Origin of the sequence: Rhodanobacter sp. KK11, from assembly GCF_033345435.1 — a bacterium.
Lineage (GTDB): Bacteria > Pseudomonadota > Gammaproteobacteria > Xanthomonadales > Rhodanobacteraceae > Rhodanobacter.
Window position 1 is genome coordinate 112,721 of record NZ_JAWPMI010000006.1, and the last position, 115,343, is coordinate 228,063.

The 115,343-nt window shown below is 65.6% G+C and carries 87 protein-coding genes, 1 tRNA gene and 1 pseudogene (2 of these 89 running past the window's edge); 55 read left to right on the top strand and 34 right to left on the bottom strand.

Going from position 1 to position 115,343, the window contains the following annotated elements:
- The 3 genes in view from R5H19_RS17315 to R5H19_RS17325 are tightly spaced (each overlapping or abutting the next) and all read right to left on the bottom strand, a layout consistent with a single transcriptional unit that may run on beyond the window.
- Nucleotides 1-1,300 carry the 5' portion of an alpha-amylase family glycosyl hydrolase gene (locus tag R5H19_RS17315; protein ID WP_318160307.1) on the bottom strand. 386 nt of this gene lie to the left of the window's left edge, so only the first 1,300 of its 1,686 coding nucleotides appear in the window; it begins with the start codon at nucleotides 1,298-1,300; its stop codon lies off the left edge, out of view.
- A complete protein-coding gene (locus R5H19_RS17320; RefSeq protein WP_318160308.1) occupies nucleotides 1,297-2,814 on the bottom strand; it encodes an MFS transporter in 1,518 nt (505 codons plus the stop codon). Before R5H19_RS17320 ends, R5H19_RS17315 begins: the two co-directional genes overlap by 4 nt.
- Nucleotides 2,811-5,000: a Six-hairpin glycosidase-like protein gene (locus R5H19_RS17325; RefSeq protein WP_318160309.1), complete on the bottom strand. Its 2,190-nt coding sequence runs from the start codon at nucleotides 4,998-5,000 to the stop codon at nucleotides 2,811-2,813. Before R5H19_RS17325 ends, R5H19_RS17320 begins: the two co-directional genes overlap by 4 nt.
- 308 nt (nucleotides 5,001-5,308) lie before the next feature.
- On the opposite strand from R5H19_RS17325, the gene R5H19_RS17330 reads away from it, so the two are divergent.
- The 3 genes from R5H19_RS17330 (at nucleotide 5,309) to R5H19_RS17340 (ending at nucleotide 10,420) form a co-directional block, all read left to right on the top strand.
- A complete protein-coding gene (locus tag R5H19_RS17330; protein ID WP_318160310.1) occupies nucleotides 5,309-6,319 on the top strand; it encodes a LacI family DNA-binding transcriptional regulator in 1,011 nt (336 codons plus the stop codon).
- Nucleotides 6,320-6,536: 217 nt separating this feature from the next.
- On the top strand, nucleotides 6,537-9,032 hold the full coding sequence (locus R5H19_RS17335; protein WP_318160311.1) for an exo 1,3/1,4-beta-D-glucan glucohydrolase: 2,496 nt from the start codon (nucleotides 6,537-6,539) through the stop codon (nucleotides 9,030-9,032).
- Nucleotides 9,029-10,420: a sugar porter family MFS transporter gene (locus R5H19_RS17340; protein ID WP_318160312.1), complete on the top strand. Its 1,392-nt coding sequence runs from the start codon at nucleotides 9,029-9,031 to the stop codon at nucleotides 10,418-10,420. The genes R5H19_RS17335 and R5H19_RS17340 overlap by 4 nt, the downstream gene beginning before the upstream one ends.
- A gap of 132 nt (nucleotides 10,421-10,552) precedes the next feature.
- Here the strand turns inward: R5H19_RS17340 and R5H19_RS17345 are convergent, their stop codons facing one another.
- Nucleotides 10,553-12,958 carry a TonB-dependent receptor gene (locus tag R5H19_RS17345; RefSeq protein ID WP_318160313.1) on the bottom strand — a complete coding sequence of 802 codons (2,406 nt, stop codon included), beginning with the start codon at nucleotides 12,956-12,958 and terminating at the stop codon, nucleotides 10,553-10,555.
- Between the two features lie 164 nt (nucleotides 12,959-13,122).
- Between R5H19_RS17345 and R5H19_RS17350 the strand changes: the two are divergent.
- Nucleotides 13,123-13,794 (top strand): annotated as a pseudogene (locus tag R5H19_RS17350) (tryptophan 7-halogenase); the annotation flags it as partial.
- A gap of 556 nt (nucleotides 13,795-14,350) precedes the next feature.
- On the opposite strand, the gene R5H19_RS17355 reads toward R5H19_RS17350, so the two are convergent.
- The 4 genes from R5H19_RS17355 to R5H19_RS17370 form a co-directional block, all read right to left on the bottom strand.
- Nucleotides 14,351-15,901, bottom strand: coding sequence for a glycosyl hydrolase family 39 (locus R5H19_RS17355; RefSeq protein ID WP_318160314.1), 1,551 nt, complete (start codon nucleotides 15,899-15,901; stop codon nucleotides 14,351-14,353).
- Nucleotides 15,902-16,012: 111 nt separating this feature from the next.
- Entirely contained in the window at nucleotides 16,013-18,376 is a 2,364-nt protein-coding gene (locus R5H19_RS17360) for a TIM-barrel domain-containing protein (RefSeq protein ID WP_318160315.1), read from the bottom strand.
- Nucleotides 18,373-19,947: an alpha-amylase family glycosyl hydrolase gene (locus tag R5H19_RS17365; RefSeq protein ID WP_318160316.1), complete on the bottom strand. Its 1,575-nt coding sequence runs from the start codon at nucleotides 19,945-19,947 to the stop codon at nucleotides 18,373-18,375. Before R5H19_RS17365 ends, R5H19_RS17360 begins: the two co-directional genes overlap by 4 nt.
- Before the next feature lie 132 nt (nucleotides 19,948-20,079).
- Complete coding sequence (locus R5H19_RS17370) at nucleotides 20,080-22,929, bottom strand: TonB-dependent receptor (protein WP_318160317.1); 2,850 nt, start codon at nucleotides 22,927-22,929, stop codon at nucleotides 20,080-20,082.
- Nucleotides 22,930-23,393: 464 nt separating this feature from the next.
- Here R5H19_RS17370 and R5H19_RS17375 point away from each other — a divergent pair, with 464 nt between their 5' ends.
- A complete protein-coding gene (locus R5H19_RS17375) occupies nucleotides 23,394-25,016 on the top strand; it encodes an alpha-glucosidase family protein (protein ID WP_318160318.1) in 1,623 nt (540 codons plus the stop codon).
- Nucleotides 25,017-25,324: 308 nt separating this feature from the next.
- Here R5H19_RS17375 and R5H19_RS17380 read toward each other — a convergent pair whose 3' ends face one another.
- Both R5H19_RS17380 and R5H19_RS17385 read right to left on the bottom strand, forming a co-directional pair.
- A complete protein-coding gene (locus tag R5H19_RS17380) occupies nucleotides 25,325-26,977 on the bottom strand; it encodes a M28 family metallopeptidase (protein WP_318160319.1) in 1,653 nt (550 codons plus the stop codon).
- 107 nt (nucleotides 26,978-27,084) lie between these two features.
- On the bottom strand, nucleotides 27,085-27,519 hold the full coding sequence (locus R5H19_RS17385) for a PepSY domain-containing protein (RefSeq protein WP_318160320.1): 435 nt from the start codon (nucleotides 27,517-27,519) through the stop codon (nucleotides 27,085-27,087).
- Nucleotides 27,520-27,654: 135 nt separating this feature from the next.
- On the opposite strand from R5H19_RS17385, the gene R5H19_RS17390 reads away from it, so the two are divergent.
- Nucleotides 27,655-28,260: an FHA domain-containing protein gene (locus tag R5H19_RS17390; protein WP_318160321.1), complete on the top strand. Its 606-nt coding sequence runs from the start codon at nucleotides 27,655-27,657 to the stop codon at nucleotides 28,258-28,260.
- A complete protein-coding gene (locus R5H19_RS17395) occupies nucleotides 28,257-29,960 on the top strand; it encodes a protein kinase (protein WP_318160322.1) in 1,704 nt (567 codons plus the stop codon). Before R5H19_RS17390 ends, R5H19_RS17395 begins: the two co-directional genes overlap by 4 nt.
- Nucleotides 29,961-29,967: 7 nt before the next feature.
- On the opposite strand, the gene R5H19_RS17400 is transcribed toward R5H19_RS17395, so the two are convergent.
- The 3 genes from R5H19_RS17400 to R5H19_RS17410 form a co-directional block, all read right to left on the bottom strand.
- Nucleotides 29,968-30,876 carry a LysM peptidoglycan-binding domain-containing protein gene (locus tag R5H19_RS17400; protein WP_318160323.1) on the bottom strand — a complete coding sequence of 303 codons (909 nt, stop codon included), beginning with the start codon at nucleotides 30,874-30,876 and terminating at the stop codon, nucleotides 29,968-29,970.
- 25 nt (nucleotides 30,877-30,901) lie between these two features.
- A complete protein-coding gene (locus R5H19_RS17405) occupies nucleotides 30,902-31,180 on the bottom strand; it encodes a 2-hydroxyacyl-CoA dehydratase (RefSeq protein ID WP_318160324.1) in 279 nt (92 codons plus the stop codon).
- A gap of 107 nt (nucleotides 31,181-31,287) precedes the next feature.
- The gene (locus R5H19_RS17410; RefSeq protein ID WP_318160325.1) at nucleotides 31,288-31,584 is read right to left on the bottom strand and encodes a hypothetical protein; all 297 of its coding nucleotides are present in this window, start codon (nucleotides 31,582-31,584) and stop codon (nucleotides 31,288-31,290) included.
- Nucleotides 31,585-32,700: 1,116 nt separating this feature from the next.
- Here R5H19_RS17410 and R5H19_RS17415 point away from each other — a divergent pair.
- The 23 genes from R5H19_RS17415 to R5H19_RS17525 all read left to right on the top strand — a co-directional run bounded on the left by R5H19_RS17415 (nucleotide 32,701) and on the right by R5H19_RS17525 (nucleotide 61,673).
- Nucleotides 32,701-34,101, top strand: coding sequence for a TIGR03013 family XrtA/PEP-CTERM system glycosyltransferase (locus R5H19_RS17415; RefSeq protein ID WP_318160327.1), 1,401 nt, complete (start codon nucleotides 32,701-32,703; stop codon nucleotides 34,099-34,101).
- An 18-nt stretch (nucleotides 34,102-34,119) separates the two neighbouring features.
- Entirely contained in the window at nucleotides 34,120-34,743 is a 624-nt protein-coding gene (locus R5H19_RS17420; protein ID WP_318160328.1) for an XrtA/PEP-CTERM system exopolysaccharide export protein, read from the top strand.
- Between the two features lie 55 nt (nucleotides 34,744-34,798).
- Nucleotides 34,799-36,388: an XrtA system polysaccharide chain length determinant gene (locus R5H19_RS17425; RefSeq protein ID WP_318160329.1), complete on the top strand. Its 1,590-nt coding sequence runs from the start codon at nucleotides 34,799-34,801 to the stop codon at nucleotides 36,386-36,388.
- A complete protein-coding gene (locus R5H19_RS17430; protein WP_318160330.1) occupies nucleotides 36,385-37,293 on the top strand; it encodes an AAA family ATPase in 909 nt (302 codons plus the stop codon). The genes R5H19_RS17425 and R5H19_RS17430 overlap by 4 nt, the downstream gene beginning before the upstream one ends.
- Nucleotide 37,294: 1 nt before the next feature.
- Nucleotides 37,295-38,836: a TIGR03016 family PEP-CTERM system-associated outer membrane protein gene (locus R5H19_RS17435; protein ID WP_318160331.1), complete on the top strand. Its 1,542-nt coding sequence runs from the start codon at nucleotides 37,295-37,297 to the stop codon at nucleotides 38,834-38,836.
- Nucleotides 38,837-38,843: 7 nt separating this feature from the next.
- Nucleotides 38,844-39,908, top strand: coding sequence for an AAA family ATPase (locus R5H19_RS17440; protein WP_318160332.1), 1,065 nt, complete (start codon nucleotides 38,844-38,846; stop codon nucleotides 39,906-39,908).
- Nucleotides 39,905-40,816: an XrtA system polysaccharide deacetylase gene (locus R5H19_RS17445; RefSeq protein WP_318160333.1), complete on the top strand. Its 912-nt coding sequence runs from the start codon at nucleotides 39,905-39,907 to the stop codon at nucleotides 40,814-40,816. Before R5H19_RS17440 ends, R5H19_RS17445 begins: the two co-directional genes overlap by 4 nt.
- A 13-nt stretch (nucleotides 40,817-40,829) precedes the next feature.
- Complete coding sequence (locus R5H19_RS17450) at nucleotides 40,830-41,891, top strand: FemAB family XrtA/PEP-CTERM system-associated protein (protein WP_318160334.1); 1,062 nt, start codon at nucleotides 40,830-40,832, stop codon at nucleotides 41,889-41,891.
- A 3-nt stretch (nucleotides 41,892-41,894) separates the two neighbouring features.
- Entirely contained in the window at nucleotides 41,895-43,148 is a 1,254-nt protein-coding gene (locus R5H19_RS17455; protein ID WP_318160335.1) for a TIGR03087 family PEP-CTERM/XrtA system glycosyltransferase, read from the top strand.
- The gene (gene xrtA / locus R5H19_RS17460) at nucleotides 43,145-44,713 is read left to right on the top strand and encodes an exosortase A (RefSeq protein WP_318160336.1); all 1,569 of its coding nucleotides are present in this window, start codon (nucleotides 43,145-43,147) and stop codon (nucleotides 44,711-44,713) included. Before R5H19_RS17455 ends, xrtA begins: the two co-directional genes overlap by 4 nt.
- A complete protein-coding gene (locus tag R5H19_RS17465; protein WP_318160337.1) occupies nucleotides 44,710-45,906 on the top strand; it encodes a TIGR03088 family PEP-CTERM/XrtA system glycosyltransferase in 1,197 nt (398 codons plus the stop codon). The genes xrtA and R5H19_RS17465 overlap by 4 nt, the downstream gene beginning before the upstream one ends.
- 1 nt (nucleotide 45,907) lies before the next feature.
- Nucleotides 45,908-47,857: an XrtA/PEP-CTERM system amidotransferase gene (locus tag R5H19_RS17470; protein WP_318160338.1), complete on the top strand. Its 1,950-nt coding sequence runs from the start codon at nucleotides 45,908-45,910 to the stop codon at nucleotides 47,855-47,857.
- Entirely contained in the window at nucleotides 47,854-49,173 is a 1,320-nt protein-coding gene (locus tag R5H19_RS17475) for a glycosyltransferase (protein WP_318160339.1), read from the top strand. The genes R5H19_RS17470 and R5H19_RS17475 overlap by 4 nt, the downstream gene beginning before the upstream one ends.
- Nucleotides 49,170-50,471 carry a TIGR04063 family PEP-CTERM/XrtA system glycosyltransferase gene (locus tag R5H19_RS17480; protein WP_318160340.1) on the top strand — a complete coding sequence of 434 codons (1,302 nt, stop codon included), beginning with the start codon at nucleotides 49,170-49,172 and terminating at the stop codon, nucleotides 50,469-50,471. The genes R5H19_RS17475 and R5H19_RS17480 overlap by 4 nt, the downstream gene beginning before the upstream one ends.
- Nucleotides 50,461-51,666, top strand: a complete 1,206-nt coding sequence (locus R5H19_RS17485; RefSeq protein ID WP_318160341.1) for an FAD-dependent oxidoreductase — start codon at nucleotides 50,461-50,463, stop codon at nucleotides 51,664-51,666. Before R5H19_RS17480 ends, R5H19_RS17485 begins: the two co-directional genes overlap by 11 nt.
- Entirely contained in the window at nucleotides 51,663-52,778 is a 1,116-nt protein-coding gene (locus R5H19_RS17490; protein WP_318160342.1) for a beta-L-arabinofuranosidase domain-containing protein, read from the top strand. The genes R5H19_RS17485 and R5H19_RS17490 overlap by 4 nt, the downstream gene beginning before the upstream one ends.
- Before the next feature lie 4 nt (nucleotides 52,779-52,782).
- Nucleotides 52,783-54,099 (top strand): putative O-glycosylation ligase, exosortase A system-associated, encoded by a 1,317-nt coding sequence (locus R5H19_RS17495; RefSeq protein WP_318160343.1) that lies wholly within the window; start codon nucleotides 52,783-52,785, stop codon nucleotides 54,097-54,099.
- Between the two features lie 22 nt (nucleotides 54,100-54,121).
- Entirely contained in the window at nucleotides 54,122-55,345 is a 1,224-nt protein-coding gene (locus tag R5H19_RS17500; RefSeq protein WP_318160344.1) for a hypothetical protein, read from the top strand.
- 114 nt (nucleotides 55,346-55,459) lie between these two features.
- Entirely contained in the window at nucleotides 55,460-56,938 is a 1,479-nt protein-coding gene (locus R5H19_RS17505; RefSeq protein ID WP_318160345.1) for a lipopolysaccharide biosynthesis protein, read from the top strand.
- 3 nt (nucleotides 56,939-56,941) lie between these two features.
- Nucleotides 56,942-57,910 (top strand): phosphotransferase, encoded by a 969-nt coding sequence (locus tag R5H19_RS17510; RefSeq protein ID WP_318160346.1) that lies wholly within the window; start codon nucleotides 56,942-56,944, stop codon nucleotides 57,908-57,910.
- 309 nt (nucleotides 57,911-58,219) lie between these two features.
- Nucleotides 58,220-58,912 carry a class I SAM-dependent methyltransferase gene (locus R5H19_RS17515; protein ID WP_318160347.1) on the top strand — a complete coding sequence of 231 codons (693 nt, stop codon included), beginning with the start codon at nucleotides 58,220-58,222 and terminating at the stop codon, nucleotides 58,910-58,912.
- The gene (locus R5H19_RS17520) at nucleotides 58,905-59,474 is read left to right on the top strand and encodes a hypothetical protein (RefSeq protein ID WP_318160348.1); all 570 of its coding nucleotides are present in this window, start codon (nucleotides 58,905-58,907) and stop codon (nucleotides 59,472-59,474) included. Before R5H19_RS17515 ends, R5H19_RS17520 begins: the two co-directional genes overlap by 8 nt.
- 471 nt (nucleotides 59,475-59,945) lie before the next feature.
- A complete protein-coding gene (locus R5H19_RS17525; RefSeq protein WP_318160349.1) occupies nucleotides 59,946-61,673 on the top strand; it encodes an asparagine synthase in 1,728 nt (575 codons plus the stop codon).
- Nucleotides 61,674-61,831: 158 nt separating this feature from the next.
- Here the strand turns inward: R5H19_RS17525 and R5H19_RS17530 are convergent, their stop codons facing one another.
- Nucleotides 61,832-63,880, bottom strand: a complete 2,049-nt coding sequence (locus tag R5H19_RS17530) for an acyltransferase family protein (RefSeq protein WP_318160350.1) — start codon at nucleotides 63,878-63,880, stop codon at nucleotides 61,832-61,834.
- Nucleotides 63,881-64,196: 316 nt separating this feature from the next.
- On the opposite strand from R5H19_RS17530, the gene R5H19_RS17535 reads away from it, so the two are divergent.
- Nucleotides 64,197-64,889, top strand: coding sequence for an FkbM family methyltransferase (locus R5H19_RS17535; RefSeq protein WP_318160351.1), 693 nt, complete (start codon nucleotides 64,197-64,199; stop codon nucleotides 64,887-64,889).
- A 111-nt stretch (nucleotides 64,890-65,000) separates the two neighbouring features.
- On the opposite strand, the gene R5H19_RS17540 is transcribed toward R5H19_RS17535, so the two are convergent.
- The 3 genes from R5H19_RS17540 to R5H19_RS17550 all read right to left on the bottom strand — a co-directional run bounded on the left by R5H19_RS17540 (nucleotide 65,001) and on the right by R5H19_RS17550 (nucleotide 71,890).
- A complete protein-coding gene (locus tag R5H19_RS17540; RefSeq protein WP_318160352.1) occupies nucleotides 65,001-67,256 on the bottom strand; it encodes a hypothetical protein in 2,256 nt (751 codons plus the stop codon).
- A 451-nt stretch (nucleotides 67,257-67,707) separates the two neighbouring features.
- The gene (locus R5H19_RS17545) at nucleotides 67,708-68,916 is read right to left on the bottom strand and encodes a VanZ family protein (protein ID WP_318160353.1); all 1,209 of its coding nucleotides are present in this window, start codon (nucleotides 68,914-68,916) and stop codon (nucleotides 67,708-67,710) included.
- Nucleotides 68,917-69,073: 157 nt separating this feature from the next.
- Nucleotides 69,074-71,890: a hypothetical protein gene (locus R5H19_RS17550; protein ID WP_318160354.1), complete on the bottom strand. Its 2,817-nt coding sequence runs from the start codon at nucleotides 71,888-71,890 to the stop codon at nucleotides 69,074-69,076.
- A gap of 788 nt (nucleotides 71,891-72,678) precedes the next feature.
- Between R5H19_RS17550 and R5H19_RS17555 the strand changes: the two genes are divergently transcribed.
- Nucleotides 72,679-73,371 carry a phosphatidylserine decarboxylase gene (locus tag R5H19_RS17555; protein WP_318160355.1) on the top strand — a complete coding sequence of 231 codons (693 nt, stop codon included), beginning with the start codon at nucleotides 72,679-72,681 and terminating at the stop codon, nucleotides 73,369-73,371.
- Nucleotides 73,364-73,567, top strand: coding sequence for a hypothetical protein (locus tag R5H19_RS17560; RefSeq protein ID WP_318160356.1), 204 nt, complete (start codon nucleotides 73,364-73,366; stop codon nucleotides 73,565-73,567). The genes R5H19_RS17555 and R5H19_RS17560 overlap by 8 nt, the downstream gene beginning before the upstream one ends.
- A 26-nt stretch (nucleotides 73,568-73,593) precedes the next feature.
- Here R5H19_RS17560 and prsT read toward each other — a convergent pair whose 3' ends face one another.
- From prsT to R5H19_RS17595, 7 genes are all read right to left on the bottom strand, one after another.
- Nucleotides 73,594-76,404 (bottom strand): XrtA/PEP-CTERM system TPR-repeat protein PrsT, encoded by a 2,811-nt coding sequence (gene prsT / locus R5H19_RS17565; RefSeq protein ID WP_318160357.1) that lies wholly within the window; start codon nucleotides 76,402-76,404, stop codon nucleotides 73,594-73,596.
- A 36-nt stretch (nucleotides 76,405-76,440) separates the two neighbouring features.
- Nucleotides 76,441-77,802 (bottom strand): PEP-CTERM-box response regulator transcription factor, encoded by a 1,362-nt coding sequence (gene prsR, locus R5H19_RS17570; protein ID WP_318160358.1) that lies wholly within the window; start codon nucleotides 77,800-77,802, stop codon nucleotides 76,441-76,443.
- On the bottom strand, nucleotides 77,799-79,880 hold the full coding sequence (gene prsK, locus R5H19_RS17575) for an XrtA/PEP-CTERM system histidine kinase PrsK (RefSeq protein WP_318160359.1): 2,082 nt from the start codon (nucleotides 79,878-79,880) through the stop codon (nucleotides 77,799-77,801). Before prsK ends, prsR begins: the two co-directional genes overlap by 4 nt.
- Before the next feature lie 39 nt (nucleotides 79,881-79,919).
- A complete protein-coding gene (wecB, locus tag R5H19_RS17580; RefSeq protein ID WP_318160360.1) occupies nucleotides 79,920-81,116 on the bottom strand; it encodes a UDP-N-acetylglucosamine 2-epimerase (non-hydrolyzing) in 1,197 nt (398 codons plus the stop codon).
- Between the two features lie 225 nt (nucleotides 81,117-81,341).
- A complete protein-coding gene (locus R5H19_RS17585) occupies nucleotides 81,342-82,226 on the bottom strand; it encodes a ThiF family adenylyltransferase (RefSeq protein ID WP_318160361.1) in 885 nt (294 codons plus the stop codon).
- 323 nt (nucleotides 82,227-82,549) lie between these two features.
- Nucleotides 82,550-83,365 (bottom strand): PEP-CTERM sorting domain-containing protein, encoded by an 816-nt coding sequence (locus R5H19_RS17590; protein WP_318160362.1) that lies wholly within the window; start codon nucleotides 83,363-83,365, stop codon nucleotides 82,550-82,552.
- A 615-nt stretch (nucleotides 83,366-83,980) separates the two neighbouring features.
- Nucleotides 83,981-85,036 (bottom strand): hypothetical protein, encoded by a 1,056-nt coding sequence (locus R5H19_RS17595; RefSeq protein WP_318160363.1) that lies wholly within the window; start codon nucleotides 85,034-85,036, stop codon nucleotides 83,981-83,983.
- 435 nt (nucleotides 85,037-85,471) lie between these two features.
- On the opposite strand from R5H19_RS17595, the gene R5H19_RS17600 reads away from it, so the two are divergent.
- Together R5H19_RS17600 and R5H19_RS17605 are read left to right on the top strand one after the other, a co-directional pair.
- A complete protein-coding gene (locus R5H19_RS17600) occupies nucleotides 85,472-86,281 on the top strand; it encodes a hypothetical protein (RefSeq protein WP_318160364.1) in 810 nt (269 codons plus the stop codon).
- A gap of 799 nt (nucleotides 86,282-87,080) precedes the next feature.
- Nucleotides 87,081-87,788 (top strand): PEP-CTERM sorting domain-containing protein, encoded by a 708-nt coding sequence (locus R5H19_RS17605; RefSeq protein WP_318160365.1) that lies wholly within the window; start codon nucleotides 87,081-87,083, stop codon nucleotides 87,786-87,788.
- 198 nt (nucleotides 87,789-87,986) lie between these two features.
- Here the strand turns inward: R5H19_RS17605 and R5H19_RS17610 are convergent.
- From R5H19_RS17610 to ftsY, 5 genes are all read right to left on the bottom strand, one after another.
- Nucleotides 87,987-88,062 (bottom strand) — tRNA-Phe (locus R5H19_RS17610).
- A gap of 82 nt (nucleotides 88,063-88,144) precedes the next feature.
- Nucleotides 88,145-88,423 carry an oxidative damage protection protein gene (locus R5H19_RS17615; RefSeq protein WP_318160366.1) on the bottom strand — a complete coding sequence of 93 codons (279 nt, stop codon included), beginning with the start codon at nucleotides 88,421-88,423 and terminating at the stop codon, nucleotides 88,145-88,147.
- A 53-nt stretch (nucleotides 88,424-88,476) separates the two neighbouring features.
- The gene (gene mutY / locus R5H19_RS17620) at nucleotides 88,477-89,538 is read right to left on the bottom strand and encodes an A/G-specific adenine glycosylase (protein ID WP_318160367.1); all 1,062 of its coding nucleotides are present in this window, start codon (nucleotides 89,536-89,538) and stop codon (nucleotides 88,477-88,479) included.
- A complete protein-coding gene (locus R5H19_RS17625; protein ID WP_318160369.1) occupies nucleotides 89,535-90,605 on the bottom strand; it encodes an AsmA family protein in 1,071 nt (356 codons plus the stop codon). The genes mutY and R5H19_RS17625 overlap by 4 nt, the downstream gene beginning before the upstream one ends.
- Before the next feature lie 23 nt (nucleotides 90,606-90,628).
- Nucleotides 90,629-91,783, bottom strand: a complete 1,155-nt coding sequence (ftsY, locus tag R5H19_RS17630) for a signal recognition particle-docking protein FtsY (protein WP_318160370.1) — start codon at nucleotides 91,781-91,783, stop codon at nucleotides 90,629-90,631.
- 89 nt (nucleotides 91,784-91,872) lie between these two features.
- Here ftsY and rsmD point away from each other — a divergent pair, with 89 nt between their 5' ends.
- The 7 genes from rsmD to R5H19_RS17665 all read left to right on the top strand — a co-directional run bounded on the left by rsmD (nucleotide 91,873) and on the right by R5H19_RS17665 (nucleotide 97,868).
- Entirely contained in the window at nucleotides 91,873-92,451 is a 579-nt protein-coding gene (rsmD, locus tag R5H19_RS17635) for a 16S rRNA (guanine(966)-N(2))-methyltransferase RsmD (protein ID WP_318160371.1), read from the top strand.
- Nucleotides 92,452-92,490: 39 nt separating this feature from the next.
- Complete coding sequence (coaD, locus tag R5H19_RS17640) at nucleotides 92,491-93,030, top strand: pantetheine-phosphate adenylyltransferase (protein ID WP_318160423.1); 540 nt, start codon at nucleotides 92,491-92,493, stop codon at nucleotides 93,028-93,030.
- Nucleotides 93,023-93,526 carry a hypothetical protein gene (locus tag R5H19_RS17645; RefSeq protein ID WP_318160372.1) on the top strand — a complete coding sequence of 168 codons (504 nt, stop codon included), beginning with the start codon at nucleotides 93,023-93,025 and terminating at the stop codon, nucleotides 93,524-93,526. The genes coaD and R5H19_RS17645 overlap by 8 nt, the downstream gene beginning before the upstream one ends.
- 103 nt (nucleotides 93,527-93,629) lie before the next feature.
- Nucleotides 93,630-93,890: a YfhL family 4Fe-4S dicluster ferredoxin gene (locus R5H19_RS17650; protein ID WP_318160373.1), complete on the top strand. Its 261-nt coding sequence runs from the start codon at nucleotides 93,630-93,632 to the stop codon at nucleotides 93,888-93,890.
- Nucleotides 93,887-95,626: a gamma-glutamyltransferase gene (gene ggt / locus R5H19_RS17655; RefSeq protein WP_318160374.1), complete on the top strand. Its 1,740-nt coding sequence runs from the start codon at nucleotides 93,887-93,889 to the stop codon at nucleotides 95,624-95,626. The genes R5H19_RS17650 and ggt overlap by 4 nt, the downstream gene beginning before the upstream one ends.
- A gap of 335 nt (nucleotides 95,627-95,961) precedes the next feature.
- Nucleotides 95,962-96,834, top strand: a complete 873-nt coding sequence (locus R5H19_RS17660) for an MBL fold metallo-hydrolase (RefSeq protein ID WP_318160376.1) — start codon at nucleotides 95,962-95,964, stop codon at nucleotides 96,832-96,834.
- The gene (locus tag R5H19_RS17665) at nucleotides 96,834-97,868 is read left to right on the top strand and encodes a TMEM43 family protein (RefSeq protein ID WP_318160378.1); all 1,035 of its coding nucleotides are present in this window, start codon (nucleotides 96,834-96,836) and stop codon (nucleotides 97,866-97,868) included. The genes R5H19_RS17660 and R5H19_RS17665 overlap by 1 nt, the downstream gene beginning before the upstream one ends.
- Nucleotides 97,869-97,886: 18 nt before the next feature.
- Here R5H19_RS17665 and R5H19_RS17670 read toward each other — a convergent pair whose 3' ends face one another.
- From R5H19_RS17670 to R5H19_RS17690, 5 genes are all read right to left on the bottom strand, one after another.
- Complete coding sequence (locus R5H19_RS17670) at nucleotides 97,887-99,173, bottom strand: HDOD domain-containing protein (RefSeq protein WP_318160380.1); 1,287 nt, start codon at nucleotides 99,171-99,173, stop codon at nucleotides 97,887-97,889.
- 103 nt (nucleotides 99,174-99,276) lie between these two features.
- On the bottom strand, nucleotides 99,277-99,723 hold the full coding sequence (locus R5H19_RS17675) for a flagellar protein FlgN (RefSeq protein WP_318160381.1): 447 nt from the start codon (nucleotides 99,721-99,723) through the stop codon (nucleotides 99,277-99,279).
- Nucleotides 99,720-100,043, bottom strand: a complete 324-nt coding sequence (flgM, locus tag R5H19_RS17680) for a flagellar biosynthesis anti-sigma factor FlgM (RefSeq protein WP_318160382.1) — start codon at nucleotides 100,041-100,043, stop codon at nucleotides 99,720-99,722. The genes R5H19_RS17675 and flgM overlap by 4 nt, the downstream gene beginning before the upstream one ends.
- Nucleotides 100,044-100,142: 99 nt before the next feature.
- Nucleotides 100,143-100,874, bottom strand: a complete 732-nt coding sequence (gene flgA / locus R5H19_RS17685; protein ID WP_318160383.1) for a flagellar basal body P-ring formation chaperone FlgA — start codon at nucleotides 100,872-100,874, stop codon at nucleotides 100,143-100,145.
- A complete protein-coding gene (locus tag R5H19_RS17690; RefSeq protein ID WP_318160384.1) occupies nucleotides 100,871-102,175 on the bottom strand; it encodes a methyl-accepting chemotaxis protein in 1,305 nt (434 codons plus the stop codon). Before R5H19_RS17690 ends, flgA begins: the two co-directional genes overlap by 4 nt.
- 228 nt (nucleotides 102,176-102,403) lie before the next feature.
- On the opposite strand from R5H19_RS17690, the gene R5H19_RS17695 reads away from it, so the two are divergent.
- From R5H19_RS17695 to R5H19_RS17755, 13 genes are all read left to right on the top strand, one after another.
- Nucleotides 102,404-103,342, top strand: a complete 939-nt coding sequence (locus R5H19_RS17695; protein WP_318160385.1) for a chemotaxis protein — start codon at nucleotides 102,404-102,406, stop codon at nucleotides 103,340-103,342.
- 169 nt (nucleotides 103,343-103,511) lie between these two features.
- Nucleotides 103,512-103,916, top strand: coding sequence for a flagellar basal body rod protein FlgB (gene flgB / locus R5H19_RS17700; RefSeq protein WP_318160386.1), 405 nt, complete (start codon nucleotides 103,512-103,514; stop codon nucleotides 103,914-103,916).
- A complete protein-coding gene (flgC, locus tag R5H19_RS17705; protein ID WP_318160387.1) occupies nucleotides 103,916-104,332 on the top strand; it encodes a flagellar basal body rod protein FlgC in 417 nt (138 codons plus the stop codon). The genes flgB and flgC overlap by 1 nt, the downstream gene beginning before the upstream one ends.
- 34 nt (nucleotides 104,333-104,366) lie before the next feature.
- A complete protein-coding gene (locus tag R5H19_RS17710) occupies nucleotides 104,367-105,005 on the top strand; it encodes a flagellar hook assembly protein FlgD (protein WP_318160388.1) in 639 nt (212 codons plus the stop codon).
- 36 nt (nucleotides 105,006-105,041) lie between these two features.
- A complete protein-coding gene (flgE, locus tag R5H19_RS17715) occupies nucleotides 105,042-106,265 on the top strand; it encodes a flagellar hook protein FlgE (RefSeq protein WP_318160389.1) in 1,224 nt (407 codons plus the stop codon).
- 47 nt (nucleotides 106,266-106,312) lie between these two features.
- Complete coding sequence (gene flgF, locus R5H19_RS17720; protein ID WP_318160390.1) at nucleotides 106,313-107,053, top strand: flagellar basal-body rod protein FlgF; 741 nt, start codon at nucleotides 106,313-106,315, stop codon at nucleotides 107,051-107,053.
- Nucleotides 107,054-107,102: 49 nt separating this feature from the next.
- Entirely contained in the window at nucleotides 107,103-107,888 is a 786-nt protein-coding gene (flgG, locus tag R5H19_RS17725) for a flagellar basal-body rod protein FlgG (protein WP_318160391.1), read from the top strand.
- Nucleotides 107,889-107,899: 11 nt separating this feature from the next.
- Nucleotides 107,900-108,583, top strand: coding sequence for a flagellar basal body L-ring protein FlgH (flgH, locus tag R5H19_RS17730; protein ID WP_318160393.1), 684 nt, complete (start codon nucleotides 107,900-107,902; stop codon nucleotides 108,581-108,583).
- Between the two features lie 134 nt (nucleotides 108,584-108,717).
- Nucleotides 108,718-109,836 (top strand): flagellar basal body P-ring protein FlgI, encoded by a 1,119-nt coding sequence (locus tag R5H19_RS17735; protein ID WP_343230733.1) that lies wholly within the window; start codon nucleotides 108,718-108,720, stop codon nucleotides 109,834-109,836.
- Between the two features lie 15 nt (nucleotides 109,837-109,851).
- Nucleotides 109,852-110,907, top strand: coding sequence for a flagellar assembly peptidoglycan hydrolase FlgJ (flgJ, locus tag R5H19_RS17740; protein ID WP_318160396.1), 1,056 nt, complete (start codon nucleotides 109,852-109,854; stop codon nucleotides 110,905-110,907).
- 72 nt (nucleotides 110,908-110,979) lie between these two features.
- Complete coding sequence (gene flgK, locus R5H19_RS17745) at nucleotides 110,980-112,854, top strand: flagellar hook-associated protein FlgK (RefSeq protein WP_318160397.1); 1,875 nt, start codon at nucleotides 110,980-110,982, stop codon at nucleotides 112,852-112,854.
- Between the two features lie 3 nt (nucleotides 112,855-112,857).
- Nucleotides 112,858-114,060 (top strand): flagellar hook-associated protein FlgL, encoded by a 1,203-nt coding sequence (flgL, locus tag R5H19_RS17750; RefSeq protein WP_318160398.1) that lies wholly within the window; start codon nucleotides 112,858-112,860, stop codon nucleotides 114,058-114,060.
- A gap of 123 nt (nucleotides 114,061-114,183) precedes the next feature.
- Nucleotides 114,184-115,343, top strand: the 5' portion of a protein-coding gene (locus R5H19_RS17755; RefSeq protein WP_318160399.1) for a flagellin. It continues 289 nt past the right edge of the window; the window shows 1,160 of its 1,449 coding nt (coding positions 1-1,160); the start codon lies at nucleotides 114,184-114,186; the stop codon falls past the right edge of the window.

Genomic DNA, 115,343 nt, shown 5'->3' on the forward strand with positions numbered 1-115,343 from the left:
TCGGGCTGTTCGATGCCGCGTCGATGCGCTGCTGGCCGTAGTAGTTGCGGTTGCCCTGGTGCTCGGCCCTGCCGCGTTCGAAGCCGGTTTCGGAGCCGTAGTAGATGGCGGGAATGCCGCGCGCGGTGAACAGGAAGTTGTTGACGTCGATGAAACCGGCGTCGCTGGCGGCGAGGCGGGCCATGTCGTGGTTGTCGTAGAAGGTGACCAGCTCGTACGGGTTCTGGTACGGGCCGTTGGTGAGGTAGAGGCGGTCGAGCAGTTGCGCGTAGTCGCTGCCGGGGTGTTCGAACACCTCGGCGAGACGCCCGCGAAGCGGGAAGTCGAGCACGCTGATGCTGCCGCTCGAAGGCCAGGTGTACTGGCCGATGTTGTCGGGGCTGTAGTCGAACGCCTCGCCGAACATGAAGAAGCCGGGGTGCTTCGCGCGGATGCGCGCGGCGAACTGCTTCCAGAATGCGGTGGACATGTGGCTGATGGTGTCGATGCGGAACGCGTCGGCGCCCTGGTCGGCCCACTGCTCGTACGCGCCGACGAAGTAGTCGAGCACGGCGGGGTTCTGGTCGTCGTTGTTGGACAGCTGCACCAGGTCGTCGTAGGCGTGGTAGAAGCGGTGCAGCGGGTTGCGTACCGGGTCGAGCCGGTACGGCGGCAGGTTCTGCTGGTCGGCGACCAGCTTGCCGTCCTTGTCGAAGATCTGGCCGAACTGCGGCTGACGCACCGGCATGCTGAAGGCGGGTGAGCCGTGGTTGGCCACGATGTCCTGCACCACCTTGAGCCCGGCCTGGTGCATCGCCGCGGTGAACTGGCGGAAGTCGAGTCCCTTGCTGGGCAGGTGTTCGTCGAGCTTGTAGAAGTTGACGCCCCAATAGCCGTGGTAGCCGGTCTTGCCGCGGTCGGTGAACTTCGAGCCCCACGTCACCGGGTCGCCGCCGGTGAACGCCTCGTCGGGGTTGTCCACGATCGGGGTGATCCACACTGCGCCGAAGCCCATGCCGCGGATGTAGCCGGCGTTGTCGAGAATGCCCTTGAAGTCGCCGCCGAGGTAGCCGATGTTCGCGCTCTCGCCCGGCGGCGCGCCGGGCACGGGGATGTCGAAGGTGCGGTGCACGCCGCCCTGGTCACGGTGATCGTTGGACGGGTCGCCGTTGACGAAGCGGTCGGTCAGCACGAAGTAGATCGCGTTCGATGCGAACGGCGCGTCGGTGCCGACGAATTCCGGCGTGGCGGTCGTGGCGGCCTGCGCGCAGCCGCAGGCCAGCGTCAGCGCGCCGGCCAGCAGGGCGGTTCGGTTGATCATGTCGGGTTTCCGGTAGCGAGGGCGGCGGGTGGCGCGTAGACCGGCTCGCGCACGCGCAGGGTGAACAGGCCGGCGACCAGCAGGCAGGCGCCGCCCAGCGCCAGCGCCCAGATCGGCTGGTTGTGGAAGCACAGGCGCAGCAGCAGGCCGAGCACGCTGGCGGCGAGCAACTGCGGGATCACGATGAAGAAATTGAAGATGCCCATGTACACGCCCATCTTCGCCGCCGGCAGGTTGTCCGACAGCAGCGCGTAGGGCAGCGACAGGATCGAGGCCCAGGCAAAGCCCACGCCGACCATCGAGGCGAGCAGCCATTGCGGGTCGCGGATGACCAGGAACGACAGCAGCCCCGCGCCGCCCAGGGCCAGGTTCAGCAGATGGCTGATGCGCAGGCCCCAGCGGCGCACCATCAGCGGGATCACCACTGCCGCCACCGCGGCGAAGCCGTTGTACGCGGCAAACAGCACGCCGACCCAGTTGGCGCCCTCGTTGTACAGCGCCGAGTGGACGTCGGTGGTGCCGTAGATCGTCTCGGTCACGCCCGAGGTGGTGTAGATCCACATCGCGAACAGCGCGAACCACGAGAACAGCTGCACCCACGCCAGTTGCCGCATCGACACCGGCATGCTGTAGAGGTCGCCCATCACTTCGCGCAGCATGCCGCGGCCGCGGCTGAAGCTGAGCCAGACGAACAGCAGGCCGAACACGATCAGTCCGGCGCCCAGCACGTAGACCTCTTTCTCCAGCGCGAAGTGCCGGATCGCGAACAGCACGCCGACGCCGACCGCCAGCAGCAGCACGCCCCAGCGCCACGCCTGCGACGTATCTGCCGCCGGCTGCCTGGCGACGCTGTCGCTGAACGACTGCAGTTGCTCCGGCGGGTATTCGCGTGTGCTCAGGATGGTCCACAGCACGGCGCCCAGCAGCACCGCGCCGCCGGCGTAGAACGCGTACTTCACCGTGTCGGGGATGCCGCCGTCCGCGGCCACGTTGGCCACGCCGAACTGCGCCAGGATCCACGGCAGCGCCGAGGCCACCACCGCGCCGATGCCGATGAAGAAACTCTGCATGGCGTAGCCGCTCGGGCGCTGCTGCGTCGGCAGCTGGTCGCCGACGAAGGCGCGGAACGGCTCCATCGACACGTTGATCGATGCGTCCAGGATCCACAGCAACCCGGCGGCCATCCACAGCACCGGTGCGTTCGGCATCCACAGCAGGGCCAGCGAGGCGAACACCGCGCCGACCAGGAAATAGGGGCGGCGCCGGCCCAACCGGTTCCAGGTTCGGTCGGAGAAGTGGCCGATGACCGGTTGCACGATCAGCCCGGTCAGCGGCGCGGCGATCCACAGTGCAGGGATGTCGTTCAGGTCCGCGCCGAGGGTCTGGAAGATCCGGCTGACGTTCGCGTTCTGCAGCGCGAAGCCGAACTGCAGGCCGAGAAAACCGAAGCACATGTTCCAGATCTGCCAGAACGACAGCGCCGGTTTGTTGTTCGAGGGTCTGCTGTCCTTCATGGGGTGTCCTGGCCGGGGGCGAGCGGAGCGATCACCAGGGCGTGCACGTCGGCGCGGTTCAAGGGGCCGGAGTTCCCGCCGGCACCGCCGGTGTAGTGCGCGAAGTGGGCGAGGTAGCTCATGTTGAATCCGTCGTCGAGGGCGAAGCGGCAGGCGCTGCCGGCCTTCGCGGTGAACGTGCCCCAGGTGGAGCGCTGCGCGCGCACGCTGTGCGGCATCACGATCGGCAGGCGTTGCTCATCGCTGCCGGCGCAGCGCACCTGCAGCATCTTCACCGCGGCGGTGATGCCGGTGTTGATCGGGCCGTGATCGTTGGCGTAATCCAGCGCGACGCGGTAGCGGCCGCTGGCCGGCGCGGTCCACGTGCGCGGCCAGCCGCCGGCAACCTGTGCGGTGTCGCCCACGCAGGTGTCGGGGCTGTGCAGCGATTCCAGGCCGTGTGCGTCCACCCGCGTGGCGCTGAGGCAGGCCAGGCCGGGCTGCCGCGGAAGTGTCGCGCTGCCGTCGATGTCGCCCTGCGCGCGGCCGTCGAGGTAGAGCCGTACCTTGCCGTCCGTGGTGACCTGCCAGTTGTCGCCGTCGGCGCGTACCACCGGTGCGGCGGGGGCGATCGGCGCATACAGCGGCGCGTCGGTGCGCAGCGGCTGATCGGGCACCTGCACCGCCTTCAGCGTCACCGTGGTCAGCGTACCTTGCGTGCGGGTGCGGCCGGCGACCAGCAGGTTGCCGCTGATTTTCTCCGGCAGCTGCAGGGTGATCTGCCGCTCGCGCAGGTCGAGCGTGATCGCGCGGCGCGTGCCGAACAGCATCGGCACCAGCGCGGTCGGCAGCTTCGGTTGCACGCTGCCGTCCTCGTTCAGGCCGAACACGCCCTCGGTGACCACCGCCAGCGCCGCCGCCACCGACCACAGCTGGCGCGGCGAATTCACCACCGGGCCGCTGAGCTTGCCCTCGTCCACGTGCTGGCCCTGGGTCAGCAGCTCGTAGTTCTCCATGTTGGAGCCGTACAGTGCGGCGCCGCGCAGCACCGACTCGATCTCGTGGGCGATGCGCGCGGGTTGCTCGGCAATACGCGCGGCGCGCAGCGCATAGGCGCTGACGAACGGCCAGATCGCGCGGTTGTGGTAGATCGGCTGGTCGTTGCGTTCGGGCCAGATCACCGGGCTGCCCGCCGGCCAGGTCGGATAGTTTGCCAGCGCCTGCCGCGCACGTTCACCGTCGGCCACGCCGCTGTCGATCGCCAACGCGATGCCGAGCAGGTCGTAGCTGTCGTACGGCGTGCCGTCGCCGCCGATATAGCTCATGTACATGCCGCGCTCGGCGCGCCAGAAGTGCGCGTTGATCGCCGCCTTCAGCGCTGCAGCGTCGGTGCGGTAGCCGGCGGCGGCTTTCGCGTCGTGGTGGGCGTCGGCCAGGCGCACGGCCAGCTGCAGCGCCTGGTAATGCAGCACGTTGGTGGACAGCGCGTAGGACTGCGCGATGAACGTCACCTCGTCCGCGGTCCACGCCGGGTAGCTCTGCTCGCGCCAGTCGAGGAACGAGGTCTCGCCGCGGTACAGGCCGAAGCCGGCGTCGAACGCGTACTGGCAGTCCTGCGCCAGGGTGGCGGCGAGCGCGCGGTAGACGTCGTCGGCGAAGGCCTTGTCGTCGAGCAGGTGGCGCGCGCCGAGGAACCACACCACGCGGTCGGTGCTGATCGGCCAGCTGCCGCCGGAGCCGGTGTCCTGCATCGGGTACAGGCCCTGCGGCGCGGTGGCGACGCGCACGTCGGACAGCTTGAACTTGAGGCCGTTGCGCGAACGCGCCGGGTCGAAGCGCCACAGGCCCAGGTCGATCGCGTAGGACAGGTCGCGGGTCCACACGTACGGCCACTTCAGGCCGGTCACGAAGCACTGGCAGGGAATCGGCTGGCCGTGGTCGAACGCGCCGTCGCGGATCGCGCTGACCGAATCCTGCGCCAGGTCGTCCTGCGCCATCGCGAACAGTCCGTCGAACAGCGCGCTGGCGGTTTCCGTAGAGAGCGGTTGCGCCGCGATCACGCGCTGGCCGTACGGCCACGCCAGCGTGTAGGTGTGCTGCGCGTCGTGGCGGATGTCGACACGCACGCCGTGCCAGTCCAGTCCGCCGTGCCAGGCCGGCGCGCCCGCGCCGGCGGCCAGCGCCGCAGTCAGCAGCAGGCCCAGCATGGGCAAGTTCGGCGAAGCAGGATGCGGGTCGTGCTGGTCATCGACGTGAGCCCTCCGGCAGCTGTTATGTCACGGTGCGGCATCTGCCGCATGTTGCGGTCGCAACATCGGTCACCGCCCGGCGCGGGGATGAGCCCCGCATGGTAGGTAGCGTCGCAATGCAGCAACCAGTGGTTGCATACGTATTCATGCGGGGCAGCCGGCGTACGGCGCGGTTCGCCGTGTGTTCCGCGCAGGATCGGTTCTTGTAAAGCGCAAGGCGATGGCGGCATAGTCAATCGACACCGGCAACGACCACGGGAGATTCCATGCGGGTACGCCTCGAAGATGTGGCGCGCGCGGCGGGCGTATCGCCCAAAACGGTGTCCCGTGTGCTCAACGACGAGGCCAACGTGAGCGACGCCACGCGCAAGCGCGTGCGCGCCGCGATGGAGGCGATGGATTACCGCCCGCACCCGTCGGCGCGCAGCCTGGCCGGCAACCGCTCGTTCCTGGTGGCGATGCTGTACGACAACAACGACAACCCCGCCTCGACCTACCTGGCCGAGATCCAGGATGGCGTGCTCGAGGCCTGCGACGCGTATCGCTACAGCATGATGGTGCGCCCGCTGCGCATGCGCAGCGACGATTTCATCCGCCGTCTCGACGCGCTGATTTCCGACCACCACCCGGATGGCGTGGTGCTGACGCCGCCGATCACCGACTACGCGCCGCTGCTGAAACGCCTGCGCGAACGCGGCGTGCCGTATGCCAGCGTGTCGCCGCAGAGTGACGGCGGCATCGGTGTGCGGATGGACGAACAGGCCGCGGCACGGGCGATCGTGGAGCATCTGCTGGGCCTGGGACATCGGCGCATCGCCCACGTCGTCGGCATTGCCGACCACGGCGCCAGCCGCTGGCGGCTGGCCGGCTATCGCGAAGCATTGGCTGCGGCCGGGGTGGCCGAGGACCCGGCCCTGGTGGTGCAAGGCGCGTTCACGTTCGGCTCCGGCGTCACTGCCGCACGCGAACTGTTCGCCCTGAAGCAGCGGCCCACTGCGGTGTTCGCCGCCAACGACGACATGGCCACCGGCGTGATGTGGGCAGCCGGCGAGTACGGATTGAAGGTGCCGCACGACCTTTCCGTGTGCGGCTTCGACGACACCCCGCTGGCGCGCCAGCTGTGGCCTGCGCTCACCACCATCCGGCAGCCCAGCCGCGACATGGGGCGGATCGCCGCCCAGCAACTGCTGGCTGTGCTGCGCGGCCGCGGGCCCGGTGAGCTGGTGCAGGTCCCGTTCGTCCTGCAGATCCGCGGCTCCACCGCCCGCGTTCCCTGAAATCCCTGGTTGGCCGGCTCGGTGGCGCCGGGTTGGCCGACCTGCCGCACACTCATGCTGCGAAGCAAATTGACAGCGCTGTCATCCCTGTCAGTATGCGGTTCAGACGCGTGCCGCCGGTGCGCCAGCCTGGAGCCTTGCCGTGCGATTTCCGCCCCACCAGACCTCGTTGTCGTGTCGTGTTTTCCTGACTGCATTCCTCGCTGGCGCGCTGAGCATGCCCATTCATTTCGTGCTGGCCGCGGACACCGCGGCCACGGTCCACCCCGCGTCGTGGCCGCAAGGCCATTGGCCGTTGCCGCCGGATCCCGCGCTCGAGGCCAGGGTCAGGGCGCTGCTGGCGAACATGTCGGTGGAAGACAAGGTGGGCCAGATGATCCAGGCCGACATCAAGTACGTGACCCCGGACGACGTGCGCAAATACCGTCTGGGCTCGATCCTGGCCGGCGGCAACTCCAAGCCGTACGGGCAGCGCACCGCTGCCGCGGCGCAATGGCAGCAGTTGTCCGATGCGTTCTACCGCGCGTCGATGGACACCTCGGGCGGGCGGCCGGCGATCCCGGTGCTGTTCGGCATCGACGCGGTACATGGCCACAACAACCTGGTCGGCAGCACGCTGTTCCCGCAGAACGTGGGCCTGGGCGCCACGCGCGACCCGCAGCTGATCCACCAGATCGGCGAGGTCACCGCGCGCGAGCTGCGCGCCAGCGGCATCAACTGGACCTTCGCGCCTACCCTGACGGTGCCGCAGGACGGGCGCTGGGGTCGGGCCTACGAAGGCTATTCGCAGAACCCGGCGCTGGTGGCGCAGTACGCCGGCGCGATCATCGAAGGCCTGGAAGGCCGGCTGGGCACGCCGCAATACCTCGATGCCTATCACGTGATCGCCACCGCCAAGCATTTCGTCGGCGACGGCGGCACCAGGGGCGGCAAGGACCAGGGCGACGCCGAAGTCAGCGAAGCGGTGCTGCGCGACGTGCACGCGGCCGGTTATCCGCCGGCGATCGGTGCCGGCGTGCAGGTGGTGATGGTCTCGTTCTCCAGCTGGAACGGGGTGAAGATGGCCGGCAACAAGGCGCTGATCACCGACGTGCTGAAGGGGCGCATGGACTTCGGCGGCTTCGTGCTCGGCGACTGGAACGCGCACGGCCAGGTGCCCGGCTGCAGCAACGAGGATTGCCCGGTGGCCTACAACGCCGGACTGGACATGCTGGAGGCGCCGGATTCCTGGAAGGGCCTGTACAAGAACACGCTGGCCGAGGTGAAGTCCGGGGTGATCCCGATGAGCCGGGTCGACGATGCGGTGAGCCGCATCCTGCGGGTGAAGCTGCGGCTGGGCATGTTCGAGGCGGGCTTGCCGTCGAGCAACCCGCTGGTGCGCGACTCGGCGCAAGTCATCGGCAGTCCCGCGCATCGCGCACTGGCGCGCCGCGCGGTGCGCGAATCGCTGGTGCTGCTGAAGAACGACGGCGTGCTGCCGATCGACCCGCGCCAGCACGTGCTGGTCGCCGGCGACGGCGCCGACGACATCTCCAGGCAGAACGGCGGCTGGACGCTGACCTGGCAGGGCACCGGCCTGACCAATGCGGATTTCCCCGGCGCCACCTCGATCTGGGCCGGCATCCGGGCGCAGGTGAAGGCCGCCGGCGGCAGCGCCGAGCTTTCCCCCGACGGCAGCTACGAGCAGCGGCCCGACGTCGCCATCGTGGTGTTCGGCGAGGATCCCTACGCCGAATTCCAGGGCGACCTGCCGAACCTGGCGTACCGGCCCGGCAACGACCACGACCTCGACCTGCTGCGCCGCCTGCGCGGGCAAGGCATCCCGGTGGTGGCGGTGTTCCTGACCGGCCGGCCGCTGTGGATGAACCGCGAGATCAACGCCGCCGATGCGTTCGTGGTGGCATGGCTGCCGGGCAGCGAGGGCGAGGGCGTCGCCGACGTGCTGTTGCGCACGCGCGACGGCCGCGTCGCGCACGACTTCCGCGGCAAGCTGGCCTACGCCTGGCCGCGTACGGCGGTGCAGATTCCGGTGGCCGCGGCGGCGCGCGGCGAGCCGCCGCAGTTTCCCTACGGCTTCGGGCTGACCTACGCCGATCACGACCACGCCGACCGGTTGCCGGAGGACGCCGGGATCGAGCTGAGCAGCGCACGGGCCGGCGTCTGGTTCAGCCATGGCAAGCCGGCGCAGGGGTTTGCGCTGCGGTTGAGCGGCGCCGACGGCGCGGCCGTGAACGTCACCGCTACGCCGGCCGCCACGGCGGACGGCAACCTGCGCATCAGCGCGTTCGACTACAGGGCGCAGGAGGATGCGCGCGCACTGGTCTGGTCCGGCAGTGGCACGGCGCGCGCCGCGCTGGTGGCGCCGGCGCCGCTGGACGTGGAGCGCGAGACCAACGGCGACGTGCTGCTGGTGACCACGCTGCGGGTCGATGCGCTCTCCAGCGATGGCGCCTCGATCGGGGTCGGTTGCGGTACCGGCTGCGGTGCCGAGGTGCCGGTCGGCGGGCAACTGGCCGCGCTGCCGCGCGGACAGTGGCTGCGCGTGGGCATCCCGCTGAAGTGCTTCCGCGACGCCGGGGCCGACATGAGCCGGCTGCAGCAGCCGTTCGAGTGGACCAGCGGTGCCGGCGAGCGGATCGCCGTCACCGAGGTGTCGTTGGGCACGGTGGCGGATCGGACGCTGGATTGCGCGGCGAAGGGAGGCCGGCGATGAATGCGATCGCCATGCCCGGCACCGTCTCGCGCGCCCGCACGGCGACCTTGCTGGCCTGCGTGCTGGCCGCGCTGGCCGGCCTGATGTTCGGCCTCGACATCGGCGTGATCTCCGGCGCCACCCAGCTGATCCAGGCCGAGTTCGCGGTGCCCGACCGGATGATCGAGTGGATCGTCGGCGCGATGATGCTGGGCGCGGCGATCGGCGCGGCCGGCGCCGGCTGGCTGTCGGCGACGCTGGGCCGCAAGCGTTCGCTGATCCTCAGCGCGCTGCTGTTCGTGGCCGGCTCGCTGCTGTGCGGCCTGGCCTGGTCGCCCGGCGCGCTGATCGGCGCGCGCCTCGCGCTGGGCCTGGCGATCGGCATGGCCGCGTTCACCGCACCGCTGTACCTGGCCGAGGTGGCGCCGGAGCAGATCCGCGGCGCGATGATCTCCACCTATCAGCTGATGATCACCATCGGCATCTTCGTCGCCTTTCTGTCCGATCTGGCGTTCAGCTACAGCGGCGCCTGGCGCTGGATGCTCGGCATCATCGCCATTCCCGGCGCGCTGTTCCTGCTCGGCGTGCTGCTGCTGCCGGAGAGCCCGCGCTGGCTGTTGCTGCGCGGACGGCGCGAGGAGGCGACCGCGGTACTGGCGCGCCTGCGCGGCGACGACGCGGTGGTCGGACGCGAGGTGGCCGGGATCGAGGCGCAGCTCGAGTCGCCGCAGCATGGCTGGCAGCTGTTCCGGCACAACCGGAACTTCCGCCATTCGGTCGGCCTCGGCATCGCGCTGCAGGTGATGCAGCAGCTCACCGGCATCAACGTGATCATGTATTACGCGCCGCGCATCTTCGCCAGCGTGGGCTTCGGCACCAGTGCGCAGATGTGGACGACCGCCATCGTCGGCCTCACCAACCTGCTGGCCACCTTCATCGCGATCGGCCTGGTCGACCGGCTCGGTCGCAAGCCGATCCTCTACGTGGGCTTCGCGGTGATGGCGGCCAGCCTAGGCGCGGTCGGCACGACGATGCACCTGGGCACCGCCACGCATGCTGCGCAGATGTTCACGGTGTCGGCGCTGCTGGTATTCATCGTCGGCTTCGCGATGTCGGCTGGCCCGCTGGTGTGGACGCTGTGCTCGGAGGTGCAGCCGCTGCGCGGGCGGGACTTCGGCATCGGCTGCTCCACCTTCGTCAACTGGACCGCCAACATGATCGTCGGCGCGACCTTCCTGACTCTGCTCAACGGCATCGGCCATGCCGCCACGTTCTGGCTGTACGCCGCGCTCAACCTGCTGTTCATCCTGGTGACCTTCCTGTGGGTGCCGGAAACGCGCGGCGTCACGCTGGAGCAGATCGAACGCAGACTGATGGCCGGCCGCCCGCTGCGCGAGATCGGCCGCTGAGCCAGCTCTCGCCTCCTGCCGTTTATTGCGACGGCGCTTTGTCGATGGGGACATAAAAAAGGATGCCCCGTTGCCGGGGCATCCAGTGGCGAACGGCGGGAGGAATCCGTCGCCGGGGGAAACGCGGGAAAGCTAGAACCAGACGCCGAGGGTGAGGCCGTAGGTGCGTGGCGGCAGGTACTGCGAGGTGGAGATGAAGCTGCCGTCAGGCAGGGCGAAGCGCCCGGCGCTGGTGCGCACCTTGCCGTCGGACACGTTCTGCACATAGGCCGCGACCCACCAGCGATCCTGTGGCTCGGTGTAGCGCACGGAAACGTCGCCGCGGGCATAGGCCTTCTGCTTGTCGCCGTCGCCCAGGTTGAACGTGCTCAGCCACTGCGAGCTCTGGTACTGCGCGGAGACGCGCGGGGTGAGCCGGCCGCCGTTGGAGAGGCGGAAATCGTGCTCGTAGATCGCGGTGAGCGAGGCGTTCGGGGCATGCGGCAGGTCGTTGCCGCTGACGTCGATGCAGGCGCTGATGCCGGACGCCGGGTCGCAGGCGGGCAGGCCCTGGTAGTCGTTGCTGCCGGCGTACTTGAGCGTGCCCAGCTCCTTCTTCGGGATCGCCGAGAACACCAGGTTGAGGCGGTCGTTCTCGCCGGACAGCGCCAGCTCCGATTCGAAGCCCATCACCTTGGTGGTGCCCTTGACGTTGGAGAAGCCCAGGCCGCGGTTGCCGTCGGGGTAGGTGATCGGCGCGGCCAGCTGGAAGTTCTTGAACTGCTCGTAGTAGATCGCGCTGTTCCAGGTCAGGTGCCCGTCGAGGAAGCTGAACTTCGAGCCGATTTCGTAGTTGGTCAGCGTCTCCGGTTCGTACAGCGTGCCGGCGTCCTGGGTGCCGCCGGACTTGTAGCCGGTGGACACGCTGGCGTACAGCAGGCCGTGCTGGCCCACGTCGGTATCGAGCCGCGCCAGCCAGGTGGCCTTGCTCTTGTCGTACTTCGCGTCGTTGACGGTGGAGACGTTGAAGCCCACGTTGCCCGGCTCGACGTCCGGCGAGATTGGCACCTGCGGCACGCTCGGGTCGTAGGCCCAGCCCCAGCCACGGCCGCCCTCGTTCTTCTTGATGTCGTTGGACCAGCGCGCGCCGGCGGTCAGGCGCAGGCTGTCGCTGATGTGCCAGGTGGCCTGGCCGAAGAAGGCCTTGGTCTCCACCGTCTCCTTCGGCTGGATGAACGAGCCCTGCCAGGCCACGGTGCCCTGCGCGGTGCCGTTGAGGATCGGGATGTCGAAGCGGATGTTGTTGTCCTCCGCCGCGTAGTACAGGCCGATGATCCAGTCGACCGTGTTGTCGCCGGCCGACTTCAGGTCAAGCTCGTGGCTGTAGTTCTTGTAATTGGAGAAGTTGGTGCGGTCGGCCTGGTAGGACGCGCCGGTGGTGAAGCTGGTCGGCACCTGCGCACCGTTGTCCTGGTCGAAGTTGCTCTTGCCGGAGAAGCGGTTGAAGCCGGCGACGTAGCTCAACGTCATCGCATCGTTGATGCTGAAGTCCATCCGGCTGCGCACCGTGTGCGAATCGCGCTTCAGGTAGGGCGCGGTGTCGATCAGTGCCGACCAAAAATCCTGTCCCGCGCGCGGCTGCTGCATCAGGCTCATGCCGGGCGTGCCGCGGTCGCGGAAGTACTCGTAGGAGAGGTTCCAGGTGAACGCGTCGTTCGGCTGCCACATCGCGCTGACACGCGCTGCCGACTGGTCCTGCGCGTTGTACTTGTCGCCGCCGGTCACGTAGTTGCTGGCGTTGATCGGCTGGAACGTGGCCAGGGTACCGCCGCTGGCCAGGTAGTTCGCCTGCTGCTGCGCCACGCTGGGCAGTTGCTGCGTGGGGTTCTGGTAGTCCACGTAGCCATCGTGCTGTTCCTGCGCCATCGCGAAGCGCAGCGCGAACGTGCCGCTGATCGGCAGGTTCACCGTGGCGCGGGTGCCGACGTGGCTGTAGTTGCCGGCCTCGATCTGTGCATTGCCGTAGAAGCCGCTGGTATCCGGCTTGGCGGTTTCGAAATTGACCACGCCGGCGGTGGAGTTGCGGCCCCACAGCGTGCCTTGCGGGCCGCGCAGGACTTCCACGCGGTCGATGTCGAGCAGCAGGCCGGCGGCGGCTTCCGGTCGCGGCGAATACACGCCGTCGATGAACATCGCCACTTCCGGATCGGCATACTCGGTCTTGGCGCTGTCGTTGCCGATGCCACGCATGGTCAGGGTGACCACGCCATGATCACCCTGCGAAGTGGCCTGGAAACCGGGCACCAGCCGGGTGATGTCCTGCACCGTCATCACCCGCTCCTTGTCGAGCGAGTCGGCGCTGATCGCGCTGATCGCGACCGGGGTCTTCTGCAGCGGGGTCTCGCGTTTGGTCGCGGTGACCTGGACGCTGTCCAGATCCTTCACCTGCCTGCTGGCCGCCGTGTCCTGCGGGGTGGGGTCCTGCGTCGCAGCGTGGACGGCACCGGAGGCAAATATGGCGGTCATGGCGACGTACAAAGCCGAGTAGCGTAATTTCATTTCTCCCTCTCCCCGAATCGGTAGGCATGCAGTGGTCGTGGACATGCGGCAGTCTCTGCATGACAGCGCTGTCAAATAGAATGACAGCGCTGTCATCGAGGGCGATCCTACTGCGAAAATCGATGCTTGGCTTGTTGCACAGCAACAGGCGGAGAGGTGGGGAAATGGCGCGCACTCAGCGGATCCTGGTGGCGGGCGGCGGCGCGGCCGGTTGGCCGGCAGCCTGCTATCTGGCCAAGGCGTCGAACACCGTGGCACCGGAAAGCATCCGGGTCGAGCGGGTCGAATCGTCGAACATCGGCCTGTTCGACGTGGGCGAGACCACCTTCCCGTCGATCCGCGGCACCCTGGCCGCGGTCGGCCTGGACGAGCGCCGCTTCCTGGTCGGCGCCAGCGCGACGTACAAGCACGGCATCCAGTACGTGAACTGGATGTGCCCGCCCGGCGCGCCAGGTCCGGACCGCTTCTTCCACCCCTTCAGCCTGCCCAGCCTGCGCAGCCAGCAAAGCGGCGGCCCGGAGTTGTTGCCGTACCCGCGGCCGGACGCCCCGATCCTGCCGTTCACCCGCGCCACCGCGCAGCAAGCCGGCTGGATCGGGGACATCGGCCTGCAGCAGCGGCGCGGCATCGGTTACGTCTATTCGTCGCGGCATGCCGACGTCACTCGTGCAGAAGAGGTGGTCCGCGGTTACGCGGGCGCCGCCGGGCTGGAGGCGCTGCAGATCAGGTTCGAGACCGGCTAGCGTCCCGAACACTGGCGCCGCAACTGCGTGGCGGTGGGCTTGGCTGGCGGCTTCGTCGAGCTGCTGGAGTCGACCGGCATCGCCCTGGTCGAACTGGCCGTCTGCCTGATATCTGCTGCCCGGCGACGTCGACGACATGGAACGCACCGCGCCTGTTCAACCGGATGGCATTACTGCCTCACGCGGCGTCGCGACAGCGCGCTCCGGATCGACAACACTGACCTCGACGGCATCCCGCCGGCCCTGCAGGACCGCGCAGGACCGCTTGCGCTATGGCGAAATCGCCCGCCGCACCGTCTGAACTTCGTCACCGACCGGGAGACGTTCATGCCGGCCAGCTGGCAGTACGTGCTGTACGGCATGGAGTTCAAGGCCGGCCTCGAACCGATGCGCGGCGCCTGCCCGCGGATGGAGGCGGCGCAGCGCGTGTTCGCGACGATCCGGCAGATGGCCGGGCGCGCCTTGAACGATCTGCCCGACCATCGCGCGCTGGCCGAGCAACTGTGCCGCGCGCACGCGCAGCGGGAGCGGCGGCGCGAAGCGGCAGGCGCAAGCTGGGCACGGCGGCGGGGCGGGCAATGCCCGCCCCGCGCAAGGGGACCGCAAGCATACGGGTCGGGCCGGAGCGTGAAGCAGGGTGGAAGCCGCTTCAGCGCAACTCGATCACCACCAGCCCCTGCACCGGCACGTCGATTGCGAGCTTGCTGTCGTGCACGTCCATCGTCTGCGGCGCGGCCAGCCTGCCGGCTTCGCGCAACTGCACGATCTGCGCGCGGCTGGGCGAGTCGGGGCGACCCATGCGGTCGAACGCGGCGACTGCGTTGCCGTGGGTTGCGTCCACGCGCCAGACAGTGGCGCGGGCGGCGACGGGCAGGTGTTCCACCACGACGTCGAAGCGCTTCGGCGCGCCGGCCGGCTTGCCCGGCGTGTAGCCGGCGGTGTCGCCGACGGGAGGGGCGTAGTTCCACAGCGCGATGACCAAGCTGCCGTCGCTGCGGCGCGTCGCCAGGGCGGCGTCGGAATCCACCGCGAGCCGCCGGTCGCCCAGCTTGTGCAGCACCGCGAACGCGTTGAACGCGGGCTTGGGAATGCGGTTGGCGGCGATCAGGCCGAAGCCGCCGTAGAACGGATTGCGCACGATGCCCTGTTCCTCGAACACGTCGGAGAACGACCAGTAGCTCATCACCTCGACCTTGCCGGCGCATTCACGGATCGTGTTGGCGAGCCACGGCCCCATGAACACGGTGTCGGTGACGTTGGGCAGGTTGGCGTAGCTGGCGTTGTACTCGCTGAAGACCAATGGCATCTGCGGGTAGGGCGAGGCGGCGATTTCCCGGTGCACCTTGTCCACCGCGCGGCAGACCATGTCGCGGCGTGGCACGTTCTCGTCGCTGTGCAGCACATTGTCGGCGGTGTCGTCGCCGTAGACGTGGGTGCTGACGAAATCCACCGGCACCTTCGCCTCGTGCGCATGCTTGAGGAAGTCCGGAATCCACGCCGCCTGCGCCGTGCCGGGGCCACCCACGCGCAGGCGCGGGCTGACCGCCTTGAGCGCACGCACGGTGTGGTCGTACAGCGTGAAGTAGCTTGCCTGCGCCGGCGTGCCGGTCCAGAAGCCGATGTTCGGCTCGTTCCACACTTCGAAGTACCAGCTGGCGACTTCGTCGATGCCGTAGCGCTCGACCAGGTGTTTGGCCAGCGCGCCGATCATCGCGTCCCACTTGGCGTAGTCCTTCGGCGGCGCGATGTTCGGGTGGTACCAGAACGGATGCAGCGCAGCAGGGTCGGAGGTCAGCTCCGGCGGCATGAAGCCGAGTTCGACGAACGGCTTGAAGCCGTGCTCGAGCAGGCCGTCGTAGATCTGGTCGACGTAGGAGAAGTTGTAGGAAATCTTCCCTTGCGCGTCGCGCTGCACCAGGCCGACGTCGTGGTCGAGGATGCCGTGGAAGCGGATGTAGCCGACGCCGGTGGCCTGGTGCACGGCGTCCAGATCCTTGCGGTAGTCGTCGCGCAGCGCCAGCGCGGCGCGGCCGGAGCCGAGCATGTGTTCCCAGAAATGCGGGAAGGGCGTGCCTTGCGCGCTGGCGTCGACGCGGATCTGTTCGCCTGCCGCCGGAACGGCGTGCACGGCGCCGGCGAGCAGCAGGGCGGCGGCGCAGGCGGAAAGAAGGAAGTGGCGGGCAATAGACAGCTGGGTCATGCGGATGTCCATGTCGGCGCGAGGGCGGGCGGGGCGCACACGATGACACCGAGGCGGAGAGTCTCGTACGCCCCGGCCAGCGCGTCCACTGTCGCGGGAAATCCGCCGCGTTCAATGCCCGGATGAAAGCACCACGGCCTGCGCCGTGCCGGCGGCGATCCGCACCCAGGTCACCGCGCCGAAACGATCGCGGCCGCTGGCCCAGCCTTCGCCCGGGCTGCGCTGCAGGGTGTCCGGGTCGGCGTAGGACGGCAGGCGCTTGCCGTTGCCGGTGACTGCACCGGCTGCATGGCCGTGCACCTTCAGCAGGTAGAAGCGCAGCGCCGGCTTGAAGCTGCCGGTTGCGACGCCGAGTTCCAGTCGCACCGTGTCGCCGCGGCGCTGCGCCGAGAGCGATTGCAGGAAGTACGCGCCGTGTTCGTAGTCGTAGCTGCTGCCGTCGTCGTCGTAATAGTCGAACGTGCTGCGTTGCGCGGCGGGAAACACGTCGACGTCGAGCTGGGTCAGCGGCCGTTCGCCCACGTAGTCCACCGGATCGGCGCGGCTGGGGATGATCGCGCCCTCGCGGACGAACAGCGGGATGTCGCTCAACGTCTTGCTGTCGATCGCCAGGCGGATGGTCTGGCTGCCGTCGTAGCTCTTGCCGCTGAACCAGTCGGTCCAGCGTCCGGCAGGCAGGTAGATGTCCTTGGCGGCCTGGCCCTCGACCACCACCGGCGACACCAGCAGCCAGTCGCCGAACAGCCAGCTGTCGACGTCGTTGCGCAGCTTCGGATCGTGCGGCCAGTCGAACAGCAGCGGACGCACCAGGCCCACGCCGCTGGCGCGGCGCGCGTGCTCGTAGCTGTAGATGTACGGGATCAGCGCGTAGCGCAGGCGGATCGCCGCGGTGGCGGCTTTTTCGGCGACCGCGCCGTACACCCACGGCTGGCGCTTCTGGCCGAAATCGCCATGCACGCGGAAGATCGGCGTGAACGCGCCGAACTGGATCCAGCGTGCATAGTTCTCCGGCGTCGGCGTGCCCTCGCGGAAGCCGCCGCCGTCCATGCCCCACTGCATCGCGCCCACGTTGACCGCGCTGAGCATGCGCGCGCGCTGGCCGGCCATGCTGGCGAAGCCGGTGGCGATGTCGCCCGACCACAGGCCGTAGGCGTAGCGCTGCGCGCCCAGCCAGAAGTTGCGGTTGATCGACCACACGCGCTGGTCCGACACGGCGCGCTGGCTGTCGTACAGCGCGCGCTGCATGTTCATGAACTCGGTGTCGCTGCCGACGGTGTCCGCCTCGTCGTTCCACCAGCCGGCGATGCCGTGGTCGTAGCCGTACTTGATCGCCAGCTTGCCGTACCAGTCGCGCGCGGCGGCCAGGTCGAAGTCGATGTCCTTCACCGGCTTGTGCGAGAAATAATCGTCGCTGACTTGTTCGCCCGGCACCCAGAAACCGTGCGCGCTGGCGTAGCGTCCTTCCACCGTGTCGACGTGGATGCGCGGCTTCATGATGCCGGTCAGGCGGATGCCGCGGGCGCCCAGCTGCTTCGCCAGCGCGCCGCCGGGGCCGTCGGGGAACTTGGCCGGGTTCCAGCGGAACTCGCCGTAGTCGTCCTCGCCCCAGGCCTTCCAGTCGAAGTCCAGCGTGATGTTGTCGAGCGGGATGTGCTTCATGCGATAGGTGTCGACGATCTGCAGCAGTTCCTTCTGGTCGATGCCCCACTGGCTGTTGGTGAAGCCCATCGCCCACTTCGGGAACAGCGGCGTGCGGCCGGAGAGATCGGCCAGTCCGGCGAATAGCTGGGGCGGCGTGCCGGCCATCAGGTAGACGTCCACGGCCGGCCTGGAAAGCTTGTCGACGACGAGGCGCGCAGCGTGCGAGGCGAAGTCGGCGCCGTCGCTGTCCACCAGCACGCCCCAGCCCGTGGTGCTCCACACGAACGGCGCGCCGGCGTGGCCCTGCTCGCCGGCCTTGGCCACCCACGCACCGCTGCGCAGCAGGCCGGCGGAGGCATCGGCGTCCTTGTCGTAGCCGGCGATGCCGTAGAGCGCATCAGCACGCGCATGACCCAGCACGACGCGGCCTTGCGCGAGAGCGGCGAGATCGAGCGTGAGCAGCGGACGGTGCTGCGCGTCGGCGAGCGTGAGCGTTTCGGCCTTGCGGTTCCAGCGCGCACTGAGCCGTGCATCGGCCAGCGTGGCGCCGTCATCGTCGCGTTGCACGCGGGCGGTGTCGTCGGCGAATGGCGCGGCATGCGGATCCATCACCAGGGTCGGCACGTCGCTGGCGCCTTGCGGCAAGGCCTGCACGTGCAGCACGCCGTTGCCGGCCAGCCGTACCGACAACGCCGTGCCGCCGATGCGGAACGCCAGGGCATGCGCGTCGGCGGAGATGGCTGCAACCGCTGTGCCCGCCAGCGAAACCGCCGGCGTGGCCAGCAGCAGGAAGCTGGCGAGGGCCAGGGAAAGCGGGCTGCGTCGCGTCGTCATTGCAGTACCACGCTGGTGTAGGCCGGCACGCTGAGCGTGTTGTCATGGATCGTGGCGCCCGTGCCGGTTGCCTCGAGCACGCGCGTGTAGCGTGGTTCATCCGGCACGTCCAGCGCCATCGTCTGCGTCTGGCCGGAGAGGTTGTGTACCACCAGCACGCCGCCCCCGGGCAACGGGCGCTGCCACGCGGCCAGGTGGTCGCTCGCGTGCGGGTAAGCGGCAAAACCGCCTGCGCGCAGCGCCGGGATTTCGATGCGCCAGTGGACAAGCTCCCTGTAGCGGTTCAGCAGCGAGTGCGAGTCGGCTTGCTGCGCGGCCACCGACAGCGGCAGGTTGGCGGCGTCCACCGCTTTCCAGCGGGTTTCGCCACGGGTGGCGGGCGAGGCCTGCCAGCGCATCGGTCCGCGCAGCGCGGGGTCGGGTTTCCTGCCCAGCATGCCCAGCTCCTCGCCGTAGTAGAGGAACGGTTCGCCCGGCAGCGTGAGCAGCATGGCAGCGGCCATGCGCATGTGCCGAGCGTTGCCGTCGAGCTGGCTCATCACGCGTTCCTGGTCGTGGTTGGAGAGGAACGGCGCGTCCCTGATCGTGTCGCAGCGGCAGGCGTGGCGGTAGCTGGCGTAGCTGCGCTCGAGCGTGGGGGCGAGCCCCTGGTTGCGCTCGCTCTTCGCCGCGTCGATCAGCTGCGCCGCCAGCGGGAAGTTGAACACCGCGTCCAGCGGTTTCAGGTAGGGCGCCAGTTGCGAAGCGGCGGGCTGCGTCACCTCGCCGACCAGCCGGGCGTGCGGGTTCACCGCGTCGAGGCCGCGGCGGTAGGCGTTCCACCAGTCGAGGTTTTTCGCCAGCGTGGCGGGGTCGTCCGCGTCCCAGGGAAAGTTCTCGTAGATGTGCCGGGCCGCGTCGAGACGGAAGCCGTCCGCGCCCTGCTGCAGCCAGAACCGGCCGGCCGCGATCATCTCGGCGCGCACCGCCGGGTTGTCGTAGTTCAGGTCGGGCATGCCCGACGCGAAGATGCCCAGGTAGTGTTGCTTGCCCGCCGCCTGCCAGGCCCGGCTGCCGGCGGCGCTGCCGCTGGCCAGGTCGGTGTACTTGCCGGCCCAGCTGTACCAGTCGCGGTAGCGGCTGTGCGGGTCCAGCGCGGCCTTGAACCACGGGCTTTCGTCGCTGGTGTGGTTGATCACCATGTCGATGATGACCTTGATGCCGCGCCGGTGCGCCTCCTCCGTCAGGCGGCGGAAATCGGCCAGCGTGCCGTACGGCGGGTTCACCGCCCGATAGTCGGTGACGTCGTAGCCGTGGTAGCTGGGCGAAGGGTTGATCGGCATCAGCCAGATGCCGCTGACGCCGAGCGACTGCAGGTAGTCGAGCTTCGCGGTGACGCCATTCAGGTCGCCGATGCCGTCGCCGTCGGTGTCGTACCAGCTGCGCACGAAGATCTCGTACCACACGCCGGAGGGTGCGGCGGTGCGAGCATGGCCAACGGGTACGGGCTGCGCCGGCGCGATGCCGCCGATCAGCGCCAGCGTGAGTGCGGCGAGGGCGAAGCCAAGCTGACGGAGTGCGGGGTGTCGCATGTGGCCTCCCGTGGAATCTGCGCGGACGCCGTTGCCACAGCGGTCCGGAAAAATCCCGGCTCCGGAAGCGAGCGGGCCGGGCAGGGGAGAGCGGACCGGGCATCGCGATAGACGCGATGCCCGGCAGCGACCTTACAGTGCGTAGGTAAAGCCCATGTAGTACTGGCGGCCGAACCACTGCAGGGTGCCGGTCTCCAGCGGGTTGCCGAAGTAGGTGCGGGTCGGCTGGTCGGTGAGGTTGTTCACCTGGAACAGCACGCTGAGGCCGTTGTTGAACGCATACGAGGCCTGGAAGTCGGCCACGGTCTCCGGCGCGTAGTACACCAGCTGCGAATCGATCGCCATCTGGCTGGAGACGAAGCGGCTGCGATGGCGTACCGAGACGCGGGTGTCGAAACCGCCCAGGCTGTAGAACAGCGTGCCGTTGATCACCTTCGGCGACAGGCCGGGCAGGCCGATCTTCTGCGAGGCGCCGCCCAGGGTCGAGGTGGAGGTCACCGCGCTCTGCGAGTACGAGTAGCTGCCGGCGAAGCCCAGGCCCGACCAGGCGCCCGGCAGGAACTTGAACACCTGCGAGTAGCTCAGCTCGATGCCGCGCACGTAACCGCCCTTGGTGTTGTTCACCGCGGTCTGGTATTGGCCGTTCTCGTAGGGCTGGCTGGTGGCCGGGTTGATCGGCACCTGGATGCCGGCAGCGGCGAAGTCGAACGGGTCGATCGTATAGTTCTCGATGAACGAATCGATGTGCTTGTAGAACAGCGCCGCGGCGAACGCGCCCGACGAGTCGGGCATGTAGTGCTCGAACGACAGGTCGTACTGCTTGGCGTAGAACGGGTCGAGGAACGGGCTGGTGTTGCCCCACATGTTGTACTTGTTGCCGTCGATCCACGAGCCGGAGCCGGTGAGCATCTTGTTCAACGGCGGGCGCGACATCACCTTGGCCGCGGCGAAACGCAGCTGGTTGTTGTCGTCGAGGTGGTAGTTGAGGTTCAACGAGGGCAGGTAGTCGGTGTACGACTTGCCGCGGCGCACATGGATGTAGTCCGTGCTGACCACGCCGAGCTGGTCAGTGATCGCCTCGCCCTGGCCGCTGCCGATCTGCTGCAGGCCGTTGCTGTACTGCGAGGTGTGCACCACGCGCACGCCGACGTTGCCGGTGAGGCTGCGGTCGCCGACGCGGGTGTCGATGTCCGCCATCACATAGCCGGACGAAATGTGCTCATCGACCTCGGCGCTCTGGATCATCGTCCAGTTGTTCTGCCAGCTCTTCACCGGCGTGGGCGTGATGCCGTTGGCGCCCAGCACGGCGAGCGTGTTGATCGACAGGAAGCACGGGAAGCCGGACAGGTTGCCCTTGAAGCACACCTTCGGCGCATTGCCCGGGTTCAGCGCCAGCGGCTCCTGTCCCGTTGCGTACTGGCCGAAGTCGTTGCCGTACTCGAACGCGCTGCGGTCGGCGTTGTAGGTGCGCCGAGCGTAGCGCACGCCGGCCTCGAGGCCGGACAGGAAGCTGTTGTCCACGAAGTCGTAGCGCACGTCGGTCTTGAACGACTTGCTCTCGTCCTTGTAGATGTACGGATACACGCCGGCCTTGCCCAGGCCCATGCGGTTGTAGTCGGTGTAGTCCTGGTTGAAGCCGACGGTGGCCGGATTGAGGCCGTTCAACTGGTAGTTGACCGACTGGTTGGCGGCAGGGTTCGGGTGCGCCGAGCTCATGTCGTCGTACAGCAGGCCCCAGGTGACACCGTTGTTGAAGTCGCTTTTGGCGCGCGAGTAGCCGACGTCGGAGCTGATCGTCCAGCCGCCGAAGGTCCACTTCGCGTTGAGGCCGCCGGACAGCACGCTGGTCTTCAGCGTGTTGTCGTCACTGGTGGTCTGCACCGTGAAGTACGGATCGCCCGGGTTGCTGCTGACGGTGCCGCCGACCATGGCGCCGTTGGCGAGCACGGCCGGGTTGGTGATGATGCCGTCGGACAGCGTCTTGACGCGGAAGCCGCGGCCCGAGGAATTGTTCGTGAACTGCGAGTAGAAGCCGTCGGCCTTCAGTTCGAAGCCGTCGCTGGGTTTCCACTGCAGCACGCCCATGTAGCCGTTGCGGCGAAGCATGCCGCCGTTCTGCTGCAGTTCGAAGCCTTCGCTGATGTATTCGTTCTGGCCGTCGCCGTTCAGATCCTTCTGGCCGTTGTAGGCCAGACCGTTGAACTGGTCGGCCACATGCGGCTGGTACAGCGAGGCGAAACCGGCGGCGACACCCAGGGTGTCGTTGAGGAACTTGCCCTGGAACGAGGCGCTGACGCGGTAGCCGTTGGAGTTGGCGCCGACCGTCTCGTTGGCGCGGTCGTTGTAACTGCCGCGCATGTTGAGCACACCGGAATACTGCTTGGCGTTCTCGAGCGGGTTGGCGGTGTCCATCGCCACCGTGCCGGCCACGCCACCCTCGATCAGCGAAGCCTTCGGCGACTTGTACACCGCCGCCTGGGTGATCAGCTCGGCCGGGTATTGGTCGAACTCGGTGACGCGGCTGCCACTGGTGGCAGCCTGTTCGCGGCCGTCCAGGGTGGTTTCGACGAAATCGCCGGAGAGTCCGCGAATGTTGATCGCACTGGACTCGCCGTTGATGCGCTCGGCGGAGACGCCGGGCAGGCGGGTCAGCGCGTCGGAGATGGATACGTCCGGCAGGCCGCCGATATCGGCGGCGGTGATCACGTCCTGGATCGTGTCGGCGTCGCGCTTGATGTCGATCGACGATTCCACGCTGCGGCTGAAGCCGGTCACCGTGATCGCCTGCAGGTCCTTGGCGCGGGCGTCCTGCTTCGCCTTGGCCTTGGCCTTGGCGGTGGACGTGGCGTCCTGGGTCGTCGCGTCCTGGCCGATCGCCCGGTCGCTGTTGCCGACTTGCGGCGCCGCCGCGTAGGCCACCGAGGTGGCGCTGAAACCGATCGATGCCAGCGCCAAGGCAAGCACATTGCGTTTGAGTATCACCGTTGTCCCCTCCCGGAGTTGCGCGTCACTTTTTGTAATTGCTCTAGCCCCAACGTCGTGACGGCCGGCACGCATGCGCGTGGCAAGGACAGTCTGGACGCGGGAGCCATGGTAGGGCGGCTCCCGACAGTCGGACCGTTCCTGCATACGTATTCATTGTGCTGCTGTGCATCGCAACCGACAGCGAAAGACGCGATGGGCGCATCGTCAGCGCGAATTTCCCGCGCGGCCGATGGTGCCGTGCGAACGCGACTGCACCAATGTTCGCCGCGCTTCGGCGCAACCGCGCGGAGTCGTCTGTGACGCTGCGCAGGCGCATTGCTGCTTTGCGATAGCAGGATCTGATGAATACGTATGCACTGCCGCGGTGGGCTCACATGCACCCGCTAAGCTCCCCGACGAACGGAAAAGCGGCGCCTTCGGACGTGCCGCGGCATTCCGTCAGGCATTTTCGGGAGAAGCAAATGACCGATGCACCCTGGTGGCGCGGAGCCGTCATCTACCAGATCTATCCGCGCAGTTTCCTCGACACCGACGGCGACGGCGTGGGCGATCTGCCGGGCATCATCGAGCGGCTCGACTACGTGGCCAGCCTCGGCATGGACGCGATCTGGATCGCGCCGTTCTTCAAGTCGCCGATGGCCGACTTCGGCTACGACATCGCCGACCAGCGCGACGTCGATCCGCTGTTCGGCACGTTGGCGGATTTCGACGCGCTGCTGGCGAAGGCGCACGCGCTGGGCCTGAAGGTGATGATCGACCAGGTGCTCAGCCACACCTCGGTCGAGCACGCGTGGTTTCGCGAAAGCCGGCAAAGCCGCGACAACCCGAAGGCCGACTGGTACGTGTGGGCCGAGGCGAAGGACGACGGCAGCCCGCCGAACAACTGGCTGTCGCTGTTCGGCGGCTCGGCCTGGCAGTGGGAGCCGCGCCGCGGCCAGTACTACCTGCACAACTTCCTGACCTCGCAGCCGGACCTGAATTTCCACCACCCCGAAGTGCGCGCGGCGGTGCTCGACAGCGTGCGCTTCTGGCTGGACAAGGGCGTGGACGGCTTCCGCCTGGACGCAATCAACTTCTGCTTCCACGACGCGCAACTGCGCGACAACCCGCCCAAGCCGAAGGACAGGCGCGTGGGCCGCGGCTTCAGTCCGGACAATCCGTACGCGTTCCAGTACCACTACTACAACAACACGCAGCCGGAGAACCTGGCCTTCCTTGCCGAACTGCGCGCCCTGGTGAACCGCTACCCGGGCGCGGCCACGCTGGGCGAGATCTCCTCGGAGGATTCGCTGGCCACGATGGCCGAGTACACCCGGCCCGACCGCCTGCACATGGGCTACAGCTTCGAACTGCTCACCGACGACTTCAGCGCTGCCTACATCCGCGACACGGTGCGCGCGCTGGAGGCGCAGATGAGCGAGGGCTGGCCGTGCTGGGCGATCTCCAACCACGACGTCGAACGCGTGCTGACGCGCTGGGGCCGCGACCGGCCGTCGGCGTCGCTGGCCAACCTGCTCACCGCGATGGTCTGCTCGCTGCGCGGTTCGGTGTGCGTCTACCAGGGCGAAGAACTGGGCCTGACCGAGGCCATGCTGCCCTACGAGGCGCTGCGGGATCCCTACGGCATCGCGTTCTGGCCGCAGTTCAAGGGCCGCGACGGCTGCCGCACGCCGATGCCGTGGAGCGATGCCGATGCGCAGGCCGGCTTCAGCCGCGGCCTGCCGTGGCTGCCGGTGCCGGCGGAGCACCGCGCGCTGGCGGTGAACCGGCAGGACGCCGATCCGGCCTCGGCACTGAGCGGTTTCCGCCGCTTCATGCACTGGCGCCGGTCGCAGCCGGCGCTGCGCTGGGGCGACATCGCCTTCCTCGACACCGCCGAGCCGGTACTGGCGTTCACCCGTCGCCATGCCGGCGAAACCGTGCTGGTGGCGTTCAACCTGTCCGCTGCCGCCACCGAACTCGCACTGCCGGCAGCGTTCGCGCGCCAGCGTCCGCTGGACGGCCATGGCCTGGCCGGCGGCAGCTTCGACGGGCAGCACCTGCATCTGCCCGGCCTCGGCGCGTGGTTCGCCCGCGTGGCGTGACCATGCATCGTCGCGCAGCCTGCGCGGGCTGAGGCAGCTCGGCTATTCGATCAACCTGGACCGTGCGGGGCATCCGTCGCGGCAGGCTGACGCGGCGCTGTTTCCGCTGCCCGGCGGCGTACACAACCAGGCGTCATGGAAGCAGATGCTGCCGCTGTTCCTGCGCTGGGCCTGCGGGCGGCACTGACCGCTCTTGCTCCTCCCCCTGCGTGCAGGGGGTGAGAGGGGGTGCTCAGGCTGGCGGGAAGATCAAGAGCTGACCCCACCCCAGCCCTCCCCTGCGGACAGGGGAGGGAGTACTGCCACGGCTATTTGCGTTCGGCGGCGCTGGCGTCGCGCAGTGCGCGGAACTCGGAGTCCCTGCTCCAGTTCGGCCACTGACCGGAGTTCGCCAGATTGCTGCCGACGGCGTAGAGCAGCTGCAGGTCGCGCGCCATGCCGGTGAACGGCCAGCTGGCCTGCCATTCGTCGGCGGGCTGGTGGTAGCGCCTGGCGTTGTAGTCGTCTTCCGCCGCCTTGCCGGCCTCGAGGCCGCCGTCGACCCAGTCGTTGCCGGAGCCGAACGACACCGCCGGCACGCCGCGCTTGGCGAACGAGAAGTGGTCGGAGCGGAAGAAATAGCCGGCCTCCGGCTTCGGGTCGGCGGTGTAGGTCATGCCGTGCCGTTTCGCTTCGGCGATCAGGTCGTCCAGCAGGTCCAGCTTCGCGCTGCCGGAGATGGTGAAGTTGCGCGCCGGACCGTGCGGGTCGAGCGCGTCCAGATTGAGCACGCCCACCGTGGTGGCCGACGGGTACAGCGGGTTGGCGGCGTAATACTCGGAGCCGAGCAGGCCTTTCTCCTCGGCGGTGACGTTGAGGAACACCACCGAGCGCTCGGGTTTCGGCCCCTGCGCGAAGGCGCGGCCCATCTCGATCAGCGCCGCGGTGCCGGTGGCGTTGTCGACCGCGCCGTTGTAGATGCGGTCGCCCTTCGCGTCGGGCGCGCCGACGCCGAGGTGGTCCCAGTGCGCGCTGTAGATCACCGTCTCGTCCGGGCGCTTGCTGCCTTCGACGCGGCCCACGATGTTGTGCGAGGTGATCACCTCGGCGTCGACCTTGAAGTTCGCCGACAGGCTCTCGCCTTCCAGCGTGACCGGCTTGAAGTCGCGCGTCTGCGCCTGCTTCTTCAACGCGTCGAAATCCAGCCCGGCGTGCCTGAACATGCGTACCGCGAGATCGCGCTGGATCCAGCCTTCCAGCTCCGGATGCACGGAGCCGGGCTTGTCGCGCACGATGTCGAACATCGCGTTGGTGTTGGAGTTCTTCACCGTGGCCCAGCCGTAAGAAGCGGGTGCGGTCTCGTGCACGATCAGCAGGCCCAGCGCACCCTGCCGCGCGGCCTCCTCGTACTTGTAGGTCCAGCGGCCGTAGTAGGTCATCGCCTTGCCGCCGAAGTCGCCGTGGCCGGTCTCGAAGTCGGGGTCGTTGATCAACGCCACGGCGATCTTGCCGTGCAGGTCGACGCCCTTGAAGTCGTCCCAGTTGCGCTCCGGCGCCTTCACGCCGTAGCCCACGAACACCAGCGGCGCGTTCTCGATTGCCACCGTGGTCGAGCCGTCCATCGGCGCGCGCACGGCGATCTGCTCGCCCTGGGTCAGCGTTTCCTGCTTGCCGCCGAGGCTCAGCTTCAGCGCGGGCGTGCCGACGATCCGGCTGCGCCGCAGCGGCACCGCCTGGGTCCAGCTGCGCTTGCCGTCCTTGAGGTCGCCGCCGGGTTGCAGCCCGGCGGCTTTCATCTGCGCCACCACGTAGTCGATGGTCCTGGCCTCGGCCGGCGTGGCCGGGCCGCGGCCCTCGAACGCGTCCGAAGACAGCGCCTTCACCTCGGCGGACAGGCGCTCGGTGCTGAAGGTCGGCGCGTCGGTGGCCTGGGCCGCCGAACACGCGGCCATGATCAGGACGGAAAGGAGCAATCGCTTCACGGGCGTCACCTGTCGGGGAAAGGAATCCCCGATGGTAGAGAGCGTGCGACGTCCGGTCCATCCGGCGCCGGGCGGGGACCCTGACAGGGGGTGTTGGTAAGCAGCCCCTAATAAGTGCCGATCACCTTGCCGCTGGTGGCGTCGATCTTCAGCTTGACGCGGTTGCCGGCGGAGTTCCTGGCCTTGGCCTTCCACATGCCGTCATCGAAGTCCACGTCGTGCACCCGCGTGTAGCCCTGGGTTTCCAGTGCCGCGCGCACGTCCTGTTTGCTCAGCCGCGACACCTGTTTGTCCGGGTACACCTGGCCGCTCTTCGCGTCGATGCGCAGATCCACCCGACTGCCGTTCGCGCTCCTGGCCTCGGCGTGCCACATGCCATCCTTGAACTTCAGGTCGTGTACCCGGGTGTAGCCCTGCGCGGTGAGCCGGCCTTGCGCCTGCGGCTCGGTCATGGCTTGCTGCGCCGCCGCGGTGGCGGAAATTCCCAGCGTCAGCGTGGCCAGCGCCAGGGTGAGGGTCGATCGGGCAAGCTTGCTGGTCATGGGGACACCTCGTTGCCTGGGGGGGAGCCCGAAGTCTCTGGCCGGCCCGTTCAACCGACAGTGAACACGGGTTGCCGGCGGCGGCCAGCGTTCAGGCATGTGACGCGCGCGTCAGTCTTGTCAGGCGGCGGTGGCATGCTCTTCATGACCGGGTGTCGCCAGTTGGCTATAGTGCCGGCTGGCCAGGGGAATGGGGTTTCGATGAGCGAGCGTGGGCAGGCGTCGTTTCGGCGTTCCGGCGAGCGATCTTCTGGACCGCAGGGCACCCGGTTTTTCTCCACCGAGGCGTTGCGGCGGTACGCCAGCGACGCCGGGAGCGCGACGGACGACCGGGCCAGCGTGCATGAACCGGTGCTGGAAGGCACCAGTGCCGGCATCGAAGGCCGGCGCTTCACCCTGCGTCCGGGCCGGCAGGCCATCGGCCGCCGGAGCGACAACGAGATCGTCATCGACGACCTGAGCGTATCCGGCAACCATGCCTGGATCACCAACCAGAATGGCCGCTGCGTCATCGTGAACACGCTGTCCACCAACGGCACCTTCGTGAACGACCGGCGCATCCACGAGGTGGCCCTGCGCCACGGCGACCACATCCGGCTGGGGCAGGCGGAGTTCGTGTTCCTGACCCGTGAGTGCGACCAGCCGGACCCAGCGTCGCGGCGCTGGATCGGCATGCTCGTGCTGCTTGCCGCCCTGGGCGGGGCGGGGGCGCTGGCGTGGTGGTGGTTCGGGTCACCGTGAGCGAAGGCACCACCCCGCGGCAGGTCGGCCGCTACCGCATCGATGGCGTGCTCGGTGAAGGCGCGATGGCGGTCGTCTACGCCGGCTTCGACCCGGACATCGAGCGCAAGGTGGCGATCAAGTGCCTGCACCGCGAGATTGCCGCCGACCCTGCCTACCGGCGCCGCTTCCTGGTCGAGGCGCGTGCCGCCGGCCACCTGACCCATCCGCACATCGTCACCATCTTCGACGTCGGCGAGACCGACGACGGCCGCTCGTACATCGCGATGGAGCGGCTGTCGGGCGAGACGCTGGCCGGCAAGGTCGCCCGCGAGGGGTTCCCGCCGCTGCCGGTGGTGATCGAGCTGGTGGGCCAGCTCGCCGCGGCGCTCGACTACGCGCATGCGCGCGGCGTGCTGCACCATGACGTCAAGCCCGAGAACATCATGCTGGTCGACGGCTGGAGCTACGCCAAGATCAGCGACTTCGGCATCGCCGAACGCCGCGGCGCGCCGCGCGACGCCGGCGGCGTGCCGGCGGAAATCGGCGGCACGCCGGCCTACATGGCGCTGGAACGCCTGCGCGGCGAACGCACCGACGCACGCAGCGACCTGTTCTCGCTGGGCGTGGTGCTGTACTGGCTGCTCACCGGCAAGCTGCCGTGGCCGGACATCGGCAACGTGCAGCAACTGGTCCGCAAGCGCCTGCGCTCGCCGCGCCCGCCGATCCGCCCGCGCGACCCGGCCACGCCGTCGATCCTGGTCAGCATCGCGCGCACCCTGCTGGCGCCGGCGGCGGAGTCGCGCTACCAGCGCGGCGCCGAGGTCATCGACGACCTGCGCCTGGCCGCGCGCGAGTACGAGCGCGAACGCGAGAACCCGCTGGCGACCCGCATCATTTCATTGCGCCTGCGCTGGGCCGGCGGCCTGGGCGCGATCCTGAGCCTGGTGCTGATGCTGGGGTTGGCTGCGATCTACGCCAAGCAGGGCACCGCGGTGACCGGCGTGGCGCTGGATTTCGGCAGTTCGATGGGGCGCATGATCGCCAGCGAATCGGCCGAGGACCTGCTGCTCGGCGACCACGCCGCCACGCGCGCGCTGGTGACCGACGTCTCGCGCAACCGGCAGATCCGCTATCTGGCGATTGCCGACCGCGATGGCGGCATCATCGCCAGCACGCAGCCGCAGGAGGTCGGCCAGCGGCTGTCCGCTCCGGACGGCGAAAAATACCTGCCGCGCTCGGACGGCATCCAGAGCTACCTGAGCCACACCGCGGGCGAACGCGGGCAGGGCGGGATGCTGCTGTTCGACGTGCCCATCCACTACCAGGCCAAGGTCGTGGGCGACCTGCGCCTGGGCATCAGCAACGCGGCCCTGCGCGCGGCGCAGCGAACCACGTTGTGGGTGATCGTCATCGTGCTGGTGCTGACCCTGGCGGCCGTGGTCGGCGCGGCCTACTGGCTGTTCCGCCGACCGCTCAACACGCTGGACCTGCTGGCCGACGCGCTGCTGAAGGTGGCGCGCGGCGACTTCCGCCACCGTATCCGGCTGGTCCGCCGCGACGAGCTGGGCCGGCTGTTCGCCGCCTTCAACCTGATGAACGGCGCGCTGCAGGCCCGGCAGCACCGCTCCGGAGCATCCGCACCGACCGCTGGCGAGGACGTCACGCGGCCGACACGGATCATGTCGGCGGCTAGGGAAGACGGCGCCGGCGAACCCTGAGTCGCGCTCAGTACTGCTTGAGCCGCTGTTTGAGCTCGAGCGCGCGGGTGCGGTAGACGGTCGCCGGCTCGTAGTCCGGCGCAATCGCCAGGATCCGTTCCCACAGCGCGATGGCCTGGTCCAACTGCTGGTCGCGGTACAGCACGATCGCGCGTTCGTGGTACGTGTCGAGCAGCTGTTTCCGCAGCGTCGCGGCGTCGGCCCCGGCCGGCTTCAGGCGGGGGTCGAGGGTCAATGCCTGGTCGAGGCGGGCCAGCGCCTGCGCCTTGTGCCCCTGGCCGAGCAGGGACACGCTCTCGTCCTGCAGTCGGCGCGCCGCCGTCGCCGGCGATTCGCTGCTGCGCACGACCGCCGTCGGCAAGGTCGAGGCGCCTGTGGCGGCATCGGTTGCGGCAGTCAGCGGCATGCGCAGCGTCTCGCCGGCGCGCAACTGCGAAGGGTTGGTCGAGCCGTTGTAACGGGCCAGGATCAGGAACAGGCCCGGATCGCCGAGATAACGGCCAGCCAGGGTGCTGTAGGAATCGCCCGGCTGCACCACGTGCGCACGCCAGCGCTCGCCCAGCATCTGCCGCGGATCGGCGGTGAGCTGGCGCAGCATGGCTTTCGCCGTGCGGTCGCCCGGGTGCCGTTCCAGATATTGGCGCAAGGCCTGCTCCCCTTCGGCGTAATGGCCGGACTGGAGCCTTCTGCCGATCGCCGCCAGCGACAGTTCTCCGGGTGTGTCGACCGGCACCGTCGGTGCCGAAGGCACCGGCGAGGGCGGTGTGACCACCACCGAGGAGTGTGTGCCGCGCAGCGGCGTGCAGCCGCTCACGCCCAGCATGGCCAGGGCTGCGGCCATCAGCATCGCTGACGTTCGCCGCCAGCTCGTGGCGACGCGCGGCAGGGCGCGGATGTCGGTCGGCATGCTCGTCATGCGGCGGTTCCCTGGCAACGTTCGACTATGCCTTCCGCGTCCGCCGCGGCTTCGCCTGCGCCGCCGCGATCAGCTGCTGCAGGTAGGCGATGCCCTCCTCCTCCGGGAAGAACGCCACCACGTCGGCCACGCTAAGTTCGTGCCGCTTGCGCAGCGCCAGGAATTCCTCCCGCGCCATTGCCAGCCGCTGCGCCGCCGCGGCCTTCTTGCCGAGCGGCTTGGCCGGCTGCTGTTGCTCGACCTTCTGTTCGAGTCGTGCCAGCTCTTCCTGGAACTGGCGGAAGTCGTATTTCTGGGAAGTCATAAAGTGGAGGCGTGATCGGTGATGGTCCGATCTTCGCACGTCGGTGCGCTGCGGCGCAGGCGCAATGCGGTGTCGCTTGCCACGGAACGGGCAACCGGGGCCGTCACCTATTGCCGGTGGCGACGAGGCAACGGCACGGGAGTGTTGTCCCGCGCACCGCGTGCCGCGTTGTAGGCCTGCGAAAAAAGCGTGGCGAATCGTTCACCCGTGTCTATGACGCGCGGCTGCGGGGTGGTCGTCACGACGACGAGGTGGCGAGGTGGCCTCGTCGCGGCAGGCGGCGCTTCGGCCTCGCGGGTGTAGCTTGCCAGTGTCTCGCGGCAGCTTGCGTATCGCTGCCGCAGCCGTTCGGCCAGCAAATGCTGCGTACTGCCTGCGACGCCCTGCTTGCGATCTTCATCCATGGCGGCTTCTCGAAAAGTAGTTCGGGGCATGGCAAAGCAGCATCCGTGCCAATGCATGTAACCGTGATGGTCATCACGCAATGGAATGGGTGGGGCATGGTAGCGGGTGAGCGCCGCACCTCGGTGCAGAACGGCGCGGCACGGCGGGCCTGAAGGCGCGCAGACCAGTTCCGGCGGGTCGGATTTTCCGTGGCGAGCCGGTGCGGGCACGGCTTGGCTCTGCGCGACGGGGCGCCGTCCGTCCCCCCGCCGAGGGATGATCGACCATACAAAAGTTGTCGGGGAGTGACCCAGAGCGGCCAGGCGCCGCGGTCTGCGAACTGCCGTTGTGGCGGTGGCTTGCCAGTCGACCAGGCAGCGTGCCGCAGGCTCGTCCGTTCGCGTCGCCCGAAGCGGCGGCGCGAGCACGATGGAAAGGCTGTCGCGTGCGCACCCTCGCAGGGCCCGCTGCGGGAGCAGCCCTACTCAGCCACTGCATTGCAAAAGGTTGTCATGCACGGTGGCCGGGACGGAATCGAACCGCTGCACGGGATCTTCAATCAATCGGTCTACGAGTATGTCCGGCTCGACCGTTGACTGGCTCAACCGCTGATTGGAATGGTTTTGGCGCAACGTTCGCCTCGGTACACGGCGGCGGGAGGCTGCTGAAGAAGCGCTCCAGTATGTCCGGCGATGAAGCCGAAGTTGGGCGTGAAAGGGAAAAATCGCGGGTGCCTCGCCGAACATGTTTCACGTTCGGGTGTTTGTGCGTGGCTCAGGGCTACGGGTCAGCTGGAGAGCTTTCTCTTTCGGCGCGCCGGTCAATCAGGCCTGGACACCCCAGTCACTCGCCGTGCCGTTGTTGCAGTGCGCGAACACCTCCCCCCGCCCCCGGCGTTTTCACGGGAAGGTCACTTGCTCAAGGCTAAACCAAGGAAAAGTGCAGCGGCCTGGACCCGAGTGACAGCAGTTGCGTTTGAAACAGCCAGGGTCCACGACCGTACGCTCACGAGCCTGTCACACAAGATCATCAAAAAATGTGACTTGCTTCACATTTGGGGTGCGAGAGTGATTACTTCCGTTCCGTCGCGACCAGTCATGCGGACGGAAGAAATCATCGCTGCGGGAGGCGCAGACATGTACGGATTATTCCGATTTCGTGCGCTGCACTGGCAGTTGCTGCTGGCGTCGGTCGAGTTTGTCCTGCTGGTGGCGAGTGTCTATGCGGCGGTGGTGCTGCGTTATCTGGGAAATGTCGACACCCAGATTGCGTTCAGCGAAGCGCTGCATTGGCGTGGGCTGCTGGTGGCGATGGTGCTGATTGTCTCGATGGCGGCGCTGGGGTTGTACCAGGTCCATCTGCGGGCGAGCTGGCTCGGGCGGCTCAGTCGACAAGGCGTTGCCTTCATGCTGGGCGGTACCGCGCTTACCGTGTTGTATTACGCGGTTCCCCCAGCCTATCTGGGTCGCGGGGTTCTGGGCATCGCGCTGATCGTCGGCTACTTCGTCGTGGCGCTGTGGCGGATGGCGTTTCTGGGTTTCGTGGACGCCGACTTGTTCAAGCGCCGCGTGGTGATGTTCGGCGCCGGCGAGCGTGCTGCCGAGGTGAGCCACAAGATGCGCCGCAAGACCGATCAACGCGGCTTCAAGGTTCTGGGTTACGTGCCGGTTGGTGCCGATCCGGTATCCGTCTCCGCGCCTTTGCTCCTGCATCCCGACGGAAACTTGTATGAGTGGGCGACCCGGCTTGGCGTGGACGAAATTGTGGTGGGGCCGGACGATCGTCGCGGCACCTTGCCGGTGGACGCGTTGCTGGAGTGCAAGCAACGCGGCATGGCAGTGACCGAGCTTACCGAGTTTTTCGAGCGCGAGGCCGGCAGGATCAAGATGGATCTCACCAACCCCTCGTGGCTGATATTTTCGGGTGGATTCCACAGCTCCCCGATGCGGCGCACGATCAAGCGAGCCTTCGACGTGGCCGTCGCCGCGCTGGTGTTGCTGGTGGCGTGGCCATTCATGTTGTTGACGGCCCTGGCCATCCGGCTGGAGTCAGGTCGTGGTGCGCCGATTCTGTACCGCCAGGAACGCGTTGGTGAAAACGGCGAGCCGTTTTCGATGATCAAGTTCCGCAGCATGGGCACCGACGCCGAGCGCGATGGGGTGGCCCGTTGGGCCAGCAAGAACGACTGCCGGGTGACCCGAGTCGGGCATTTCATCCGCAACGCCCGGCTTGACGAGTTGCCGCAGCTCTGGAACGTGCTGTGCGGCGACATGAGCATCATTGGTCCGCGCCCGGAGCGGCCGCAGTTTGTGGACGACTTCAATACGCGCATTCGCTATTACCGCTTGCGTCATTGCGTGAAGCCGGGGTTGACCGGCTGGGCTCAGCTTCACTACCCGTACGGGTCGTCCCTGGAGGACGCCGAGCAGAAGCTGAATTTCGATCTGTTCTACGTGAAAAACCACAACCTCGTGTTTGACCTGAGCATCCTGGTCCAGACCGTGGAAGTGGTGCTGTTCGGACGTGGCGCGCGCTGAAATCGGGGAGAACAAGCGATGAAACCGCTACCGGGAAATTACGTCTTCTGGCTGGTGATGGTAGCTGGCTGGTTGCTGCTAGGCGGTTGCAGCAGTGCACCGACTATCGATGGTTCGGCCGCGGCGGCGGCGCCGGTGGATCGCTACATCATCGGTCCGGGTGATTCGCTGGAAATCTTCGTGCGCGACAATCCCAGCCTGAGCACCACCGTGCCAGTGCGTCCCGACGGGCGCATCTCGATCCCGTTGGTGCAATCCATCGTGGCAGCCGGCGAAACCCCGGAGAAATTGGCTGGCGACCTGGAGAGCGCGCTGAGCCGCTACGTCCGTTCTCCGCTGGTGACCGTGATCGTCAAGAGTTTCGTCGGCGCCTATAGCCAGCAGGTGCGCGTCGTCGGGCAGGCAACGATGCCCAAGGCGGTGCCGTACCGTAGCGGCATGACCCTGCTCGACGTGATGATCGAAGTCGGTGGCCTAACCAAGTTTGCCGCAGGCAACGGTGCGAAGGTTGCGCGCCGGCTGCCCGACGGCAATGAGCAGACCATCCCGGTGCGGCTCGACGATCTGATGAACGGCGCGATCAAGTACAACATGGCCATGTACCCCGGCGATATTTTGATCATTCCGCAGTCATTGCTTTGACGCGACGGGCGCGAGTGCATGGCAAACCGACAATGACATCGGGGGAAGGGAAGCGATGCAGAAACAATCGATCGATTTGCGAGAACTGTTTCAGCATGTGCTGCTGGAGGCACGCACTGCTTGGCGCTACCGATGGCATGCGCTGGTGGTCGCGTGGTGCGTGACGATCGTCGGCGCGCTGCTGGTGTTCAGCCTGCCGAACAAGTACGCGGCCAACGCCCAGGTGTATGCCGACACCGAGGCGTTGACGAATCCGCTGCTGCGGGGTGTTGCGGTGCAGCCAGACGTGCGGGGGCGCCTCCAGATCATTACCCAGACCTTGCTTTCACGCCCCAATCTCGAGGCAGTAGCAGACAAGACCGGCCTGTCCCTGCGCGCCACGAGCCCGGCAGACAAGGATGAGTTGCTGGCGAATCTTGGCGCTGCCGTCACGGTGAAGGGTGCCGGCCCCAAGGACCTCTACAACCTGAGCTACGTCGATCCCGACCGGCAGATGGCGCAGAAAGTGGTGCAGGCGTTCCTGCAGATTCTCATGAACGACACTCTGGGTGCGAATACCGCCTCCACCGAGGCGGCCCAGGATTTCCTGCAGCAACAGGTCCAGGCTTACGCCAGCCGGCTGAACGAGGCGGAGCAGAAACTCGCGGATTTTCAGAAGGCCAACGTCGGCTACATTCCAAGCCAGGGCGGCAGCAATTATTTCACGCGCCTGCAGGAGGCCGAGACCCAACTGCAGAACTTGCAAGGCCAATACGATGCAGCCGTTGCGGGTCGCGCGACCACCCAACAGCAGATGCGCGACATGGCAAACAGCAGCTCGACTTCATCGGGAATCGATCCACGCACCCAGGAGGTCGACAAGCAGATTACGGCTTACCAGCAGCAGCTCAACCAGCTGTTGCTGCGTTATACGGATGAATACCCGGACGTGATTTCCACCCGGCGCATGATCACGCAACTTCAGGCGCGGCGCGAAGCCTTGCTGAAGAATGCGGCTGGGACCTCGGTAATGGGCGTGGTCTCGGACAACCCGGTATACCAGGAGATGCAGAAATCCATGTATTCCACCCAGGTCAGCATTCAGACGCTGGCCACGCAGGTCGCTCTGCAGAAACGGCAGATTGCCGACCTCAAAGGCAATGTGGACAAGATCTCCGACGTGCAAGCCACCTTGCAACGGCTGATGCGCAATTACGACGTGACCAAGAAGCAGTACGACCAATTGGTGGAGCGTCTGAACACGGCCGAGCTGTCCCAGGACGCAACGCAGAGCGGCAACAATCTGAAATTCCGCGTTATCGATCCGCCGGTCGTTCCGCCGCTGCCGGTTAGCCCGAAACGCGGGCTGTTGTTATTGCTGGTGCTCGTGCTGGCGATGGCTATCGGCGGCGGGTTTGCGTATTTCCTGCACAAGATAAATCCGGTGTTCGTGAGTCTCAAAAGTTTGCGGGAGTACGGCGATTATCCCGTACTCGGGGCGCTCAGCTTGATCGTGTCGCCATCACGGCGCCGCGAGCAGCGCCGCGAGGTGGTCGGGTTTTGCACCGGGGCCGGTCTACTGGCCATGGTGCTGGTGCTGGGGTTCGCCTTTGAGGGACAGCTTACCCAGATGGTGCAGCATTTCTTTGTGGTGGGGGCCGCATGAGCATCGTTGAGAAGGCAGCCGAGAAGCTCAAGACCTTGCAGCCTGAACCGCCGCTACCGCCACCTGTCGAGGCGGCAGTGCCGCATTCGGCGCCGACGATCGAGCGTTTGTCCGGCAAGGCGCGGGTGGTGGAGCAAGCCACGGAAGCCGCGCCGCTCTGGCACGTGGATCAAATGGCGCTCGAGCGCGCGGGTTTGCTCCCCGCTGGCGACGAGGCGAACGATCGACTCGCGGATGAGTTGCGTCGCGTCAAGCGGCCATTGATGGAAAATGCCATCGGAAATGGCCCCAAGGTATTGGCGCACGCAGAGCGCATCGTGGTGACCAGCGCGGTGCCAGGCGAAGGCAAGACCTTTACTGCGCTGAATCTTGCCCTGAGTCTGGCGCGCGAACTGGATTTCGAGGTGTTGCTGGTGGACGGCGACATACCGAAATCCCACATCACCCGCGTTTTGGGACTCGGCGGGCAGCCCGGCCTGATGGACGTGCTGGTGGACGAGCGGCGCCAGCCCGCCGAGGTCATCGTGCGGACCGATGTACCGAATCTGCTGGTGGTGCCGGTAGGGGGACGCCATCCACTGACCGCCGAGTTGTTCGGCAGCCTCCGCATGGAATACGTGCTTGAAGAGTTTGGCGGCCGGAATCCGCACCGTCTGGTGGTATTTGACTCTTCACCCTTGCTGGCGACTCCGGAGTCGCAGGCGCTGGTTTCCCACATGGGCCAGGTTTGTATGGTGGTAGCCGCGGGTCGCACAGGTCAGCATACCGTCGATTCGGCTATGCAAAGTTTGAATGACTCGCAGTATGTCGGCCTGATTCTCAATATGAGCTGCTTGCCGGCAAGTGAGAGTTACTACGGCTACCAGGGCCTGTATTCCCAGGGCCGCCTTGCCGGGGAAGCCTAAGATGCGTGCCCTGTCGGCGTCGGTTGTCTTGTCGTCGATCACCCTGGGCGGTTGGCTGGCCGGAGCCGCAGCCCAGAACGTGGACGTGGGGGCGGTGCCTGCGTCGAGCTCGGCCCCCGGCGGGCTCGACGGGAACTCCGAGAATCTGCCCCCGGGCGTCATCCCGCAGCCGAGCGTCGACTCACCGGGCGTGGTCACGGGTGTCACGCTCGGTGAGTTGTACACCGATAACCTCATGCTTGCGCCCAGCGGGAAGCCGAAACAAACGAGCTGGATCACCGAGATTCAACCGTTCATCAAGTCAGCCTACAGCGGGCCGCGGCTTTCCGGAGTGTTCGACTACACGCTCACCGGATATCTGTACGAGGGGCAATCGCGCCATAACCAGTTGACGCAAAACCTCGACACTCACGGCACGCTCACCCTTCTTTCGCAGCATTTCTTCCTCGACGGCAGTGCGTTGTATGGACGCCAGGTCATCAATAGTGAATTGCCGGCCGGATCCGGCACGTTTTTCCTGGACAATAACAGCGCCAATGTCGCGCGGGCCACGCTAAGCCCGTACTGGATCCAGGACCTCGGCAAGGTCGGCACCGCGATGTTGCGTTACAGCTACGGGCGCGTTTGGTACAACAACAAAGGCATTCCCGCGCAAAGCAACGATTTGCTGGTCGGCATATCCGACATCACCAGCAATGCGCTGCAGTTCAACCTTGTGAGCCCACAGTACGAAACGTGGAGTTGGAACTTCGGCTATTCCGATCAGCGGATCGAGTTTGATTCCGGCCGCAAATCGCGTTTTGCGATGGTCAGGCTGGGAGCCGCCGTGCAGATCCGTGACAACGCCAGCTTGCTTGCCGATGTCGGCAAGGAAAACAAATTCCTGGCAGATGGTTCGGTGGACAGGCTGGGTGCGAGCTTCTGGGATGCCGGCGTCGAGTGGTCGAATACGCGGAATCATTTCAAGGTACTGGTCGGGCACCGGTTTTATGGTCGCAGCTACCAGTTGTCCTGGACGCATACAGCCGCCTTGCTGACGACTGCCGTAAGTTATGTGGAACGACCAACCGATCTCAACCAGCAGTTGCTGGGGCAGGGAGCGGACGCTATCCCGTCACTCGGATTCCCGTTGATTCCCTCACTCAGAGAGCAGCGGGTCTATCTCATGAAGCGCGCCAGTGCGTCGGCGGCCTACGAGATGCCCAAAGGCATATTGCGGGTGACGTTATACGACGAACGACGCACTTATTTTCTGTTGGGCAGCGCTCAGGAAAGAGTGGCGAATGCGGAGGTCGCCTGGCTGTTCAATATCGGGCCGTTCACCACGTTGACCCCCACTTATGGCTGGCAGCGTTACCGGCACCAGGATGGGCAGACCAACTACAACCAGTACGCGCAACTGGCGGTCGTGCATCAACTCAACCCGAAAAATTTCGCCAGCCTGCGGCTGCGTCGTGATTCCCGCAATGTGTCCATCGGATCGGCGGGCGCACGGGGATACCGCGCGAACGTGATCTTCCTGCAGTTCACCCATCTGTTCTGAGGACGACATGTATCAGGCGTTTTACAAACTGCGTGGCAAGCCTTTCCAGTTGACCCCGGATCCGGGAATGCTGTTCCCCAGCAAGAGTCACAAGCGCGCCATGGCGTATCTGCTCTACGGCTTCGAGCAGGGCGAAGGTTTCGTGGTGATCACCGGTGCTGTTGGAACCGGCAAGACGCTGCTCATCCAGAAGCTGTTCGAAGCACTCGCGCATCGCAACATTGCCGTAGCCAGTATCGCCTCGGCCAATCTCGATGGCGACGATATATTGCCGGCCGTGGCTTCGGCACTGGACCTGCCTTATGAGGGGCGCAGCAAGGAGGCTCTGCTGCAGGATGTGAAACGGCATCTGATATCGCTGCGCGCCCGTCTCACGCACTCCCTGCTGGTGGTGGATGAGGCGCAGACGCTTACCCCGGCGGCGCTCGAGATGCTGCGCATCCTGTCGAACTTCGAGTTCAAGGGCCGTGCGCTCCTGCAGGTATTTCTTGTCGGCCAGACCGAACTGCGGCGCATCATCGTCAGCAACCACATGGAACAGTTACGCCAGCGCATCATCGCCTCCCACCGGCTTGATTCCATGAGCGAGGAGGAAAGCCGCGCGTACATCCTGCATCGCCTGCATGCCGTCGGCTGGAACAACGATCCGGAACTGACGCCCGACGTTTTTGCCGGGATTTACCTGGCCAGCCGCGGGATCCCACGAAAGATCAATCTCGTCATGGACCGCCTGTTGCTGCACGGTTACCTGGAAGAACTGCACGAGCTGGACCAATCGGCGCTCACCGTGGTACTCGACGAGATCCACGATGAGATGCCAGGCGTGCCGCCGACACTGGAAGTGCCCGCCATGCCCCAGGACCTGGACCTGACGCACGCCGCCACACCATCGCAACGGGATGGCGGACTCGCCACGATGGACCGCGAACGCAGCAAATTCATGTTGCAACTGCTGCGCGAAGAAGTGAGGCGCAGGGAGGTGCTGCTGGCTGCGTCGTCGATGGCACCGGTCGTGGACGAGGCCGCGATGGCCGACGCGCGGTACCCGCGTTCGGGCCAGGAAGGCAAATGAGCTCCTTGCCGCCACCAGGCGATCCCGTCACCAACGCCATGACGGTGGATGTGGAGGACTACTTCCAGGTGGCTGCCTTCGAAAAGTGCATCCGGCGCGAGGATTGGCCGCACTGGCCCGTTCGCGTCGAAGGCAACACCCGGCGCGTGCTGGAGCTTTTCGAGCGTCACAGCGTGCACGCCACTTTCTTCGTGCTTGGCTGGGTGGCGGAACGCTTCCCTGCGCTGGTGCGCGACATTGGCGCCGCCGGCCATGAGGTCGCAAGCCACGGCTTCGGCCATGAGCGCTTGACGAATCTGAGCCGGGCGGAGTTTCGCGACAGCATCACGCGCACAAAACGTCTGCTTGAGGACATCACCGGTACCGCAGTGTATGGCTATCGGGCGCCCAGTTATTCCATCGGACCCACCACGTTGTGGGCTCACGAGGAGTTGCGCGAAGCAGGTTACCGCTACAGTTCCAGCATCGTGCCGATCCATCATGATTTGTACGGCATGCCGGCGGCACCGAGATTTCCGTTTTTTGCGAAGCGCTCCGGCTTGCTCGAAATCCCGGTGACGACGGTGCGGCTGTGCGGGCGCAACTGGCCGTGTGGCGGCGGCGGTTATTTCCGCCTGCTGCCATATGCGCTGTTCAAGCACGGCCTGCGACGCGTCAACCGGCGCGAGCGGCGCTCCGGCGTTTTCTATTTTCATCCATGGGAAGTGGATCCGCAGCAGCCGCGAGTGCCCGGCGTGACGCTCAAGAACCGGGTGCGCCACTATCTGAACCTGACCCGCACGGCGCCCCGGCTCGAGCGGCTCGTGCGCGACTTCCGTTTCGACCGCATGGATCGGGTATTTCTCGCCCGCACCCACGCCGATTATCCGGTGGTAGCGCTGCAGGTCGCCGAACTCTGTGCGCATTGAGAAGGCCTGCGACATGCTCGACCGCGCGGACGACAGTCATTCCGCCGACCCTTGCACCGTCAGGCGCTTGGGAAGGGGCGACGAACGGCACTGGGACACTTTTGTCGAGAGTGCACCGCGGGCCACGTTTTTCCACCGGGTGGCCTGGCGCGGGATCCTCGAGCAGGTGCTTGGTCACCGCTGCCACTATTTGTACGCGGAACGGGATGGGGTCATCACGGGCGTTCTGCCACTCACCGAGATGCGCAGCCGGCTGTTTGGCCACGCGCTGATTTCAACGCCGTTTTGCGTGTATGGCGGAGTGGTGGCGGGCGACCCGGACAGCGAGGCACAGCTCATCCAGGCCGCGACCGCACTCGCCGACGAGCTGCGCGTCGATTACCTCGAACTGCGCGACCGCGAGCTGCGCCACCCCGCGTGGCCGGTCAAGGATCTGTACGTCAGCTTCCGCAAGGCGATCTGTCCGGACCATGACAAGAATCTCAAGGCGATCCCGCGCAAGCAGCGCGCCATGGTGCGCAAGGGCGTTGGCGCCGGCTTGCAAGCGCGCCATGGCGGCAGCATTGCCGAGTTTTACCGGGTGTACGCCGAGAGCGTGCGCAATCTGGGTACGCCGGTGTTGTCGCGCAACTATTACGCGAGCCTGCAACAGGCGTTTGGCGAGGATTGCGAGGTTACCGTGGTCACCCACCAGGGGCAGCCGGTGGCCGCGGTCATGAGCTTCTACTTTCGCGATGAGGTGCATCCGTATTACGGCGGCAGCGTGGCGCGTGGCCGTGATCTCGCGGCCAACGATTTCATGTATTGGGCGGTGATGCAACGTGCGGTCGAGCGCGGTGCCCGGCTGTTCGACTACGGCCGCAGCAAGCAGGACAGCGGTTCCTATCACTTCAAGAAACATTGGGGCTTCGAGCCACAACCGCTGCCCTATGCCTATTACCTGGTGCGAGCCAGCACGGTTCCCAATATCAGTCCCACGAACAGCAAATACAGTCTGTTCATCGAGGCTTGGAAGCGGCTGCCGCTGCCGGTGAGTTGTGCGCTGGGCCCATGGCTTGCGCGGGATCTGGGGTAACGCATGCAATCGGTATTGTTCCTCTGCCACCGACTGCCCTGGCCACCCAGCAAGGGCGACAAGATCCGCTCGTACCACGTGTTGCAGCGGCTCGCCGAACGCTACCGCGTGTATCTCGGCACGTTCGTGGACGATCCGGCCGACTGGCGACACCTTGCGCCGGTCGAGGCCTTGTGCGCCGAGATGTGTATTCGGCCCTTGCCGCCTTGGCGTGCGGGCTGGCGCGCGCTTGCCGCGCTGACGCGAGGCGAAGCGCTTACCGTCGGGGTTTACCGCGACCGCGTGATGCGCCACTGGGTCGAACGGTTGTTGGCCGAGCACAAGCTGGAGCTGGCCTTGTGCTATTCGTCTGGCGTGGCGCCGTTCGTCATGCGGCACACCCAGCTGCGCCGGGTCATGGATTTTGTGGACGTGGACTCTGACAAATGGCACCAGTATGCGCAGCAGGCCCGCGGTGGCGTGAAGCGCATGCTGTACCGGCGGGAAGCGCGGCGGTTGGCGGAGTTCGAGCGCACGATTGCCACGCAATTCGACGCCAGCGTGTTTGTCTCGGAAGCCGAAGCGGCGTTTTTTCGACACCTGGTGCCGGAGTCGGCCGGCCGGGTACACGGCATCCCCAACGGGGTGGATGCCGGGTACTGGGATCCGCAACGAGCTTGTTCCAGTCCCTACCGGCCGGGGGAACGGGTGGTGGTGTTTGTCGGTGCCATGGATTACAGCGCCAACGTGGATGCGGTGCGCTGGTTCGCGCAGGAAGTCTGGCCGCGGATTGCCGCCCGACGGCAGGACGCCCGCTTTTACATCGTGGGGAGCAGGCCGACAGCCGCGGTCCGCGCGCTGGGCCAGCTCGCGGGCATTACGGTTACCGGGCGGGTGGAGGATGTGCGGCCGTACCTGGCGCATGCTCATGCCGTGGCGGCACCGTTGCGGATTGCGCGCGGCATTCAGAACAAGGTGCTGGAGGCGCTGGCCATGGAGAAGGTGCTGCTGGCGACGCCTGCGGCCTACGCGGGCGTCGCGGATTTCGCGGGTCGTCAGGGCTGCATCGATGAATCGCCCGAGGTCATGGCGGCGGAAGCCCTGCGCTGGCTGGATGCGCCGCAAGCCGTGCGGGTGCCGGCGGCCCGCGCCGAGGTGCTGTCCCGCCATGACTGGGTACGTAGTCTCGACACGTATGAAAACGTACTGTGCAATGCCCAGTCCGGTGCAGCTTCCGTGGAGACCGTGGGCACTGCCGGATTGGAGGCGTGCCCATGAACAGGCCGCTTGCCGCCGCGGCTGGCTTTTCCGCGCGCACTTCCGGCTGGGCGCTGGCCGCGGCCGCATTCGCCGTCGCGGTCGTCGTGCTGCTGGCCTGCTACTGGCAGACCGTGCAATCACTGGTGTGGACCTGGGATCACGATGGAACCTACCAGTACGGCTTTCTGATCTTTCCGTTGAGCCTGTGGGCGGCGTTCAATCTGCGCCATCAACTCCAGGCGAACCCGCCGGTGCCGAGTGTGTGGGGTCTGGCAGCGGTGACTGCATTGGTGCTTGTCTGGTATGCCGGCCGCCTGCTCGACATCAATCTGGCGCAGCATTTCGCGTTCGTGGCGCTGTTCCCGGCGCTGGTGCTGGCCTGCTGGGGATGGCGCGCGCTATGGGTGTTGGCGTTCCCACTCGGCTATCTGGTGGTGTTCGCGATTCCCTGGGGCGACGCGCTGGTGGGTCCGCTGCAGGACATTACGGCGCATTTTGCAGTGCGCGCGCTGGAGCTGACCGGCACACCGGTCCTGCTCAACGGCCGGCAGATCATCACGCCCTCGGCGGCATGGATGGTGGCCGATGCATGCAGCGGCGTGAAATTCTTCATCGCGTGCACTGCACTCGGCTGCCTGTATGCCTACCTGATGTACCGACGCTGGTGGAAGCGGGTGGTTTTCGTGGCGCTGGCGGCGGTGGCGCCGGTCGTCGCGAACGGCTTGCGGGTGTATTTCACCGTGCTGATCGGTGAAACCTGGGGGCTGGAATACGCGACCGGCACGGACCACATGATCTTTGGCTGGCAGTTCTTCGGCACGGTGCTGGTGCTGCTGTTGCTGGTCGGCTGGTTTTTCCGCGACCCATTCGTCGCACCGGAGCATCCCACCGCACATGGCGGCATGCCTGCCATTGCGCGCACTGTGGTTTGGCTGGCGACAGTGGAGCTGTTGATCGCGGGCCCGGCCTTGGCCACCGGACTGGTGGCGCCGGCACCGCCGGAAACGATGCACCTGACCGCACCAACGGTCGCGGGCTGGAGCGGGCCACAAGCTGCCGCGGACGGCTGGCGGCCGATCTTCAGGGGGGCGGCGGGGCAGGTACGCGTGTCCTATCAGTCGGTCGCCAGTGGTGATGTGGTCGAGTTGTTTCATGCCATCTATACCGGCAAGCCACGCCGCGGACATACCCTGATCACCTACGGCAACGATCTCTACGATCCGGCGCACGCAAAAATCCTGAGCCGCGCCGGCCGACAGCTTGAGCTCGCCAACGGATGGAGCACGACTGCCGGAGAGCTGCGGCTGGTCGGTGCGACCGGCTCGCGGTTGGTGTGGTACTGGTATTGCGTGGATCGTCGCTGCACCCGCTCGCCAGTGTTGACCAAGTTGCTGCAGGCATGGGGTGTACTGCGTGGGCAGGTCCCGCAATCTTCGGTGTGGGCATTGTCGTCGTCGGTTGCCAGCGACGATGTCGATCGGGTGCGGACGAGGCTGCATGCCTTTGCGCAGGCGCTGCCCGCACCCGGCACGTCGGATGTGCAGGCGCAGCGGGCACCCGATCTTGCGCGGAGCCGGCCATGAACGAGCGGCCCCTGATCGTGCACGTGCTCTACCGGCTGGACACCGGTGGCATGGAGCGCGTCGTGGTGTCGCTGATCAACGCGACGCATGATCGTTACCGCCACGCCGTGATTGTGCTGACCGGCTTCGGAGCATGGCGGCATGAAATCGAGAATGCAGCCGTCGCATGCGTGTCGCTTGAAAAAAAGCCGGGCAAGGACTGGCCCTGCTATTTCCGATTCTGGCGCGCGTTGCGCGCGCTGAAGCCGGACCTGGTACAGACTTACAACATCGGGACGCTGGATCTGGCGCCGGTCGTGAAACTGGCCGGCGTGCACCGACAGGTTCACGCCGAACACGGACGCGACGCTGCCGATCCGGGCGGCGACAATCGCAAATACCACCGGCTGCGGCGTTGGATGGCGCCGCTGGTTGGGCGGTACGTCGCGGTGTCACCGGACTTGCGGATCTGGCTCACGGAGCGTGTGCGCATTCGATCGTCCAAGGTGATGTATATCGCGAACGGAATCGACGCGGCGCCGTTCGATGTGCCGTGCATCCGGTCCGGGCCACGCAGACAGCTGGGCGATTTTGCGCCGCCGGGCACCGTGCTGATTGGCAATGTGGCACGCCTCGACAAGGTCAAGAATCACGCGGGTTTGCTCCTTGCATTCAAGCTTTTGTGTGAAGAAAGCGGGCGAGAAAATGCCGCGTGCCGCTTGATCATCGCCGGTGACGGGGCGCAACGCGCGGAATTGGACCAGCAGATTGTCCAGCTTGGCTTGATGGAAACGGTGCGGTTGCTCGGCAACCGCGGTGATGTGGCGCAACTGCTGGCGGAGTGCGATGTGTTTGTCTTGTCTTCCGTTGCCGAAGGCATGCCGATCACCTTGCTGGAAGCCATGGCTGCCGGGCTGCCCGTGGTCGCAACCGACGTCGGGGGCGTCGCCTCGGTGGTCGAGACCGGGGTGACCGGTACGCTGGTGCCGGCCGGCGATCCACGCGCCCTGGCGACGGCTCTGCGCGCCTATGTCGCAGATGAAAAACTGCGGCGTCGGCATGGCGACGCCGGATGCGCGCGCGTCGCTGCGCATTTCAGTTTGCGCGCAATGGTGTCCGCGTATGTCGCACTGTACGACGAACTGCTGGGTCGGCAGACGGGCGCCCTGCAGCCACGCGTGATGTCCGGCTTGACCGGGCACAAGGAGAACTGACGTGTGCGGTCTGGCCGGAATCGTCTTGTCGCAGCATGCCGGTGTGGATGAAAGGGTTCTGCTGGCCATGCGGGATGCGCAGCGGCACCGCGGACCGGATGCGGTCGGGATGTATCTCGGCCAGGGCGTGGGCCTGGGGCATCGTCGCCTGTCCATCATTGACCTGGACAATGGGCGGCAGCCGATGGTGGATGAAGTGGCCGGTCTGGCGCTGGTCTACAACGGCGAGCTGTACAACTTCCCATCGCTCAAAGCCGAACTGGAAGCGCAGGGCGCGGTATTTCGCAGCCGCTGCGACACGGAAGTACTGCTGCGTGCCTGGCAGCAGTGGGGTGAGGCCTGCCTGGCGCGCCTGGTCGGCATGTTTGCGTTCGCGGTGTGGGACATGCGTACGCAGCGCGTCTATCTGGCCCGCGATCACCTTGGCATCAAGCCGCTGTACTACGGCTTCACCGGCTCCGGCGATCTGGTGTTCGCTTCCGAACTCAAGGGACTGCTGGCGCATCCCGGCGTCGAACGTCGGCTCGATCCGCAGGCGTTGGAAGATTATCTCGCACTCGGTTACGTGCCGGATCCGAAAAGCATCTATCGCGGAATTTTCAAACTGTCGCCCGGTCATTGGTTGAGCTGGCACGCCGGCGAACCAGAACCGGCCCCCCGGCAATACTGGGATGTGCCGTTCAAGCTTGCCGCCGGCATGACGGCGGATGAGGCTGCGGCGCAGCTCCACGGCTTGCTGGACAGCGCGGTGGCAGGCCAGATGATTGCGGACGTGCCGCTCGGCGCGTTTCTTTCCGGTGGCGTGGATTCCAGCGCCGTGGTGGCGAGCATGAGCCGGGCGTCGCAGCAACCGGTGCGCACCTGCTCCATCGGTTTCGACCACGGCGGTTTTGACGAGACCGTCTATGCGCGACGCGTGGCCGAGCATCTGCATACGCAGCATTTCGAGCGGCGGGTCAGCGCCGATGATTACGATCTGCTCGACACGCTGGCGACGGTTTACGACGAACCGTTTTCCGACAGCTCGGCGCTGCCGACGTACCGCGTGTGCGAGTTGGCGCGCACCCAGGTGACCGTGGCGCTGTCCGGTGACGGCGGCGACGAGAATTTCGCCGGCTACCGGCGCTACCGCCTGCATGCGTGGGAAAGCGGGCTGCGCGCGCGCTTGCCGCTGGCGTTGCGCAAACCGCTGTTTGGTCTATTGGGCAGCATCTATCCCAAGGCGGACTGGGCACCGCGCCCGCTGCGCGCCAAGACCACGCTGCAGGCCCTCGCCGGCGACGATGTGGAAGCCTACTTCCATACCGTCAGCACCACCTCGGCGGCGCTGCGCCAGCAGCTGTACAGCGCGAGCTTCAAGCGCGAACTTCAGGGTTACAGCGCACTTGCCGTGTTCCGCGCCCACGCAAAACGCGCGCCTACCGATCATCCGCTGCTGCTGGCCCAGTACCTGGACTTCAAGACCTGGCTTCCCGGCGACATCCTGACCAAGGTTGACCGGGCCAGCATGGCGCACAGCCTGGAGGTCCGCGTACCGCTGCTCGATCACCGACTGGTCGAGTGGGCGTCCTCGTTGCCGCCCGGGTTGAAGCTGAGAGGAAGTACCGGCAAGTACATCCTCAAGAAAACGCTCGAGCCGGATTTGCCGCACGACGTGCTGTACCGGACCAAGATGGGTTTCAACGTGCCCTTGGCGGCATGGTTGCGTGGCCCACTCGCACAGCGCGCTCGGGACGCCTTGCTTACCGGAGCCGTTGCTGAATGCGGGTATTTCGAGCCGGCCATGCTCGATCGGCTGGTGCGGCAACATGCGGCTGGCCGGTGCGATCACAGCGCGACGCTGTGGAGCCTGCTGATGCTGGACGCCTTCCTGCGCCGCATGCAGCAGCCCGCCGCCGCGGCCCCCGCCGGGCCGGCGCGCAGGGCCGTGACCGCCGGGGCACAACCATGAAGACAGCATCCGTCAACGGCGTTGCCAGTGGTGTCCTCCCGTCAGCTGAAGCAAGCTTCGAGGCGGCGCGGCGGAGTGCCGAAGCCGGAGCTGAAGAGGGTGGCGAACGCAAGATTCGCCTGCTGGTATTCACCAGTCTGTACCCGAATGCCGTCCAGCCGCGCCACGGTGTATTTGTCGAGGAACGGTTGCGCCACCTGGTGGATTCCGGCCGGATTACCGCGACCGTCGTGGCGCCGGTGCCATGGTTTCCGTTCCGGCATGCGCGCTTCGGGGCCTACTCGGCATTTGCCAGGGTGCCCGTGCAGGAGCAGCGTTATGGCATCCAGATCAGCCATCCCCGTTATCCGGCCATTCCGAAGCTGGGCATGAGCATCGCGCCATGGTTGATGCATCGCGCCCTTCTGCCGATCCTGCGGAAACTGCAAGCCGACGGGACCGACTTCGATCTGATCGATGCCCACTACTTTTATCCGGATGGCGTGGCTGCAGCACGGCTTGGCGCGGCCCTGGGCAAACCGGTGGTGATCACCGCGCGCGGTACCGACGTGGCGTGGATCCCGCGCTATCGTCGACCCAGAGCGCAAATCCGGTGGGCAGCAGAGCGCGCCGCTGCCATCGTGGCCGTATCGCAGGCGCTGAAGGACAAGGTCGCTGCCTTGGGCGTGGATCCCGGGAAGATTGCGGTTTTGCGCAATGGCGTTGACCTTGATCGTTTCGAGCCACGGGACCGCACGGTGATCCGTGCCAGATTGGGTCTCACGGGTCCGGTATGGTTGACGGTGGGCCATCTGGTCGCACTCAAGGGTGTGCACATTGCCATTGCGGCGCTGGCGCGCGTGCCGGATGCGACGCTGTTGATCGCCGGCGAGGGACCGGAACAGGGCAAGCTGCAGGGCCTGGTGGAACAGCTTGGTCTCCACGCGCGCGTGCGGATGCTTGGCGCCATCCCCCACGCGGAGCTGTGTGACTACTACAACGCGGCGGACGTGCTGGTGCAGGCATCGAGCCGTGAAGGCATGCCCAACGTCGTGCTGGAATCGCTGGCCTGCGGTACGCCGGTGGTGGCCGCGCCGTTCGCCGGGATCAGCGAATTGCTGGATGCGCCTGAAGTGGGGGAAATCGCCGCACAGCGCAGTGCCGAAGCCATTGCCGCCGCATGGCTGCGGTTGCGGGACCGGGCGCCGACGCGTGCCGCCACCCGCGGCGCGGCGGAGCGGCTGGGGTGGCAGCCGGTCGTGGAAGCGCAGCACGCACTTTATGCGCGGGTACGGTTGGCCGCTGCAGGTGGCGCGACACCCGGAGCGGCGCCATGAACGACGTCCTGAGCGTTGCGCAGCGTCAGGCTCGGCCGGGGGCCTCGGCTGACCGGCCGTTGCGTATCTTGCACGTGCTCGACCATTCGCTGCCCTTGCACAGCGGTTATACCTTCCGGACGCTCGCCATCCTCGGCGCGCAGCGTGCGTTGGGGTGGGAAACGATGCAAATGACCGGTCCCAAGCAGGGCAGCGACCGGCAGCGCGAGGAACATGTCGGCGACTGGATGTTTTACCGCACCCTGCCGGCGTCCGGCTTCCTGGCAAGGTTGCCGCTGTTCCAGTATCGCTACCTGATGCGCGCATTGCAGACCCGGCTTGCCGAAGTGGTGGACAGCGTGCATCCGGACATTCTTCATGCGCACTCCCCGGTGCTGGACGCATTCCCCGCGCTCGCGGTGGGCCGGGCCGTCGGCATCCCGGTGGTGTATGAAGTCCGCGCGTTCTGGGAAGACGCTGCCGTCGACCTCGGTACAGCGCGCGAGGGCGGGGCGCGATATCGGCTGACGCGCGCGCTGGAAACACGGGCCCTGCAACAGGCAGACGCCGTGACCACGATCTGCGACGGTTTGCGCGACGACATGCTGAAGCGCGGCATTGCCGCAGACAAGATCACCGTCATTCCCAACGCCGTGGACATCTCCCAGTTTCGGTTCATGGCCACCGCCGATGCGGAGTTGCTGGAGAAATATGGACTCACGCGCGGAAACACGCTGGGGTTCGCCGGCTCGTTCTACGCCTATGAGGGGCTGGATGTGTTGCTCCGGGCCATGCCGCTGGTGCTGCGCGCCGTGCCGCAGGCACGCCTGCTGTTGCTGGGAGGTGGACCGCAGGACGCCGATCTGCGGGCACTGGTCACCCGTCTCGGCCTCGAGCGCGTGGTGCATTTCGTCGGTCGCGTGCCGCACGGCGAAGTCGCCAGGTACTACAGCGCCATGGACGTCATGGTCTATCCGCGTATCTCGCGACGGTTGACGGAATTGGTGACGCCGTTGAAGCCGCTCGAGGCGATGGCCATGGGCAAGCTGGTGGCCGCTTCGGATGTCGGCGGCCACCGCGAGCTGATTCGCGACGGCCACAATGGCCATCTTTTTGCCGCAGGATCGGCCGAGGCCCTCGCGCAGTGTTTGATCAAGCTGCTGGAGACTCCCGCGAGCTGGGACACGGTGATAGCCAATGGGCGGGAATTCGTCGAGCGCGAACGCACCTGGTCGGCGAGCGTGGCACGTTACCGCAGCGTCTATGGCGACGTGCTCGACCGTCGCGGTCGCAACGCAGGAGCGGCACGTGGCCACTGATACGCCCGCCGTGGTACTGGGCGCCGGAGCCAATGGCTTGGGCGTGGCACGCAGCCTGGCGCGCGCGCGGGTCCCGGTCTGGCTGCTGGATGCCGACACGCGTCGCGCTGAAATGCATACCCGCGCGGCGAAGCCGTTGCAGATACGCGCGACGCACGGTGAAACGCTGGTCGAAGACCTCGTGCGCCTGGGTACGACGCAATTTTCCGGTGTGCGCCCGGTGCTGTTCATGACCCAGGAGGAAAGCGTCAAGACCGTTTCGCATCATCGCGATCGCCTGTCGGCCCTGTACCGATTCAGCCTGCCGCCCATGGAAGTTGTGGACACGTTGCTGCACAAGGAGGGGTTCCAGCGTCGAGCCGAACAACTCGGCAGTCCCATTCCGCCGCTGGTGCACGTCCGCGTGCTTGCGGATCTGCCCGCGCTTGGAGAGCTGCATTATCCGGTGGTAATCAAGCCTGGCGAGCGGGATGCGGCCTATGCACGGCAGTTCAAGAAGGCTTACCGCGCTGGCAGTGCGGCGGAAGCGGCAGCGTTGATTCGCCGCATTCTGCTGGTGATGGCGGACGTCGTGGTGCAGGAGTGGATCGAGGGACCCGATTCGAATATTTATTTCTGTCTGCAATACGTTGATCGATACGGGCAGGCTGCCGGGTCTTTTGCCGGACGCAAAATCCGTTCCTGGCCACCGCAAGTGGGCGGTACGGCCAGCTGCGTAGCCGCCCCCGAAGTGCATGCGGAACTTTCCGCCATGACCACCCGGTTTTTCCAGGCCGCAGGCGTGGTCGGCATGGCCAGCATGGAGTACAAGCGCGACACGCGCAGCGGCGAATTCCGCATGGTGGAGCCGACGATCGGGCGTACCGATTATCAGGAAGAAGTGGCGACCTTGAACGGCGTCAACCTGCCGTACGCGGCCTGGTGTTCGGAGCTGGGTTTGCCGCTTCCGCCGCCTGCTGCAACAAAACGACCAGTGGTATGGCGGGTGCGCTCCGAGGACGCGCAGTCCGCAGCCGCCCAAGGCCAGCACATCACGCAGGGCTATCCGCGCGGTGGGCAGGTGGCCGATGCTTTGTGTCGGTGGCGTGATCCCATGCCGTGCCTGGCGCAAGGGCTGCGGCATGTTTGTCGCGCGCTGCTCGAGCGAGCTTCGAAGAGGTTGCCGGAATCACCGGTGGCCGGGAGCAAGTCATGAACGTGGTCGCGAGACTCCTGTCCAGACCATGGACGCGCCCTGCCGTGGATGCGCAGGATGGATTGCAAGCTGCCGCCGAATGGCTGGCGCGCGCCCAGGACGTCACCGGTTGCGGCGGCGTCAGCGCCTATTACGATGCAACGAAGCGGCAATGGGCCGGTGCCTATCCGGAAACCACCGGCTACATCATTCCGACCTTCTTGCGCTACGCGGAGTTTTCCGGTCAACGCGAGTACCGGGAGCGTGCCATCCGCATGGCCGAGTGGGAAACCGCCATCCAGCTTCCCGAAGGGGGCGTGCGCGCCGGCACGATGGACGCAACGCAGATCGTGCCGACGATCTTCAATACTGGACAGGTGTTGTTTGGCTGGCTGTCCGCGTGGCAGCAGACGCAAGACGCGCGCTTGCATGCCGCGGCGATGCGTGCGGCCGATTGGCTGGTGGCCGCCCAGGACCCTGATGGCGCATGGCGTCGCTACGCTTCACCGTTTGCCTCCCAAGGCGCGAATACCTACAACACGCGCGTGGCGTTTGCGCTGGCCAAGGCCAGTCAGGTCTTGCAGGAGCCGCGTTATCTGGATGCGGCGGTACGCAACGTGCAGTGGGCACTTACCCAGATGCAGCCCAATGGATGGTTGCAGAACAACGATCTGGAAGACAACGAGCGGCCGCTCACGCATACCATCGCGTATGCGACGCGCGGCATTCTGGAAGTTGGATCGATCGCTGCCGACGGTGCCTTGATCGAGGCTGCGGCGCGCGTGGCGCAAGCCGTTGCGCGCACCCAGCGCCGCGATGGGGCCGTGCCCGGCCGGTTGGATTCCACCTGGCAGGCGGCGAGCCGCTGGACCTGTGTGACCGGCAATGCGCAAATGGCCATCATTTGGTACCGCCTGGCGACGGAAACCGGCGAGCACGCATGGAGGGCTGCAGCGGAGCGCGCCATTCGCTTCAATCTGTCCATCCAGAAGGTGACGGCGAGCGACGAGGCAGTGCGTGGCGGCATGCCGGGTTCGTATCCGCGGTCGGGCGACTACATGAAAAATCGTTATCCCAACTGGGCCGCCAAGTTCTTCATGGACGCGCTCATGTCGCAATTGGAAGCGGGCTGACACCATGCGCGATATCGCCCTTGCGTTGCTTATCTTCGGAATGCTTCCCTTCATTCTGAAGCGGCCGTACTGGGGCCTGCTGGCGTGGTCCTGGCTCGGCTACATGAACCCCAATCGGCTGTGTTTCGGCTTCGCCGTCAGTTTCCCCTGGGTGCAACTGATTGCCATCGTCACGCTGGTCGGCTTGGCGTTCAGCAAGGAAAGCAAAAAGATTCCCAAGTCTACGATCAGCGTGCTTCTGTTCCTGTTACTGATGTGGACCGGAGTTACCACTTTCTATGCGGCTGTGCCAGATTCGGCTTGGAGCAAGTGGCAGGAGTTTGCCAAGGTTTTGATCATGGTATTTGTCACCTTGATGATGGTAAACAACAGGGAGCGTATTCACTGGCTTATATGGATCATTGTCGTTTCACTGGGGTTTTATGGCCTCAAGGGGGGGCTGTTCACGGTTATGCACGGTGGTAGAAGCAATGTGCTGGGACCTCCCAATAGTTTCATTGCCGACAATAATGCCTTGGCACTCGCGCTATGCATGACGCTCCCGCTCATGCGCTATCTGCAACTGCATTCGCCTCTGCGAGTCGTACGCATTGGGATGGGTATTGCCATGTTGTTTACCGGCATAGCGGTATTGGGCACGTATTCGCGGGGCGGCCTGATAGGTCTGGCCATCGTCGCCGGCGCGTTGTTCTTGAAGAGCCGCCGTCGGCTTGCTGTTGTTCTGGTTGCGGTTGCGGTGGGTTTAGCCGCCTATCATTTCATGCCGCCCGAATGGGCGGCGCGCATGGACACACTGCATCAGGCCAAGGAGACTTCTTCAGGCGAGTCACGGATACAATCTTGGAAATTTGCCGCGAACGTCGCCATTCACCACCCGTTGGTGGGTGGAGGGTTCGACGATTATCTAAGTACACCCCTGTGGGATGCTTTTGCGCCTGACGGCGCCGAGCCACGTGCCGTACACAGCATCTATTTTCGCGTATTGGGTGAGCAGGGTTTCCCCGGGCTGATTCTTTTCCTCGCGCTCATGTTCGCCAGCTGGCGAAGTTGTAGCCGCGTTCGGAAGAATGCGCGGGACCTGCCAGATCAAAAATGGGCGTACGATCTTGCATCCATGTTGCAGGTGGCCTTGATAGCGTTTATGGCGGCCGGGGCCTTCCTGCCGATGACTTATTTTGACCTGAGCTACCAGTTGATTGCCGTGTGCGCACTGCTGGGGCTGCACGCGCAGGAGGGTGGGGCACAACTGACGGGCGAACGAAGCCACGGCCTCGGTGTGGCCGTGCGATCACCACCGGTGCACAGTGCGCTTGCGGAGTGAGGATGTGAACAGGAAAGTCTTGATGATAGCTTTCCATTTTCCGCCCGCTGCGATGGGTAGCGGACACCTGCGCACGCTCGGTTTCGCGCGTCATCTTCCAGAGTTTGGCTGGGATCCCGTTGTGTTGTCGGCACGGGCGCTGGCCTACCCGCGTACCGCGCCGATCGCTCCTGATGCCATCCCGCAAGGGTGCGTGACACACCGCGCGCTGGCGTTCGACGCCCGGCGTCATTTGGGCATCAAAGGGAAATACCCCGGTTTTCTGGCGCAGCCTGATCGCTGGATTTCCTGGTGGCCGGCGGCAGTCGTGCAGGGACTGCGCCTGATCCATCGTCATCAGGTGTGTGCGATCTGGTCGACGTATCCCATCATGTCCGCGCATTGCATCGCCCGGACTTTGAGCGGTATCACCAAGTTGCCGTGGATCGCGGATTTCAGGGATCCGGTGAGCAGTTCGGTCGAAGCGGAAAACCATTTTTCGGTTGCTTCGCAGCATCGCTGGGAGCGCAGGGTGCTGCACAGCGCTACACAGGCCGTATTTACCACCCCAAGTGCGCTGCAGGATTATGCCGAGCGTTATCCCGGAGCCGGTCGCAGCAGGCGCTTGTCAGTCATCGGCAATGGCTATGATGAGGCGGCGTTCGTTGATCTTCCGAGTGCACCACCACCACAAAATGGGCGGCCGTTGATGCTGGTGCACAGTGGCTTGCTGTATCCCGAAGGTCGTGATCCCTCGCCCTTTTTCAATGCACTCGCCAGGCTCAAGGCTGCCGGGTTCGCGGTGGCGACGCAGCTTCGGGTGGTATTGCGTGCGAGTGGCTGGGAGGCGCGCTATCAGCAGGAAATCGACCGTCTCGGAATTGCCGACATCGTGACCCTGGCGGCGCCCGTCGGCAACCGCGAAGCGCTTGTCGAGCAGGCGGCCGCGGACGGATTGTTGCTGTTCCAGGGCAGCAAATTCGATCGGCAGATACCCGCCAAGGTATACGAGTACCTGCGCATCGGGAGGCCGATTTTCGCGCTGGTCGGGCCCGGGGGAGACACGGCATCGGTGTTGCGGGATACCGGTGGCGCGATGGTTGCGCTGCCGGAGAGCATCGATACGATCGAGGCTCGCCTAGTCGCGTTTGTAAATGCGTTGCGTGACGGTCGTGCTCCCGTCGCCGGATCGGCTGCAGTGTCCGGGTACTCACGGAAAGAAGGGGCACGTTCGCTGGCTCGTTTGCTGGAGAAGGCGCATGGTTGATACACCAGCTCGAAGGGGTGGCCAGCGGTTCCCGGCATCCGCGAAGAGCAGCGGGGTGGTGAACTGGAGAGCTTCCGGCAGGTGTTGCGACAAACGAGGACACGTGCGATGGGAGTGAGCAACGACAAGAAACCGGAGAACAGCACGCGGCGCGCCCTGACACTGTCGTTCGTCCAGCGGATCGTGACGCTCGTTTTCAGCTTTGGCTCGACGATAGCCCTCAGCCGGCTGCTTACGCCTCCCGAGATCGGTGTGTTTTCGGTAGCTGCCGGGTTGCTCGCGCTGGTCAACATGCTGCGGGACTTCGGGGTAAGCGAGTTCCTGGTTCAAGAGCCCCATCTGGACAAGGCGCTGATTCACACCGTGTTTACGATGAACCTTGTTATTGCATGGTGTCTGGGCGGCATGCTGCTTAGCGCCAGTAACGTCATTGCGACCTTTTACGCGGACCCGGGCGTCGGCCAGGTGCTAAGGGTCATGAGCATCATGTTTTTCCTGTTGCCGTTCGGCACCACGACCCAGGCGCTGTTGTCGCGCGAGCTGGAGTTCGGAAAACTCGCCAAGATCCACACGGTGGGGTCGATCACACGATGTTGTACCAAGGTTGCCTTGGCCTATGCCGGTTTCAGCTACATGAGCCTGGCGTGGGGTGCCGTGGCCGGAATGATTTTCACGATTGCCGGCTTTACATTGTGGGGTTGGCGTTATCGTGCAAGAGGCATAAGCTTCGTCCACTGGCGACGCGTGATGCATTTCGGTTCCAGACGAACCGTCTCCGACGTGGCATCCCAGTTGGGGGATCAATCCGCCAGCCTCGTGATCGGCAAGATGCTTGGAATGACAAGCGCCGGACTGTTTTCGCGTGGCTACGGCGTGGTCAGCATGTACCGGGAGAATATCGTTGGTGCCATCGAGTCAGTTGCTTTTCCAGCTTTCGCAAGGGAGCACCGGGAGCATGCAAAGGCCCCCGAGTTGCTTCTCAAGGCGTTGGTCTACACGACTGGCATCGGGTGGCCCTTTTTTTCGTGCGGGATTCTTCTCGCCTACCCGGTCATCCGCATCCTGTTCGGCGATCAGTGGGATGCAGCGGTCCCGCTCATGCGTTGGTTGTGCGCCGCTGCCCTGATCGGAACATTGATGTACCAGTGCAACCGTTTCCTGGTGGCGGTTGGTCGGGTCGGAACCGCCACGCGCGTGGAAGTCGCGTATCAGTGTGCCCGAATCGGCATCACGATCGCCGCGGCTTTTTACAGTCTCGAAGCGGTTGCGGCGTCGCAAGTTCTGGTCTATGTCTTCGCGACGGTGATCTACTACCGACAGTTGCGTGTCTACGGTGCGTTGGCGATCGGTAACTGCGCGAGGGCTCTCGCTCCCAGTGCCGTGGTCACGCTTGCCACTTGCATCGTTCCAGCCATGATCGTCTTCTGGCCCGGTCTCGTGATGCAGCACATGGTTGCCTCATTCGTGTTGGCTTTCGTGGGTGGCGTCGCTGGCTGGATAGTGGCTATCGTGGCCACCCGGCATCCCTTGCACGGCGAACTCCAGAGCGTACTGTCCCGCCTGCGCGCCCGCTATTGTCCATTGCGGGCATAGACCGTGCGCACGACGGACATCACGCGGACGCTGGGTGATCAGTTCCAATGCACGCGCTGTCATGCCGCGAGTGACTGGTTGCAGATCGCACGGCCTGCCCTACGGCAAAACTCCATCGTTCATCGTTTGCAGTGCGCTCGGTGTGGCGATCAAATTGTGGCCAAGGTGAGCCTGGGGGACGAGCCGGGTGGCGGAGATGGCGACGCCAGGACGCACTCTCGCCGCGAGTACGAGACTTTGCGCGCGTTGCAGCTTTTGTTCCCGGCGAACCAGCGCTACGCAACACTGGAGCCACTGGGCTATCTTGAGTCCGTTGGGTTCGGCACGGTGATCACCCGCCTATTCCACGGCAAGGATCTCATCCGCCACATGCGGGAGCTGGACACGAACGGTGTTGCAGAAGCCTGCCGTGAAGCAGGAAATTGGCTACGTACATTGCATGAAAGTGGCGCCAGCGAGGTTCGGCGAAAAGGGCTCGATATGGCGGACAAGCTCAGCTATCTGACAAGCAGTTACGGTCCCGTCCTGCGTGGAAACTCAAAAATATGGGCCGCGTACCAGTGTCTTGTGCAAGAGGGCACGCGGATCGGCACACCTGTCTTCCGCGCTGTCCGGCTGCATGGTGATTTCAAGCCTGAGAACATGCTTTGCGACGGGAGACGATATGTAGGGCTGGATGTGCAGTGGCGGACTACGGGCCCGGCCGTATATGACTTGGCGCCTTTCCTGAATCATCTTTGGCTTGCCGGGCACCACCTTGGTTCGACTGCGAATCGCCATTACCAGCAAGCCGAGAAAGAGTTCCTTGCGGGGTACGGGCAGTTGGATGACATCCGCGTCCTGCGTTGGGTGCAGTTGTATTTCGCGCTGTGCCAACTGGGCGGCTATCGCAAGCGCGGCCGCCTGGCTGCGAGCTACGCGCGCTGGAAGGTGTGGCCACTGGTGCGAAAACTCACCGGGCAACTTGTGTGAGCGGCATGACCCGCGAACATGGCGCGCGCAGCCCATGCCCGGGATACGCTGTCAGGAGAATCTGTGACCATGTTGCGCCGGGCCAGATGATCATGAGTCAGTGCGGAAACACCGCCCGGGTATGCTGTGGACCGCCCTCGCGGCCGCACGATTACGTGCTCGTCGGGATGAATACGCTGAATGCCGCAAGGAGTGTTGGGAAGTCCGGCGAAAAACCGGAAGAATCATGCAATACGGCTGTAGCTTGCCTGGACGGCAACCTGTCGATCACTTGTCTCGATGTTCCCCTGCGTGGATTGAGAATGAACCATGAGCAAGGATATTGGTGCTTCGTCGCAACCCTTTGACCACAACACCGACTGGAAATCAAAAACCGTCGCCGAGCATTATGACGAGCGAAGGTTTACCAGCCTTGGTGGCCGCCTCTACGACAGGATGGAGAAACATGCTGTCGCCTCATGCCTGGATGCCGCGCAGAGAATCTCGCCCATCAATACGCTGCTGGATCTGGCCTGCGGTACCGGGCGGATGTCCGAGTTTCTCGCGTCCCGCGGCTACCAGCTTACTTGTGGGGACATTTCTGAAGAGATGCTTGGCGTCGCAAAAAGGAGATTGGCGTCGGCTGGATTTGCCCAAGTGGCGTTTTTGCATCTGGATATCTACCAAACGGATCAGAGGAGTGAAGCCTTCGATTGTGTCAGCGCGTTCAGGCTGTTTCAGCATCTCACCAGTGAGCAGCGGGCCGAGGCCCTGCGCGAGATGGCGCGGGTTTCACGACGATTCGTGCTCGCGAACGTGATGTACACGTCGGCTTATTACGGGGCGGTGAGAAAATTGCGGCTGGCGCTCGGGCGATATACGACGCGGTACACGTCCACCCAGTCCGAAGTTGACCAAGAGCTCGGCTATGCCGGATTGAAAATTGTCCGGTCCGTGTTCAGTCAACCGGGATTCAACGGCAACCGCGTGCTGCTGATGGAAAAGAGCGAGGGAAATGGTTGACGGCGTCTTATATGAGATGCCCGATTCAGCGCTCGTGCTGAGAGCAATCGAGGTTTTGCGGTCACGCTTGTGCAAGCGCGGGGTTGCCATCTACGTGTCGGGCATTGATGGGAGTGGGAAGACCACTCTCGCGCGAGCCCTGGTTGAAGTACTGGAAGCATCGGGTATCCGGGCACGTCATCTGCACGTATACCAGTGGTATTGGAGTGTCGCACTGACGCCAGTTTTGCTGTTATACAACCGCCATGTCAGTCGCAAGGTGTTGGTATTCGATCGCGGCATTTACGATAATATTTCTGTTCTGGCGGTGAGACCTCATTGTCCAGAGTGGTTGTCACGATCAGTATTGGGTGTGGTGCACGCGCTTTATCCGAAGTTTGACTATTGCTTTTACCTTGTCGCTACGTTTCCTGAGATAATCTCGCGTCGCCCGGATACTTGTGAAATTCGATTTGTAGCACTGGGCAAGGTCTATGACCGGGTTGCGCTGCGTTTGCGAAGCATGAGACTTCAATCGAATACGCGTTTGCTCGGCGCAGCGCTACGCGGCATTGCCGAGTGAGTGGTCGACGAGCTCGTCGCGCGCTGCTGTTGCAAGGGATGATCCGGTTTTGCTATTGACGACCAGATCGCTCGTTACCGCCAAAACGGAGCGCAGTGATCGCAGGTGTGCGCTGCGCGACACTGTTTGCAGGCGCCTGGACGGCGGATTGGTTTCATCCGGAGGGTAGCGGCCCAACGCTGATTGCCATCAGGAAAACGGGGTGTGTACGGATTGGCTGCAGCACTGCATGTGGAGGAGTCGGCGCGGTCATGTTCGGATACTTCCCGACGCTTCGGTGTCATCATGCCCAGTCATGTTCTGGTGGGGCGATCGACGGTGAGCTGCGTGCTGCAAATGCACACAGCGGAGTCTGGAGGGGCAATTGCATGATTGATTTGATGATAAGGAACGGCAACCACGACTTGTTGCCGATGACACCATGGATCTGAATGTACTTCCATTCGGCCGCGGGACGGATGCGCTGCCGCCGTGCTGAACGCGCTATCGGTCTTCCTTGCCAATGGTGACGTCTCCGGCGAGGCACGTGCTGTGCGCTCGTTGGAGCGCCAGGGTTTTTCCCATGCCGTGCGAATTGAGTGGGATGGTGGCAGCGTTGCCGGGTGGGGCTACCCCGGCCAGAGGCAGGTTGAGGATTGCATCGTTCAAACTCCATTGGGGACAGCCTGTTGCGTCGGCCCACTGTGGTTCCGGGGCCATTTTGGCCGGCGGGCATTGGCAACACTTCTCGACGAAGTCCGCATAACCGGGCGCCTGGAAGAAAGCGCATTACGCGGCAACTTCGCGCTGTTTCTCAAGACAGGTGAGCACACTTGGCTGCTGAATGATGCGTTGGGGTTCGTACGCATTCACGCCAGTGCAGATGGCTGCTTTTTCAGTACCAGTTGGCTCGCTGCCTGTGCCTACCTGCAGCAGGTCGAAGTTGACGCTGCTTCAGCGATTGAATACGTGCTGTTGGGAGCGGCGCATTCCCGTCATTCGGTGGCGCGTGGGGTCGACCTGGTTCCCCTTGGTCAGACCCATGACTTGAAGCGTCGATCCACGTGGCAGCGTTTTCCGGATGGATTCGTTTCGCGCGCGCCCGGGTTCGTCTCGCCGGATGAGGCTGTAGAAACCATCACCGAACATCTGCGTACGGTATCGACCGAGGTGGCTTTGGCCTTCCCGGCCCGGGTCAACACCGCTTTGTCGGGCGGGTTCGATTCGCGGCTGATCGTCGCGGGGTTGCTTGCGGCTGGCGTGGAGCCACGGCTGTTTGTGTATGGGAATGACGATTCCGTCGATGTCGCGATAGCCAAGACGGTGGCTAGTGCGACCAGCCTCGCACTGGATGCGATCGACAAGCGGGTGTTGAACCGAAGTTTGCCGGTGCCAGACATTGGATCGTTGGAGCAGAGCGCGTTGTTCTTCGACGGATTGCCCAACGACGGCATCTATGATCCGGGCGCCGACCGCCGCACCCGGTTGCAGCAAACTGGTGACGGGTGCATTGCGCTGAATGGTGGCGGTGGTGAGATCTTTCGCAACTTCTTCCACCTGCCGGATAGTGCATTTTCAGCTGATGACATCGTGAGAACCTTCTACCGCGGATTCAGCCGCGGCATGTTTCGCGAACCCGGCGGCTTGGAGAGGTACGAAACACGTCTCGCCGCGTCGATAAGGAACATCGCAGGCATGTCCGCGGCAGGTGACGAGCGCCTCACGCGCACGCAGGTCGAGCTCCTTTACCCCTTGTTCCGCTGCCATTACTGGATGGGCGTCAACAACAGTGTCGCGGTGCGCCACGGGTACTACGCGACGCCACTGGTGAATCTGGAGTCCGTACGTATGGCTCTTCGGGTGCCGTTACACTGGAAAAATGCGGGTGCCTTGCAAAGCCGCCTGATCGCCGCACTGCACCCGGCTATCGCTGCGCAGCCGTCGGCCTATGGCTTTCGCTTTGATGTTGGGCCGGGTTGGAAGGCACGACTGGCCGAATGGGCAACCTGTGCGCGTCCAGTGGTGCTGCGCCCGCTGATTAATGCCACACGCCGGAGTCTGCAGAATGTACGGGTCGCCCCCGCGGTGTGGCAACGGTACCGCACGCTTCTGCCGGGCGAGTGGTGCATGGACTCACTGCTCGACCTCACGCAATTGGCGGACGAGCAAGCCTTGGGACGCGCCCTGTCCATCGAAGTAGCGTGGCGCAGGTTATTTTAGCTGGCTGTAAGTAGCCATTTGTCGATGGCTGGGTCGACGCGATTGTCGCGGACCTGTGCGGGCACCAGCAGGTTGCATCCCGGTTCGCGTTCCGGCCACGACGGATTTGCGAGGCCTCACATGCGGTCCACTTCGCAAGTCCCATCTGGCTTTCTCCATCATGGCTCGCGCCCCAGCACGGCATTCATGTGTGCGGCAAACACCGGATAGACCTGCAGAGCTCCCGCTTTGCTCAGGTGACCCGAGTCATAGTAGAGAAACTCATGTTGTGTCGCCCACGGGCATATGTCTGCGTGGCACAGCGCGTTGCCGACTCCCAGTACCGATGCCAGCGGGTACTGCGAGGCGACCGATTCCAGTATCGAGTTGGCGTCCGCCTGCTGCTGCTCATAGCCAGGGCGCGTCACCGCGACGGCATTCAATTGCTCGTCAGACGGATCTTTGGCAAATCGGATGCTCGCCTTGGGGACCGACGTGCGTTGATGCGGGTTGTCTTCCATGAGCACGACAGGAATTCCCAGTTTCTGATAAAAGCTCAGTGTTTCGCTCAGCGCGGCGCGCAACGCCTGCCCGCCTGTGATGGAGTGTTGGACGTAAATCTTTCCCACCCTGATATAGCTCGTCCAGGTTTCGATCAATACGACTGCTTTGGGCCGTACTTCGCTGGCGAACTGGGTGACCTTCTTGCTCAATTCGCGACAGGCATCCGGATAATCCGTGCGCACGATGACGCCTGTCAGTGGCAGGCAACTCCCCATGGATGAAAAAACAATGCGCGTATGGGTGGCCTTGCCGTACTTGTCCAAGGTCGGGATCATGGCTCTGGCGTGGCTGTCGCCGTAAGCCAGCACCACCGTTTTGGAGTGTATGTCGCCAATCTCGCAGTACCATTGGTCCGGCAGATACGCGTCACGGCCCTGTTTCTGAAGAAACGTCATGTTGGTCTGGGGGTTGAAACAGTCCCGGGAGTTGGCAAGGGTGCCCAGTTGCATGGATTCGACATACTGTTCGGCCTTGGCGGAAACGAAGCTTGCTGGCCGATCTGGCACGCCAGCCGCCCCGTAAACGGCCAAGCCCGCCAGACCCAATGTCGCAACGGCAATGGTGAGACCGAGCCCTGTAAATCCTCGCCGACTCCGGCGGATCGGGTTCTCGAAATAGCGGTAACTCAGCCACGCCAGCAGGATCGACACCACTACCAGCACGAGTCGTGACGCGTGCCGAAACGTCGGATTGTTGTCACCAAACACGATGACCGCCAACGAGAGCAATGCCCAATGCCACAGGTACAGTGGATAGCTGATCAGTCCCACCCACACCGCCGGGCGCCAACTCAGCAAGCGCCCGTTCAAGAACGTGTTCGGCCCCGCATTGACGATCAAGGCGGTCCCGAGCACGGGGAGTAATGCCCAGAAACCCGGGAACGCGCTGATGGGTTGGATGAGTGCAAGCCCTGCAGCGATGAGGGCAACTCCTCCCCAGGATTGCGCAGAGCTCCATCTGGACAACCATGGCAGGCCGTGCCGGTGCCCAACCGCGAGCCACGCTCCCACCATGAGTTCCCAGGTGCGGGAGACGGGAGAATAGAAGGCATGGGTGGTGTGGCCGCTGAAGACGAGGGATATGTTCAACACGAAGGTCGTTGTCGCGATCAGGCCTATGGACCTCAGCAGCGGCCAATGCCGGCGGGTGATGGCCCATAAAAGCAATGGCCACGCAATGTAGAACTGCTCCTCTACCGACAAACTCCACAGGTGCAACAGGGTTTTGTCGATCGATGCGTGATCGAAGTAGCCGGATTCATTCCATAAGACAAAGTTCTCCACATAACCGGCGCCTGCCGCAACGTACTTCCCGAGGCGCTCGTATTCCGAGGAAAACAGCACCAGCCAACCAATGACCAAGCATGCAATCAACACAAGGATGAGCGAAGGAAAGATTCGGCGTATGCGGCGTTGGTAGAAGTCCAGCAGCAGGCCACGAAAGGTCGAGAACTCGTTTTCCTCGATTGCCTTGACCAGGATTCCTGTAATCAGGTAACCACTGATGACGAAGAAGATGTCGACGCCGATGAAACCACCCGGAAAGTTCGCTGGCGAATAGTGGAAGGCAACTACCGCCAATACCGCCAGCGCACGCATGCCGTCGATATCCGGGCGATAGAACCCCTTGGGGCGCACGCGGTTGAAGATGTCTCGGATGACCATCGACAGACCTTTGCGGAGAGAGTGTCGGATTGTAGTCGGTGCATTCAATCAGAAATGCCACCCGCGCGCAGCGCTACATGACATTGCGGGTGAGAGCTGAGCTGTGCGAAGCGGATCTGGTCGTGGCCGGTACCACGGCGCACTAGGCAATTCAGCATCCCGCCGTCAGGCTTCCAGGTTCTGGTAGAGTCGCGCCAGCGCATCATCGTGTCAGCGCATCAGGCATGGCGCACAAGCGCCAGACGTGCCGAGCAAGAGAATCGTGCGAGACGTCAAAGGTGGACCGATGGGCATCAGGCGGATATCACGCATGGTCATGGAGCGCATCATCGCGCGCTTCGGCTATGAACTGAAGGTTGTTGGCTCCCCCCCATCTGGATACTCCAGCTTTCTCCGTCGCATGGTGGAAGCCGGAGTGCGCCCGCAAACCGTGTTTGATATAGGAGTGGGAAACGGTACGCCCTGGCTTTATGCGGCGTTTCCACAAGCCCATTTCGTGTTGATCGAACCGCAAGCGCAGTTTGAGCCAGCGCTGCGCGAGATCTGTGGGCGCATTGACGCCGAATATCATTTGGTAGGGGGCGGCAGCAAGCAGCAACGTCTGCCGATTTATCGCTTGTTGAGCAGCCCTACAGGATCGTCATTCTTGCCACCGAACGCAGACACTGAACAACGGTGGGGAGCGTCGGAAAAATCTGGCGAGTTACAGATCGTCCCATTGGATACCTATCGTGCGCAGCCGGGTCCGTTTTTCGTGAAAATCGATACGGAGGGCTTCGAACTCGAGGTGTTGCGTGGCGCCGTAAAGGTTCTGGAACAAACCGATGTCGTTCTCATGGAGGTCGCGATCACGAAACGGCAGGAAGGGGAGCCGGATTTGATCGAGATCGGGGCGTTCATGAAAGACAATGGTTTTCGCTTGATTGATTTTCCCGTACTTACCCAGCAGGCAAGAGGTGGCCCACTTCTTTATGTGGATGTCGCGTTCGCGCGCGCCAAGCAACTGTGATCCAGACCTGCGGTTGATGCCGCGCGCCCACCGCCGCACCAGGACAGACTGTGTATCAAGTCTGATCCGGACCAGGCAAGCGGACGCATGGCAAGGAAGGGCATCGGCGTGTCAGGGTGGCGTGGAGCGTGGGAGGATCGCGAAGTTGGGATAGTTGTTGTAGCCGTACCGTGGCGGTTCTGGCCGCACGCTGCGCGACTCGAAAATCTTCCACGCCTCATGCGCGTTGGGCAGGCCACTGTCGGCCGCTGCCGCCAAACCAACTTGCAGGTTGGCCGGAAATCCCGTTGGCGAATGCGCATAGCCAGACATCTGCCCCACCTTCCATGGCTGCTTCTCCTGCTTCGCCATCGCCGCCACCATGGCCGGCGAGTTGCACTCCAGCCCTACAAGGTTCGGAAACGTCGCTGCGTACACTGCCTTATAGTCCGGCAACCAGTTTCCGTGGGCATCTTTCACCACAAATGTGTAGCCGGACGCTTCCAGCCAACAGAACCCGTGCGTCGGGTCCGATTGCCAACCGGTCATGACTTCGATGTTCATCCTGGATAACCAGTCCCGCAGTTCCGCAGCCCCTGCAAACCCCAGTTCTGCCGCGTGTCCCGCTGACCAGGTGAAAAAGTCGTGCATCCACGGCGCCATGCCTTTTTCGCCCGTAGGCTTGCCAGTGGCATCTTTCACGGGATAGGTGGCGCCACTTTCCATCGTCTGCAGTGGGTTGGTGCCGGCCTTGTTGATGTACTTGGTATTCCAGTCTTCCAGCGAGTTCTTGACGCTCGCGTTGAACTCGGCTTTTAGCGGGTAGTGATCGGGCAACAGCCACGCTGCGTCAGCCATTTCGCGCAGTACCCAAGCCTTGCCGCGTACCTGGCTGTAACTTGCATCAATCAGGCCCTTCCCGTAGTCACGGTAGACAGGATTCGGCGCAAGCTGGTTGCGCGAGGCAGCGAAGGCCAGCTCGGACATGTAGTAGTACGAGCCGGTCACCATGTACGGAACGTATGCTTGCGAGGGTTGGTGTGCATTGTCCCACAGCGTTGGGCTCCCCGTTCCGTACCAGCCCGCCCTGCATCCCCTGACCACGTCATTGTTCACGCAATTGGGGAGTAGATCACGCCGGTAGGCAGCAGTCCTCGCTTGGTTGGCGGCAGGCCCGGTCATTGCCTGGTGCGCAATGCTGTTCGCGGCGGCCCAGGCCGCAGTGGTGATATTGGGATGATCCCGAATACTGACCGGCCAGCCGGTTGCCGCATCCCGGTAATGAATGTCATATGCACCGAGCGCATCCGTGTTGGCCAGCATCCAGTTGTAGGCCCGCACATCCGGGTCGACGATGTACACGCTGGTCCAGCGTGGCAACGGACCGATCGCTGCCTGCGCGCCGGCCATGTGCATCTTCTGGGTCTGGTCACAGTGATCCAGCGGCGCGCAGGTCTGGCGCAAGCTGGCCAGGAACTTCTCGTCCGGCTTCAACGGCATGTAGCGCGATACCGCCTTGCTGTCCTGGATATACCTGGTGTCCTGTTGCAGATAAACCTCCGGCTGAGCTTTGTTCCACCACAGCACCTGATGCCAACGCGTGTAGGCGTACTGCGTGAGTGCCGGACTGGTGTAACCCGCGCTCCCTGAGGTCAGGGTCGCGGTGTATTGCGGCTGCGCCTGTGGCGTGTAGGCCGAGGTGTTTTCCACGATGACGTCGGTTTGTACCTGGCGTACGGTGCCACGCGAGCCGTCCGCGTAGGCTCGCACTGCGAAGTAGATTCTCAAGTTCGGATTGGTCGTGCCATCCGCCGCCGTCACGGGGCCGTTGACGATCCATTCGCTGGCCTGGGGGCCGGAAAGCCACTGGTTGCATTGGGTGCCCCACGGCTTGCACGCATTCGCGTTGTTGGCCGCCTGCAGCAGCGCGCGGGCATTTGCGGTGTATTTGCGACCGCCGATGTTGAGCGACACGTTGGTGTCGTAGCTTGTCGCAAGCACCTGCGACAAGCTGACGGGCTGATCAAGTCCCGTCGCCGTTGGCGCCGGTCCGGTAGACAGCGTCAAGGGCAAATTGGCATTGCCTGACAGCGAGGGAACCATCGCTGTCAGCACTGCGTGGCGCAAGCTGCCGTCGGGATGGGTGGCCTTGCCATCCACCTGCAGGGCGACCGGCTGGCCATTGAGGGTGGCGGTAACCGTCTCGCCCCGGGGTATGTCGCCGGCCTTGAAGATCTGGCCGAAGGTGACGGGGACATGGGTCTGCGCTTGCGTGGCCGTGCTGATCACGTGGTTTGTCACCACCGTTCCCGCTCTTGCCGTCCCTGCACCGAGCAGCAACACGCAGCCTGCGCACCTACACAAGACCTTCACAAAGACTTGATTCATGGAGACTTTTGCCCCGTGCCGGACGTCAGCCAGTAGAGCGCTTTCATGGCCGCATTTGCAAGCTCGCGCGGGGGCGGTCGTGGGTGGCGGTGGTTCAGAGGAGCTTGGAGGTCGAGGCCCCTGGATGGAGATGCCTTTCGATTTCGCCTCTGAACGTCCTGTCCTGGATTGCCGAACCGCTCGGAGCCTGCCTGTGGCGGTCGCACGCAGTGGCGTCGCGGGGGTGCGTGTGGCGTGCTCCTGCGGCGGATCCGACACTTGGCGGATCGGCAGTGAAATGACGATACCTGATTCTACAAATCGTGATCGGGTGTCTGCTGGCCGACGTCGCAAATCCGCGGACGGCTCATGAAGGGACGCTGCCTACGCGCGTTTCCGAGCCATTCCCATAGTGACGTCGAAGTCGCGGGCTCGGTCATTTCTCGTGCATTCGCGACAAGCCCGATGTCATTCAGGCTTGCTCCCGACGTGGTGGCTTTCCGGCATAAGCCGCAGCGGCGGCCCAGGCTGCCGTGCCCGTCAATACTGCCGTGATATCGGGATAGCGGCCAGGTATCCAGAGCTGTGTCCATTCAACTGCAAACAAGAGCAGCACGACCGCCGGCAGCAAATACCATAGGGATCGCATTTCCAGGCGGAGGCAGAGGCAGGCCAGCGCGAGTGGTGGCCAGACTGCGTCCGCGAGATTGGCCAGGCCGTTGATGGGTTCCGCCAGTTGGGCGTGCAGCGGTATCCAGTTGAACGCGTGAAGCACGATGTTGGGCGCGCCGGGATGCAACCCTTCCGCCACGATGTAGACAGGGATCAACAGTGCGCCACCAACCAGCGCACGTCGTCGGCCACTGGCCCACAGCACCACGCCGAGTGCCACGCCCACGCAGGTGCCGGCGAGGGCCTCCGGCGACAGTTGTCGTCCGGTGACCAGTACTTTCAAAGGCAATACCGCAAGCAAGCAGACGGCTGCGGCGCCACTCCGATTGCGTAAACGCAGCACGCTGCCACCGGTTATCGTCAGCACAGCCGTGGCTGCGGCATAGACGGCAGCGCACCAGAGGTCGACTGGTCGCGCGCCCTGCAGCGTGTGCCACAGCGGTTGCAACCCAGCCTTCAAGGCGCTTACATCGAGTGAAGGTACGAACGGGATCAGTTGCGCACACCCCCACGCAGCCAGTGCCGCCATACCCAACCAGGCGACACGATCACCCGGCAGTCGCAATGCCGGATTGCGGCCCCACCCGCCATCCGGCCAGTGCGTCATTGCGGCGGCGGTAGCAAGCACGGCACCAGCGCCGGCACCGAAAACGTTCGTTGCAACGTCCAGCCACGACGCTACGCGTTCCGGGAGAAACGCTTGCAATATTTCCACGCCGAGACTGAGCAGCAGGGCCGCCAGCAGAATCACCGGGATCGTACGCAAACGCCGGCCCAGAGCGGACAGAAACCCGAGCGGCATATACAGGAAGACGTTCGCCAATACATCCGCGGCCGACACATGATCGAGCGCGGCGGCGCTGAACAGTCGGTGGAAGTTGCCCGGTGTACGCCAGCCGGTGAACGGGTACAACGTGCCATAGATGATCAGGCACACGCAGGCGCCCAGTAACATCCGGCGCAGGTGTTTCGATCGCGCTCTTGCGGCGCCGCAGGTCTCGGTCGACATCAAGTGGCATCATGTCACCGGGCGACGCGCCGGCGCCATCGTGACGCTTGTGAACGGTTGGTCGCGAGACTGGGTTGGTCGTGCCGCCTTTGGCGGCACGATTGCAAGCCCAGTCGGCGAACTGACGGCGTCATTGCTGGTGGCGGCTACGCCAGGGTCACGGTGCGCCGCTGTTTTTGGTCGTCGTCACGGTGGCTTTGTAATCTACCGTCTTGCCGTCCGCACCCCATACGATCAGCCGAATCGGATAAGTACCGGCATAGCGGTACGTAACGGTTTGGTTGCCGATCGTATTTGACGTTCCGCCATTACCCCACTGCCACTGCTCTTTCACTGCACCCACCGATTGATCAGTGATCGAGACAGTTGCGCCATTCACAACGAACTTGAACGATGCCGAGACGACTCCGCTTGCCGCTGGCGGAGGTGGTGGAGGTGGTGGAGGTGCCGAGCCCGCGTTTGCCGTCGTGGTCACCGTGCTCCTGTAATCCGTCGTTTTGCCGTCCGCGCCCCATACAATCAGCCGGATCGGATAAGTGCCCGCATAACGGTACGTGACGGTCTGGTTGCCGACCGTATTTGACGTTCCGCCATTACCCCACTGCCACTGCTCTTTCACTGCGCCTACCGACAGATCGGTGATCGAGACGGTTGCCCCGTTCACGACGAACTTGAACAACGCCGACAGAGACTGTCCCGTCGTGGGTGGCGGTGTATCCGTGGGAGGGGGTGCGGGATCGGTCGGCGGAGGCGTGGTTGGCGGTGGCGTACCCACGCTACCGCCCGGGGCCGACCGCGGGATGACGGCGAAGTTGGGGTAGTTGTTGTAGGCGGTCGTGCCGCTGGGTTTCACGCTGCGCGACTCAAAAAGATTCCACGCCGCGTGCGCGTTGGGCACGGAACTATCGGCCGCGGCAGCCAAGCCGACCTGCAGATTGGCCGGATAGCCCGTAGCCGAGTGCGGATACCCGTGCATCTTGCCGGCTTGCCACGATTGCTTTTCCAGCGCTCCCATGGCGGTCACCATGGCCGGCGAATTGCATGCCAGTCCGACCAGACTCGGGAACGTCGCCGCGTATATGGCGCTGTACGAAGGCAGGTAGGTCTTCCCCGTGGGCTCGGTAACTACAAGCGTGTAAGCGGAGGCCTCCAGCCAGCAAAAGCCCTGGGTGGGATTGGCCTGCCAGTCCGTCATCAAGCCGATCTCGAACTTCGCCAACCAGTCGCGCAGCTCCGCGGCTCCCGCAAAACCCAGCTCCGCCGCGTGGCCCGCCGACCAGGTGAAGAAGTTGTGCATCCACGGCGCCATCGCGTTCCGGGTGCCACCGTTCACGCTATAGCTGTGGCCGCTATCCATCAGTCCCAGTGAATTGGCGTTCGGATTGTTGATGTATTTCCGACCCCAGTCCGCGAGCGAGTTATTGACATTCGCATTGAACTCGGCCTTGAGCGGGTAGCCATCAGGCAACAACCACGCCGCGTCGGCCATTTGGCGCAGTACCCAGGCCTTGCCACGCACCTGGCTGTAGCTGTCGTCAATCAGCCCTTGCGAGTAACCACGGTAAACGGGATTCGGCGTAAGCGCGTTGATCGAGGCCGCAAACGCCAGTTCGGACATGTAGTAGTACGAGCCCGTTACCATGTATGGCACGTATGATTGCGCCGGCTGGTGCGCGTTGTCCCATTGCGCCGGGTTTCCGGTTCCGTAATACGACTCGGTACATCCCGTGACCACGGCGTTGTTTGTGCAGTTCGGCAATAGGTCGCGCCGATAGGCGGCAATCTTGGCTTGGTTGTCGGCAGATCCAGTCATCGCTTGCTTTGCGACGCCATTGGCATAGGTCCAGGCCGCGGTCGTGACGTAGGGGTGCTTCTGGATGCTGAGCGGCCAGCCGGTCGCCTGGTCTCGATAATGGATGCCATAGGCACCGAGCGCATCCGTGTTGGCCAGCATCCAGTTGTAGGCCCGCACATCCGGGTCGACGATGTACACGCTGGTCCAGCGCGGCAACGGACCGATCGCTGCCTGTGCGCCGGTCATGTGCATCTTCTGGGTCTGGTCACAGTGATCCAGCGGCGCGCAGGTCTGGCGCAAGCTGGCCAGAAACTTCTCGTCCGGCTTCAACGGCATGTAGCGCGACACCGCCTTGCTGTCCTGGATATACCCGGTGTTCTGCTGCAAGTAGACTTGCGGCTCGGTGTGGTTCCACCACAACACCTTGTGCCAACGCGTGTAGGCGTACTGGGTAAGTGCCGGAGTGGAGTAAACCTCGTTTCCGGAAGTCAGGGTCGCGGTGTATTGCGGCTGCGCCTGTGGCGTGTAGGCCGAGGTGTTTTCCACGATGACGTCGGTTTGTACCTGGCGTACGGTGCCACGCGAGCCGTCCGCGTAGGCTCGCACTGCGAAGTAGATTCTCAAGTTCGGATTGGTCGTGCCATCCGCCGCCGTCACGGGGCCGTTGACGATCCATTCGCTGGCCTGGGGGCCGGAAAGCCACTGGTTGCATTGGGTGCCCCACGGCTTGCACGCATTCGCGTTGTTGGCCGCCTGCAGCAGCGCGCGGGCATTTGCGGTGTATTTGCGACCGCCGATGTTGAGCGACACGTTGGTGTCGTAGCTTGTCGCAAGCACCTGCGACAAGCTGACGGGCTGATCAAGTCCCGTCGCCGTTGGCGCCGGTCCGGTAGACAGCGTCAAGGGCAAATTGGCATTGCCTGACAGCGAGGGAACCATCGCTGTCAGCACTGCGTGGCGCAAGCTGCCGTCGGGATGGGTGGCCTTGCCATCCACCTGCAGGGCGACCGGCTGGCCATTGAGGGTGGCGGTAACCGTCTCGCCCCGGGGTATGTCGCCGGCCTTGAAGATCTGGCCGAAGGTGACGGGGACATTGGTCTGCGCTTGCGTGGCCGTGCTGATCAAATGGTTTGTCACCACCGTTCCCGCTCTTGCCGTCCCTGCACCGAGCAGCAACACGCAGCCTGCGCACCCACTCAACATCTTTGCAGCGGCTTGACCAAGCCAGTTTCCTTGTCTGAACCGTCCCGATAGCTCGCTTATACGCATTAGTTTTTGTGATCCTGCTGTCTTGTGATCATGATGTCTGGAGGGCTGGTCGCATGAGTCGGATTGCTTCGACAAATGCGTCCTTTCGCCGACGATGTGGTTGCTCCCGCGATGTTGCCGACCAAGCCCAGACGCAGCTGCCGGTGGGCTAGCCCCAGGCATGCCTGCACGGCAGCCCCTTGGACTTCACTGCTCCTTCGTGACCCGCCACGCTTGGCGCATGATTCGCGTTGCGCTTTGAGGGCACGCAACATGCCCGTCAGAGCCCGCTCCTGCTCGCGAAAGCGCTCTGAGGTGGAAACGCGGTTTTACCGTTGATCAGTTAGCGGGCTGCTCTATGAATCATTGGTGAAGATAGAGTGAAGAAACTCGAGGGCGTGAACCAGTTCACGTAACTCCTGATTTTTTGTCCGGTTGCCAGGCTCTCACGCCTGAACACCCCGCGCTCCCCCCGTCTCACCGGCCGGCAAGGCAGCAGTCCGCACCTGCACTAACCTCATACCCAGCCGTCACTTCGCCTCCCCGATCGTGATCGTGTCGCGATGTCAGTTTGCCGAAGCGAAGCGGTGGCTTCCTTCCATCAACGTTTGCGGTAGTTGACGGATTCGATGCGCATCTGAAGGGGGATCGATCTTGAGTGTTCGTTGTGTTACACGATCTGTCGCCAGCAAGAAGTCAGGCACGATGTCCCATCCCAAATGACGATACTTGGTCTGCAAATCGTGATCTTGTGCCTGGTGGCCGCGGCCATCGTGCTCTGGGCGCTTTATTTTCCGTATCCATCGCCGCTGATACGGCGCTGGCTTCCACCACGCAAACGCTGGCCGGAAGCGCAAATCCGCACCTGGCTGAAGCAGGGGGGATTTCAGCGTGCGTTTCTGCGTCATTTTTACAGTGATCCGGAGCGTATCGCGCCTTCCGGCAACAGCATGCTGGCTCCGGCAGACGGGTTGGTGACCAGTGCGGAGAAACACGGAGGAGTGCGCTATCTGGTGATTGCGCTCAGTTTCTGGGACATGCATGTGCAGCGCAGCCCGGTGTCCGGAAGGGTGCTCAGCGTGGAGTCGTACGGCGACGGCTTCATGGACGGAGAGGGAAGGGAGTTTGCTTTTCTGCGGGAGAAACCCTGTCCGGTGCAAAAGCGCCTGGTGATTGCGACGGATGCCGGACAAGTCGCGGTGCGCCTGATTACCAGCCTGGCGGCACGGCGTATCGAAACCTGGGTCCGGGCGGGCGAGGAGATCGAGCGCGGCCAGCGGATCGGCCGGATCCTGCTGGGCAGTACCGTGGTGCTCGAGTTGCCGGCCGCCGTGAACCTGCTCGTGCGTACGGGTGATCGCGTCTGGGCCGGCGAAACTGCTGTTGCAGAAGGCGCGGCCTCCCATGAGTGACTTCTTGTGGTCGTCCGGGCATCTGGGCTGGGGCGTTTTTGCGCTCGCCGTTTTCACCGGTCTGTGGTGGTTGCTGAGCGATCTGTACTGGCGTCTGCAAAGCGTCCGGATCGGTCGGCTTTTGGTTGTACTGGCCGCCGGTTGGGTTGTCGGGGCTGGGCTGATTCTTCTGGGCTTCCATATTGGAAGTCGGTAAAAGCGCGAAACCGCGATGCCTACCGCCTACTTGGCGGTCACGCCGGTCAACTCGCGATACAGTTTTTCCGCGGCTGGCTTACCCTGAAAATCGGCGCCGGATTTTTGCAGTGCCGCGAGCGTGCTTCGCGCGCCGGCCTGGTCCCCGGTGCGCGCCTGGGCCACGGCCAGGTGATATTGAATCGCCGGTGCCTTGGGTGCCGCCTTGGCTGCTTGCAGCAGGATCGGCAGTGCGGTCCTGGGCTGGTCATGCGCGATCAGCGCCCAGGCATAGGTGTCCGCGATGCCCGGCGATTCAGACGCCAGTTTGTAGGCACGCTCCGCCAGCGCCAGCGCCTTAGGATTGTTTTGCTCCGTGTAAATCCAGGCGAGGTTGTTGAGTGCGTCGATGTTGGACGGATGCATTTTCAACACCTGCTCGTACTGGCCGGCAGCCAGCGCGTTCTGCGTATGCTTCAGGTAGTAGTCGGCTAACAGCAAGTGGGTGGGAGCATCGTCCGGATGCTTGGCCAACCAGTCGCGCAGTACGCCCTCCGGGGCGTTGGCCCCGCTTTCGTTCAGCGCCAGGAAGCTCTTCACCACCAGCGGCCGGTCGTACTGGAGCTTCAAGCCCTGCTGATAGGCTTGGGCGGCTTCGCGATAAGACTTGTTCGCCATGTACAAGTCGCCCTCCAGCGTGAAGCCCGCTGCCTTGGTGGCGGGTTGCTTCTGCAGCATTTGCGCGAGGCCAATGGCGCCCGGCAGATCGTGCTCCTGCGACTTCAGGAATGCCCGCAGCACCACTGCCGTCACTTCGCTCGGGCCGGCCTTGATCACCGCGTCGAGATTGCCTTCGGCAGCCTTCGTATCTTTGCCAAGGATCTGAGCGCGCGCCAGATTGGTGCGATACAAGGGCACCTGTGGCGCGAGGTTCACCGCTTGCTGAAGCGGTTTCAACGCTTCGCCGTGATGGCCGGCATTGAGTTCCGCCGCCCCGAGAGCATTGAGCGCCGCCGGGTTGTCGGGGCTGGCGGCCGCCAGCTGTTTGGCCATACTCACGGCTTCGTCGAATTTGCCGTCTTCGCCGTACAGCACCACCAGTGCGATATACGCGGTGGGGGACTTCGGTGCCGCGTCGATGGCCTGCTTGAATCGCTTGGCGGCTTCCGCCCTGTCGCCCTGCAGCACGGCGAGCTGACCGAGCGCGGTCATCGCCGCCGCGTTGCGCGGGTCCTTTTTCAACACCGTTGCGTAGCTGCTGGCGGCAGCTTCGTAATGGCCTTCCAGTGAATCCAGGCCGCCCAGGCTCAGGAGCGCGGCAAGATTTTCCGGGTCCAGCTTCAAGGCCTCGGAGTACTGGGCGCGTGCTTCGGGGCGCTGGCCGGCCGCGACCAGCGCGGTCCCGTACAGCAGGTGCGCGGCGCTGTCGCGCGGATTGCTGGACGCATATGCGGCTGCGACCTTGACCGCTTCGGCCGGACGCTGCTCGCGCACGTAGGTCATGACCAGCATGCTGTTGCGGCGCGCCTCGGTGGAGGCATCGCCCGCGGGAATCTCCTGCAGCAGGCGGGTTGCTTCCGCTTCATTTCCGCTGGCGAGGGCGTTGCCGGCGCGTGCAAACTGGGCGTCGGGCGAATTGCTCGCACCGCTGGTTGCGGCGGCTACCGCCCCTGGTGAACCGGCACCCGTGGCGACGGCTCTCTGCAACAGCGCCAGCAGCTCGGTGTCGGACGGTGTGCCCGGCGTGGCGGGTCGAAGTGTATCCAACGCCTGGCGCGAGCGCCCTTCGCGGTAGAGCGTGAGCGCCAGCAACTTGCGGGCATCGACATTCTTCTGATCCATGCCCATGGCATTGCTGAGGTACATTTCCGCTTGGCTGTAGTTGCCTTGTGCGTAGTTGACTGCGCCCATGAGCACTTGCGCCCGGGCGTTATCCGGTGACACCTGGAGCACCTGCTGAAGCTCGGAAATTGCAGCGTCCAGATGTCCCTGCTTGTACAGCACCATGGCGTGCAGATAGTGCAGATACGGATGCTGCGGCGACATTTTTTCCAGCGTCTGGATGGTGGCCAGCGCCTTGTCGAACTGGTTTTGCTGTGCCTGTGCGTTGGCCAGCCGGGTCAACGCGTAGAAGCGCTCTTGGGGCAACCAGTCAGGGTTCTTGAAGCCCATCACCTTCTGGTAATCCGCTTCGGCGCCGGCGAAATCGGCGCCGTCGAACGCCAGATCACCCTTCGCGACCCATACCTGCGGATTGTCCGGTGCGGCGGCCAGTGCCTGTTGCACATAGTTGCGGGCGGAATCCGGATCGTTGGCGGTGGCCGCCAGCTGGGCCAGTCCCACCAGCGCGCCCGGGTTTTTCGGGTCCGCTGGCAACACGGCCATGTACGCTTGCCGAGCCTGATCGAACTGCTTGAGCCCGCGATAGGCGTCACCCCGCAGCACGGCTACACGTGCCTTGACCTTGGACTCGTAGGGCTTGTCGGGAGTCAGGGTTGCAAGCAGCTTGTCGTATTGTTGTGTCGCCAGCAGCGCCCGTCCCATGGGTACCGCCCAACGTTCTATTGGCACGCCATTCGCCTCGGCGTTTTGCAGTTCGCTCAGGGCGTCCTTTGGATTGCCGAGCATCAGAGAGGCTTGCCCGAGCAGCAGCCAGGCCTCGCCGTTCTTGCTGTCGCGCTGCAGGACCTTCTTGGCCTCGATGTAGGCCGCACGATACTCTCCGTTCGCCTGGTACTTGATGCCGGCATCGACGCTGCCGTGTCTGCTGGTGATGCCGCAGCTGCTCAGCAACAAGGTGGCGCACAGAAACGCCAAGCCGTAATGAACGATTCGCGTGTTCAACTTGATCAAGCGCATGTCTTTACCCTCAGTTCGCCACGCGTCACGCGCGGGTCAATCTGCATCGGTAGGCTTTTTCAAGCCATGCTTGTCCAGAAGATCATAGAGCGTCGGGCGACTGATCCCGAGCAGGCCCGCGACATTCGAGAGATTGCCACCGGCCTGGGTCAGGGCCCGCTGGATCGCACGTTTCTCAGCGTCGTTTCGTACTTTGCGCAAGTCCAGAATATCATTGCTGGCCGCACCAAGGTGCAGCTCTTCCAGCTCGATCTGCTTCCCGTCCGCCATGATGACTGCGCTGTTGACTGCGTTCTCCAGCTCGCGCACGTTGCCGCGCCATGGAGACGCCTCGATCGCCTTGAGCGCCTTGGCAGTAAAACCATGGACCGCGCGGCCGTGGCGGCTGGCCGCCTGCTCGAGAAAATGCCGGGCCAGGGGTGCTATGTCGCCGGCACGTTCACGCAGCGGCGGAAGCCGGATGGTCACTTCGCTGACGCGGTAAAACAGATCCTCGCGGAAGCGCCCTGCACTGATCAGCGCCGGCAGGTCCTGATGCGTCGCGCAGATGATGCGCACATCCACCGGAATCAGTTCGCGCCCACCGATGCGCTCGACCACCCGCTCCTCTAAAAACCGCAGCAGCTTGGCCTGCAGCGCAAACGGCATGTCGCCAATCTCGTCAAGCAGCAGAGTGCCGTTGACCGCCAGTTCGATCTTGCCCTTGGTCTGCTTGTGCGCACCGGTGTAGGCGCCTTTCTCGTGGCCAAACAGCTCGGCTTCCAGCAGGGTTTCGGGAATGGCAGCGCAGTTGATTGCCACGAACGGCCCATCGCACCGCGTGCTCAGGCGGTGTATCGCGCGTGCGAACACCTCCTTGCCGGTGCCGGTTTCGCCGAGCAGCAGGACGGTGGCGTTGGAAGGGCTGACCTTCTCTATCAGCCGGTAGGCGTCGAGCATGGCTTCACTGCTGCCGATGATGCCTTCGAGCACCGTGGTCGACTGGCTTCTGAGCTTGCGGTTCTCGGCCTCCAGTTCATGTACCCGGAAGGCGCGATCCACGATCAGGCGCAGGACGTCCAACTCCAGCGGCTTGGAGCAGAAATCGTAGGCGCCGCAACCGATGGACTTGACCGCGTTGTCGTGGTCGCCGTTGCCGGTGACCACGACGATCTTGGTGTGCGGCGCGTCCTGCAGGATTTCCGCGATCGTGGCGAAGCCTTCGGTGGTACCGGTGGCGTCAGGGGGCAAGCCCAGGTCCTGCAGTACCACCGCCGGCTCATGGCGGCGCAGCAGGGCGAGCGCGGTCTGCCGATCGCCGGCCATGATCACGTCGTAATCCTCGAAGCTCCAGCGCAGCTGGCGCTGCAGGCCGACATCGTCCTCGACGATCAACAGGCAGCGTGGCTTCTGGCTCATGGCGCGGTCCGCTGCTTGTCAGCCACCATGGCAGCCTTGGCGGGCTCGACCAGCGGCAGTTGAATGGTGAATACGCTGCCTTGGCCCGGGGTGCTGTTCACACGCATCGTTCCACCCAGCGAATGCACGTACGCGCGGGCCTGATAGGCGCCGATACCCATGCCCTTGCTTGCCTTGGTGGTGAAAAATGGCGTGAACAGCCGATTGCGGATGAAATCCTCATCCATGCCCGCCCCATCATCCTCGATTTCAATGATGGCGTGTCCGGATTCGCGCTTGGATCTCAGCGTGACATGACCGTGGGCCTGCGCTGCATCCTGGGCGTTGCGGATCACGTGGCCGAGCACGGTGGCCAGCTGTTCGATATCTGTCTGCACCCACAGGTCGTCCGCAACCGGCAGGTACTCCGGTCGCGGCGACTGTGTACGGCACTCGTCGAGCGCCTTGTCGAGCACCGCCGCCAGCGGCACGCGACCGGGTTTGGCTGGTGCCACATCGCCGCGCAATTGCTCGAGCAGGCGCGAGATGCGCTGCACTGAATTTGCCACGGTCGCGAGCATGTCGTCCACGAACGCCGGGTTGTGCTTGTGGCGTTCGGCGTTCTGCAGCAACAACGATTGCTGGGCTGCGAGGTTCTTGAGGTCATGCATCAGGAACGCGGTGAGCCGGTTGAAGCCTTCAAACTGCCGCGCCTCGGCAAGGCGCCGGGCATCGGCCGCCTGCGCCATGATGCCGGCCACCTGGCTGCCGGCTGCCCGGAGCAGATCAATGTCCTCCCAATCGAACGCACGGCGCGCGCGCGCCTGCGCCAGTACCACGAAGCCGACGAGCCGGTCTTCCAGTACCAGTGGCACCAGCAGCCAGGCGCGCGGCAGGTCAGTCAATTCGGCCGGCGCCCGCAGTTGTTCGTCGCCCAGCGGCGGCGGTTCGCTCAGATCATAGATCCATCGACGCGTGCGCATGAGCGCGAACGCTGGCAGGCCGGCCGGGAGCTTCAGACCAGCTGGCGTCGGCATGTTCCAGCGCGCTTCCGGCACGAATTCATCAGTGTCGCCGCGCATGAACAGCGCGCCGGCCGGGCTGTCCATGATCTGCGCCATCGCGCGTACCGCGCGCTGCGACAACTCCATGTCGCTGGCAGACAGCGTAGCGGTCAGCCGCAGCCATTCCTCACGATAGTCGTGGCGGAGACTGAAGAAGTTCTTGTGCAGGAACATCCGCAGACGCGAGCGCGCCTGGCCGGAGAATGCGATCAGTAGCACCAGCAGCAGCGCGAAGCAGACGAGCGTGATTTCCGCCACCCGGCCCCAGTCGCCGCCATACAGGCGCACGTAATAACCGCCGATCGCCGTGGCGATGATGTAAAGCCCCACCACCAGCAGGCTGGTGGAATAGAACACCGCGCGCCGCGACACCCCCACATCCAGCGACCACTGCGGGTTGCGCGCCGCCGCCACCAGCAACAGCGGCACCAGCAAGGCATTGATGAAGCCGCGCGCCGCCCACGCGCTGGCATTGAACTGCCGGTACAGCACCGCGTAGGAATACAGGAAGATGTCGTAGGCGAACAGCAGGCCGAGCGCGATCACCAGAAACTTGAGCGCCCAACGTTGTTCCAATTGCACGTTGCGGTAGATCTGTTCGAGAAACACTACGCCAGTGAGGGCGAGCAGCAGCGTGCCGACCAGCGGCACGTTGGTGCTGAACGGCAACCAGGTCGGCTGCGGGAAACCCGTCACCGGCCCCAGACAGTAGAGCGCGAGCGCGACCCAGAGTGCGTGCGCAACAACGTGCAAACCGCGGAGCAGGCCGGACATCGGCCACGCGCTGAACAGGGCGCTCACGAAAACGATCCAGGCGCCGTAGCGCAGAACCTCGGCCAGCAGCACCCAGTTGACCGCCACCGTACGCTGCCACTCGACGTAAGCCAGAAACACGCCCCACAGGACCGAGACCATCATGGCCAGGACCAGCAGGGCACCGGTGCGTTGACCGCGCCAACTGACGCCAAGCAGCGCCGTGCCGGCGAGGAACGCCGCGGCGGCGGTCAAGTAACTGGCGATGATGATGACGTGCATATCTGGACGATTCCCGACGTGCAACGCGGTGGTCCGCGCTCAGCCGGGCATGTGTCCGCCCCCGGGTTCAGACGCTGCCCAGCGTACGCTGGTTGACGGTGAGGGAACCGCCGTTGCTTCGGCAACGCGTGGCGGTGCGCTCAACAGGCGACGGCGGATGTCGGCCGCAACGCGTGCCGCGGTATGTCCGTCCCAAAGCTGGGGCTTGCGACCACGCGGCCAGCGACCGGCGAGAATTTCGTCCACCGCTGGCGCCAGCTCGGCGGCAGTCACCAGACGGTTGGTCCCTTGCGTGATCGTGATTGGCCGCTCGGTCGTGGTGCGCAATGTCAGGCAGGGTATGCCGAGATAGGTGGTTTCCTCCTGGATACCACCCGAATCCGTGATGGCCAGGTGCGCACCGCACACCAGGTTCATGAAGTCCACATAACCGAGCGGCTCGATCACTTGCAGGTTGGGTGCGTCCGCCAGTCTCGACCACAGGCCGAAGGCTTCCAGGTTTTTGCGGGTGCGTGGGTGCACCGGAAACACCAACGGCAGTCTGGCCGCCATGCGGGTCAGTTGAGTGACCAGCGCCATGAGCGGACCGGGTGCGTCCACGTTGGATGGGCGGTGCAGGGTCACCACCGCGTATGCGCGATTCTCCAGCCCGAATCGGCGCCGCTCTCCACTGGCATCGATGCGCTCGCGCATGAGTTCGTAGGAATCGATCATGATGTTGCCGACGCGGGTGATCTTTTCCGGCGGCACGCCTTCGGCGGCAAGGTGCTCGTCCGCGTCCGGCGACGGCGTCCACAGGATGTCCGCCAGCGTGTCGGTCACCAGCCGGTTGATTTCCTCGGGCATCCGGCGGTCGCCGCTGCGCAATCCGGCCTCCAGGTGCGCGACCGGGATGTGCAGCTTCGCGCCGACCAGGGCGCAGGCCATCGTCGAATTGACATCTCCGACCACCACGACCAGGTCCGGCCGATCCGCAGTGCAGGCCTCTTCGTAGGCGAGCATCACGTCGGCGGTTTGTTTCGCGTGGCTGCCGCTTCCCACGCCCAGGTGCAGATCCGGCGGCGGCAACTTCAGGTCGCGGAAAAAAGCCTCCGACATGTTCTGGTCGTAATGCTGGCCGGTGTGTACCAGACGCAGGCGGCACCACGGCTGCTCGTGCAACACATGGAACAGTGGCGCGACCTTCATGAAGTTGGGTCGCGCGGCGGCGATCAAATCAATCCTGAGCCGCTGCATGACGGGACACCCCCAGTTCCGTGGTGGCTTTGAGTGTAGCAAGACGTTGGCGCATGCCGGCGTGGTCTCGCGGGAGTGAACCGGCTTGCTTCCGGGTATTTGTGCTTGTGCGTTTTCGGCCTTCACGCCGTCGTAACTTTGCAGGCTGGCGGGTCGAGTCCATCGAGGAGATTCCCCTGTATCGGGCCATGCGGAAAACCAAAAAGTGCCCCGCCAACGGGTTCCTTACCGATGCATGAAACGGCGGCGCGCCACGGACAGAAGCAACCGTTGCAGTGGATTGTTGTTGCCCCCCGGTCGCCACGTGCGGGCTAGCTTGTTGCGGTAGGCGTCGAAGTGCAGGCCGTGAGGTGCCGCGAGCACCTTGCCCCTGCCAAGCAGGATCTTCAACGCCTGGGTGCCGGCTATCCCGGCGCAGATTTCACATGCCATGGGCGTCGATGGTCCCCGGTGGTTGACCAGGTCCACCGCAGACGGGTCGACCAGATAGCCTTGATGCAGCACGGCAGGCGCCAGACCCACCATGAAGCGCAGCAACTGCTCGTCGGTCGTTCTCCCTTCCAACCGGAAATACTCTTCGAATGTCATCTGACCCGGCAGGAACGCCAGCACCGCGGCGCCCATGCCCAGTGGCGCTGCAGTGATCGCCGGGATGCCGCGCTTGGCACATAACGCAAACAGCCTGGCGCGGATATCGAGCACAAAAAAATCCAGTCCGTCGACGTACAGATCCACCCCCGACAGGAACTGCTCCATGTTGTCGACGGTGACGCCACCGGGGAACTTGTTGATGTCCAGTTCCGGATTGATGTCGCGCGCCATCCGGGATACCACGTCAACCTTGGGCTGGCCCACGGTCGACAGGAACGCCCCAGCCTGGCGGTTGAAATTTTCCGTGCCGAATCGGTCGAGATCCGCCAGGTTGAACGACTGGATGCCGAGCCGGGTCAGGGTCAGCAGATGGCTGCCGCCAACACCGCCGAGTCCGGCGATCGCCACGCGCCTGGAACGAAGCTTCGCCTGCTCGGTCGTGGTTATCCAGCCGATCGTCCGGCTGAATGCCGTTGCGTAGTCGAACGGCTCAGTCGTGTCCGGTGCATCAGACATCATGAGACATCTGTCCTCGGCGTGATTGCGTAAAGCCGTTGCCAAGCCGTAACGGTGATACCGACTTGCTTGGAAGCATTGCCGGGCGCTCTGGGAGCTGCGGCGTTGGTTGGACAAAAAAGCAATGACCGAGCCGGGAGGTGGTGCCGGTCAGGTGGTCCCGGACCAGCCATTGCTCGGCTTTGCGGCTCGAATGATGGTCGCCACTTGAAGGACAACTCGCTACGCGGCCAGTCAACCGGTTCAACGCAAACATGCGGACAATGGCGCCGCTTCGCGAGAAGCGGCGCCATCAATCGTCAAACCGCATGCATGGGGTGCGTGCTTTATACGCGCCCTTCAGTCTCTTTGCGGCGCCGCCCGACAAGCAAGCCCAGGAAGGCCAAGCCAAGGCCCAGCAGGCCCATCTCACCCGGCTCGGGCACCGTTCTGCCAATCAGTGTGGCTGTTCCCGTAATCGGGTAGTGGCAGATACTGGTCGGATCCGGTGACGGCGTACTCGCACACCCTCTGACTATCGAATTCAGGAACTCCGAATTGAGCGTGAAGTCCGCGAATCCACCCAGTCCGTCGGGTTGTGTGTGGGTCTGGAAGAAGGACGCCGCAGGACCTCCGGTCGCGTCCAGAAAGCCGATTCCGTTGGATCCAGTCAGGGGATTGGTAACCGTGCCAACGACCTCGGAGAAAAGCTGCGCGGTACCCACAAAGCCAAGCACCGCACCCGTATGGCCGGACAAGGTGAGCCACGGCGTACCAACCCCTGCCGTAGCCGGGTTCAGCACATTGAAGCTACTGGTATTGTCGACGAAAAAGCTGATGGATCCAGGACTGAACTCAACCCGGTTGCCGATGATGCTCGACACCGTGTACTGGAAGGTGAAACTGAGATCGCAACCCGGGCAGAACGTTGCCTGGTTTGTCCCATTGAACGAGCCAATCACTCCGTAGCCCGTCAGCACGTCGCCGACGCTCGAAATGCTCGATTCGCGGAAGTTGAGTGCCTGGACGGTCAGGTCCAGCGGACTAGTGGGATCCCACACGACCCCGCCCACGTTTATGGGAGTGGCAAGCGTCGATCCACTCCATGCACCCAGCGCCAGCGCGCATGCGAGTGCGATTCCGATGCTTTTCTTCTTCAACATGATTTTTCCCTCCATCGAGAACCAACCCAGACAATCGCAACGACAGTAGCGCCCGATCGACATTGCCCTGCGGGTTTTTAAAAGCAACAGGCATGCCATGCATATAACATGCTGTTTTTATTATTATTTATTATGAAAGACTGCCGAATTCACTCAGCATTTGTAAGACATTCCGGCGCCATGTCGCGTCGGCCAGGCGCAAAGCAGCTGTGCTTCAACCAGATCTTTCCTCCCACTAGCATGGATTTAACTCATTGAACTAGCACATGTTTAAGCAGAAAAACGGTTCATGGCCGCCGACCGCGGAAGCCAATTTCCCGGCTATTCCACCGAGTGCCCGCAAACCCCAGGGTATGGATGTAATAAATTGTTTTATATGGAGTTTATCTAGCCGGATTGACTGCAATCCGCATTTGTAAAGAATTTCGACACTGGGTGGAAAGCGCGGTCTTTCGCCCTCGCGGCGTGAAATCACGGGGCGAAGGAAGGGGCGGCCGACGCGCTTTCGTTTTCGATGCTGCATCGCCGGGTGCTTGCGGCAAGCCGCAGCGGATGGGCGAAGAACAAGATCGCGCAGTGCCTTAAGGCGATCGCGCACAAACGCGTATCCTTTTATTATGGGGAAGCGCCGAAACTTGCGGGCGCTCGTCGCCCACTGCGAGTGCGCGGTGCGGACCGCACATGGCCAAGCCGCAAAAACACCAGCCCATGCCCCGGCGCGCACAGGTCGTGCAGGGCCGAGCCGAGACGCGAGAGCGGCTGCTGAAAGGGCGGCTCGACGGGTACGAACCCCAAGCTGAGAACCCCCGCCGCCGCATACGGCTGGACCGACAGCCCGTCGAGGGTGGCCTGAAGCCACACGCGCTGCAGTGCGCGGCCCCCGGCGAGTACATCGGATCGCGCTGTGGACGGAACGACGAGCAGACAGAGTCCTGGCGACAACCGAATTGGCAGCCAGGCCGAGCGCCACCCCAGAACCGAAGCCGCGCCCAGTCGATTGAGCATGGTCATCACTGCAGGACGACGCATTGCCTGAAACACGGGGCGCAGCGGTGGTTCCACGGCGAGCGTCGCCGGAGCCAGGCCTTCCTCGCAGGCGGTGTGCCAGCCAGCGGCAAAGCGGATACTCGAAAACAGTTCCGCGTGCAGCAGGGGACTCCTGAAACGCAGCGTCTCGGCCAGTCTGATGACACTTAGGGCGGCTTTTTTCTCGTGCGGTGCCTGTGGCCAATAAAGCCGCTGCCCGGGAATTTCCCGGGCTTGCGCATCCAGGCGTGCCTGCGTAGCGGTGGTGATGGGCCCCCTCCAGGGGAAACTGCGGTCGGTTTGGCGCCGCTCGATGGCATCAGCCAGCGGCTCGACCTGGTCGCACTCGGGATCGCGGCGCCAACGGATGCGGGCGACCCACAGCCCGTCGTCGTGGTGCGGGAATGTTTGCAGATCCGCCACATAACCGAGCGACCTGGCGTGGATGATCATGTTTTCCAGACACGCGCCGGCGGCCAGGTCGCTGAGGACATATCGGGTATCGGATACGCGGCCGCTGCGATCCGCATCGATTCCAAGATCCAGGTCGTCGCCGTTCCACGCAAACCGCCACGGCTGCGAATTATCCGCCGAGGGCGCAGCGATGCCTGCGCGCAGGATGCCTGCTTTCGTATGCCGATCCACGGTCCGTGTCCGCCTCTGGATTGGAGCTGACTCCAGCCGGTTACGCTCGCCTGTACGTCCAGCAATCAGCCGGCCCATGCGGCACTATACGCGCACCGAAACACGTCCAAGAACCGGAGTAGGGGTTGCTCGCCATGAGCAGGATGTGCGCTGCGTAGCGTATTCACGCGGCGTCGACTCGGAGGCGGGGCACGATCACGTTCCTGAACGCTTCACACGTATGGCGACGCCGCTCACACAATCATCGGTAGCAGCGTTGTAGACTCACGCGGGACGCGCGCGTTACGTCGTGCTGCACGTCGCGTGGTGATGAAACATCACATTGCAGCACCGACAGCCCCCGTTTCGGCTGACTTGGCAAAGTCGGCGCCAACCCATGTGGTCAGGAGGACAGCATGCCTTTAAGCAACATGTCCCTAGATCAGCGGTTGAAGCATGAATTTAATCAGATCGGTAGAAGTTCCCGAGACAGTCATCGACATTACGGCGGCGCGTCTCAGTCGTTCGGTGGTGCGCGACAGCGAACCACCTTGTTTCTGCGCGACCAGCCTTGAACAGGTGGAATCGGCTTGGCGGCTGGTATATGAGCGCTACTCAGAGATGGGGCTGATCGACGAAAACCCGTTTGGCGTGCATGCCGTTCCCTCTGCCGTGGGACAGCATGCATGCGTGATATGGGGGCCGGAAGGGCCGGAAGTCGGTTATACGATGACACTGTTCCGCGACAATCCCATGGGGCTCGCGCTGGACAGCGTATATGCGGGATATCTGGACGAACTGCGACGAAAAGGGCGCCGCCTACTTGAGGTAGGGATGCTGGCAGATCGTCGCAGGGGTGCGTCACGTGGCGCCAAGGCCTTGTTCGGCATGATGCGCTGGGCCATACACTATGGATTGCACACCGGTTTGACCGATATCGTTATCGGGGTGCATCCGCGGCATACCCAGTTCTACGTACGTTGTTACGGCTTCGAGCAATTCGCGCCGCCGACAAGCTACCCCATGGTGCGAAACAATCCGGTGGTGCCCTTGCGCCTTCGTCTGCTCGAGGGACTGGCGAAGGACGAGTTGCCACGAGGACTCGCTGATGCGCGCATCAATCCTCTACCCGGCAGCAAGTTCTCGCATCGCTTCATGTTTGAACCCGAGCAACTGCGCGGCTCCCCGATAGCGGGCCTTTTGAAAGCCCGCTATGGCATTGATCCGTGCCGGGTAACCAGCCCCGGCTTGGCCTGTTCGGCCTAGACCTTTCCGACAGACTCCATCTGGCCAAACGTCTTTCCGGCGCGTCGGCGAGCTATCGCCGGTGATTTGGGGAAGATGGCGTACCGGTTTGGAATGGGCTTGCTCGAAGAGCTCAACCAACCGCAGGGTACGCGGCGGATTCAACCATGAAGTGCGTCATGGTTGAAGGCGACATCGAAACGTGTCGTGGCTACGGTAACCCGATCGTTTTCGCGGTCGTCGACGATGCTTGTCTTCAATCGCCTGGGTCGCGGTGTCAGAGTAAACACTCAGTTCGCCCTTCTTGGGCAGGACTGCCGCATCAACCCGTTGGTGGTCCCGCGCTACCAGGACGGGATGCAAGGGGAATGGTGCGCCTGGCTCTGGCTGTAGCCGCTCCGCCTACACGGCGCATCCGCAGCGAGCCGGAGCAGGGTGACGCCCGGTCTGCCGGCCACCGTTGATCGTGACATCGGCGCGTTGCTGCCGTGCAGCGGGCTCACGCCCCTTGCCCGCCCGGCCGTACGAGATCTTTGGCGGCGGCCGCGAATCAACCCGTGAAGCGGTTCGTCCGTCTGCCCCTGGCGAAGTGCAACCTCGGACTTGGTCAGTCTGTCGGAAGGTTTTACAAAATTGCAGCGTTTATGGATTGGGGAAAAGCACAAATATAGTTAAATCAGCGATTTGTAAACTTGGCTCAAAATGTGCTTGGAAACTGTTTGTAGAAGCTGCTTGCTGCAAAGAGGAATACCAGAAGTTCGGAAGGCCCTGGCTGCTTTTGGCGCCGGGTGGTGACAAGTCTCAACATAGGTCAATAATCGTGAAAAGAATCCTGATTCTGACAGGCATCACTCTGGCCGCTCTGACCCTGCTGCCCTTGCAGGTCGCCGCGACCCCCATCTCGACCACCATCAATCTGAACATCGTTTTTGCCGGCAATACGCCGGATGGCAGTGCGCCCTGGCTAAGAGCCCAGTTCACCTCCTCCGTGGGTTCGAATACGGGAACGCTGGTGCTGAACTCCCTCATGACCGGGCCGGATTTTGAACAGGGGTTGAGCAGTATAAAATCCACCGTCGGCTGGGCCTTCTATCTCAATCAGGCGCTCTCTCCCTCTGGGATCATGTGCACCGCAGGTACTTGCGCGGGCAACGGCGCGTTATACAGCGCCAGCGGTTTCAATACGGGTCCGGTGCCGGGTACGTTCAACCTCGCCTTCGGCTGGGCGCCCAGTGGCCGATTCCTGGCCGGCGATACAGCAACCTATGATCTGACGTTCTTGAGCCCGCTGACGGGTAATCCGTTTGTGGAGAACGACAGCAACTGGTCATCGGTGGCACACGTCCAGGGCATTGCGGGTAACTGCAGCGGCTGGATCGTGTCGGGGGATGGAACCGGTGCCGAGGGCAGCGGGCCCTGCACCGGCGGTCCGCCCGTGACGGTGCCGGAGCCCGGCAAGCTGGGCATGTTCGGCCTCGGCCTGTTGTTTGCCGGACTGTTCCTGGGTTTGCGCCGGCGTTACAACTGAGGGCTCTTGGAGGCTTTCGATTTTCCCCAAAAACAACCCCCTTGGCGGGGGTTGTTTTTGGGGCCGTCCTGGACAAGCGGATCTGTCGAAGATGGCCCGTGGCCATACTTGTTCGTGCTGCGCGGATGAAATGCGTGCAGATTTCGGCGACCCACGAAAAAGCCCACTTGAGAAAGTGGGCTTTTTCGTGGCTGTGAATGGTGGCCGGGGACGGAATCGAACCGCCGACACGGGGATTTTCAATCCCCTGCTCTACCAACTGAGCTACCCGGCCGGGAACCTGGCGATCAGGAACAACCGCGGGGGCTGTTGATGATGCGTGGAGCCGCGCATTAGACCGAATGCACGGCTTTTCGTCAAGACTCCAGGTCGGGCGGGGTGAAGCCGGCGGCATGGTCGAAGTCGCCGCCGAACAGGAATTTCTCCATCTGTTCGCCGAGGTACTTGCGTGCCTTCGGGTCGAGCGGGTTGAGTCGGTATTCGTTGATCAGCGTGGTCTGGTGGGTCAGCCATTGCTGCCAGGCGGGCTTGGAGATCTCGGCGTAGATGCGCTGGCCGAGCGGGCCGGGCCAGGGGGCGAAGTCGAGGCCTTCGGCGTCGATGCCGAGCTTGGCGCAATGGATGGTACGACTCATGGTTCGGATCCTGGTGGGGCTGTAACGTTAGTGCGCGTAGCCTGCGGGGCGGTTCAGGCGTTGTCGTTGATCTGCAGCAGGAGGCTGCGCACCGGAGCGGGCAGGCCGAGTGCGCCCAGTTCGTCGGCGCTGCACCAGCGCAGCTGCGGATTATCGGCGATGCCGCGCTGCGCTGTCGCGCGGTCGAACAGCAGCGGTTCGACCGCGAGCTTGTAGTGGCTGAACACGTGGGTGAACGGGGCGAGCGCCTGCGCGTCGTCGATCCGCGCATGCCGCTGCGCGAGGCGCCAGGCGCCGTCCGGGCCGGTGGCCTCGGGCAGGCTCCACAGGCCGGACCACACGCCGTGCGGGCCGCGCCGCTCCAGCAGCACGCGGCCACGGCGATCGCGCAGGATCAGCATTACGGTGGCGCGGGTGGGCATGGATTTAACCGGTTTGCGGCTGGGCAACCGGGCGGTGAGGCCGTCGCGGTGGGCGACGCAGTCGGCGGCCAGCGGACAGTCCTCGCAGCGGGGGCGCGAGCGCACGCAGACGGTGGCGCCCAGATCCATGATCGCCTGGGTGTAGTCGGCCACGCGCGCGGTCGGCGTGTGCGCCTCGGCGTGCCGCCACAGCTGCTTCTCCACTGCGCTCGCGCCGGGGTGGCCGTGGATGCCGTGGTAGCGCGCCAGCACGCGCTTGACGTTGCCGTCGAGGATGGGAAAGCGCAGGCCGTGCGCCTGCGCCAGGATCGCGCCGGCGGTGGAGCGGCCGATGCCGGGCAGCGCGGCCAGTGCGTCGAAGTCGCGCGGCAGTTCGCCGCCGTGGCGCTCGACGCAGAGCTGCGCGGCACGGTGCAGGAAGCGCGCGCGGCGGTAGTAACCGAGCCCCGACCACAGCGCCAGCACGGTGTCCTCGTCGGCGGCGGCAAGGTCGCGCAGGGTGGGCAGCGCGGCCACGAAGCGCTCGAAGTAGCCGACCACGGTGGCGACCTGGGTCTGCTGCAGCATCACCTCGGACAGCCACACGCGGTAGGCTTCGCGCCGACCGTCGTCGAGCGCGTGTTGCCACGGCAGATCCTTGCGGCCGTGCCGGTCGAACCAGCGCAGCAGGCGGGTGGCCAGGGATACGTTCACGGCTGTTTGCCGGCGGCGGGCTGCGCCGCCGGTGCGGCGGTCGTGCCGGCGGCTGCGGGTACGTCGTCGCCGGCTTGGATGGCGAGGCCTTCGATGCTGATGCCGCCTGCTTCGAGCCTGGCGATTTCCGCGTGGCCGCTACCCGGCGGCACGCTCAGTTGTGGCCCTTGCGCATCGCCCAGCTGGCTCCACCAGTGGGCCAGCGCCAGCGGCGGCAGGCGCAGGTCGGCGTGGTTGGCGGGGCCGTCGAGTTTCAGCGCGAGCAGCAGCGGGTTGCTCTGGTCGGCGGGGGTCAGCAGCAGCGAGATGTCGTATTGGCCGGCACTGGCCTGGTCGAGCTTGCCGGCGAGGCTGGCGGCGGCATCGGCGGCGCCGTGCCAGCGCGCGCTGCCGGTAAGCGCAAGCGTCATCGCGCTGCCTTGCGCCAGGTGCAGGGTGATGTTGTTCAACTGCAGCGCGTTGCCTTCGATGCGTGGCGTGGCGGACAGCCGCAGTTGCAGCGGCGTGCCTGCCGCGGTGACCGCGGACAGGTCGAGCGGGAACGGCTGGCCGGAAATCAGGCTGCCGGCCTCGAGCGAAACGTTGCCGAGCAGAACCTGGTTGCCGCGCACCACGCTGCCGCGGCGGATGCTGACGCCGGTGTCGATGCGCGGGATGTTCGGCGGTGCGCCCGCGGGCTGCGCGGGCAGCGCGGCGAGCCAGTCCTGCAGCGCGTCGAGGTCGACCCGGGGCGATTCGATCTGCAGTTGCGAGATCACCGTGGGGCCGCCGAGCACGGTATGCCATGGCAGCACCAGCTGGCCGTGTGCAGCCAGCAGGATCGGCGCGCTGGCGCCTTCGGCGCTGAGCGTGATGCCGTCCAGGTCCAGCGCCGGCCGCGGGAACAGGGTCGGGCTGGCCGGGCTGGCCAGGTTCAGTTCGAGCCCGGCGCTGCGCGCCTGGGTCTGCAGCATGCGGGTGAAGCGCTCCGGTTGCAGCAGCAGGTAGACGGCAATCACCGCGGTGAGCACCACTGCCAGCGCGAGGCCGCCAAGTACCAGCAGGATCAGCCGCAGTCGGCGCGACATGGGTTCAGCCTCGCCGTCGCGGTTCAGTCATGGCCCTGCGCCTCGCCGCCGAGGCTGGCCGGCAGCAGGCCGTCGACGAAGGCCGTGGCCTCGAACGTGCGCAGGTCGGTGGCGCTTTCGCCCAGCCCCACGAAACGGATCGGCAGGCCGAACTCGCGCGCCAGCGCGAACACCACGCCGCCTTTGGCGGTGCCGTCGAGCTTGGTCACCACCAGGCCGGTGACGCCGACGATCTGGCGGAACTGGCGCACCTGGTTCACCGCGTTCTGGCCGGTGGTGCCGTCGAGCACCATCAGCACTTCGTGCGGCGCGTCGGCGTCGAGCTTCTTCAGCACGCGGGCGATCTTGCCCAGTTCGTCCATCAGGCCGCCCTGGGTGTGCAAGCGGCCGGCGGTGTCGGCGATCAGCACGTCGGTGCCGCGCGCGCGCGCCGCCTGCAGCGCGTCGAAGATCACGCTGGCGGCGTCGGCATCCTGGCCCTGGGCGATCACCGGTACCTGGTTGCGCTCGCCCCAGGTCTTGAGTTGTTCGACCGCAGCGGCGCGGAAGGTGTCGCCGGCGGCCAGCATCACCGTGCGCTTTTCATCGCGCCAGCGGCGGGCGAGCTTGCCGATGGTGGTGGTCTTGCCGGCGCCGTTGATGCCTACCACCAGCACCACGAACGGCTGCTTGCCGCGCACGTCCAGCGGCTGCTCGACCGGCTTGAGCAGGGCGACCAGCGCCTGGCGCAGCGCGGCCAGCAGCGCCGCGGCATCGGCAAACTCGCGCTTGTGCATGCGCTTGCGCAGGCCCTCGACCAGCTCGGTGCTGGCCTCGACGCCGACATCGGCGGTGATCAGCGCGGTTTCCAGTTCGTCGAGCAGCTCGTCGTCGAGCCTGGGGTTGCGCACGAACAGCGAGCCGAGGCTGCGCGCGAACACGCTGCCGGACAGGCGCTCGCGCCAGCCGCGTCTGGTCGGAGCGGCTTCCGCGGCGGCGGGTTCGCCGACCGGCGCTTCGAAGCGTTCGGTGTCGGGGCGGGTTTCCGCCGGCGCGGGAATTTCCGCCAGCGCCTCGTGCAGGGTGCCGTTGCCGCTTTCCGGTGCGACCGCGTCGGCGGACGCCTTGGCGGCAGCCTGTTGCGCCTCCTTGTCGGCGGGGCCCGTGTCGGTGGGCTTTTTCTTCCAGAACTTGAGCATTGCGGCCGTGATTCAAAGACAATGGGCGGCATGCTAACACTCCAACCTGTACTGGCTGCTGAGGGTCCGGCCGCTGCGGGCGCGGTGGCGTGAGCGGCGTGCACGGAGCCGCCGGGCGCATCCGCGTCATCGGCGGCAGTCTGCGCAATTCGCGGCTCGACGTGCCGGAACTGCCCGGCCTGCGGCCTACCCCCGAGCGGGTACGCGAAACCCTGTTCAACTGGCTGGCGCCGGTGATCGATGGTGCGCGCTGCCTGGATCTGTGCGCGGGCACCGGTGCGCTCGGCATCGAGGCGCTGTCGCGCGGCGCGGCCGGCGTGCAGTTCGTTGAGCGCGACGCGCGTGCGGCACAGGCGCTGCGGGCGAACCTGGCGCGGCTCAAGGCCACCGGAGGCCAGGTGACGACGCTGGACGCGGAGGCCTTCCTGCGGGGCGCGGCGCAGCCCTGCGACGTGGTGTTCCTCGATCCGCCGTTCGCGCTGGAGCTGTGGTCGGCGTTGGCACATCAACTGGAGCGGGGCGGTTGGTTGGCCGCGCAGGGCTGGATCTACGTGGAGTCGCCGCGCGGCCTCGCGCCGGCACTGCCGGCGAATTGGCGGCTGCACCGCGAGAGCCAGGCCGGCGAGGTGCGCTTTGCGCTCTATCGGCGCGCGCTTCCGTTAAGCTAGGGTCAATTCATCCGCCGTGGCTCTCCCGTGAGCAAACCTTTGGGCAATCCGCGCCTGGCCGTCTACCCGGGCACTTTCGATCCGATCACCAACGGCCATTCCGACCTGGTGACGCGGGCCGCGCCGCTGTTCGACAAGGTGGTGGTGGCGGTGGCCGACAGTTCCAGCAAGGGGCCGGGTTTCAGCATGGCCGAGCGGATCACCTTGGCGCGGCTGGCGCTGGCCGACCTGCCGAACGTGGAAGTGCGCGGCTTCGATTGCCTGCTGGCCACCTTCATCCAGCAGATCGGCGCCGGCGTGATCCTCCGCGGCCTGCGCGCGGTGTCGGACTTCGAATACGAGTTCCAGCTGGCCAGCATGAACCGGCATCTGATTCCGCAGGCCGAGACGCTGTTCCTGACCCCGGCGGAACAATACAGTTTCATTTCCTCCTCGCTGGTGCGCGAGATCGGCCGCCTCGGCGGCGACATCTCCGGTTTCGTGCATCCGGCGGTACAACAGGCCATGCGGCAGCGCTGGCAGAAGGGCCGGACCGGCCACAACAAGCAACCCGAAACGGAAGGTGACAACCATGCGTAAGTTCGCTCTCATCGCTGCCCTCGCGCTGACCGCCAGCCTGGCCCTGAGCGCCTGCGGCAAACACGAAGCCGCCGAGCAGGCCGGCACGCAGGCCAGCCAGCAGCTGACCAAGCCGACCGATCCGAACGACACCAAGGCCTGGAACGCCTACCTCGGCCAGATCGTGCAGAACAACATGCAGGGCATGAAGGCCGATCGTCCGTACCCGTACCTGGTGCCGGGCGGCGATTCCGAGGAGGCGGTGGCGGGTCGTGGCCGCCAGCTGTCGAACGTGCAGGACACCGTGGCGCGCGGCGTGCTGCCGGGCAACATGCTGGTGTTTGCCGGTCCGGATTCGGCCAAGACTGCCGACCTGGTGGGCGAGGCGTTCAAGGATGCCAAGCCGGGTTCGTTCAAGGACGTGATCATCCTGTTCATCGGCGACCAGGCCGACCAGCAGCGCGTCGACGACGTGCTGAAGCCGACCGGCGCCACCGTGCGTTTCGTGCAGATGTGAGGATCGGGAGTGGGCGGCGGGGAGCGGGGGAAAGCCGGTTGTGCGGCGAGCCCTCGTCCTCACCCCACTGCTCACTCCTCCTCCCGCGCTCTTCGTTTGCCCCATGTCCCTGAAAATCCTCGACACCTGCGTCAATTGCGACGTCTGCGAACCAGTCTGCCCGAACAAGGCCATCTCGCTGGGCGAGGAGTTCTACGTGATCGACCCGGCGCTGTGCACCGAATGCGTCGGCCATCATGACGAACCGCAGTGCGTGGTGGTGTGCCCGGTCGAGTGCATCATCAGCGACCCGGAGCACGTCGAATCGCACGAGCAGCTTGAGCTCAAGTACCGCCAGCTGATGGCGAAGGAGCCCGCGGCATGAGGTTTTCCATGAGCTGGCGCCAGCCGCTGTCGGGCCTCTTGTCGTTGAGCCTGCTGCTGCTCGGCGGCGTCGCGTTCGCCGCCGACGGCACACCGAAGACAGCACCGGCCGCAGCGGTCCATGCCGCGCAGCAGCGCCCCGGCCATGCGGCCATCGCCAGCGCGAACTTCCATGCCACCGAGGCCGGCCTCGAAGTGCTGGCCAAGGGCGGCAACGCGTTCGACGCGGCGGTGGCAGTGGCGGCCACGCTGTCGGTGGTGGAACCGCAGAGCTCCGGCATCGGCGGCGGCTTCATGGCCGTACTGCACCGGGCGCAGGACGGTCGCAACATCTTCATCGACGCGCGCGAGACCGCGCCGGCGGCGGTGAACCCGAAGGATTATCTCAACCCCGACGGCAGCCCGAATCGTGACACCGCGCTGAAGGGGCCGTTGTCGGCCGGCATCCCGGGTCAGCCGGCCGGCCTGGTACTGATCGCCAAGCGCTATGGGCGCCTGTCGCTGCAGCAGTCGCTGGCGCCGGCGATCCGCATCGCCCGCGACGGTTTCGAACCGGATGTACGCCTGCGCAATGCGATCGCCGAAGAACACAAGGACCTGCAGCGCTGGCCGGCATCGGCTGCGAAGTACCTGCCGAACGGCAAGCCGCCTGTGGCAGGCGCGATCTGGCGCGACCCGGATCAGGCGCGCACGCTGGAACTGCTCGCGGCACACGGTGACGACGGCTTCTATCGCGGCGAGACGGCGCAGAAGCTGGTCGATGCGGTGCGCGCGGCCGGCGGCAACTGGACGCTGGCCGACCTGGCGAACTATCAGGCGAAGGAACGCACGCCGATCAGCGTGGACTACCGCGGCTACAAGATCGTCACCGCGCCGCCGCCCTCGTCCGGCGGCGTGGCGATCGCCGAGATCCTCAACATCCTGTCCGGCTACGACCTGACGAAGATGGACCAGCCCACGCGCGTGCACTACATCGTCGAGGCGATGCGCCGCGCGTTCCGCGACCACAACGACTACCTGGGCGACCCGGATTTCGTGCAGATGCCGCTGGACATGCTGCTGTCGCCGTACTACGCCGCCGGCCTGCGCCAGGGCATCCTGCCCGACAAGGCCACGCCGTCGTCGATGCTGCCGCGCGCCGAGGCGCCCGAGCCGGGCATGCACACCACGCATTTCTCGATCATCGACGCCGACGGCAACATGGCGGCGGTGACCTCGACGGTGAACTACACGATGGGTTCAAGTTTTGTCGCCGCCGGTACCGGCGTACTGCTCAACGACGAGATGGACGACTTCGCGCTGGTGCCGAACAAGCCGAACGTGTACGGCCTGCTCGGCAGCACGGCGAACGCGCCGGCGCCGGGCAAGCGGATGCTGTCGTCGATGTCGCCCAGCATCGTGATCGGCGCCGAGCGCACCGCGGTGATCGGTTCGCCCGGCGGCTCGACCATCATCACCCAGGTGCTCGAGGGCATCCTGCACTTCATCGATGGCCAGAGCGCGCAGCAGATCGCCGCGCACAAGCGCTTCCACCACCAGTACCTGCCGGACGTGGTGAACGTGGAAGAGGGCACCTTCGATGCCGCCACCAGCGAGGCGCTGACGAAGATGGGCTACACGCTGAAGCCGCGCGAGTCGTGGGGCTTCATGAACGTGGTGACCTGGGACCGCAAGGCCAACCGGCTCGACGCCGCCAGCGACCCGCGCCGGCCGTCGGGGCTGGGCAAGGTGCAGTGAGGGTCCGAACAGCCGGCCATTGCCCGTCATCCCGGTGCGACGCCTTGCAACTGCGAAGCCGGTCAAGCCGGGGTCCTGCGCCCCGGGGTTTGAATGAATTAGAGTCACCGGGTTCCGGTTTCCGCCGGGACAATGGCCCGGATCACGGGTTCTTCGAGGTTCCCAGCAGGTTCAGACGATGGAATTGTTTTCGCTCACCGGCAACTCGCAGCAACTCGACGGCGGCGCCATGTGGTTCGGCCCCTCCGTGGGCCTCACCCCGCGCGTTGCACGGGGCCACCTGCGGCGTCCGGATTCGCTCCCGGCGAATCCGTCGGCAACGCGAGGTATTTGAAATGGAACTCTGGTCCCTGCTCGGCAATTCGCAGCAGCTCGATGGCGGCGCCATGTTCGGCAACGCGCCGAAGGCGTTGTGGTCGCGCTGGATCGCGCCGGATGCGGAGAACCGCATTCCGCTGGCCTGCCGCTGCCTGCTGGTGAAGGGTCTGGAGGGCCGCAACGTGCTGTTCGAGACTGGCATCGGCGCGTTCTTCGAGCCGGCGCTGCGCGAGCGCTACGGCGTGGTCGAGACGCGGCACGTGCTGCTGGACTCGCTGGCCGAGGTCGGGCTCACTCACGAAGACATCGACGTGGTGGTGCTGTCGCACCTGCACTTCGACCATGCCGGCGGCCTGCTGGCGGCATGGCAGGAGGGCCAGCCGCCGCGGCTGCTGTTCCCGAACGCGCATTTCGTGGTGGGCGCGGAGCACTGGCGCCGCGCGCTGCAGCCGCATCCGCGCGACCGTGCCTCGTTCGTGCCGGAATTGCAGCCGCTACTGGAAGCGAGCGGCCGGCTGGAGCTGGTCGATGGCGAATATTCGCGGACGCTGGGCGAGTCGGTGCGCTTCTTCTTTTCGGACGGCCACACGCCCGGCCTGATGCTGGCCGAAGTCGGTGGCGTGGTGTTCTGCGCCGACCTGATCCCCGGTCGTTTCTGGGTGCATCTGCCGATCACCATGGGCTACGACCGCTATCCCGAGAAGCTGATCGACGAGAAACGCGTGTTCCTGGAAGACAAGCTGGCGCGCGGCGTACAGCTGTTCTTCACCCACGACCACGACTGCGCGCTGGCGCGGGTGACCCGCGACGAGCGTGGCCGCTTCGGCACCGCCGACGAGCAGCGCGCGTTGCGCGGCGTCGTGCCGCGTCAGCAGGACGGAGCGGCTTGATGAGTTGGCGCAGGAAGGTGTCCATGCGCGGGCTGGCGTTGGACGTCATCGGCGCTCTGCTGGTGCTGGCCGGCATCGGCCTGGTGGCGACCACTGCCCGCAGCCTGCTGAACTACCGCGCGGTGGCCGGCCTGCACGGCGGCGAGGTGGTCGACCTGGGGACGAACTCGCCGCCGAGCGGCGGCCAGCACGGCGCCATGGCGCGGGTGGTCGGCACGCCGACCGTGGTGGAGGCGCCGCGCGACCCGGATTTCAACCTGCTGGTGGATACCCCGGTGCTGGTGCGCCACGTGGAGATGTTCCAGTGGCGCGAAGTGCGTGTCGGCGGCCGCGCGCACTATGAACTGGACTGGGTCGACCACTTGCTCGACGCCAGCCGCTTCGAGCAGCCGCAGGGCCACGCGAACCCGACCCGTTTCCCGATCGACGGCAAGCAGTTCGACGCCGGCCTGGTCCGGCTCGGCGGGTTCGCGCTGGGGCCCGAGCTGCTGCACGCGATACCGGGCACGCAGCGGGTCACGCCGGATCCTGCGGCGCTGCCGGCGAACCTGGCGGCGAGTTTCAGCCGTTACCAGGATTATCTGGTGACCAGTGCGCGGCCGGGCGACCCGCGGCTGGGCGACGTGCGGGTGAGCTGGAACGAGGTGCCCCTGCAGCAGCTGACCGTGGTCGGCCGCGTCGACGGCGACCGGCTGGTCCCGGCCACCGATGCCGCCGACGGCAGGGGTTTCGTCGTGCAGGTCGGCGACGTGCCGGTGCTGGACATCTTTCCCGATCTGCCGGTGCCGCCGGAGTTCGTGCTGAGTTGGCGGATCCTCTCCGTGCTGCTGGCGTCGCTGGGCGCGTTCATGCTGCTCGCGGCCCGGCGCAACCGGCACGACCCGCTGCTGGCGCTTGGCCTGGGCGCGCTGGTCGTGGGCATCGTGGCCAGCGTGCTTTGGGTCGGCGACGACACGCTGACCATGTTCGGCTGGCTGGCGTTGACACTGCTCGGCCTGCTGCTCACCGGGTGGCGACTGCACCGCGCGCGCTGAGCACACGGCGGCGCCGCTTCATGCGCTGGCCGCCGCCTTGCCGCCGGCGGACGCGAACACCTGGTCGGCCCACTGCGTGGCGCCCAGGTAGATCGTGGCCATGCGCTGGATGCGCTGCGGCACGGCGTGTTCGCTGGTCAGCTCGCCGGCTTCCCAGGCGAGGATCTGCTGCAACAGCGGCGCGAACGGGCCGCCGCGGCCGGTCAGCGCGTCGCTGATCTCCGGCACCAAACGCAGGTGGGTCAGCAGGAACTCCATCGGCGCGCACATCAGGGTGTCGAGCAGTGAGAACAGGCCCACGGTGAAGGCCATCTCCGGATAGCCGTTGGGCATGCCGGTGGCCAGCTTCTCGCACATGTGGGCGCGGATCAGCGCGGCGCGCAGCAGCTCCGGCGGACGGTCGTCCATGCTGCACATGGCCATGGTGTCGATCCAGTTGCGCATGCGGGTGACGCCGAAGAAGATCGCCGCCTGCTGCACCGACTTCAGTTGCCGCGGCAGCGCGAAGTAGGCCGAGTTGACGCAGCTGAGCAGCTTGTAGCTGAGTACCGCGTCGTCGCGGATGATGTTGCCCAGCTCGACCGGCCCGGGATTGCTTTCCTGCAGCACGCGCATCAGGCGCAGCATGCTCAGCCGGTTGGCGGTGAGCACCGGCACCGCCACCGGTTGCGGGATCAGCAGGTAACGTCCCTGGATCGCTTCCAGCGGAAGCTCGAGGCAACGTTCGTAGGTGGGATGGTCGTTGACCTGGCCGGCCACCACCTGGATGCCCCGCAGCCGCAGGTGCCCGGCGTGCTCTTTCAACCGCTCCGGCGCCAGGTAGCTGGCGTCCAGCCGTACCAGTTGCACCATCTGCAGCAGCGTTTCGAGCGGCCGACTGCTTTGCAGGTCGGCGTCGGTCACGTCGAGCATGAACTGGCAGCCGCGCTGCGCCATCTGCTGCAGGCGCTTCATCAGCGCTGCATCGTTGGCCACGTGCGGCTGCAGCACCACGCCGAGGCGCGGCTGGTGCAGCAGCACGTCGGAGTCTTCCGGCAGCAGTTCGGCCGGCATGTTGAGGAATGCGCGGTTGCCGCGCACCAGCCGGGTCAGCGCGCCATCCGTGATGGTCGACAGCACGCGCTGCAGCAGAGTCTGCTCGTCGCCCGGTTCGCGATGGAACACGATCTCGTAGGCGAACAACTGGCGTTCGCGGTCGAGCATCGGCACGCGCAGTACCGGCAGCGGCGTCGATGCGGACAGTCCATCGAGGCCCGGCGCGCCGGCAGAAGAGGAGACAGCGGTGGAGGCGTTCGGATGGCTCATGGTCGGTCGTCGCGGTCAGTGCGAGGGCATGCCGGGGGCGGCAGCATCGCGATCGGTGGAAAGATCATCGGCGCGGGCCGGCGGCGGGATCGCCCGTCCGAAGTCATACCGCGGCCAGCACCTGCGAGCGCAGGCTGGCGCGTAGCTCGCCGGAGCGGCCGTACAGTTCGTTTTCGCCGGCATGGCCGGTCAGCACCGCCAGCGCCCGGCGCGTCTGGCTCAGCCGCTGGCTGACCACACTGCCGTTGCGCTGGTTGAGCAGGTGGCAGTACTGCAGCCGCTGCACGATCCGGCTCCAGCCGGTCGCCGCCGCGGCTGCCGCGGCCGGTCGCTCCGAGGCCAGCTGCTGGCGCTCGGCGTCGAGCTGCTCCAGTTGCAGCATCAGCGCCTGCTTGTGCGTGCCGGCCTGGTCCAGCGCCTCGTTGTCGCGTGCGTCCAGCGCGGCGCGCTCGGCCTCGAGCACCTGCGCGAGCCGATCGACTGCTTGCTGCATCTCGCCCAGTACCGCCGCGAACGCGTCGTCCAGTTCGTGCTGCAGCTGCCGGTTCATGCCTTGTCCGTGCCGCCGAGCTGCTGTTCCAGCGCGAGCATGCGGTCGGCGATGTGCCCGGCATCGACCTTGTAGCTGCCGTCGGCCAACGCCTGGCGCAGGCGTTCCACCCGCGGCACGTCGATCGCGGAGCTGTCGTCGGTGCGGGCGGCCTGCTGCAGCGCGAGGGCCGAGTCGGTCAGCTTGAGCTGGTCGCCGGCCTTGGGCGCAGCCGCGGCGGACTCCGCCGGGCCGGCGGCCGTCGTGGCCGGGCCGTTGCCCGGGCTGCCGGCAGCCTGCGTGAATTTCGGCAAGCCGTTGTTGGGAATGGTCGTATTCATGGGTCCGTTCTCGCTGCGGTGTGGCCCTGTAGCCACAGGATCGGCCGGTGTCGCGGAAACTTTAGGGTAAAAGCTGTTCGGGTACGGGGGCGTGGGTGCTCATGGCAGTGCGACCACCACGCCGGGGGCGCTGACCATCGCCTCGACCACCTTGCCCGAGTTTTCGTTGCGCACCCGCAGGCGGGCGCCGTTGTCGCCGCTGCCCATCGCCACGCCGGCCGCGCGTACCTCGATGCCGTCGAGCCGGGCCACCATTTCGACGCGGTCGCCGGCCCGCACCATGCGACGGCCACCCAGCGCGCCGGGCGAGAGCACGCTGCCGGCAGGCAGTGACCGGGCCAGGGTGCGGCCGGCCACCTGGGCGAGATTCTCGAGGTAGCCGTAGCCGAGCCGGGTGACGTCCCGCTCTTCCGCGCGCACGTCCGCGACGTCCAGGCCGTCGCCGCGCAGCAGCGGGCGGCTGGTCACCAGCACGTTGCGGAACAGCTGCAGTTGCAGCGGCACCCGCACGGTCCAGCCACCGGGCTGTGGGCACTGCACCCGCACCGTCATGTGCGGAGCCGCTGCCGCGTAGGGGGAAATCACGGCACGCAGCGGTTCGCGGCAGGCATCCAGGCGCAGGCGCAGGTCCAGCGGCGCGGAGCTGACCACCACGCGGCTACCCGGCAGTGCGTAGCGCTCGTGCAGGGCCTGCTCGGCCGCGGCGCGCACGCTGTCGGGGGATTGCGTCGCAGCCGCGGCGTTTTCGGCTCGGGCGGCTTGCGGCCACGGCGCGCCGAACCACAGCATGGTGGCCAGCAAGCCGGTGGCGGTGGCCAGTCGCAGCGTCATGCGTCCGCCAGCAGGGCGCCGAGTTGCCCCAGCAGGGCTTCGCGTCCGGATTCCGTCTGCTGCGACAGCGCGGTGGCCTGTTCGAGCTGGCCGTCGCACAGCAGCGCGACGAAGCGGTCGCCCTGTTCGCACAGCCGGGCGCCGCTGTCGCCCAGGCCGGCGCTGGCGGGGTGGCTCCGGTACAGGGCACCCAGCCGGTCGGTGCTGCGGTTGATCGCGTGGGTGTCGAACCAGCGCCGGTCCAGGGCGCTCGGTTCCAGCAGCGCCAGTTCCATCGCCTGGCGCAGGTTGAGGGACGCCTCGCGCAGGGTCAGGCTGAGGCTGGCCGGGTCGTTGCCGCTTACGCCTTCCAGCCAGTCCAGTCCCAGCCGGTGGGCCAGCAGGGCGGCGCGATGCAGTGCGTCGGACTGGCGGCGCGCCTCGTTGCCCCGGCGCTGCAGCGCGCCGAGCGCGGCCTGGGCCGCGGTGGCGCGTGCGTGCTGCGCGTCGTGGTTCTGCTGCAGCTTGTGGATGCGCCCGCTGGCGGCCCGCAGGACTTCGCCGCCCTCGCTCAGGGTGGCGCCGGAGCGACCGATGCCGGCCTGCGCGCGTTCGAGCTGCTGCAGGCCGTGCTGCACGTCGCCGTCCAGTTGCAGCGAGAAGTCGCCGATCGAGCCGGTGACGGTCTCGATCTCGGTGGTGGCGAGCGTGGTTTTTTCCGCCAGCTGCTTGACCTCGTCGGCGACCACGGCGAAACCGCGGCCCGCCTCGCCGGCACGCGCGGCCTCGATCGCCGCGTTCAGCGCCACCAGATTGGTCTGGTGCGCGATCTCCTGCACCACGCCGGTCAGCTTGCGGATCTGCGCGACCTGTTCGGCCAGCTTGCTCTGGTTGCGGTTCATCGCCGACAGCGCGCTGCGCAGCAGCCGCAGCTGGCCGTCGAGCTCGCTGACACTGCGTTCGCCGGCCTGTCCGGCCTGGCTGGCCCGGTCGAGGTCGGCGCCGATCTGCTGCAGTGCCGTCGAGATACCGGCGCTGCCATCCGTCAAACGATCGACGCTGCCGCGGCCTTCGCCGGCGGCCTTCTCCAGCGCCGCCTGCTCGCGCGACAGCTGCTGCACCGCGCCGAGCACCAGGCTCTGCTGCTCCACCGTCTGCAGCGCCACGGAGGCGGGCGGGCGGCTGGCCATGCGCGCCAGCAAGGGCGCCAGGGCGCGTGCCGCGCGCGGGTACCTGCGGCGCAGCGCGGCGACTTGCGCGTCGTCGCCTGCGGCGGCGGCCTCCACCAGTGCAGTGATGTGGTGGTTCCAGATCAGGCTCATGGGGCGGACGTCACCTTGGCTACGTGGGGCGGGAGTGCAACCGCTGCATCGACAAAAACTTCCGGAACTTGAGGAAGCAAACCGCATGCCACCCCGACGCAGGGCAGACCCCACTCCACGCCTTGCCGGGGCAAGGAAGCAGGCCGCGGCGGCACTCAAGCCTGCCGTGTCGCGGCCGATAGCCACCGCGTACGGCCGCCGCGGCGGCAACGCACCCGAGGAGGCCGCATGGTCGGCACGTTGCTGGAAAAAGTGGAGCAGCACACCCGGCTGGCCGGGCACAACCGCGTGGCCATGCTGCTGTTCCGGCTGGGCGACGAACAGCTGTTCGGCATCAACGTGTTCAAGGTGCGCGAGGTGCTGCGCCGCCCGCCGCTGGAGCGCATGCCGGGCGTGCACGCCTTGCTGGCCGGCAGCTGCGATTACCGCGGGCAGACCATCCCGGTGATCGACCTGGCCGCCGCGCTGGGCTACGCGCCGCTGCGCGACGTGGCGTCGGCGCACCTGATGGTGACCGAGTTCAGCCGCTCGCTGCAGGGCTTCCTGGTGGCGGACCTGCAGCGCATGGTGCAGTGCGCGGGCGAGACGCTGGTGGCGCCGCCGAGCAACCTGGGCTTCGGCGCGCGGGTCAATGCGGTGACCCGCATCGACGGCGCGCTGATGGCGGTGGTCGACGTGGAACACGTGCTGGCCAGCATCGACGCGGCGCCGGCCGAGCTGTCCGTGCAGATGCAGCGTGTCGCCGGCGCCCATCCACTGGCTCCGCGGCGGGTGATGCTGGTCGACGACTCGCTGATCGTGCGCCGCCGGCTGGTCAACCTGTTCCGGCAGATGAACATCGAATGCGTGGTGGCGACGGACGGTCGCGAGGCGCTCGACCGCCTGCTGGAGCTTGCGGCGGGCGATCCTGCCGACGGGGTCAAGCTGGTGGTGTCGGATATCGAGATGCCGCGCCTGGACGGCTACGCGCTGACCCGGGCGATCCGCGAGGCGCCGGGGCTGCGCCAACTCAAGGTGGTGCTGCACAGTTCGCTCAGCGGCATCTTCAACGAGGCGATGGTGAAGGAGGTCAAGGCCGACGCCTTCGTCGCCAAATTCCAGCCGGACCTGCTGGCGCAGGCGGTGCTGGAACTGTTGCCGCAGCCGGCGGAAACGCCGGCGGAGTGATGCCCGCCGTGGCCCGCGGCAGCTAGCGTCAACAATCCGTCTTTGCCCGCAGCCGGCATCCGCGGCAAATCGGCGGCTGCCGCGCCAGCCCAGCCGCAGCAACGCTTCCCCCGCAGTGGCATGCAATTTGCCTCCGGCTCCGTGCGGCAACTGCACGCGGAGCGAAGCGATGAGCCTGACCCCTGACAACCTGTTCGGCATCCATACCCGGGCGCTGGACCTGTGGCAGCGTCGTACCGAGGTGCTGGCCAACAACCTGGCCAATGCCGACACGCCCGGCTACCTGGCTCGCGACATCGACTTCCGCAAGGCGCTGGCGGATGCCGGCGGCGGCGCAGGCAACCTGTCCCTGCAGACCACCACCGCGGGCCAGATCGGGGCGAGCGGGCAGGCGGCGGACGGCGCCCTGGCGTACCGCGTGCCGACCCAGCCCAGCATGGACGGCAACACCGTCGACGCGCAGGCCGAGCAGGCTGCGTTCGCCGCCAACGGCGTGCACTACCAGGCCAGCCTGTCCTTCATCACCGCGCAGATCCGCATGCTGCGCATGGCCATCAACGGAGGCCAGGGCTGATGTCACTGTTCTCGATCTTCAATGTGGCCGGTTCCGGCATGGCGGCGCAGTCGCTGCGCCTGAACACGGTGGCCAGCAACCTCGCCAACGCCGACAGCGTGGCCACCACGCCGGAAGCGGCCTACCGCGCACGCGAACCGCTGTTCGCCACGGTGAAGAACCGTGTGGACGGTGGCAGTGCGCCGGGCGAAGGGGTGCAGGTGCTCGGCGTCACCGAGAGCCAGGCGGCGATCCCCAGCCGCTACGAACCCGGCAACCCGCTGGCCGACGCCGACGGCTACGTCTACAGCAGCAACGTCAACCCGGTGGATGAGCTGGTCAACATGATCTCCGCCTCGCGTTCGTACCAGAACAACGTCGAGGTGATGAATTCCACCCGCCAGCTGATGCAGAAGACGCTGGACCTGGGCAAGTGAGGCGGCAACCGATGAGGCACACGGCATGAGCGGCATGAATGTTTCCAACGTGGGTGCCAGTGCCGCGCAGGCGGTCAGCGCGGGCAAGGACAAGGCGCTTAGCCAGGCCGATTTCCTCAGCCTGCTGACCCAGCAGATGCGCAACCAGGACCCGACCAAGCCGATGGATTCGTCACAGATGGTCAGCCAGCTGGCGCAGATCAGCCAGGTCTCGGCGACGCAGGCGCTGCAGAGCTCGTTCGACGGCCTCAGTGCCGCGCTGCAGGGCAACCAGATCCTGCAGGCCAGCGGCATGGTGGGGCGCAGCGTGGTGGTGCCGTCCGCGGCCGGCACGCTGCGCGACGGCGGCCTGGACGGTGCGGTGAACGTGCCCGACGGCGGCGGCCAGGTGCTGGTGAAGATCAGCGACTCCGCCGGCAACGTGCTGCGCACGATCAGCCTGGGCACGCCGGCGGCGGGCCTGGTGCGCTTCCACTGGGACGGCATCGGCGACAGCGGCGAGCCGTTGGCGCCGGGTACCTACGGCTTGGCCGCGCAGGCCGGCAACACCGCCGTGGCTACCTATGTCAGCGGCAAGGTCAATGGCGTGGGCATGACCGGCAGCGACGGCACCTATCTGGACGTGGACGGTTTTGGCGGGGTCCTGCTGAGTCAGGTCGCGCAGATCAACTGATGGCCCCGCGGGGCTTCAACACAGAGGAATTACCCGATGCCTTTCAACATTGCCTTGAGCGGTCTCAACGCGGCCTCGAAGGATCTGGAGGTTACCGCCAACAACATCGCCAACACCGCCACCACCGGCTTCAAGGGCTCGCGCACGCAGTTCGCCGAGCTGTTCAACGCCGCCGGCCCCAACCTCAGTTCCAGCCAGACCGGCAGCGGCGTGCGGCTGACCAATGTGGCGCAGCAGTTCACCGCCGGCAGCGTCGAGACCACCAACAACAGCCTGGACTTCGCCCTCAGCGGCGACGGCTTCTTCACCGTGCGCGACGGCAAGGGTTATTCCTACACCCGCGCCGGCGCATTCCAGAAGGACCAGAACGGCTACGTGATGAATGCCAGCGGCCAGCGCCTGCAGGTGTTCCCGGCGGTCGCCGGGGGCGGCTTCGACACCAGCACGCTGACCGACCTGCAGCTGTTCACCGCGCAGAATGCGGCCAGGGCCACCGGCGCCGTGCGGATGTCGCTGAACCTGCCGTCGGACGCCACGCCACCGGCCACCGCGTTCGATCCGCTCAACGATCCGTCGAGCTACAACCAGGCTACGCCGTTCACCGCCTACGACTCGCTTGGTGCCACCCACAGCGGCGTGGTGTATTTCGTCAAGGACCCGGCGGCCAACGTGTGGAATGCCAACCTGTACATCGACGGCGCCTCGACCGGTCCGTCGCAGCAGCTCACCTTCAACAGCAGCGGTGCGCTGGTTGCGCCGGCAAACGGGATGCTGAACTTCCCGGCGGTGTCGGTCAGCCCCGGTGCCGACCCGATGCAGCTCAACCTGGACATGAGCAAGGCCACCCAGTTCGGCAACGCCTACGCGGCCAGCGCGATCAACCAGGACGGCTACCCGACCGGCATCCTGTCCAGCATCGACGTGTCCCGCGAAGGCGTGGTGCAGGCCAAGTATTCCAACGGCCAGACCACCGCGCTCGGCCAGCTCGCGCTGGCGCAGTTTTCCAACGAGCAGGGCCTGCGCCAGCTGGACAACACCAACTGGGCCGCTTCCTACGACTCCGGCGCACCTGTCATGGGCGCGGCCGGCAACGGCACCTTCGGCAGCGTGCAGGCCGGCGCGCTGGAGGCGTCCAACACCGCCGACCTCACCGCGCAGCTGGTCAACATGATCAAGGCGCAGCGCAACTACCAGGCCAATGCGCAGGTGATCTCCACCGACAACCAGCTGACCCAGACCATCATCAACATCCGCAATTGACGTGACGCATTCTCCCGCCGCGTCGGGAGAGTGCATCGAGGTTTCCCATGGATCGTTCGCTTTACGTCGCCATGACCGGTGCCACGCAGATGATGCGCGAGCAGTCGGAGGTGGCGCACAACCTGGCCAACGCCGACACGGTCGGTTTCAAGGCGCAGCTGTCGGCCTTCCAGCCGCTGGCGGTGCAGGGCCCGGGCCTGCCCACGCGGATCAACGGCGTGGCGCAGGGGCTGGGCGTGGACATGCGCGAGGGCGGCCAGATCGAGACCGGCCGCGAGCTGGACGTGGCGGTGCAGGGCCCGGGCTGGATCGCGGTGCAGAGTGCCGACGGCGGCGAAGGCTATACCCGTGCCGGCGAGCTGCGGCTGACCCCCGACGGCCTGCTCACCGATGCCCGCGGCAACCTGGTGCTGGGTGACGGCGGTCCGATCAGCGTGCCGCAGAGCGCACACGTGAACATCGGCGCCGACGGCACCGTGTCGGTGGTGCCGATGGGGCAGGGTCCGGAGACGATCGCCGCGGTCGGCCGCATCAAGCTGGTCAACCCGGCCGCCGAGCAGCTTGCGCTGGGCAGCGACGGGTTGATGCACCTGAGCGGCGGCGGCACGGTGGACACGGATCCGGCGGTCACCCTGAAGTCCGGCGTGCTCGAGTCCAGCAACGTCAACCCGGCGCAGACACTGGTGCAGATGATCCAGCTGTCGCGCCAGTACGAGCTGCAGATCCGCGCCATCCACAGCGCCGACGAAAACGCGCAGTCGGCCTCGCGCCTGCTGCAGATGACCTGATCTTCGGCATTCATCCAGACATCCAGACGTCCATTCGGAGTTCTTCGACATGTTCTCATCCCTGTGGGTAGCCAAGACCGGCCTCGATGCGCAGCAGACGCGCATGGACGTGATCTCGAACAACCTCGCCAACGCCAACACCACCGGCTACAAGAGCGCGCGCGCCTCGTTCCAGGACCTGGTCTACCAGAACCTGCGCCAGCCCGGCGGGCAGACCACCGAGCAGACCCAGGCACCGTCCGGCCTGATGCTGGGCACCGGCGTGCGCGTGGCCGGCAGCGAGAAGCTGTTCACCCAGGGCAACATCGAGCAGACCGGCAACTCGCTGGACCTGGCCGTGCAGGGCCGCGGTTTCCTGCAGGTGACCATGCCCGACGGCAGCATCGCCTATACCCGCGACGGCTCGCTGCACATGGACCAGAACGGGCAGATCGTTACCGCCAACGGTTACCCGCTGGACCCGGCCATCAGCGTGCCGGCCAACGCGCAGAGCATCACCATCGGCAGCGACGGCACCGTCAGCGTGAGCGTGCCGGGCCAGGCCGCGACGCAGCAGATCGGCACCGTGCAGCTGGCCGACTTCATCAACCCCGCCGGCCTGCAGCCGAACGGCGACAACCTGTATCTCGAAACCGCCTCCAGCGGCTCGCCGCAGATCGGCCAGCCCGGCCTGAACGGCCTGGGCACGCTGGCGCAGGGCGCGCTGGAAAGCTCCAACGTCAACGTGGTGGAGCAGATGGTCAACATGATCGAAACCCAGCGCACCTACGAGATGAACTCCAAGGCAGTGTCCGCCGCCGACTCGATGCTGCAGTTCCTCACCAACAAGACCTGAGGCACACCGTGATGCTGGACCGTTGCCGTTTCCCCCTCGTGCTGTGCGCGCTGGCCCTGCTGGCCGGCTGCGCCAGCGGCCCGCGCGCGCACGACGATGCCGAGTGGGCGCCGACGCCGCCGTCCGCGCAGCAGGTCGCGCCGGCGCAGGCCGACGGCTCGATCTATCACGACCAGCAGAACATGGAACTGTTCGCCGATCCGCGCGCGCACCGCGTCGGCGACATCCTCACCGTGGCGCTGGTGGAGAGCACCCAGGCCAGCAAGAAGGCCACCACCAGCACCAGCAAGACCGACAAGGCCAACATCGCCTCGCCCACCGTGCTCGGCCAGAACCTGTCGATCGGCGGCAAGGTGGCGAACATCGGGCTGGACGGCGAGCGCAGCTTCGATGGCGCCGGTTCCAGCACGCAGAGCAACCAGCTGGTCGGGCAGATCACCGTCACCGTGGCGCAGCGCCTGTCCAACGGCAACCTGCTGGTGCGCGGCGAGAAGTGGCTGACCATCAACCAGGGCCAGGAGCTGGTGCGCATCTCCGGCATCGTGCGCCCGCAGGACATCGGCCAGGACAACGTGGTGCCGTCCACCCGCGTCGCCGACGCGCGCATCAGCTACACCGGCCGAGGCACCTTGGCCGACGCGAACACGCGCGGCTGGCTGTCGCGCTTCTTCAATTCGAAGTGGATGCCGTTCTGATGAAAGCCGCGCGCGCCGTTCCGTGTGTTTCCGCTCCGGGCGAGGCACATTCGCCGGAAAGCGGCGGGCAGTGCCCGCCCTACGGACAGCATCCGCCCCACGGGGAGCACGTAGGGCGGGCACTGCCCGCCGGTATCGCCACACGCAAAGCGAAGAGCTTGCCGGTGGCCGCTCTGCTGCTCTTGCTGGGACTGGTCGCCCCCGCCCACGCCGACAAGATCCGCGACCTGGTGCAGGTGGCCGGCGTGCGCAGCAACCAGCTGATCGGCTACGGTCTGGTGGTGGGCCTGGACGGCTCGGGCGACCAGACCACGCAGGCGCCGTTCACCACCCAGAGTCTGGAGAACATGCTGCAGCAGTTCGGCATCACCGTGCCGGCCAGCGCACGGCCGCAGCTGAAGAACGCCGCCGCGGTGATGGTGACGGCGGACCTGCCGCCGTTCGCCAAGCCCGGCCAGACCATCGACGTCACCGTCGCCTCGATCGGCAACGCCAAGAGCATCCGCGGCGGCCAGTTGCTGATGGCGCCGTTGCGCGGCGCCGACGGCAACGTCTACGCGGTGGCGCAGGGCAGCGTGGTGGTCGGTGGCGTCAGTGCGCAGGGCAAGAGCGGTTCCAGCGTGCAGGTGAACATCTCCGCCAGCGGGCGCATCCCGAACGGCGCCTCGGTGGAGCGCACGGTGCCCTCGTCGTTCAGCGGCGGCGGCGACCTGATGCTGAACCTCAACACCGCCGATTTCACCACCGCCACGCGGATCGCCACGGCGATCAACCTCGCTTATGGCGCCGGCACCGCACAGCCGCTCGACGGCGGTTCGGTGTCCGTGCGCGGACCGCAGGACCCCGCGCAGAAAGTGGCATGGCTGGGCGCGATCCAGAACCTCGACGTGCAGCCGGGCGACGCGCCGGCGCGGATCATCGTCAACTCGCGCACCGGTACCGTGGTGATCGGTTCCGACGTGCGGGTCAGCGCCGCGGCGGTGGCGCACGGCGCGATCCAGGTCACCATCGGCGAGCAGGCGCAGGTCAGCCAGCCGGCGCCGTTCAGCCGGGGAAAGACCGCGATCGTGCCCAGCAGCAGCGTGCAGGTCAGCGAAGAGGGCGCACACATGTTCAAGTTCGGCCCAGGCGTCAGCCTGGACGCCATCGTGCGCGCGGTGAACCAGGTCGGTGCCACGCCGAGCGACCTGATCTCGATCCTGCAGGCGCTGAAGCAGGCTGGTGCGCTGCATGCCGATCTGGTCGTGATCTGAGCAGGGAACGACGCCATGACGCCGCTGAATCCCGCCTCGCCTGCACTGGACACCTGGACCGAACTGTCCGGCTTCCAGCAGCTGCGCGCGCAGGCGCGCAGCGACGACGGCAAGAGCGCGTTGCCGGCGGTGGCGAAGCAGTTCGAAGCGATCTTCACCCAGATGATGCTGAAGTCGATGCGCGACGCCGGCGCCGGCATGGGCAGCGACCTGGCCGGCAGCGAGCAGGTCGACTCGTACCGCGAGATGTTCGACCACCAGCTCGCGCTGAGCCTGGCCAACGGCAACAACGGCCTGGGCATTGCGAAGATGCTGGTGCGCCAGCTTGGCGGCAAGCCGGCTGCCGCCACCGACGCCCACGGCCCGCTGCCGATGCCCGTCGCCGGCGTGCCCAACGCCAACGTGCGCGCATTGCTGCACCTGGGCGCCGACGACGAGGCGACTGACGCACCGGTCGGCCTCATGGCGATGCCGTCGACGGCCGACGCCGGCTCGGCATGGAGCCAGGTGCTGGACCGCATGGCGCAGGGCGCACTGGATGTGGCCGGCGCCGCGGCGCAGCTGCTGCCGGGCGGCGACCCGGTCGGCTTCGTCCGCGCACTGGCGCCGCACGCCGAGCAGGCGGCGAAGCAGCTCGGCGTCTCGGTGCGCGCGCTGCTGGCGCAGGCGGCGCTGGAAACCGGTTGGGGCAAGCACCTGCCCCGCCACGGTGACGGCGGCAGCAGCAACAACCTGTTCGGCATCAAGGCCGGCAGCAACTGGGGCGGCGACAAGGTCAGCGTGCCCACGCTGGAGTACGAGAACGGCGTGGCGGTGCGCCGGCGGGACCATTTCCGCGCCTACGACTCGCCGGCCGAATCGTTCGCCGACTACGCGCGCCTGCTGGCCGACAGCCCGCGCTACGCGCCGGCGCTGGGCCAGGGCGAGAACGTCGCCGGCTTCGCGCGGGCGCTGGTGCGCGGCGGCTACGCGACCGACCCGGCCTACGCCGCCAAGCTCACCGCGATCGCCAACAGCCCGCAGATGCGCGAGGCGCTGGCGGCACTGCGACCGTCGGGTGAATTCAAGTGAACACCCGCCCGGCCGTTACCGTGACCACAGGCCGTGCCGTTCCGGCGGCGCTCCCGCTGTCGAGGATGATCCATGGCTGACATGCTTTCGACCGGCGTGTCCGGACTGCTTGCCGCGCAGATCGGGCTCAGTACGGTAAGCCACAACGTGGCCAACGCGAACACCGACGGCTACAGCCGCCAGCTGGTGTCGTTCGGCGCCCGCCTGCCCGAAGGACAGGCCAACTACTACGTCGGCACCGGCGTCAACACCGTGGCGGTGCAGCGCGCCTACAGCCAGTTCCTCAACAGCTCGCTGTGGTCGGCCACGTCCGCGCAAGGGCGTGCCGGCACCATGGCCAGCCTCACCGGCCAGCTCAACAACCAGCTTTCCGGCAGCAGCAATCTGCAGACTTCGCTGGACAGTTTCTTCGGCGCCGTGCAGGACATGGCCAACGCGCCGTCGGATGCAGCTTCGCGACAGGTGCTGCTGGCCCGCGCGGGCGGACTGGCCAGCACGTTCCGCGCGCTGTCCGGCCAGTTCAGCCAGCTTTCCGGCCAGTTGCAGCAACAGATCGGCGAGGCCGTCGATGCGATCAACAGTGCCAGCCAGTCGATCGCCAAGTTGAACGGACTGATCCGCTCCTCGCAGGCCACCGACGGTACGCCGCCGGCCGACCTGCTCGATCAGCGCGATGCGCTGGTGAAGAAGCTGGCCGGCCAGGTCGGCATCAGCGTGGTGCCGCAGAACGACAACACCATCAGCGTGTTCGTGGGCAACGGCCAGGCGCTGGTCACCGGCACCGAGGCCCATGTGCTGGGCACCGCACCCAACGTGTACGACGCCACCCGCCTGGAAGTGGTGGGTGCGGCGTCGGGCGCGGTGCTGAGCGGACGCATCGGCGGCGGCGCGCTGGGTGCCTTGCTGGATTTCCGCGGCAACGTGCTCGACCCCGCGCAGAGCCAGCTGGGTCGCAGCGCGCAGGCGCTGGCCAGCGCGTTCAACGCGCAGCATGCGCAGGGCATGGACCTGCGCGGCGCGCTCGGCGGCACCTTCTTCGACGTGGCCGGCCCGACCGTGCAGGCGGCCGCCAGCAACGGCGGCAGCGGCACGCTGGATGCCAGCATCGGCGACATCGGCGCGCTGACCGGCAAGGATTACGTGCTGAGCTACGACGGCAGCAACTGGAGCATGCGCGACACCAGCGGCAACAGCGTCGCGCTCAGCGGCAGCGGCAGCAGCGCCGATCCGTTCGTCGCCGCCGGGCTGAGCCTGGTGGTGGGCGGCATCGCGAATGCCGGCGACAGTTTCCGCGTGCAGCCCAGCCGCAATGCCGCCGCGGGTTTTTCGGTGGCGATCGACGACCCCGACAAGATCGCCGCCGCCGCGCCGCTGAAGGCTGCCGCCGCGGCCGGCAACACCGGCACGGCAGCGCCCAGCGTCAGCATCAGCGACGGCAGCGACGCCAATCTGTTCAACAGCAGTTCCGTGGTGTTCGTCTCGGCCACCAGCTACAGCATCGACGGCGGCCCGGCGCAGGTCTTCACCCCCGGCCAGCCGATCGTCCACAACGGCTGGAGCATGCAGCTCAGCGGTGCGCCGCAGGCCGGCGACAGCTTCGGCGTGCAGGCCAACAGCAATGCGCAGGGTGACAACAGCAACGCGTTGATGCTGGGCAAGGTGGCCAACCTTGGCGTGCTCGATGGCGGCGTCACCAGCGCCGGCCGTGCCTACAGCCAGCTGGTCGGCCAGGTCGGCAGCGCCGGCGCGCTGGCCAAGGACGACCTGACCACGCAGACCGCGGTGTACAACCAGGCGATGAGTTCGCAGCAGAGCCTGTCTGGCGTGAACCTGGACGAGGAAGCCGCCAACCTGTTGCGCTACCAGCAGGCGTACCAGGCTTCCGCGCAGGTCATCAGCACCGCCAACAACATCTTCGGCGCGCTGCTCGGCGCCGTGAAGGGGTAAGCCATGCGAGTTTCCACCAGCTGGATGCAGCAGCAGTCCGTCGGCAGCATGATGGACCGGCAGAGCGACCTGTCCGACCTCAACATCCAGCTGAGCACCGGCAAGCGCATCAACCAGCCGTCCGACGACCCGGTCGGCGCCGCGCGCGCGCTCGACCTGACCCACCTCACCGCCGACGCCGCGCAGTACCAGCGCAACATCACCAGTGCCAACGCGCGGTTGGGCCTGGAGGACCAGACCCTGTCCAACGTCAGCAACGTGCTGGGCCGCGTGCGCACGCTGCTGCTGCAGGCCGCCAACGGCTCGCAGACCGACGAGACCCGCGGCGACATCGCCGCAGAAATGGTGCAGCTGCGCCAGCAGTTGCTCGGCCAGGCCAACAGCAAGGACGGGCAGGGCGAGTACCTGTTCGCCGGCAACCGCACCGGCACGATGCCGTTCGTCGCGCAGAACGGCGTGAGCTACGTGGGCGACGACGGCCAGCGCATGGTCGCCGCCGGCCCCGGCCTGCAGGTGGCCACCGGCGATCCAGGCAGCGCGGTGTTCGCCGACATTCCCACCGGCAACGGCAGGTTCGCCGTCAGCGCCGGCGCAGCCAACACCGGCAGCGCGGTGGCCGGCGCCAGCAGCGTCAGCGACCCCAGCGCAAATCCGTCGGCGTGGGACGGCGGCAGCTACAGCATCGTGTTCACCGCTGCCGACGCTTACGAAGTGCGCGACGGTGCCGGCACCGTGCTGGACAGCGGCAGCTACGACGCGAGCCGCGGCGGCAGCATCACTTTCCGCGGCGCGCAGGTGGCCTTCAGCGGCACGCCCGACGTCGGCGACACGTTCGCGCTGGGTGCGTCCGCGAAGCAGGACGTGTTCACCACGCTGGACAACATCATCAACGCGCTGCGCCAGCCCAACGGCGGCGGCGCGGCCATGCAGAACAGCATCAACACGCAGTTCGCCAATCTCGACCAGGCGATCGACAACATCAGCCGCACGCGCGGCATGGTCGGCGCGCGCATGAATGCGCTCGACCAGCAGAGTTCGCTCAACGACGACCTGACCCTGCAGTACAAGAGCGCGCTGTCGGACGTGCAGGATCTGAACTACTACGACGCGATCAGCCAGCTCGGCGCGCAGACCACCGCACTGCAGGCGGCACAGCAGACGTTCACCAAGATCCAGGGTTCAAGGTTGTTCGACTATTTGCGTTGACAAGGCTCAAGTTTCCGTGGTTGGGGTCGAAACAGTCACTGAGGCGGCGGTGTTCTCATCGGAATCCCCGCTGGCTGTCACCGCCGGCCACCGGCACCTACGACCCCTTCTGGAGATACTCCCATGGTCATGAGCGTCAACACCAACATCAGCTCGCTGAACGCGCAGAAGAACCTGGCTTCGTCGCAGAGCAAGCTGGCTACCGCGATCGAGCGCCTGTCCTCCGGCATGCGCATCAACAGCGCCAAGGACGATGCCGCCGGCCTCGCCATCTCGACCCGCTTCACCACCCAGATCAACGGCCTGAACCAGGCCGTGGCCAACGCGAACGACGGCATCTCGCTGGCGCAGACCACCGAGTCGGCGCTGAACGAGGTGACCAACAACATGCAGCGCATCCGCACGCTGGCGGTGCAGTCGGCCAACGCCACCAACTCCGACAGCGATCGCGCCGCGCTGGACGCCGAAGTGCAGCAGCGCTTGTCGGAAATCACCCGCATCTCGCAGCAGACCACCTTCAACGGCCGCCACGTGCTCGACGGCAGCTTCGGCAGCGCCGCGTTCCAGATCGGCGCCAACGTCGGCGAGACCATTTCGGTCAACCTGAGCCAGGGTGCGGGTGCGGCGCAGGTGGGCCAGATCGCCTCGGCCACGAGCGCGACCGGCGTGTTCGCTGCCACTGCAAGCGCCTCGGCGACTGCCGGTACGGTCTCCGCCTCGGGCGTCGCCGGTTGGACCAGCGGCACCATCGCGTTCACGATCGGCTCCGATTCGGTCAGCGTCACCGCGAGCACCGACCAGACCACCACGCTGGCTGCGATCCAGTCGGCACTGGACGCCGGCAGCAACAAGTACACTGTCGCGGCGGATGGCGCGAACGGATTCAAGCTGACGGCCAAGACCGCCGGTGCCGATCCGATGACTGTTACCGGCGTGAGCGGCGCCACGTTTGCTGCCCCCACGGCAGGCAAGGATGCGGTGAGCGTGGGCGATCCGACCCCGCTGACGCTCGGTTCCGGCGACTTCACCCTGCAGGCCGGTTCGGGTTCGGCGGTAGGGATCGAAGGCACGTTCAAGGACGCCGGCGAACTGGCCGCGGCGATCAATGCCAAGGGCATCAGCGGCGTGTCGGCCTACGTTGATTCGAGCAACGGCGCGCTGAAGCTCGCATCGCAGGAAGCACTGACCGTCGGCGGCACCAAGGGCGGCACCGGCGCGGGCAACCTCGGTTTCAATACCGCGGCCTACGCCGTTGGCGGCGACCTGGCCAGCAGCAACGTGAA

Bases quoted from the DNA above. Each gene is read 5' to 3' on its own strand.
- R5H19_RS17515 (WP_318160347.1), top strand. From the start codon at position 58,220: ATGAGCAAGGATATTGGTGCTTCGTCGCAACCCTTTGACCACAACACC.
- R5H19_RS17660 (WP_318160376.1), top strand. From the start codon at position 95,962: ATGGAACTCTGGTCCCTGCTCGGCAATTCGCAGCAGCTCGATGGCGGC.
- R5H19_RS17320 (WP_318160308.1), bottom strand. From the start codon at position 2,814: ATGAAGGACAGCAGACCCTCGAACAACAAACCGGCGCTGTCGTTCTGG.
- R5H19_RS17650 (WP_318160373.1), top strand. From the start codon at position 93,630: ATGTCCCTGAAAATCCTCGACACCTGCGTCAATTGCGACGTCTGCGAA.
- R5H19_RS17420 (WP_318160328.1), top strand. From the start codon at position 34,120: ATGAAACCGCTACCGGGAAATTACGTCTTCTGGCTGGTGATGGTAGCT.
- R5H19_RS17615 (WP_318160366.1), bottom strand. From the start codon at position 88,423: ATGAGTCGTACCATCCATTGCGCCAAGCTCGGCATCGACGCCGAAGGC.
- R5H19_RS17695 (WP_318160385.1), top strand. From the start codon at position 102,404: ATGGTCGGCACGTTGCTGGAAAAAGTGGAGCAGCACACCCGGCTGGCC.
- prsK (WP_318160359.1), bottom strand. From the start codon at position 79,880: ATGCACGTCATCATCATCGCCAGTTACTTGACCGCCGCCGCGGCGTTC.
- R5H19_RS17480 (WP_318160340.1), top strand. From the start codon at position 49,170: ATGAACGACGTCCTGAGCGTTGCGCAGCGTCAGGCTCGGCCGGGGGCC.
- flgK (WP_318160397.1), top strand. From the start codon at position 110,980: ATGGCTGACATGCTTTCGACCGGCGTGTCCGGACTGCTTGCCGCGCAG.
- R5H19_RS17340 (WP_318160312.1), top strand. From the start codon at position 9,029: ATGAATGCGATCGCCATGCCCGGCACCGTCTCGCGCGCCCGCACGGCG.
- flgF (WP_318160390.1), top strand. From the start codon at position 106,313: ATGGATCGTTCGCTTTACGTCGCCATGACCGGTGCCACGCAGATGATG.
- R5H19_RS17545 (WP_318160353.1), bottom strand. From the start codon at position 68,916: ATGTCGACCGAGACCTGCGGCGCCGCAAGAGCGCGATCGAAACACCTG.
- R5H19_RS17400 (WP_318160323.1), bottom strand. From the start codon at position 30,876: ATGACGAGCATGCCGACCGACATCCGCGCCCTGCCGCGCGTCGCCACG.
- flgA (WP_318160383.1), bottom strand. From the start codon at position 100,874: ATGACGCTGCGACTGGCCACCGCCACCGGCTTGCTGGCCACCATGCTG.
- R5H19_RS17475 (WP_318160339.1), top strand. From the start codon at position 47,854: ATGAAGACAGCATCCGTCAACGGCGTTGCCAGTGGTGTCCTCCCGTCA.
- R5H19_RS17360 (WP_318160315.1), bottom strand. From the start codon at position 18,376: ATGACGACGCGACGCAGCCCGCTTTCCCTGGCCCTCGCCAGCTTCCTG.
- R5H19_RS17325 (WP_318160309.1), bottom strand. From the start codon at position 5,000: ATGCTGGGCCTGCTGCTGACTGCGGCGCTGGCCGCCGGCGCGGGCGCG.
- R5H19_RS17690 (WP_318160384.1), bottom strand. From the start codon at position 102,175: ATGAGCCTGATCTGGAACCACCACATCACTGCACTGGTGGAGGCCGCC.
- flgL (WP_318160398.1), top strand. From the start codon at position 112,858: ATGCGAGTTTCCACCAGCTGGATGCAGCAGCAGTCCGTCGGCAGCATG.
- R5H19_RS17390 (WP_318160321.1), top strand. From the start codon at position 27,655: ATGCTCTTCATGACCGGGTGTCGCCAGTTGGCTATAGTGCCGGCTGGC.
- R5H19_RS17490 (WP_318160342.1), top strand. From the start codon at position 51,663: ATGAACGTGGTCGCGAGACTCCTGTCCAGACCATGGACGCGCCCTGCC.
- prsR (WP_318160358.1), bottom strand. From the start codon at position 77,802: ATGAGCCAGAAGCCACGCTGCCTGTTGATCGTCGAGGACGATGTCGGC.
- R5H19_RS17450 (WP_318160334.1), top strand. From the start codon at position 40,830: ATGCTCGACCGCGCGGACGACAGTCATTCCGCCGACCCTTGCACCGTC.
- R5H19_RS17435 (WP_318160331.1), top strand. From the start codon at position 37,295: ATGCGTGCCCTGTCGGCGTCGGTTGTCTTGTCGTCGATCACCCTGGGC.
- R5H19_RS17535 (WP_318160351.1), top strand. From the start codon at position 64,197: ATGGAGCGCATCATCGCGCGCTTCGGCTATGAACTGAAGGTTGTTGGC.
- R5H19_RS17625 (WP_318160369.1), bottom strand. From the start codon at position 90,605: ATGTCGCGCCGACTGCGGCTGATCCTGCTGGTACTTGGCGGCCTCGCG.
- R5H19_RS17500 (WP_318160344.1), top strand. From the start codon at position 54,122: ATGATAGCTTTCCATTTTCCGCCCGCTGCGATGGGTAGCGGACACCTG.
- R5H19_RS17495 (WP_318160343.1), top strand. From the start codon at position 52,783: ATGCGCGATATCGCCCTTGCGTTGCTTATCTTCGGAATGCTTCCCTTC.
- R5H19_RS17375 (WP_318160318.1), top strand. From the start codon at position 23,394: ATGACCGATGCACCCTGGTGGCGCGGAGCCGTCATCTACCAGATCTAT.
- R5H19_RS17665 (WP_318160378.1), top strand. From the start codon at position 96,834: ATGAGTTGGCGCAGGAAGGTGTCCATGCGCGGGCTGGCGTTGGACGTC.
- flgC (WP_318160387.1), top strand. From the start codon at position 103,916: ATGTCACTGTTCTCGATCTTCAATGTGGCCGGTTCCGGCATGGCGGCG.
- R5H19_RS17675 (WP_318160381.1), bottom strand. From the start codon at position 99,723: ATGAACCGGCAGCTGCAGCACGAACTGGACGACGCGTTCGCGGCGGTA.
- R5H19_RS17590 (WP_318160362.1), bottom strand. From the start codon at position 83,365: ATGTTGAAGAAGAAAAGCATCGGAATCGCACTCGCATGCGCGCTGGCG.
- R5H19_RS17465 (WP_318160337.1), top strand. From the start codon at position 44,710: ATGAACGAGCGGCCCCTGATCGTGCACGTGCTCTACCGGCTGGACACC.
- R5H19_RS17670 (WP_318160380.1), bottom strand. From the start codon at position 99,173: ATGAGCCATCCGAACGCCTCCACCGCTGTCTCCTCTTCTGCCGGCGCG.
- R5H19_RS17710 (WP_318160388.1), top strand. From the start codon at position 104,367: ATGAATGTTTCCAACGTGGGTGCCAGTGCCGCGCAGGCGGTCAGCGCG.
- wecB (WP_318160360.1), bottom strand. From the start codon at position 81,116: ATGCAGCGGCTCAGGATTGATTTGATCGCCGCCGCGCGACCCAACTTC.
- R5H19_RS17540 (WP_318160352.1), bottom strand. From the start codon at position 67,256: ATGAATCAAGTCTTTGTGAAGGTCTTGTGTAGGTGCGCAGGCTGCGTG.
- xrtA (WP_318160336.1), top strand. From the start codon at position 43,145: ATGAACAGGCCGCTTGCCGCCGCGGCTGGCTTTTCCGCGCGCACTTCC.
- R5H19_RS17355 (WP_318160314.1), bottom strand. From the start codon at position 15,901: ATGACCCAGCTGTCTATTGCCCGCCACTTCCTTCTTTCCGCCTGCGCC.
- R5H19_RS17585 (WP_318160361.1), bottom strand. From the start codon at position 82,226: ATGATGTCTGATGCACCGGACACGACTGAGCCGTTCGACTACGCAACG.
- R5H19_RS17520 (WP_318160348.1), top strand. From the start codon at position 58,905: ATGGTTGACGGCGTCTTATATGAGATGCCCGATTCAGCGCTCGTGCTG.
- flgJ (WP_318160396.1), top strand. From the start codon at position 109,852: ATGACGCCGCTGAATCCCGCCTCGCCTGCACTGGACACCTGGACCGAA.
- R5H19_RS17560 (WP_318160356.1), top strand. From the start codon at position 73,364: ATGAGTGACTTCTTGTGGTCGTCCGGGCATCTGGGCTGGGGCGTTTTT.
- flgE (WP_318160389.1), top strand. From the start codon at position 105,042: ATGCCTTTCAACATTGCCTTGAGCGGTCTCAACGCGGCCTCGAAGGAT.
- R5H19_RS17365 (WP_318160316.1), bottom strand. From the start codon at position 19,947: ATGCGACACCCCGCACTCCGTCAGCTTGGCTTCGCCCTCGCCGCACTC.
- flgH (WP_318160393.1), top strand. From the start codon at position 107,900: ATGCTGGACCGTTGCCGTTTCCCCCTCGTGCTGTGCGCGCTGGCCCTG.
- R5H19_RS17410 (WP_318160325.1), bottom strand. From the start codon at position 31,584: ATGGATGAAGATCGCAAGCAGGGCGTCGCAGGCAGTACGCAGCATTTG.
- ggt (WP_318160374.1), top strand. From the start codon at position 93,887: ATGAGGTTTTCCATGAGCTGGCGCCAGCCGCTGTCGGGCCTCTTGTCG.
- R5H19_RS17600 (WP_318160364.1), top strand. From the start codon at position 85,472: ATGAATTTAATCAGATCGGTAGAAGTTCCCGAGACAGTCATCGACATT.
- flgM (WP_318160382.1), bottom strand. From the start codon at position 100,043: ATGAATACGACCATTCCCAACAACGGCTTGCCGAAATTCACGCAGGCT.
- R5H19_RS17335 (WP_318160311.1), top strand. From the start codon at position 6,537: ATGCCCATTCATTTCGTGCTGGCCGCGGACACCGCGGCCACGGTCCAC.
- R5H19_RS17530 (WP_318160350.1), bottom strand. From the start codon at position 63,880: ATGGTCATCCGAGACATCTTCAACCGCGTGCGCCCCAAGGGGTTCTAT.
- R5H19_RS17330 (WP_318160310.1), top strand. From the start codon at position 5,309: ATGCGGGTACGCCTCGAAGATGTGGCGCGCGCGGCGGGCGTATCGCCC.
- R5H19_RS17430 (WP_318160330.1), top strand. From the start codon at position 36,385: ATGAGCATCGTTGAGAAGGCAGCCGAGAAGCTCAAGACCTTGCAGCCT.
- R5H19_RS17345 (WP_318160313.1), bottom strand. From the start codon at position 12,958: ATGAAATTACGCTACTCGGCTTTGTACGTCGCCATGACCGCCATATTT.
- R5H19_RS17425 (WP_318160329.1), top strand. From the start codon at position 34,799: ATGCAGAAACAATCGATCGATTTGCGAGAACTGTTTCAGCATGTGCTG.
- prsT (WP_318160357.1), bottom strand. From the start codon at position 76,404: ATGCGCTTGATCAAGTTGAACACGCGAATCGTTCATTACGGCTTGGCG.
- R5H19_RS17455 (WP_318160335.1), top strand. From the start codon at position 41,895: ATGCAATCGGTATTGTTCCTCTGCCACCGACTGCCCTGGCCACCCAGC.
- R5H19_RS17445 (WP_318160333.1), top strand. From the start codon at position 39,905: ATGAGCTCCTTGCCGCCACCAGGCGATCCCGTCACCAACGCCATGACG.
- flgB (WP_318160386.1), top strand. From the start codon at position 103,512: ATGAGCCTGACCCCTGACAACCTGTTCGGCATCCATACCCGGGCGCTG.
- R5H19_RS17415 (WP_318160327.1), top strand. From the start codon at position 32,701: ATGTACGGATTATTCCGATTTCGTGCGCTGCACTGGCAGTTGCTGCTG.
- flgG (WP_318160391.1), top strand. From the start codon at position 107,103: ATGTTCTCATCCCTGTGGGTAGCCAAGACCGGCCTCGATGCGCAGCAG.
- ftsY (WP_318160370.1), bottom strand. From the start codon at position 91,783: ATGCTCAAGTTCTGGAAGAAAAAGCCCACCGACACGGGCCCCGCCGAC.
- R5H19_RS17645 (WP_318160372.1), top strand. From the start codon at position 93,023: ATGCGTAAGTTCGCTCTCATCGCTGCCCTCGCGCTGACCGCCAGCCTG.
- R5H19_RS17405 (WP_318160324.1), bottom strand. From the start codon at position 31,180: ATGACTTCCCAGAAATACGACTTCCGCCAGTTCCAGGAAGAGCTGGCA.
- R5H19_RS17440 (WP_318160332.1), top strand. From the start codon at position 38,844: ATGTATCAGGCGTTTTACAAACTGCGTGGCAAGCCTTTCCAGTTGACC.
- R5H19_RS17385 (WP_318160320.1), bottom strand. From the start codon at position 27,519: ATGACCAGCAAGCTTGCCCGATCGACCCTCACCCTGGCGCTGGCCACG.
- R5H19_RS17555 (WP_318160355.1), top strand. From the start codon at position 72,679: ATGACGATACTTGGTCTGCAAATCGTGATCTTGTGCCTGGTGGCCGCG.